Raw genomic sequence first — 93,263 nt, forward strand, 5'->3', positions numbered from 1 at the left:
TGCCGAAAGCGCCTGTAGCATAACGGTCGCATCGCCAGCGGTGGCTGGCTTGCCCAGAATTCGGCCACCCAGTACGACCGAGGTGTCCGAACCAATCACCAGGCAGCCAGGCTTGAAAGCACTTCCCGCCAGAGCCTTTTCCCGGGCAAGGCGTTCCACATAATGTTCTGCTGATTCGTTGCTCGCAGGTGTTTCGTCAATATTCGCCGGCTGAACCAGAAACGACAGACCGATCTGCCTTAACAGCTCGGCTCTTCGAGGAGAAGCTGAGGCAAGAACAATAGACTGCATGGTGCCCTCCGATCCTAGCCCAGCTTGCGATTCAGGTTATCCAGCAATACACACAGCACCGGCCAGACCACAGCACTGGTCAGCGCCGGCCACAAGTAGCTGAAGCCGGAACTATCAGCTCCCAGTGTCTGCTTGATAAAATGCACCAGCATCTGGTTGATACCCAACAACAGGAACACCATCAGGCACTGCTGCGGCAAAGGGTACATACGCAGTCGCTGGTGAATGGTCAGCACCAAAAACGCGATTACCCCCATGGCCAGGGCATTAACGCCCAGCGGTGTAGCTTCCAGCACATCCAACAGCAGCCCAAGACACCAGGCTAACAGGATACCGAACTGCGCCGGTGCCCGGAATGTCCAGTAAAACACAATCAGGCCCAGCCATTCCGGCCGGAACTCAAACCAACCCAGCGGAAACAGCGAACTGCTGAGTACCAGGGCAAACAAAACGCTCAGGGCAAAAACGGGGTAACTGATCACCGACAGCATTAGCGCACCCCGCCCTGTTCTGATGATCCGACATCGGGGCCTTCAGGCGAGCTTCCAGCGTCATCCGTGGCGTCCTGTTTCGGTGAAAACACAACCAGCACCAGGCGACTCCGGTTCAGTTCCGCCATTGGCGTAGCTCGAATTTTCACAAATGGTTCGCCCGGTTCCTTGGTAATCTGGTCCACTTCCGCCACCGGGTAGCCCTTGGGAAAGCGCCCTCCTAGCCCGGAGCTGACCAACAGATCCCCTTCGCGAATATCGGCGGTATCCGGCACATGCACCAATTCAAGCGCGCTGGTGTCGCCATTTCCAAGCAGGATAGCCCGCAAGCCATTGCGAACCACTTCCACAGGCACCGCGTGACTGCTGTCCGACACCAATAGAACCCGTGAGGTGAAACTACTGGCCTGTTGGACCTGCCCCATCAGGCCGTTGGCGTCCAGGATAGCCTGGCCGACCACGACACCGTCACGACTACCCTTATTGATCACCACTTCATGGGAGAACGGGTCCGGTGAAACAGCGACTATTTCACCAACAATCACCCGGTCGTCAAGGACTTCCGAAGAGTTCATCAGCTTGCGCAGTTCGTTATTTTCCGATGCCAGGGCGGCATACTTGAGAGCCCGGCGCTCCAGTATCAGCAAGCGCGCACGCAATGCTTCGTTCTCTCCCTGGAGGTCTTCACGGGTGGTAAACAAGCTGGCAACCCAGTCGCTGAATTCGGAGGGGGCGTTGCCAAGCCAGTGAACAGGGGCGAGGCCAGTGCCGATGGCGCTGCGCACGGGCGTCACCTGATCGAAGCGGGCATCCGCAACGACCAGTATTGCTGAGAGCACAATAACCAGTAGCAGCCTGAAACCGGGAACGGGGCCTTGAACAAAGATGGTTTTAATAGTTCACCCTCCCGCACTCCATGCAGGCGTCCATACGACAACCGCCGCCGTGATCATTCACGAGCGGCGGCCGGGTAAAGGCAATGTCGGGGCGTAAAGCCGGAGTCAAGATCAGCCCTCCTGGGAGAACATTCCGATTCCGCCACGGTCAATCACTTCCAGCGCCTTGCCACCGCCGCGGGCGACACAGGTAAGCGGGTCTTCCGCAATAATCACCGGCAGGCCGGTTTCCTCGCTGATCAGCTTATCCAAACCGCGCAGCAACGCTCCGCCGCCGGTAAGCACAATGCCTCGTTCGGCGATATCAGACGCCAGCTCCGGCGGCGACTGTTCCAGGGCACTTTTCACGGTTTGAACGATCTGCGCCAGGGATTCCTGAAGGGCGTCGAGGATTTCCTCGCTGTTCAGGGTAAAGGCCCGGGGCACGCCTTCGGCCAGGTTACGACCGCGAACGTCGATTTCGCGGATATCCAGCCCCTCATAGGCGCAACCAATTTCATGCTTGATGCGCTCTGCAGTGGAGTCACCAATCAGGCTGCCGTAGTTGCGACGCACATAGGTGACGATGGCTTCGTCAAACTTGTCACCACCGGTACGGACGGACTCTGCGTAGACAATGCCATTCAGGGAGATGATGGCAATCTCGGTGGTACCTCCACCGATGTCCACAATCATGGAGCCGCTGGCTTCCTCAACTGGCAGGCCAGCCCCGATGGCGGCTGCCATCGGCTCTTCAATCAGGAACACTTCCCTTGCGCCTGCACCCATAGCAGATTCACGGATGGCCTTGCGCTCTACCTGGGTGGATTTGCTGGGAACGCAAACCAATACGCGGGGGCTTGGGGTGATAAAGCTGTTCTCGTGCACTTTGTGGATAAAGTGCTGGAGCATTTTCTCGGTAACGACGAAATCCGCGATCACACCGTCTTTCATCGGACGGATGGCGGTGATGTTTCCCGGTGTTCGGCCGAGCATGCGTTTGGCTTCGGCGCCGACGGCTGCAACCATTTTCTGTGAGCCAGAGGTGCGGATGGCTACAACGGAGGGCTCGTTGAGTACGATGCCGCGTTCGCGCACGTATATAAGAGTGTTGGCGGTGCCCAGGTCGATGGACAGGTCGCTGGAAAATAAACCTCGGAGTCTTTTGATCAACATTCGTGTAGTTTCAACCTGAGAGTTGCAGTCGCAAAATGATGCGGCAACTTTAGCAGTGAGCACCCCTGCAGGCAAGGCACCATCGGGGCTCCCGAGGCGCCTTTCGCGCTTTTCTCCTTTGTTTTGGCCCCTCCCGCGATTGTTCGAATCTGTTACCATAGCGCTTTCTTTTTGAACTTGGGTGCATGGGCGCTTTAGAGACGGCCTTCCAAAACACGCTCAAGCACGTCCGTGTGGCGCTTGGGCTCCGCCATCCATGGCTCCGCACAGTTTTGGAAGGCCGTTTCTAAAGCGCCCTCGCAATCCGCGCAATAGTCAGTGCTAAATCAGGCAGTTAAGTTACTGAAACTTCATACTAGTAGGGAGGCAATGTGACCATTTCCCGTACGGACATTGAGAAAGTTGCTGTGCTCGCCCGCATTCGGGTGGACGATGAGCAAACTTCAGCGTTGGAGAAAGATCTGGGCAACATCCTGGATCTGGTGGACCAGCTACGCGCGGCGGACACGGATTCGGTAGAGCCCATGGCACATCCGCTGAATGCGGTTCAACGCCTGCGACCAGATGAGGTGACAGAGGCCGATCAGCGAGAGAGCTTCCAGGCCATTGCACCTGCCACCGAGAGTGGCCTTTATCTGGTTCCCCGAGTGATCGAGTGAATTAAGTGATCTGACGAACAGCAATTTCAGGATTCATCATGCATAACAAGTCCGTAGCCGAGCTTTCCCAAGAACTGGAGAGCGGCAAGATTTCCAGTGTGGAGCTGACCCGGCAGTTCCTGGGCCGTCTGAAAAAGGAAGACGAGCAGCTCAACAGCTTTATCACCATTACCGAAGAGCGGGCCCTGGCTGATGCCCATGCGGCAGATGAGCAGCGGGCGGCGGGTAAAGCTACGCCATGGACCGGTGTTCCCTTCGCCCACAAGGACATCTTCTGCACCAACGGGGTAGCAACGACCTGTGGTTCGAAGATGCTAGCCAACTTTATTCCGCCCTACGACGCCACGGTCACGGAGAATTTCCGTAAGGCCGGCGCCGTGTGCCTCGGCAAGACCAACATGGATGAGTTCGCCATGGGGTCTTCGACCGAGTCCAGTTATTTCGGTGCTACGACTAACCCCTGGGGCCTGAACCAAGGTGAAAAACGGGTTCCTGGAGGTTCTTCCGGGGGTTCCGCTGCAGCGGTTGCAGCGCAGCTGGTGCCGGCGGCAACCGCGACGGATACCGGCGGCTCGATTCGCCAGCCCGCAGCGCTGTGCGGCGTAACCGGCCTCAAGCCGACTTACGGCCGGGTATCTCGTTACGGCATGATCGCCTTTGCCTCCAGCCTGGACCAGGGCGGCACTATGGCCCGCACAGCCGAAGACAATGCACTGATGCTGAACGTAATGGCTGGTTTTGACCCCAAGGATTCCACCTCCATCGATCGGGACGTGCCGGACTATACCGCGACACTGAACGAGCCATTGAAAGGCCTGCGTATTGGGCTGCCGAAGGAGTACTTTACCGGCAACCTCAGTACCGCCATGGAAGAACAGATTCGGGGCGCCATCCGCGAATACGAGAAGCTGGGCGCTACGGTAAAGGAAGTCTCTCTACCCCACGCAGACCTAGCCATTGCGGCTTACTACGTTATCGCCCCGGCCGAGGCGTCGGCTAACCTGTCCCGTTTCGACGGTGCTCGCTATGGTTATCGCTGCGAGGATCCCAAAGACCTGCTGGACATGTACACACGCACCCGAGCCGAAGGTTTCGGCACCGAGGTCAAGCGGCGGATTCTGGTGGGCACCTATGCACTGTCCGCCGGCTATTTCGACGCCTACTACCTGAAAGCTCAGAAGGTTCGCCGGCTCATCCAGCAGGATTTCATCAACGCCTTCAAAGAAGTGGACGTGCTGATGAGCCCCACCACGCCCTCTCCAGCCTTTATCCAGGGCGAGAAGACCAGCGACCCGGTGACCATGTACCTGGAGGACGTGTTTACCATTGCCATCAACCTGGCGGGCATCCCTGCCATGTCAGTTCCGGCCGGGTTTGTGGACGGCCTGCCGGTGGGCCTGCAGATCATTGGAGACTACTTCTCCGAAGCTCGTCTGTTGAACGCCGCCCATCAGTTTCAGCAGGTGACCGACTGGCACCAGCGTGAACCACAATAAGCCCAAGACAGGCCCAGAACAGGAGAGAGAAACTATGCAATGGGAAATTGTGATCGGGCTGGAAATTCACGTTCAGCTCGCCACCAGAACGAAGATTTTTTCCGGTTCCAGCACCGCCTACGGCGCTGAGCCCAACACCCAGGCCAATGCTGTTGACCTGGCCATGCCAGGCACCCTTCCAGTACCCAATGAACAGGCTTTCCGCTACGCGGTGATGTTTGGTCTGGCCGTCAATGCCGAGATCGAGCGTCGCTCAGTATTCGAGCGTAAGAACTATTTTTACCCGGACTTGCCCAAGGGCTACCAGACAACACAGCTGGAGCGCCCGATTGTCGGTCCCGGCTATGTGGATATCGACCTGGCCAACGGTGAGTCAAAGCGTGTACGCATTCATCACGCCCACCTGGAAGAAGACGCCGGAAAATCTCTCCATGAGGATTTTCACGGCATGACCGGCATTGACCTGAACCGCGCCGGCACGCCGCTGATTGAGGTGGTCACTGAACCCGACATGACCAATGCCGATGAGGCAGTCGCCTTTGCCAAGAAACTCCATGGAATTGTTACCTCTTTGGGCATCTGCGACGGAGACATGTCCCAGGGTTCCATGCGGTTTGATGTGAATATCTCGCTCAAACCCAAAGGCTCGGACACCCTGGGCACTCGCACCGAAACCAAAAACCTGAACTCCTTCCGTTTCATGGAACAGGCCATCGCCCACGAGGTGGAGCGGCAGATGGATATTCTGGAAGACGGTGGCACCATCGTGCAGGAAACCCGCCTATACAACGGCGACCGGGACGAGTCCCGGTCTATGCGCACCAAGGAAGAAGCAAACGACTACCGCTACTTCCCCTGCCCGGATCTGTTGCCAGTGGAAATCGACGAGGCCTTTATCAACGAGGCCCGCAGTAACCTCCCGGAACTGCCAGACGCCCGCAAGGCACGCTTCAAGGAGCAATACGGTCTGAACGACTACGATGCCGGACTGCTGGCTGGCGATTCAAAGTTGGCTGCGTTCTTTGAATCTGCCGCTGATCGCGGGAAGGACGCCAAGCTGGCTTCCAACTGGGTTCAGGGTGAATTCTCCGCTCGCCTGAATGCGGAGGAGAAGTCCGTGGCCGACTCACCGATCTCCGGCGAGCAGCTTGGGGACCTGGTGGTGCGTGTTGCGGATAACACGATTTCGTCGGCCGGTGCCAAAAAGGTCTTCGAAGCGCTCTGGGCTGGCGAAAATGACAGTGTAGACGCCATCATCGATGCCAAGGGCCTGAAGCAGGTATCAGACACTGGCGAGCTTGAGACGATGGTGGACGAGGTTCTGGCCTCCATGCCGGACCAGGTTGCCCAGTATCAGCAGGAGTCCGACCCCAAGAAACAGAAGAAAATGCTCGGCGGGTTTATGGGGCCGCTGATGAAGGCCTCCAAGGGACAAGGGAACCCCAAGCTGTTTAATGAGATTCTTGTTAAGAAACTTGGGGGTTGATGATTAGCCTTCGCAACGCTCACATTCAGTTCACAAATCTGACAGCTTTGGCGACAGTCAACTTGCTGATTACCAAACAAACAACTAGACTTTCAGGAAGTTAAGATCGAAACAACAAGCGCTTGCTGTTTTTCGCGCTCGCCATGTTACATATTCATGACAATTGGCGCGGCTTTCTCGCGTGTATAGAAAGAAGACAGTGAGTAATAACAATAAAGGATTGAACGATGGGTAAGGCTGCCTGCTTTGAAACCAGAGATGCAAGAAGAGTGACTATGAAACCAGTTGCCGCCAAGCCAAACCTACGTAACCAACAACGCGTTGATGTTGCTACCGAAGCCCGGATTGAAAAAACGGACGGCAGCTGCCTGACCTGTAAAGTCTCCAATATTTCCCGAACCGGCCTGATGGTTCTCTGTGATCAGGATTCCGTGAAAAAACTGGTTCCCGGCCAGAAAACACCGGCACCCGGAAACTGGATATCCGTAACCACGACATTCTCTGTACCGGTTATTGCCAATCAACCCGTTTCAGTGATCGCCGGAGGCAACATTGTCCACATGCGCCGGATTGCCCGCGACCAGTTCCAGCTCGGCATCCAGTTCGCAGAGTTCGAAGGCAATGGTTTCGATTATGTGAACAACTACGTCAGCAAACTGCTTTCCACCTCGCCGCACTGACTCAGAAGTTTTACCCTTCAGCCTTTCCTGCCGCTATATTGTTATAGCAGCAAACTCTAGTTACCCGACTTCTTATGCCATGGCCTGATCTGGTATCATTGCGGCATTCACACGCCCAGCCTCTATCGAATCCGGAGGCACGCAAAGCGGTAACAGGACACGATGACCACTTACAACCTGACGCACCTCAAGCAACTGGAAGCTGAAAGCATCCACATCATCCGGGAAGTTGCAGCCGAGTTCGACAACCCGGTCATGCTCTATTCCATCGGGAAGGACTCCGCAGTAATGCTGCACCTGGCCCGCAAGGCCTTCTATCCGGGGAAACCGCCATTTCCGTTGATGCACGTGGATACCACGTGGAAGTTCAAGGATATGATCGATTTCCGCGACCGCAAGGTAAAGGAATACGGCCTGGATCTGATCGTTCATAAGAACGAAGACGGTATTAAACAAGGCATCGGCCCCTTTACTCACGGCAGTGCCAAGCATACCGACGTAATGAAAACCCAGGCCCTCAAACAGGCGCTGGACAAATACAAGTTTGATGCCGCTTTTGGTGGCGCTCGCCGGGATGAAGAAAAATCCCGCGCCAAAGAACGTGTTTACTCCTTCCGTGACGAGTACCACCGCTGGGACCCGAAGAATCAGCGCCCTGAGCTGTGGAACATCTACAACGGCAAGATCAACAAAGGCGAGAGCATCCGGGTCTTCCCGCTGTCCAACTGGACCGAGCTGGACATCTGGCAGTACATCTATCTGGAAAACATTGAAATCGTGCCACTCTACTACTCCGCCAAGCGGCCCGTAGTGGAGCGTGATGGCACGCTGATCATGGTGGACGATGACCGCATGCCTTTGAAAGAAGGCGAAAAACCGATGATGAAGTCCATCCGTTTCCGCACCTTGGGCTGTTACCCACTGACCGGCGCCATTGAATCCGAGGCAGACACACTGCCGGAGATCATCCAGGAAATGCTGCTGGCAACCAGCTCCGAACGTCAGGGCCGCGTGATCGACCACGATTCGGCCGGCTCCATGGAACAGAAAAAGCGGGAAGGGTACTTCTAAGATGTCACACCAGTCTGATCTGATTGCCGAAGATATTCAGGCCTACCTGAAGCAACATGAAAACAAGGAACTGCTGCGGTTGCTGACCTGCGGTAGCGTGGACGACGGCAAGAGCACCCTGATTGGTCGTCTGCTGCACGATACCAAGATGATCTATGAAGATCATATGGCCAGCCTTAAGTCGGACAGCGCCAAAATGGGCACGACCGGCGAAAAGCTCGACTTGGCGCTGCTGGTGGATGGCCTGCAGGCCGAGCGCGAACAGGGCATCACTATTGACGTTGCCTATCGCTTTTTCTCTACGGACAAGCGCAAGTTCATCATTGCCGACACTCCGGGCCACGAGCAGTACACCCGCAACATGGCGACGGGGGCATCGACGGCACAAGTGGCGATTCTGATGATTGATGCGCGCCACGGGGTTCTGACCCAGACCCGCCGCCACTCTTACATTGCCTCCCTGCTTGGCATTCGCCACATTGTGGTCGCAGTGAACAAAATGGATCTGGTTGATTTCAGCGAAGAACGCTTCAATGAAATCAAGGACGACTACCTGGCGTTTGCCAACCAGCTTGGCCTGAAAGACATTCGCTTCGTGCCACTGTCTGCCCTCGAAGGCGACAACGTTGTCAACAGAAGCGAAAACATGCCCTGGTTCGACGGCCAGCCGCTGATGGACATTCTGGAGACCGTAGAAGTCTCCCACGACAAGAACCTGGAGCACTTCCGGTTCCCCGTTCAGTACGTGACGCGCCCGAACCTGAACTTCCGCGGATTCTGCGGAACGATTGCGTCCGGCGTGATCCGTCCGGGCGACAAGGTAATGGCCCTGCCCTCACGGCGCACCAGTACTATCAAGGACGTAGTGACATTTGATGGCAATCTGGAAGAAGCTTACATCGACCAGGCCGTCACACTGACGCTGACCGACGAGATTGATGTCAGCCGGGGCGATATGCTGGTTAAGGCTGAGGATGAGCCGGAAGTGGGCAACCGCTTCACCGCCAACATTGTTTGGATGACGGACGGCCCATTGGAGACCGGGCGCTTGTACGACATCAAACTCGGCCCTACGTTTACTTCGGCCACCGTTAAAAAGATTCATCACCAGACCGACGTCAACACCCTGGAGAAGAACGACCACCCGTCGGCCCTTCAGTTGAACGAAATCGGACTGTGTGAGTTGACCCTGAGCCAACCCATTGCGTTTGATGCCTACCCGCGCAACCACGCCACGGGCAGCTTCATTGTGATCGACCGGCTGACCAACGTGACCATTGGCGCGGGCATGATTGCCGGCACCGCCGGCACCGTGGAATCTCTGGATCCGGTCACTAGCGAAGAGCGGCAGCGTCGCCTGGCGCAGAAGCCGGCGATCATTGCCTGTAACGGCAAGCAGGCCGCAGCACTGGCGCTGGCAGTAGAACGCGCGCTGTTCGATCAGGGCAAGACGTCCGTGGTACTCAGCGAGGACAACGCCGGCAATGCCGACGACCGCCGTCGCGCCGCGCAGGTGGTCAGCGCCCATGGCCTGATTGCCATTGCAGTGAATCTGGGCACTGATGTGGCATCGGCGTCCGTTTCCGCAGACGACGATCAGGAAATTACCGAAGCGGTGAATACCCTGATTCAGGATCTGATACGCAATAAGCGAGTCTAGCGCAGACCTGAAAGCTGAAAGGCCGTAATTCGACAAAGCCGTTACAATGCAAAGCCCTGATGATTAACTTCTCAGGGCTTTGTACGTTTATCAACCAAGGGACAACCGACTTCATGGCCATCAAGCAGCTTCGTACTCTCTTTGCCAGTCAGTACCAACCAGGGCAACCAGCACGTATTCGTCCTGGAGAGACCCTGGCTGAGCCAGGGGGCGACTACGAAGCCCTACACAAGCAGATGAAGCGCCTGTTCAACAGCAAACCGGGCAAGAAGTACGGTCGTTTTTCCGAAGATATTGGCGAGAGCCCTTTCAGCGGTTGGCTGAAGGATTACCGGGAAGACAAGCAGTCTTTCTCCTCCCTGACTGACCGCTTGTTCGGTCAGTGGCAGGAGCTACTGAACAGTGCCCAGGAGGAGTTTGAGGGGCACCTGATGATTGTCCACGAAGCCCTCGCGGATGCGGAGGTGGTGTACCTGCTCATCCTGGAAAACGATAGCGCGATGCGTTTTGACTCACAGCAGACACTGGACGCGACAGATATCCTGAGCCTGTCTCGACTGAATCTGGCGGTGCGCGTGGAATTGGACGACTGGCTGAGTGACAACGCCGGCGAGAACTATCTCACGCTGGTCCACGCCCGCGGCTCCGGCGAAGGTGGCGACCTGTTCATCAAGCTGTGTGGTTTTACCAATCAGGTGGATGTGGAGAAGGAAACGCTGACGTTCATGGACGCGGTGGAAGCCTTTGCCAAGTCTTCAGAGCCTGAAGAAGCGGGCAAGATTCGTGCGCGTGCCTATGAGTTCTCGAAGGAGCAGCATGCGTTGGGTGAGCCAGTGGCCATTGAGGCGCTGTCGGGCTACCTGGACGAGAACGAGCCCCAGCGTTTCAAGGAGTTTGCCAGTGAAACCGCTGAGCTGCCGGAAAGCGGGGTGCTGCACCCGGATCACCGCAAGGTGAAGAAGCTGGTTCGGATTGCCGGTTCCGGTGGTGGCATGAGTGTGTCGTTCTCTTCGGACCTGGTGAATCAGGCGGTTTACTATGACCGTGACAACGACGCGTTGACGATTACGCGGTTGCCTAAGGCGCTGCGGGAGCAATTGCAACGTTACCTGGAGGGGCGTGAAGAGTGATGTTATTGGCCTGTTAGTCTGATGGCTTTGGGGGCTGGTCCCGCCATGGGGTAGCATTTTCTTCTGGAAAAAGAACTCGCTGCGCTCGGACACCTTTTTCCGGCAGAAAATGCTACCCCACACCGTGACCGATCAAATTACGAGTTAGCGCTAAGGCTTTACGACTCATCAACTGTTTTTGCTGCGGTGTCGGTCCACCTCGGACGGTTTGCGCGCAGCTTCCGAACTTCCTGCATCCAACCAACGCCGTCAACCAATTCACCGGTTTCCGGGTCGATGGGTGGATACGGCAGGTTGCGGTCGTCGCAGTAGCGTTTAACGACCGGCTGGCACCAGCGGAATAACAGACGGTTGTACTCATCATCCGGCAATCTCTGGCGCTCATACAGGCCTGCCAGTTTCCGCTGCCGCTGCGCTTCGGACAGGATAATCGCACAGGCGGACGACACGTTCAGCGATTCCACCATGCCCATCATGGGTATCATAATGTGCTCGTCGGCCTGTTCGGCGGCTCTGTCGCTGACGCCATCCACTTCGTTGCCCATGATCACCGTGCAAGGCACGGTGAAATCCGCTTCCCGGTAATCAATCGCTCTGTCCGACAGTTGGGCGGCGTAGAGTTTGTGGCCCTGCCCTTTCAGCTCCGAAACCGCATCGTCCATGGTGGGGTGCGTGCGAGTGGTCACCCAGTTGTAGCTGCCGCCGGCGGTTTTGCGGAAGGCCCGAAAACCCTCCCTTGGCCAGACCACGTGCATGTTGGCGAGACCAAAGGCGTCGCAGGAGCGGATGATGGCCGACAGGTTGCGGGGTTTGTGGACCTGGTCGGTGAGGACGCTGAGATCGGGCTGGCGAGTATCCAGGGTTTGTTTGATTCGGGCCAGGCGTTCGGGAGTCATGATTGTTTGAGCGTTCTAGAAAATGAGAAAAACCAATACTACCACAAGCGATTTAGAGGATTGCCGAGACAAAGGTGGTTGCCGATTGATCACCCCGTTATAATGTGCAGCTAACTTTTTTCAGCGCCACCGCCAACCTCCCGGCGCAAATCACACACCAAGCACGTTGAGACTCATGGCCAAGAAGCTGTACATCAAGACCCATGGTTGCCAGATGAACGAGTACGACTCATCACGCATGGCAGACCTGCTGCGTACCGGCGAAACCGTCGAAATGACCGACTCGCCGGATGACGCCGACATCCTGTTGCTGAATACCTGCTCCATCCGCGAAAAAGCCCAGGAAAAGGTATTCCACCAGCTGGGCCGCTGGAAGAAACTGAAAAACAGCAAACCGGACCTGATCATTGGCGTGGGCGGTTGCGTGGCGAGCCAAGAAGGCCAGGCGATTATCGACCGTGCCCCTTATGTTGACATGGTTTTCGGCCCGCAAACCCTACACCGCTTGCCTGACATGATCACCGAAGTCCGCGCCAAGGGTAATGGTGTTGGCGTGGTAGATGTGAGCTTCCCGGAAATCGAGAAGTTCGACAATCTGCCAGATCCGGGCGCGGACGGCCCCTCTGCGTTTGTGTCCATAATGGAAGGCTGCAGCAAGTACTGCACGTTCTGCGTGGTACCTTACACCCGTGGCGAGGAAGTCAGTCGCCCGGTGGACGACGTGATCGCAGAAGTGGCCCACCTGGCCAGTCAGGGAGTGCGTGAGGTAAACCTGCTCGGCCAGAACGTGAATGCCTACCGTGGAGAAACCCACGATGGCGACATCATGGACATGGCTGAGCTGGTGACCCTGATCGCCACCATCGACGGCATCGACCGCATCCGGTATACCACCTCACATCCGGTGGAGTTTTCGGACTCGCTGATCGAAGCCTATGAGCAGGTTCCAGAGCTGGTCAGCCACCTGCACTTGCCGGTGCAAAGTGGCTCAGACCGAGTCCTGGCGGCCATGAAGCGCGGGCATACGGCACTGGAGTATAAGTCCAAACTCCGCCGCCTGCGCAAGATTCGCCCGGACATCAGTTTCTCCTCGGATTTCATCATTGGCTTCCCTGGGGAAACCGAGAAGGATTTTGAGGACACCATGAAGCTGATCAACGATATCGGCTTCGATATGTCGTTCAGCTTCATCTACAGTGCCCGGCCCGGCACTCCGGCGGCAGATCTGCCGGATGACACGCCGCTGGAGGTGAAGAAACAGCGCCTGAGCATTCTGCAGGACCGGCTGAACCAGAACGTGATGGACATCAGTCGCAAGATGGTCAGTACAACCCAGCGTATCCTCGTGACCGGCCTGTCCAAGAAGGACCCTGGTGAATACGCAGGTCGCACCGAGAACAACCGCATTGTGAACTTCCGGCATGAGAATCCGGAGGTGGTTGGGCACTTTATTGATGTGGAAATTCGGGAGGCTCTGCCTAATTCTCTACGGGGTGTGCCTGTTAGTTCCGAGATGTTTTAAGCCTTGGCCCAATTCGTCTGGGGTTTGGTGATTGGCGAGTGGTGGGTACATCCTCCCAAAAAACGCTACAAGCACATCCCTGTGCGCTTGGGCTCCGCCATCCATGGCTCCGCACATTTTCGGGAGGATGTACCCACCACTCTCCGCGAACTCTTCTCGTGTCTGCAGTGTGCAAATGGTCTTGTATTTAAAGAAGCGGGCCTGCACATAGTTGAATAAGGGCGCGGGTCGGAGGGCTGTTCCAAAAACGTGGAGCGCCAGGGATGGCGCGACCGAGCCCTACAGGGACGTATTCACGGGCGTTTTTTGGAACAGTCCTCCGACCCGCGCCCGCTAGCACAAATCGTGATATACCCACTCCCTGAAGGCAAAGGGAGTAAACAAACGGAGCACTTTTGAACGCCAACGATCACAGACAATTCGACCTGCACCCGGTAGACCAGCGCCGGCTGACCACCCTTTGCGGACAGTTTGATGAGCACCTGAAGCACATTGAGCGGCGCATGAACGTCAAAGTTGGCCGCCGTGGCCATCATTTCCGGGTGGAAGGTGAAACCGAACATGTCGCCGCAGCCACCGAGGTTATTCGGCACCTGTACCGGGAAACCGAGTCCAACGACGATATTTCCCCGGACATGGTTCACCTGTTTATCCGCGAGACCGGGTTCGAGCGGCTGCCAGATGATGTGCCGTACAATGGCGCCGTCACCGTCATCAAAACCCCGAAACTGCAGGCCAAGCCCCGGGGCGAGAACCAGCAGAAGTACGTGCACAACATTCGAACCCATGATGTGAACTTTGGCATTGGCCCCGCCGGCACCGGCAAAACCTGGCTGGCGGTGGCGTGCGCGGTTGAGGCACTGAAAGACGAACAAGTGAAGCGCATCCTGCTGGTCCGGCCGGCCGTGGAAGCCGGCGAAAAGCTCGGCTTCCTGCCGGGCGATCTGGCCCAGAAGGTGGACCCTTATCTGCGCCCCCTCTATGACGCCCTTTACGAGATGCTGGGCTTTGACCATGTGACACGGCTGATCGAAAAAAGCGTGATTGAGATAGCGCCGCTGGCCTTCATGCGCGGCCGCACCCTCAACAACTCATTTATCATCCTGGATGAGAGCCAGAACACGACCCGCGAGCAGATGAAAATGTTCCTCACGCGGATCGGCTTTGGTTCCACCGCCGTGATCACCGGTGATACCACCCAGGTAGATCTTCCCCGAGGGCAGAATTCCGGCCTGATACACGCCGCAGGCGTGCTGAGCAAGGTGTCTGGCATTGGCTTCACGCGGTTTGAAGCCAGGGATGTCGTGCGTCACCCGTTGGTGCAGCGGATTGTCGAGGCTTATGACTCCTTTGACGACGGGAGTGCCACAGGCCAGTGAGTGAACTGACAACGGACTTGCAGCTGGCCGTCGAGGCGACCGGGGTGCCGGCAGACACCGATTTTGAGCGCTGGGCCCAGGCGGCGTGGTTGGGCGAAAACCCATCTGAGGTGACGATCCGTATCGTTGCCAGTGATGAGAGCGCCGATCTGAACAACCAGTATCGCGGGAAATCAGGGCCAACCAATGTACTGTCCTTCCCATTTGAGGCGCCAGCCGGTATAACGGTTCCGTTGGCCGGTGATCTGATCATCTGCGCTCCGGTGGTGGAGAAAGAGTCCGCCGAGCAGCGAAAAACGCTGACGGAACACTGGGCCCATATGGTGGTGCACGGTATGCTGCACCTTCAGGGCTACGACCACATTGAAGACAGTGATGCCGAGGTCATGGAAGCCCTCGAGATCCGGTTGCTTGCGCAACTCGGGTTCAGCAATCCTTACGAGACAGAGGAAACGGAAAAAGACTCATGAACGACGATCAGTCGAGTCGCAGTCAGGGCAGCAACAAGTCCTGGCTGGAGCGTATATCACAGGCCTTCTCCAGCGGGCCTGAGTCCGTCGAGGACGTGCTGGAAATCCTGCGGGACGCAGAGTCCCAGGAAATCATCGATACCGATGCCATGAGCATCATCGAAGGTGCCATGCAGGTGATCGACATGCGGGTGGATGAAATCATGATTCCCCGCTCCCAGATGGTCACCGTCAAGGCATCCCAGGAACCGAAAGAATTTCTTGGCGAAATCATTTCATCTGCCCACAGCCGCTTCCCCGTTATTGGCGACAGCCAGGACGATGTGATTGGCGTGCTGCTAGCCAAGGATCTACTCCCCCTGGCCCTGAACAACGACCTCAACTGGACCCGCATCCGCGAGATTCTTCGCCCTCCAACGTTTGTACCGGAGAGCAAGCGCCTGAACCAGTTGTTGAAAGAGTTCAAGGAAACCCGCAACCACATGGCCATTGTGGTTGATGAATATGGCGGTACTGCCGGCCTGATCACCATTGAGGACGTGCTGGAACAGATCGTGGGCGAAATCGAAGACGAACACGACTTCGATGAGGAAACCCACATCAAAGCCCGAGGCGATGGCACTTTCGCCGTAAAAGCAGTTACACCCGTCGACGACTTTAACGAATTCTTCGAAACCGAGCTGGACGAGGAAGAGTTCGACACCATCGGTGGCGTTGTACTCAAGGAGTTCGGTCACCTGCCCAGACGGGGCGAGTCGGTTGAGTTTGGCGGGTTGCAATTTACCATCGCCAACGCCGATAACCGTGTCATCCGTCTGCTGCAGGTAACGCGTGGTGATGACCAGTAATACAACAGCCCAAACCTCCGTGCTGACATCCGCCCTTTCTGAACACGCCTGGCTGCGAGCGGCTACCCTGCTGGTTGCCGGTGCGTTGCAGACACTCACCTTCTCTCCCTTTCACTGGTGGTGGCTGGGACCGGTGTCAGTCGCGCTGATACTGCTTTGCTGCCTGCCGCTGGCCCCTCAGAAGCTGTTTCGGGCTGGCTGGCTGGTCGGATTGGGGCTATTCGGTACCGGCGCAAGCTGGGTCTACATCAGCATCAGTGAACACGGCAACACCTCGGTGCCGCTAGCGTTCATCCTGACGGTTGTTTTCGTGGCGGGGCTTGCCCTTTTTCATGGCCTGGCGTTCTGGGCCTGGGGCAAACTGGCCAAGGCCAGTACGGTCAGGCGGCTGCTTCTGTTTCCGGCCATCTGGATACTCGGTGACTGGGTCCGGAGCTGGTTACTCACGGGCTTTCCCTGGCTCTACCTGGGAACGGCTCACGTTGATGGCCCGCTGGGGGGATTTGCACCCCTTATTGGTGTTTACGGTGTTACCTTCTGGGTAACGGTCACCGGTGGTGCTGTCATTGCCTGCTGGTGGCTGGCAATGAAAACCCGCTATGCCAGCGCTGCTCTCGTGGCCGGTGCGGTGCTACTGCCCTGGGTAACCGGCCCGGCCGTCTCGCAGGCACAATGGACGACCCTGGACGCGGAACCAACCACGTTTGTCGCGATGCAGGGCAACATTCCTCAGCAAATCAAGTGGGACCCGGACTTTCTCCGGGACCAGATCGTGGCGTACCTGGAGCTGACCGAAGATCACTGGAATACTGATTTGATTCTGTGGCCGGAAACCGCTATTCCGATCCCCCAGGACCAGGCTGGCAAAATCATCGACCATATCGGTGAAGAGCTGGGAGAGAACAGCACACTGATCACCGGCATTCCCTGGTACGGCTTCAGTGACCGCATTGAAGACTTTACCTACCACAACAGCATCATGGCTATTGGTAATGGCGGCGGCATCTACCACAAACAAAAGCTGGTGCCTTTCGGAGAGTACGTACCGCTGCAGCAATGGCTTCGCGGTCTGATCGGCTTTTTCGACCTGCCCATGTCCAGCTTCAGCCGGGGGCCAGCCAATCAGGCGCCACTTGACGTCAATGGCACCAGGGTCATGCCGTTTATCTGCTATGAAGTAGCCTATCCGGACTTCGTCGCCTCCAACGCCCGCAACAGTGGCATGCTGCTGACCATCAGTAACGATGGCTGGTTTGGCGACTCCATTGGCCCGCTGCAACACCTACAGATCGCCCGCATGCGAGCCCTGGAAACCGGTCGCTATATGCTGCGAGGCACGAACAATGGGGTAACGGCCATTATTGACGAGAAAGGCCAGATCACTGAAACCATCCCGCAGTTTGAACGTGCGGTGATGACTGGCGAGGTCTATGCGGCCGAGGGCGATACGCCCTACATGCAATCCGGTTCCTGGCCGGTGCTGACGCTGGCGGCGATTCTTATTGTGTTTGTTCGGGAACGGGTCATTCCTCGGAACTGAGTAGCCTGGACTTTGGTGCCTGGCCACGGGGTGGGGGTACCTTTTCTTTGGAAAAAGAACTCGCTTTGCTCGGACACCTTTTTCTGGCAGAAAAGAGACCCCCACCCCATGGCCGCTCCGGTTCTGTGCTGAACGCCTTTTGCTCGGCTTATATCTACTCAGACTTCCGTGGCCAGCGGCTGGTGACGCGTTCATAGTAGTGGGAGCCGCAGGCGTCGCAGGGTTCCAGGTGGCTGGTTGCGGTCAGGCAGCGCATGTGGCTGCAGTTGAGGCATTTGAACATTCCGGCGGTGGCCACTTCGCCGCTGATGTACTGGCTGGGCTCATGGTTTTCCAGTTTCTGGTTCAGCTCGAGCGTGTCCAGTCGGGTCTTGTCAGCCACCGAGAACAACATATCTGCCAACTGGTGTTCCAGCAGGGATATATCCAGTTGCAACCATTCCTTCAGGCCTTCGCCTGTCTCCTCCACAAAGTGCAGCAGGTGCTCAAGGTCCCTTTGCAGGTAGGCGCCCAGAAGATCCGCTTCTTCGCGGGTCATCTCTGCCAGTTCATACTCGAATTCCACCGCCCGTTCGATTTCCTCTTTCAAGGTATCGCGAGTGGTGTTCTCCATGTCACTGAGCCGGGTCTGGACCCGTTCCAGCATGCGGTCGTAGGCCTCGAGGGCCCTGCCTGAGAGATGATTGCGTTCTGGTTCGGTCATGACTGCTCCTTTTGCTGGATTACTGATCTAGAGCCGGGGCAGAGCGGGTATGGCTGTCCAGGGATGTCAAAAACATGGATGTTTTTGTCAAGCGTGCAGGGACGTATTTACAGCGTGCCCTGGACAGCCATACCCGCTCTGACCTTCACCGTAGTAATAAGTCTGGCACAGTATCGGGAATTTGGCAGACTACCTGTTAAGCCTTGTGTGCGTTAGAATGTTCGGCCGCTTCGCACATCTTTTTTGATACGGTCTGATAAAAGGGTAACTTTGGTAATGGCAGGAATGGACCAGCAATACAATCCCCGCGATGTTGAACAACAAGCCCGTACCTATTGGGAAGACAACAACACGTTTACGGTGAAGGAAGAACCGGGCAAACCCAAATACTACTGCCTGTCCATGTTCCCCTACCCCAGCGGCAAACTGCATATGGGGCACGTACGCAACTACACCATTGGCGACGTGATCTCCCGCTACCAGCGCATGCAGGGCAAAAACGTTATGCAGCCCATGGGCTGGGACGCGTTCGGCCTGCCCGCTGAAAACGCCGCCATTGCCAACAAGACTGCGCCCGCGAAGTGGACCCACGCCAATATTGCCTACATGAAGAACCAGCTCAAACAGCTGGGCTTCGGATACGACTGGAACCGCGAGCTGGCCACGTGCAAACCAGACTACTACCGCTGGGAGCAATGGTTCTTCGCCCGCCTTTACGAAAAAGGCCTGGTGTACAAGAAGATGTCCACCGTCAACTGGGACCCCATCGACCAGACGGTGCTGGCTAATGAACAGGTGGTTGATGGCCGCGGCTGGCGCTCAGGCGCCTTGGTTGAACAGAAAAAAATTCCCCAGTGGTTTATCCGCATTACCGATTACGCCGAGGAACTGCTGAACGATCTGGACGAGCTGGAGGATTGGCCCGAGCAGGTCAAGACCATGCAGCGTAACTGGATCGGAAAATCCGTGGGTACCGAGCTGACCTTTCCCCTCAAAGGCCGCGAAGACGCACTGGACGTTTACACCACCCGCCCGGACACGCTCATGGGCGTGACTTACATGGCCGTGGCCGCGGAACATCCCATTGCCAAAGCCGCCTCCGAGCGCTATCGCGAAGTCGCTGAATTTGTCGAGCAATGCCGTAACAGCAAGGTTGCCGAAGCGGATATGGCAACCATGGAAAAGAAAGGCATTGATACCGGCTACAAAGCCATTCATCCGCTGACGCAGGAAGAAATTCCTGTTTACGTCGCCAACTTCGTGCTGATGGAGTACGGCACCGGCGCACTGATGGCGGTGCCCGGCCATGACGACCGGGACCACGAGTTCGCGCTCAAGTATCGCCTGCCCATCAAACAGGTTATCGCCGCCACGGACAGCCGCGAAATCGATGTTCAGGAGCGTGCCTTCACCGAAAAAGGCGTTCTGGTATCTTCCGGAAAATACAACGGCCTGACCAGTGCGGAAGCGTTTGACGCGATCGCCGATCACCTGGAAGAAAACGGTATTGGCAAGCGCACAGTCAACTATCGCCTCCGGGACTGGGGTGTGTCACGCCAACGCTACTGGGGCGCACCGATTCCGATGATGACACTGGAAGACGGCACGGAACGTCCGGTGCCAGACGACCAGTTGCCGATTAGGCTTCCCGAGGATGTGGAGATGGACGGCGTACAGTCGCCCATCAAGGCCGACCCGGAGTGGGCGAAAACCAGCTATGACGGACAGCCGGCCACGCTGGAAACCGACACCTTCGATACCTTCATGGAGTCTTCCTGGTACTACGCCCGCTTCTGCAGCCCCAACTACGACAAGGGCATGCTGGACCCGGCCGCCGCCAACTACTGGTTACCGGTGGATCAGTACATCGGCGGCATTGAGCACGCCATTTTGCACCTGCTCTATGCTCGCTTCTTCCACAAGCTGCTGCGGGATGTCGGGCTGGTCAACAGCTCCGAGCCCTTCAACCGCCTGCTGTGCCAGGGCATGGTGCTGGCCGAAACCTATTATCGTGAAGACGACAACGGTGCCAAGATCTGGATCTCGCCAGCGGATGTCATCACCGAGAAGGACGACAAGGGTCAGGTCGTGCGCGCCGTTCACAAGGACGACGGACAACCGGTGGTAGCCGGTGGTGTGACCAAGATGTCCAAGTCCAAGAACAACGGCATTGACCCCCAGGCTATTATTGATGAGCACGGCGCCGATACCGTGCGTCTGTTCATGATGTTTGCGGCGCCTCCAGAGCAGTCCCTGGAATGGTCCGACAGCGGCGTTGAGGGTGCCCACCGTTTCCTCAAACGCCTGTGGCGCATGGTCAGCGAACATACTGAAAGCGGAACGGTACCTGCCCTGGATACCACCGCCCTCAGTGAAGGCCAACGCAATCTTCGTCGCAAGACCCACGAAACCATCGCCAAAGTGAGCGATGATGTAAGCCGACGGTTGACGTTCAACACCTCCATCGCGGCGGTGATGGAACTGCTCAACGATGTCAGCAAACTGATTGACGATGAGCCCCAGAGCCTGGCGGTTCGCCAGGAAGCGCTGGACACCGCAGTACTCGTCCTGTCTCCAATCGTTCCCCATATCTGCCATCAGTTGTGGCACGCATTGGGTCACAACGAGCCTGTGGTTGACGCGCCCTGGCCTGAGGCAGACAAGGACGCCATGGTTCGCAGCGAGATTCAGGTTGTCCTGCAGGTGAATGGCAAAGTCAGGGCAAAGGCCGACGTTCCAGCAAACATCGAGAAGAGCGCACTGGAAGCTCTGGCACTCGAAAACGAGAATGTTGTCCGTTTCACTGAAGGCAAAACCGTCCGCAAGGTCATCGTGGTACCCGGCAAACTGGTGAATGTGGTGGCGAACTGATATGAAACCTCTGGCCAGCTCCTCAAAAACCTGCCTGGCTGGCCTCGCCCTGTCGCTTCTGCTGGCAGGGTGCGGTTTTCAACTGCGGGGTGCTCCACCGGTGTCAGCCGCACTGCAGCCGCTCGCGGTTGATTGCTCAGGCGATATACCCGAACAGCTATGCGGCTCGGTAAAGGAGCAGCTCAAGCTCGGCAACATTGACCTTCAGCCCGCTGAGAATTCCGACTATGTTCTCAAAATCAGCAACTTCCGCCGGGAACGTCGTGCCAGCGCCATCACCGTGCGCGCCGCAGCTGCGGAGTACACGTTGCGGCAAACAGTTGACGTAGAGGTATTGACCTCCGATAACATCCCTCTGATTGCTCCGGCCGACCTGAACAGCAGCGAAACCTACCGCTACGACGAATCCAACGTACTGGCCAAACAGCGGGAAGAAGAAGCCCTCCAGGAACAACTCTATGACCGCCTTGCCCAGCAGATCATCTTTCGCCTGGCTCCCCTTGACCAGGCTCGCATAGATCGGCTGAGAGATGAGGCAGAAAAGGCAGGCAGCCAGGACCATAGCCAGCCATGAAAACCCAGGCCCATCAACTCCCCCAGCTTCTCCAGAAAGGGCTTTCTCCCGTTTATCTGGTATCGGGCGATGAACCTTTACTGGTCCAGGAGTGCTGCGACCAGATCAGGAAGACCGCTCGGAAAGCGGGTTATCAGGACCGGGTAACCTTTCACGCCGACCAGCAGCTGGACTGGAATCGCGTGGGCGAGGAGTTTGGGGCGCTGTCGCTGTTTGCCGAGAAGCGCCGTATCGAAATACACCTGCCTACCGGTAAACTCGGCGATGGCCGTGCCGTACTTGAAAGCGTGCTACAGAATCCGCCCGACGACATAGTGCTATTGCTGATCAGCGCACGACTGGACGCAGCCGAAACCCGCCGGAAGTGGTACAAGGAATTGCAGGACAAAGGCGTACACGTGCCGGTATGGCCCATTGATACTGATAAATTCCCCGGCTGGCTGCAACAGCGGGCTCGCAACCATGGCCTCAGCCTCACCCGCGGAGCACTGGACATTCTGGCGGAACGTCTTGAGGGTAACCTCCTGGCCGCGAGCCAGGAACTGGATCGACTGGCGTTGCTGGGCACCGGCGCCACCATCGACGAAGAAACCGTCGAACAAGCTGTCCAGGACAGCTCCCGCTTCAACGGTTTTGAGCTGGTGACGGAACTCCTGGCGGGCCGGGCCGCCCACGCCCGCAAAATCGTCGGGGTACTGCAGCAGGAAGGCGAGAACCCGCTGGGATTGCTGGCGGTGCTGACACGGGACCTCAACCTCACCATGGAACTGAATATCGCTGCCGCCAAACGGGAGAATACTGCCGGCTTCCTGAAAAAGCGCGGCGTGTTCCAGCCCCAGCGTGCGAGGGCCGTCGAACAAGCTGCGAGACGCCTGAACCGCCACCAGCTCAATACCGCACTGGAACTTTGCAGCACTACCGACAGGGCCGCGAAAGGCTTTGATCCACTCTCCCCCTGGCACTACCTGCAAGACTTGATCACCTTGCTTGCAAGGCCCGTCTGACTCCGTGAAATGGCCGTCAATCCAGCTTGACAGTTTTCGATATTCGGTAGCATCGTATAGTCGTTAACTGTTAAAGGAGGTGCATGATATGAGCTTCCAGGACGAACTGAAAAAGCTGTCCGAAAAAATAAAACAGTACCGTGACGAAGCGCGGGTTCAGATGCATTTGGCCCACGAGGACGTGAAAGACGAGTGGGACGACCTGGAAGAGGACTGGGAACGGTTTCGCAGCAAACTCGACCACATCCTTCACGATGCCGAAGATACATCAAAAGAAGCTCGCCAGACCGCTCATAAGCTGGGCGAAGATTTGAGAACGGGTTACCAGAATCTACGTAACCGAAAGAAGTAAAGCGTTAACCAGTTAACAAAATGCCACAAATAGCCACACAGAGGCTCTCTCCAAGCAGAGCCTCTGTGTCATACTTCTCAATTATAAATGAATGAATCGTCATTTTTCTGACTGGCCGGATTTAACCACTCCACTTCATGGCCCGATCAGCAAAGGCGCTGTCACGCGCTGAGAGGTATAAATGGCCTATGAAAACTAAAAACGTTGTTTTGGTCGCACTGGCGGCCTTGCTTATCCCGTCTCTCGTTATTAGCCAGAACACCCGCTTCAGTGATCCAGACACCGTTGTGAATAACGAGTTCTGGGGCAACCTGTATGCTCAGGGCGGCAATTCCTTCTTCTGTGATACACCATTCAAAAGCAAAGGCTTTGTCCTCACGGAAGGCTATGTATACCCTCTGGCGGAAGTTCGCAACGCGCTTGGGTGCGGCACCAGCAGCCAATGTGACGATGACGACAGATACCGGCAGATTGCATCGGATCTTCATAACATGGTTCCCGTGCGCAGCCGCATTGAAATGTCCAGGAGAAACGCGGTCTACGAGGAATTGGGCGATGCAAGCAGCCCCGACGAATGCGGAATTCGCGAGAGCGCGCAGTTTTTTGAACCACCGCAAAAGGTGAAAGGCGATATTGCCCGCACGGTTGCCTATATGGTGGACACCTATGACCTACCCTGGGCAGGCGCTTCCCGGGTGTTCAAGAGCTGGAACCAGATCGACCCACCGGATGATCGGGAGCTTGTCCGCCATCGCCAGGTTGCCGACATCCAGGGTAACGAAAACCCCTTTGTTCTTGATTCGGGCCGGATAGAAAACCTGTAAGCGAGTATATAGAGCGTCATTAAAAAAGGCAGGCCCGTGGGCCTGCCTTTTTGTTGACGGCTGACTACTCAGAACTCCTCAGCCGTCAGCGCCATCATCGAGTCGCTACCGCTGCGAATACCTTCGGCCAGCGCTACGGTTTTCGGCAGCAGCCGGTCAAAGTAGAAGCGTGCACTCTTCACCTTACCCGTGTAAAAGCCGGAGGTGTCGCTCTCGGCCTTCGGTGCCGCTACTTTAACCATTTTGGCCCACATGTAACCAAGGGCCGTCAGGCCAAACAGGTCGAGGTAGTCCACTGAGGCCGCACCAACAGCGTCCGGGTTGTCGTCAGCCTGTTTGATCACATGTTCGGTTACATCCGACAGGCGCTCAAATGCTGCTGCCAGTGGTTCCAGATAGGGGCGCAAGTTTTCGTCGCTGCTGTTTTCCTCGATGAAGGTAGCCACATCCTCAGCAAACAGCTCATACAACTTGCCCTGGCTGCCGACCACTTTGCGACCCATCAGGTCCAGCGCCTGGATTCCGTTCGTGCCTTCGTAGATCTGGGTTATGCGGCAGTCGCGAACCAATTGCTCCTGACCCCACTCCCGGATAAAGCCGTGACCACCGAAAACCTGCTGGCCTATGATACAGGTATCCAGGCCGCGATCAGTCAAGAAAGCCTTCGCCACCGGTGTCAGCAGCGCCACCATACCCTCGGCATGCTTGCGGCGCTCATCATCATCGGAATACTTGGCGATATCCAGCCACTGGGCCACGTAGGTGGAGAACGCACGCCCCCCTTCCACATAACCTTTCATGGTCAGCAGCATGCGTCGCACATCAGGGTGGACCAGGATCGGATCCGCAGCTTTCTCCGGCTGCTGGGCACCTGTAGGGGCACGGCTCTGGATGCGTTCCAGGGCGTATTCACGAGCGCTCTGCAGCGAAGCTTCAGCAGCACCAATGCCCTGAATGCCAACGCCCAGGCGCTCATAGTTCATCATGGTGAACATGGCGGCCAGGCCCTTGTTTTCTTCGCCAACCAGCCAACCCCTGGCCCCGTCGAAGTTCATCACGCAAGTAGCAGACCCTTTGATACCCATCTTCTTTTCGAGGGAACCGCAGCTCAGACTGTTGCGCTCGCCGAGGGAGCCGTCTTCGTTAACTTCAAACTTGGGCACCAAAAACAGGGAAATACCCTTGGGGCCCTTGGGAGCATCCGGCAACTTCGCCAGCACCAGGTGGATGATGTTCTCCGCCATGTCGTGCTCGCCCCAGGTAATGAAAATTTTGGTGCCCGTTACACTGAAGGAGCCATCGCCCTTAGGCTCGGCCTTGGTACGGATAATACCCAGGTCTGTGCCCGCATGAGGTTCCGTCAGGTCCATGGCGCCTGACCAGATGCCCGCGTACATATTGGGCAGGTACTTTTCCTTGAGCTCCTGACTGCCATGGGCGTCCAGGGCCAGGCAGGCGCCCGCCGTCAGCATCGGGGCAAGGCCAAAGGCCATGTTGGCGGCCTGCATCATTTCCTCAAACTGGGCCACCAGAGTTTTCGGCATGCCCATACCACCAAACTCCGGGTTGCCGCCCAGGCCGTTCCAGCCCCCCTCAACGATAGTCTGGTAGGCCTCTCGGAACCCCTCCGGAGTGGACACGTCGCCGTCATTCCACTTGCAACCTTGCTCATCACCCTCACGGTTCAGAGGAGCCAGCACACCACTGGTAATCTTACCGGCTTCTTCCAGAATGGCGTCGGCAGTATCCGGGTCAACGTTCTCTGCCACTTTGGGCAGAGATGCCCAAAGAGCCGGCGCATCAAATACTTCATTCAGGACAAAGCGCATGTCACGTAAAGGTGCCTGATAATCGGCCATCTCAAAACTCTCCACAATTCAGTCAGTCTGCGAAGTGAACAACGATGGGCCTTCGACCCTGATCACTTCCTCGGCTATGTGTCCGCACAGGTTATTTTTATGGTGGCCCATTCTACCCTATCGGAGCCCTCAACTCATGGAGCACCGGCGGCCATGTCATCAAAAAAGCCCGCCTCCTGGGAGAGCGGGCTTTTTTGGTTCCCTGAAACCCGCCTTAGAGGGCGAAGGCTTCTTCCGGCATGTCCATCAGGCTGTCCGAGCCCGCCAGCATGCTTTCCGCATGCCCCTTGGCCCGCGGCAACATGCGCTTGAAGTAGAAGCGCGCTGTCTGGACCTTGGCGTTGTAGAACATTTCCTCGGTGGTACCTTCCACCATCTTGTCCAGCGCCACCTTGGCCATACGGGCCCAAAGGTATGCGAAAACGGCGTAACCGGAATACATCAGGTAGTCCACGGAGGCCGCACCAACTTCTTCGCGGTTCTTCATGGCGGACATGCCAACCTTGGTGGTCAGTTCGCCCCACTCTTTATTCATGGCAGCCAACGGCTCAACGAATTCCTTCATCTGCTCGTTGTCAGCGTTTTCCTTACAGAACACGTGAACCTGCTTGGTGAAGCCTTTCAGGGACTCACCCTGGGTCATCAGTACTTTGCGGCCCAAGAGATCCAGCGCCTGAATACCCGTGGTGCCTTCGTAGATCATGCCGATACGGGCATCACGTACGTTCTGCTCCATACCCCACTCGGAGATAAACCCGTGGCCACCGAATACCTGCATACCCAGGTTGGCTGCTTCGTAACCGATCTCGGTCAGGAACGCTTTGGCGATCGGGGTGAGGAAGCCCAGGGCCTCGTCGGCCGCTTTGCGATCTTCCTCAGTCTTACCGCTGTGAACGATATCAGCCTTCTGCGCAGTCAGGTAAATCAGCGCACGGGCGCCCTCTGCAACCGCTTTCTGGCTCAGCAGCATGCGGCGAACATCCGGGTGAACAATGATCGGGTCAGCGATACCCTCGGGGTTCTTCGGACCACTCAGCGAGCGCATGGCCAGACGGTCTTTGGCGTAGGCCAGGGAACCCTGGAAGCCAAGCTCAGCCGCACCCAGGCCCTGGATGGCGGTGCCGATGCGGGCGGTGTTCATAAAGGTGAACATGCAGTTCAGGCCCCTGTTTTCAGGCCCGATCAGCCAGCCTTTGGCGCCATCAAAATTCATCACACAGGTGGCGTTGCCGTGAATACCCATCTTGTGTTCGATGGAGCCACAGGAAACGGCATTGCGCTCACCGGAAGAGCCGTCGTCATTCGGCAGCTGCTTGGGCACGATAAACAGGGAAATGCCCTTGGTGCCTTCTGGAGCACCTGGCAGCCGGGCCAGCACGATGTGGACGATGTTTTCGGCCATGTCATGCTCACCGGCGGAAATGAAGATCTTGGTACCGGTGATGCTGTAGGTACCGTCTGCATTTGGCTCGGCCTTCGAACGCAGCGTGCCCAGGTCAGAACCGCAGTGAGGCTCGGTCAGGCACATGGTGCCAGTCCACTCGCCACTGATCAGTTTGGTGAGGTAAGCCTGCTTCTGCTCTTCTGTGCCGTGAGCTTCAATGGTGTTGGTCGCACCGTGGCTCAGGCCGGGATACATGCCCCAGGACCAGTTGGACGTACCGACCATCTCGCTCATCACCAGGCCAAGGGAGTGCGGCAGACCCTGGCCGCCGTAGTTAGGATCAGCCGTCATGGATGGCCAGCCGCCTTCCACGTACTGCTGGTAGGCCTCCTTGAAGCCGGTCGGCGTTTTCACGCTGTCTTCGCTCCAGGTACAGCCTTCCTTATCGCCCACCTGGTTCAGCGGAGACAGAACCTGCTCACAGAACTTGGCACCTTCCCCGATGATGGCGTCAACCATATCCGGAGTTGCATCTTCGGCGCCTTCCAGATTGGCGTAGTGCTGCTCGCTGTCCAGCAGCTCGTTCATTACAAATTTAATATCACGCAGGGGCGCTTTGTAGTCAGGCATGGAATCCACCTCAGGTTTTCGGTCTCAGCTGCGACACAGTCACAACACTCAGCCTCGGGATTTACTCATACGCTCAGCAAGGGAAGCCGAACGCCAATAAAACACTTGTTTGAAACATACGTTTAGAGGCACAGAATTGTCAATAGGCGCAATCAAAATTTGTGTTGTGTTTTGTCGCGAATGTTTACCGATGGTTTAGACAAACGAGGAGGTTTGAGACTAAAAAGCAGATTTTTTTCAGGCGGTTGCCCGAAAGGAAGAAGAGGGGTTGGCGCTTACATCGTTGCTCCCGATTCCGGAGATAACCTGATAGGCATTGGCCGCTTCCCGCGACTGGCTTACACCGGAATCATCACTTGCTTGGTCAGCCGACACTCCAGATCGCCCGGACTCATCGGTACGCCCCAACTCAGAAGAGAGTTCAGCTTGTGCCTTCAACATCGACTGCGTGGCCTCTGCCGCCACCGCCCGATCCTGCGATGAAGGCTCTGCCGGTGCCAACGCAGCAGCCCTGACCACACGCATTTTATCGATCGTCGCCTGGGGGTCTCCCTGCACGGGTGAGGTGCTGATCGAGACCTCGCCACCGACGGCGTACTGTGCACCGTCAGGACCCCGCTCATAGACGTAGGAAATGGAACCTGCGTACTGGCCACCAACCGACTGATGAGCAGCCTCGTGGGCACGGACCTCTCGGTCCCGGGCTTTCAGTTCCGTAAGCTGCTTCAGCTCCGCCTCATCCAGGCCCTGGGCGTTCTCAACACTGGAACCCTGCGGGCCAGTACGATCATTCGCGACCTTCCTGTCAGCTACGCGGTCGGACCCGGAAGTTTCAGGAGACGCTTGAGATGAAGGTGATTCGCCCGAAGACGGCTGGAGGGTGGAACCCGGAACAGTGCCTCCCGCGCCACCGGAAGGCGGAGGAAATGCAGGAACCATTGACGGAAGGGAGCCCGAAATCATCATGTCAGTAGACTGGTCGTCACATCATAAGGGTCTGAATCGCCCTGATAGGGTTCAGGCAGTAATATCCAGAAGCGTGCCCAAGGTTTCGTCGGCAGTTTTCACTACTTGGCCCGACGCTTCAACGCTACGCTCATACAGCTTTAAATCAATGATCGGTTCCACGAGGCCACCGGCACCTTCTGCCGTGCCCTGAGGCCCGTCAACACCACCGCGGGCAATCCTGCGGGCGGCGTTTTCCATGCCTTGCATGCCGTCCTGGATGCCCTGGATACCAATTCCTAATGTATTGCTGATCATAACCGCGCAGCCCAATGACCATATATTGACACCAGTAAGCCACAAACCTGGTCAATTTTCAAACAAAACGGCAACATCCAGGGCTTTGGCCAGCTCTCGCGGGTCGGCACGTTCCTGCCATGGCAACACACCCAAGCATGGCGCGGGCAGGTTCTGAAGCAGGTAATCGAGGGTTTCCTGCTCACAGGTCATGGCCGTTGGGTCCGGCCGATTGGCCACCCAACCGGCAATCGGTAAACCATCGCGGCGGATAACGTCAGCGGTCAACAATGCATGGTTGATACAACCAAGCTTCAGGGGTACCACCATAATGACAGGCATGCCCAGGGCGACGGGCATAGCGGCGTAGGTTTCACGGTCATTGAGCGGCACCCGCCAGCCTCCAGCGCCCTCCACCAACAGCAAATCCGCCGGACGCATCTGCAGGCCACGGCAGAATCCGACCAGTCGCTCCGCAGTGAGGTGTCGCCCCGCCTGGGCAGCGGCCACGTGAGGCGCAATAGCGGGCTGCAAGGCTACCGGGTTCACCTGGTCGTATGGCAACGATTCCGACATGGCCGCCATCAGTATCAACGCATCTTCATTGCGCAAACCTTCCGGTGTTTCGTCGCAACCAGAAGCCACCGGCTTCATGGCCAGTGTTCTTTTCCCCAGGGTTGCGGCCGCCTCAAGGATCGCAGCAGACACCAGCGTTTTGCCCACGCCGGTGTCGGTACCCGTCACAAAGTAGCTCTTTCTCGCCATAGATCAATGAATCCCAATATCAGTTCGGCAGACGGCAATCCAGCCATGCCAATGTGTAACTGGCCTGCACTCTGCCTTCCCCGTCTCGTGGATAATAGCGGCACATGGCCCGTAAACGGCCAGGCGCGGTAGCACTTTGACGCCGCGATACGCCTTTGTACCCGGCACCAATGGCCTTGAGCTCCGCCAGTAGAGCCAGCGGTGAGGGATAATCCAGGGAAATCGTCTCGGTCGTCAGTTGCGGGTCAGGGAGAGCTTTGACCGCCTGCTCCCGAAAATGCGCTTCCGATTCGAAACGATTCACGTGCTGATGGCCAGGGTCTGCCCTGCGCCATGCTTCCCGAAGTTCGTCGAGGGTGCCCTCCAGCAATGTCGACACCAGCAGCCGGCCGCCCGGGCGCAGAACCCGACGGCATTCAGCAAGCACGCTGGCCGGGTCACGGCACCACTGAATCATCAAGTTGCTGAAAACCACGTCCATACTGTTGTCCGGCAAGGGCAACGACTCGGCATCGGCCTCAATCCACCGAACGCGTGTCGGGTTGACCGATCGCGCGTAGCGAAGCATTCCCGCAGCGATATCAACGCCGGTAACCTGACTTCCCGAAATCGACGCCAACTGCCCCGTAAACCAGCCAGTACCGCTACCCAGATCGAGTACCTGGAGACCATTCTCGCACTGGGCCGGATGCAGTCCTTCCCTTAACTGATCAAGCAAAATCTGACCCATATAGCGCTGCAGCCGGGCAGCGGGATTGTAGGTACGGGAGGCTGAGCCAAAATCACGTGCAATGGTGGCTTTCGGAGGCACCCAGTCGTGTGTATTGGTTGTTACAGCACCCATTGAACATCCTCACTGAAAACAAACCTAAGGATTTCATCATGGCAACGCGAAAGGGCCTGCCCTCGGGGCCAATGCGTCATACCAGGCACCGTAATGACCTCGGCGACCTGAGGCGGATGAAAAGCATGCTCCCAGATTTGGACAATCACATCCTCGCTCGCCTGGAGATGAAGCGTCGGCACTGGTAAAGCACCCCACAGAGACCGCTGATCTTCGCTGCCCAACCACTCCAGCCCCCGAATCAGATTCACGTCGCTAACGGAAGGACCACGCGCCAGCCAGGAATGCAGTTCCCGCCGGGCCTGCGCGTCATCATGGCTGCCGTGGATCAACAGTCGCTGGAAACGGCGCCAGGCGTTGCCGGCGTTTTGCGACACCTGTTCGCAGAACGCTTCAAAGGTATCCGTCGCCATCCCGGTCGGCCACTGCGGCCCAGCCACAAAACGGGGAAACCCAGCCAAGGTGATTGCCTTTCGGACCTGAGTACAACTGCGAGAGGCAGCTGCCATCACAACCTGCGAGCCCTGGGACCAACCCGCCCACACTGACGGGCTCGGATAACGTTCCAGCAGATAATCCGCAACCTCCGTGACCGAGTCGCATCGGGACATCAGAGCGTCGTTCAGCGATATCAGGTGAATCTCCCCTGGCCAGCGATCAAACAGCGGAAGCAGCATGGCGGCGTCGACACCCCAGCCACCCACAACCACCAGCGGGATTCGTGATTCCACAGCGTTCATACCACCTCTGCAGACGGCCTATACAGCAGTGAACGGCAGTCCGCCAGTGCGGACAGCAACCTCGCCAGATCTTCCGACGAATGCGCCGCACTGAAGGTGACCCGCAAACGAGCCTGGCCATCCGGCACCGTCGGCGGCCTGATCGCCGTAACCATCAGCCCTTTTTCCTCCAGAGCCTGACTCAAGGCGAGGGCTGCCCAGTTGTCGCCCACCATGATTGGCTGAATTGGTGTGCGGGACGGCATCAACTCATAGCCCAATGCCGATGCCTCCTGGCGAAACCCTGAGACCAGCATCTGCAGGTGATTGCGACGGCTGTCTTCCCGTTCGATCAGGTCAAGGCTGGCACAGGTCGCCAGTGCGATGGCCGGAGGCATAGCGGTGGTGTAGATGTAGGTGCGGGCTTTTTGTACCAGGTAATCCATCAACAGCTGCGGCCCCGCCACAAAGGCGCCACTGGAACCCACAGCCTTACCCAGGGTACCGATCAGTACCGGAACATCCTCCTCGGATAATCCCAGTTCCATCAGACTGCCTCGCCCCTGAGGCCCTAACACGCCCAGGCCATGGGCGTCGTCCACTACCAGGAGGGCGCCGTGAGCCCGGCACAATGCTGCCAGCTCCCTCAATGGCGCGATGTTTCCGTCCATGCTGAACACCCCGTCAGTCACCACTAATTTATGGCCACCGGTAGCGGCAAGCATGTCGGCCAGGGCGTTCATATCACCATGGGGGTAACGCCGCACCCTGGCGCGGCTGAGGATACAACCATCTATAATGGAGGCATGGTTCAGACGGTCAGAAAAGATGGTATCGCCACGGCCTGCCAGCGCCGAGATAACGCCCATGTTGGCCATGTAACCAGTCGAGAAAAACAGCGCAGCACTGCGGCGGGTAAAATCCGCCAGTCGCACTTCCAGTTGATGATGGGCATCATGGTGACCGCAAATCAGATGTGACGAAGCGCCGCCAAAACCGGTGTTCGGCATGGCGTCGGCGGCGGCCCGAATAATCTCGGGGTGGTTTGCCAACCCCAGGTAATCGTTGCTGCAGAACGACAACAGCGGCACGCCATCGGAAACCAACGCGGGCTGTTGGGGGCCACTGATCTGACGGCGGGTGCGGTAAAGCCCCGCCTGCTTTCGCTCTTTCAACTCTGCCGAGAAGTCACGCATGGTCAGCTCTCACAGGCCTATTGCCTGCCTATGCAGACTCACGGGTAGCATCGTAGAACATGTGGCGGGTCTGTTCGTATTCGACCGCCTCAACAATGGCCTCTTCCGCTTCCTGTTCAGTGCAGGACTGCTCACGCTCCTCGGGCCGAATACCCAGACGCTTGAACAATTCGCGATCCGCGTCCGCCTCGGGGTTGGCGGTCGTCAGCAGTTTCTCGCCATAGAAAATCGAGTTGGCACCGGCCAGGAAACACAGGGACTGCATCTGCTCATTCATATTTTCACGGCCCGCAGACAGTCGCACGTGCGAGGCCGGCATCATGATGCGAGCGACGGCGATGGTGCGGATAAAATCAAACGGGTCCAGGTCTTCCACATTTTCCATCGGCGTTCCCGCCACCTTCACCAGCATGTTCACCGGCACGCTCTCAGGATGGTGGGGCAGATTCGCCAACTGAACCAGAAGGCCGACACGGTCGTCAGGGTCTTCGCCCATACCCACGATGCCGCCGCAGCATACTTTCATGCCAGCATTACGGACATTTTCCAGAGTATCCAGTCGGTCCTGATAGGTGCGGGTGGTAATGATATGGCTGTAGTACTTCTCGGACGTATCCAGATTGTGGTTGTAGTAATCCAGCCCGGCATCCGCCAACTCGTCAGCCTGTTCCTGCTTCAACATGCCAAGGGTCATGCAGGTTTCCAGGCCAAGGGATTTTACCTGGCGCACCATATCCACCACATATTCCATGTTTTTCTTCGTCGGACTGCGCCAGGCCGCACCCATACAGAAGCGGGACGCACCCTTTGCCTTGGCGGCTTTGGCCTCGGCAACCACCTTCTCAATTTCCAGCAGTTTTTCCTTTTCCAGGCCGGTATTGTAGTGACCGCTCTGGGGGCAGTATTTACAGTCCTCCGGACAGGCACCGGTCTTGATGGACAACAGCGTGCTGATCTGCACCTCATTGGGGTCGAAATGCTCACGATGGACGCTCTGGGCCCGGAATAGCAGATCGTTAAACGGCAGTTCAAACAGTGCACGGGCTTCCTGCATGGACCAATCGTGGCGCAGTGGGGTAGCAGGTGCGGTAGAAGGCGCTATAGAGGGTGCATCGGCGTGTGCGGTGGCAGTCATGATTCAGTCCTGTTAACTTTACCGGGATTCTGGTTTACGGATTGAACAGATGATAAAGGGACTGAAATCGCTGTCAACCTTGATAACACCAAAGGTTAACAGCACGAAACGGATTCCGCGCGCTCAAATCAGCATCAAAGGCCTGTTTCCGCTGCGCGGCGGGCAATGCGTGGCCTGCCTGGAACCGCATGCCCATTTCGGGCTCTGCACTCCCTGCCGGCAGGACTTGCCCGCCAACCACTCGCACTGCCGCTGCTGCGCACTGCCTATCGCCTACGCTGGCGATGAACTCACCTGCGGTCAGTGCCTGAAAGACCCACCGCCCTTCAGCCGAATCGTCGCGCCCTGGCGCTATCGATTCCCGGTTGACGGTATGGTCCAGCGCTACAAATACAATGGCCAACGCGCCTATGCCCGCCCCCTGATCCAGGATCTGAGCACTCATCTGACATTGATGCTGGAGACCCATCCTGAACGCACGCCGGACCTGCTTCTGGCCAGCCCGATGCATCCGGCCCGTCGACGAAAACGAGGATTCAATCAAGCGGCGGATATTGCAGAGCACATCAGCCGTCAATCGGGCATTCCCTGGAGCGCTGACCTTGTCGTCAGGAACCGGCGCACCCGGCCACAACGAGGACTGAACCGCGAAGAGCGCCTGGCCAACCTGCGGGGAATCTACCAGGTTACCCGTATACCACCGGCCAGTATTGCCATCGTTGATGACGTGGTCACCACCGGCGCCACTGCACGAAGCCTGGCTGAAGTGCTGCTTGAGGCCGGCGCCAGAGAGGTTCAGATCTGGGCACTGGCAAGAACCCCCGGATAAAGACATGTAAACGCATTAGTCGGCGAGCTGCCCTGCCACTTCATCCGCAATGGGCAAAGCAGCCGTTAATCCCGGCGACTCAATGCCGAACAGGTGCACCAGTCCGGCAACGCCGTGCCGACGTTCTCCGGCGATCCGGAAATCCGCAAACCCACCATCCGGGCCAGCAAGCTTGGGACGAATGCCAGCATAGGCGGGCTGCAGGCGGGACTCGTCCAATGCTGGCCACCAACGGCGAATACTCTCAGCAAACGACCTTGCCCGACCGGGGTCAACCGAGAAGTCCACCCGTTCTATCCATTCGACGTCCGGCCCGAACCGCGCCTGACCAGCTAAATCGAGAGTCAGGTGAACACCGAGGCCACCCGGTTCAGGAATCGGATAGACCAACGATTGAAAGGGGTGGGCGCCGGTATAACTGAAATAGACACCACGGGCCAGCCACTGGCGGGGCGCAATACCGGCTGGCACACCCTTCCAGTTCGTCGCCAGCGGCACCGCGCCCAGCCCGGCTGCGTTCACCACCCGTTGCGCCCTGAGTTCGCAGGGCGCCTGCCCTCCAACCCACAACCGATGCTCTGCATCCCCGGTCACCGCTAGCTCCAGCGGCGCCTGACGAACCAACTGACCGCCGTGATCCTCCAGCTCTCCCAACAACGACAGCATCACACCGTGACTATCGACGATGCCAGTTTCCGGTGAATACAGCGCCTCCTGGGCGGTAACGTCCGGCAGCGATGCCTGTAAGGCCCTGCGGGTTACCCTCTGGAGCGGGACACCATTACAAAGAGCCTGGCCCGCGATAGTCTCGAGCCTCTCCACCTGCGACGCGCCATTGGCAACAATCCACTTACCGGTTCTGCGGTGGTCGATGCCACGCATCTGGCAGTACTCATACAACATCCGGCGACCACGAACACACAGCCGTGCCTTGAGGGAGTCCTCGGGATAATAGATGCCAGCATGGATAACCTCTCTGTTGCGGGATGACAAACCCTCGCCAAAGTGGGCTCCGGACTCCAACACCAGCACGTCCCTGCCCTGCATGGCCAGCGTTCTGGCCACCGCGAGACCAACAACACCTGCACCGATTACCACAGTATCTGCCTGTAATGTGTCTCTATTCGTCATCTGCTTTGAAGTCACCCCTATGGTCTTTCGATCGATTGTCAGCATCACCAACACGCTCGGTGGCTAAAAAGCCCGAATCGCATTACGGTGTCGCCCCCGAAACGTTATACTTGGCCGTGAATTGAGTGCACGGAGCAGGGAACCGATGTCTGACAGGAAGCAGTTTATTATTGTAATGCTGGTGGCGGCCATATTTGTTGGCTGGCTTGGTTGGCGAGGCTTTGAAGTCATCAGCCTGAACCAGGCGCTCAAGGCCGATGAAATGGTGGCCAACTACCCTTATCAGCATCGGGTTCTCAGGGTTGAAGGAGGGACCGCCATCATGAGCTCACTGCGTTCCCATGAAACCTCGACACACGAAGCACTCACCACCATTTTTCCGAGCATGCGTAACCTGGGAGACAATGATCGTGACTGGCAACGGGCCGAGCGAGAATTGGCCCAGGTCCAGGCCAAGGCTGGCAACATCGTCCTCAGCGCGTCTGGCATTGATCGGGTGCGATGGGAACTGGACGAAAACTGGTATCACCTCGCCAGCATGCAGTCCCAACAGAATTCGAGATACTAAACCTTATTTATGACCGAAACCTCCAGTCATCCTTACGACGCCCTTACACCCGATACCATTCTCGATGCCTTGGAAGACGCCAGATTTGTGGTCAGTGGACGTCTATTTGCTCTCAACAGCTACGAAAACCGCGTTTACCAGATTGGCATTGAAGACCAGCCGCCAGTCATCGCCAAGTTTTACCGTCCGGGGCGCTGGAGCGAAGCCCAAATCCGGGAAGAACATCAGTTTACCGGTCAGTTGCTCAACGCGGATATTCCGGTCGTGGCGCCCATGACTATGCCCTCTGGCGATACTCTAGGCCGCTGTGGAGATTTTCTTTTTGCGGTGTTTCAGCAGCGGGGCGGGCAAGCCCCCGACACCAGCGTGGCAGACACTCTGTACCGTCTTGGCCAATGGCTGGGCCAGCTCCACAATATTGGTGACACTGACCATTTCAACCATCGCCCGGTCATGTCGATTCTTTCAGGCATTGAGGAAAACCATCAATTCCTTACGGAAAACCGCTGGATTCCGGACGACCTCCGACCTGCGTGGGACTCGCTGATCCCCGATCTTGTAGACCATTGCGCCCGTCGGATCGACGACGCTGGCGAGGTGCATTCCCTGAGAATTCACGGTGACTGCCACGCCGGCAACATTCTCTGTCGCGAGGAGCAGATGCTGTTTGTCGACCTGGACGATTGCCGCACCGGACCGGCCATTCAGGATCTCTGGCTGTTGCTGAACGGCGATGACGTTGAACGCGGCCAGCAATTTGGCGAGTTGCTGGAAGGCTACGAGATGTTCCGCGATTTCAATCGTCGCGAGCGGCACCTGATAGAGCCCATGCGCTGTTTCCGGCAGATTTCCCACTGCACCTGGCTGGCCAAACGCTGGGACGACCCCGCCTTCCCGCGTTTCTTCCCCTGGTTTGCCCAGCCGCGTTTCTGGTCCGACCAGATCCTGTCACTTCGGGAACAACTGGCGGCGCTACAGGCCCCTTCCATTCATGTACCCGGCCAATATTAAGGCCGCTATTACCGACAGACCGGAGACCAACCGATGAGCCAGAGTGAGGCCCGATTTACCGCCCGCAGCCTGATTGTCACTGCCATTGCCACCATCATCGTCACCATTGTGGCCTTGGAGGCCAGCGGACGAATTGATCATGCCGACAACAAGGATCATGTACCCGTGGGCGAATTCGAGGCCGTTCACATCAAACCTGGTGAAGAGTTCCGCATGTCGCCCAAATCATCGGAGCTTCACGCTGTCTGTGAACAGGGGTACCTGGCCATCGCCGCCGATGTGGACCCGGATTTCAGGGGCATCCTCGTTGATTACAAGAACCGGGGCGTACGCTGCAGCCGAGGCCCGACACCCGCACACGACAGGCCTGTCCATGAGGGCCAGGAGCCAGCAGACAATGGCTGACAGGAACAAGAAACCGGGCCAGGCGCTGGACCGTCTGTTCGCCAACGAGCGGGAAACCGGGGAGTTCCGGTTTGATACGTCGGTAGCGCGGGTGTTCCCGGACATGATCCGGCGCTCGGTGCCGGGTTACACCACGATCATTCCGATGATTGAAGTAATCACCGAACAATACGCCCGCCCGGGCAGCCACTGCTATGATCTCGGCTGCTCCCTCGGTGCCTCAACGCTGGCCATGCGTCACGGTATTGGCGACCGCGACTGTGCGCTTATTGGGGTAGACAACTCCGCTGCCATGATTGAACGCTGCGAGCACTACATCGCCCTGGATGACCACCCATTGCCGGTTTCTCTGCGGTGCGAAGACATTCTCGACACACCGATTGAGAACGCTTCTGTCACCACTCTGAACTTCACGCTACAGTTTGTGGCGCCAGACCGGCGCGCAGAACTGATGAGCCGTATTGCCAATGCCACCTTGCCCGGCGGCGTATTGATTCTGTCCGAGAAAATCCGCTTCGAATCCGATACCGAGCAATCAACACAAACGCAACTCCACCACGAATTCAAGCGGGCTAACGGCTATTCCGACCTGGAGATCAGCCAAAAACGCTCCGCTCTGGAGCAGGTGCTGATCCCCGAAACCCTGGCCGAACACCGGGAAAGACTGATGAGCGCGGGATTCAGTCAGGTAATGGTTTGGTACCAGTGTTTCAATTTTGTCTCCATGCTCGCCATTAAATCGCACTGAACGGAGTTTTCATGACGACCTTCGACTGGCAGGGGTGCTTTGCCTCGCTGCTTGACGACCTCGATAGCCGTGGCCTCGATCACTGGCGTAAGCAGTTGCAGCTACAGTTGCGAAAACGCTTTGAAGACAACCCCCACGGTGATGTTGCGCGCTGGATGCAGGCGCTGGGTACGTTACCCGACATTCCTGACGTAAATGCGGATATGAACCGGTCAGCCGTTACCCTAAGTTGCGGCCAGCCCCTTTCAATGGAAGGCCGTGCTCAGCTTGAAGAGGGGCTGCGAGGGCTGATGCCCTGGCGCAAGGGCCCGTTTGACTTTTTCGGCACCCATATCGACACCGAATGGCGTTCCGACTGGAAATGGGACCGGGTCGCGCCCTACCTGTCAGATCTGAGTGGTCGGCAGATACTGGATGTCGGTTGCGGCTCGGGGTATCACTGCTGGCGTATGCTGGGCGAGGGGGCCGGCAGGGTGATTGGCATCGACCCGGGGCTGTTATTCCTGTTCCAGTTTCTCAGCGTCAAACAGTATGCAGGCCAGGAGCAGCGCATTGATCTGCTCCCTGTGCGCGTGGAGGATCTGCCGCCAAAGCTGGAAGCGTTCGACACCACCTTCTCTATGGGCGTGCTTTACCACCGGCGCTCACCACTGGATCACCTACTGGAACTAAAGGACACACTCCGCCCCGGCGGGGAACTGGTACTGGAAACGCTGATAGCGGACGGGCCAGAGGGCTACAGCCTGATGCCGGAGGATCGATACGGTCGGATGCGTAACGTCTGGTTCCTGCCCAGCTGCGACACGTTGCTACGCTGGCTGGACCGCACCGGTTTCCGCAACGCTCGCGTGGTGGACGTGACTGAAACCACGATTGAGGAACAACGCAGCACCGACTGGATGCGATTCCAGTCGCTGCAGGACTTTCTCGACCCGAACGACCCAACGAAGACCGCGGAAGGTTATCCGGGCCCGAAAAGGGCGACGGTTGTCGCGGACAAGCCCTGAAGCTGCTCGCGACAACCCGGGGATTATTCGCCGAAGGGGTGGCGGAGAATGACCGTCTCTACCCGGTCAGGACCGGTGGAAATGATATCGATTGGTGCCTCGATCTGCTCTTCCAGGAAACGGATATAGGCCCTGGCATTCTCCGGTAACTGGTCCAGGCCAGTCAGACCTACTGTGCTCTCCTGCCAACCCGGAAGCTCTGCGTACACCGGCTCGATGTCCTTGTAGGTATCGCAACCGATCGGCGGGCGGGTAATCTCGCCGTTTGGCGTTTTGTAGCCAATGCACACCTTCACCGTGTCCATACCATCGAGCACGTCCAGCTTGGTCAGGCAGATACCGGATACACTGTTAATCTGGATGGCATGACGCAGTGCAACCGCATCAAACCAGCCACAACGGCGTGAACGCCCGGTAGTGGTGCCAATCTCGTTACCCTTGACCGCCAGGTGATGGCCCATATCATCAAACAGCTCGGTTGGGAACGGACCTGAACCCACACGGGTCGTGTAAGCCTTGGTGATCCCCAGCACGTAATCCAGGAACAGCGGTCCGAAACCGGACCCGGTCGCAGTGCCGCCGGCCGTGGTATTGGATGAGGTGACGTATGGATAGGTACCCAGATCAATGTCCAGCAGCGACCCTTGCGCACCTTCAAAGAGGATGTGTTCGCCGCGCTTGCGAAGGTCATGGAGAATATCCGTGACGTCGGCAGACATGGGTAGAATTTCCTCCCCCATGGACATCAGCTCGGAAAACGCCTGATCAATGTTTTCGGGCTCTTCCTTGAAGTACTCAGTCAGCACGAAGTTATGATAGGACATGATTTCCTGGAGCTTTTCTTTAAAGCTTTTCGGATCACACAAGTCCCCAACGCGAACCCCACGGCGAGATACCTTATCTTCGTAGGCCGGTCCAATACCGCGACCGGTGGTACCAATCTTGTCGACACCTCGCGCCCGCTCGCGCGCCTGATCAATACGAACGTGGGTCTTGAGGATGACCGGGCACGCCAGACTGATCTTCAGGCGTTCGCGCACAGCAACCCCATTGCCTTCGAGTTCGCGGACTTCCTTCAGCAACGCTTCCGGAGAGAGCACGACGCCGTTACCGATCAAGCACTGGACATTCTGGCGAAGAATGCCAGACGGAATCAGATGAAGAGCGGTTTTCTTGCCTTCAATAACCAGGGTATGGCCGGCATTATGGCCGCCCTGAAAGCGCACTACCGCCGCAACCTTATCGGTCAGCAGATCAACAATCTTGCCTTTTCCTTCATCACCCCATTGGGTGCCCAGCACTACAACGTTTTTACCCATAACTCTCTCTCAATGCGGCCTCGACAAACGACGGGGTGCCCGCAGGTTTACCTGTAAATGAGTGGTCCGACCCCAAAGGTCATCAGTCCAGCTGCTCCACGACCCACTGGCCGTCACGCTTCACCAGGGCACGGTCGCAATTGCGCGAGCCTGGATCAACGCCTTCGTCTTCCGGCAGGGCGCGGATAACCGTCTCCGTCATCCGCAGGCCGGAAATCACACCATCCAGCGCAGGGTCTTCGGTGGCTGGCGCCCATATTGCTTTTCCGGCGCGGCCGGCTCGCTGGCCAAGCGAGACCAGCGCACGAATATCAAGACTGAACCCCGTCGCCGGACGGGCGCGGCCGAAATCACTGCCAATGGCATCGTAGCGGCCACCCTTGGCAACTGCGTCGCCGTGCCCTGGCACATAGGCCGCGAACACCAACCCGGTGTGATAGTTGTATCCACGAAGCTCACAAAAATCGAACCCGAAGCTTACTTCTGGAAAGCTAGCCGCCAGCATGTCCGCCACTCGATCCAGTTGATCCAATGCCTGACGAAGCGGTTCCGGCGCACCCTCAAGAATGCGTTTCGCCTCACGCAGGGCTTCCTTTCCACCACTGACTCTGGCCAGCTCCCTGAGCATGCCTCCAGCGGAACCACGTGGGCACCCGCCAAGCAGTTCATCCAGTTCCGGCACCGATTTACGGGCCATGGCATCAAAGATTGCCGCGCCGGTATCTCGATCAAACCCTGCTTCTCCCACCAACGTCTCGTAGATCGCGACATGGGCGAGATCCAGATGGATCCGGGGCAAACCCGACACCCGCAGGGTTTCAAGCATAAGGCTGATCACTTCCAGATCCGCCGATTCGGAGGCACTGCCGAACAACTCGCAACCAGCCTGAATGGGCGTGCGCCCCGTCAGCATATGGCGTGGCCGGGTATGGAGCACGTGCCCGGCATAACACAGCCTTGTGATACCTTCCTGGCCGAGGGTATGGGCGTCAATGCGCGCCGCCTGTGGAGTCATGTCCGCACGCAGCCCCATCATCCGGCCAGTCAGCTGGTCGGTCAGCTTGAAGGTCTGGAGCTCCAGGTCGTGGCCGGTCCCGGTGAATAGCGACTCGAGGTATTCAATCAACGGCGGGATAACCAGCTGGTAACCCCAACGCTGGCAGGTATCCATTACATCCCGGCGCAGGGATTCAATCTGTCCAGCCAGTGGCGGAAGAATGTCTTCCACGCCATCCGGCAGTAGCCAGCGATCAGATACTGTCATGAGATTCGGTTGTCCGTTCTGTCCCGGGGCGGAAACTCTTGCCACGAGAGTGCACAGGATTTAGGGCGATGCTCGGGGAAAGATAAAAACCCGAACCAAAACCGGCAGAATTTTACACTGTTGGCAGGCACAAAAAAACCGGAATACCGAGGTATTCCGGTTTTGTCGTTGCCACCGTCGTGGTTAGCGGTTGCCCTGAGGGTCCTTCAGGAACTTCAGGAAGTCGCTATCGGTGTCGATGACCATGATGTCGTCTTCGTTGGCGAAGGTATTCTGATAGGCTTCCAGACTGCGATAGAAGCTATAGAACTCGCTATTAGAACCGTACGCATCGGCGTAGATCTGAGCGGCCTGCCCATCGCCTTCACCGCGCATTTCCTCTGCCTTGGCAAAGGCTTCCGCCAGAATAACGGTGCGCTGGCGATCAGCATCCGCACGGATACCCTCAGCCAACTCGCGACCGCGAGAGCGGAACTCCTGTGCCAGCTTCTCACGCTCCGTGGCCATTCGACGATAAACGTTCTGGCTTACCTGCCCCGGGAATTCAATGGCCTTGACGCGGATATCCACCACTTCAATGCCAAATTCCTTGAGCGACGTTTCGTTCACCCGGTCACGCAGGGTATGCATCAGCTCGTCGCGCTGGCCGGAAACAACCTCGACCATGGTCCGAACACCGAACTCATCCCGCAAGCCGTTGTCCACCCGGGACAGCAGCAGCTCGGAGGCGCGATACTCGTCACCGCCGGTGGCACGGTAGAACTGGTCCACGTCGCGAATCTTCCAGGCGATGTAGGAGTCCACATCAAGGGGCTTCTTCTCGATGGTCAGATACTGACGCGACGGAAGGTCGGTAGTCAGCAGGCGGATATCGAACTCGCGCACCTGATCAATCACCGGCACCTTGAAATGAATACCCGCTTTGATGTCTGTTTCGATCAGCTCACCAAACCGAAGCAGCACACCCCGGTGGGTTTCCGGAATAATGTACACACTGGAGAGCGTAACGAGTACGACAATCAGGGCACCAGCAAGGCCTACAATACTTTTGGGTCCCAACATTATCTGCTCCTCCGAACGCCAGTATCCTGCCTGCCACGCAGCTCCTGAATCACTTGGTCTGACAAGGTCTTGATGTCGATATCACCACTGCCGGCGCCGCCAGAACGGTTCTGGTTACCAGTATTGGTGCCAGAGCGGTTGGTCAGCTTGTCCAGAGGCAGATACATCATATTGTCGCTACTCTGGGTGTCCACCAGCACTTTGCTGGTATTTGACAGAACCCCTTCAAGCGCCTGGATATACATACGCTCGCGAGTGACTTCCGGGGCGGTCTGATACACATCGAGAACCGCCAGGAAGCGCGAGGTCTCACCACGGGCACGCTCAATAACCTCTTCCTTGTAGGCCGCCGCTTCTTCGGTCAGGCGTTGTGCCCGGCCACGGGCCTCAGGGACCACCTTATTACGGTAGGTTTCCGCCTCTTCCTTAACCTGCTGCTCGTCCTCACGGGCGCGCTGCACTTCACGGAAGGCATCCTGCACCGCGTCGGGCGGCTGGGTGCTCTCGACGTTCACACGAACAATGGTCAGGCCAGTACCGTATTCTTCAAGGAAACTCTGAAGGCGCTGCTCAACGCGAACGGCCAGCTCCGCACGACCTTCTGTCAACACGTCATCGAGAGTCGAGCTACCAACTTCGTGACGCAAAGCACTGTCAGTAGCAAAGGCCAGCGCCTGGTTGGAATCACGGACGTTCAGCACGTAAGACTTAGCATCACCAACACGATACTGAACCTGAAGGTCAACGGAGACGAGATTTTCATCCTGCGTCAACATCTGTCCCGTGGATTCGGCGTTCCGTACGTTGGTCACTCTGACCAGATGCACGCTATCGATCAACGGAACCTTGAAACGCAGGCCAGGCGTTTCGGTACGACTGAACTCGCCGAAGCGCAACACGACCGCGCGCTCCTGTTCGTTCACGGTGTAGAACGACTGAAAAATGACGTATCCGGCAAAAATAATTGCCGCCAGCGCAAGGATGGCACCGAAGCCGCCGGCACCACCGCCCGAGGATGAGCTGCCGCCATTGCCTCCGGACTTATTGCCCTTGCCACCCAGCAAGCGATTGAGCTTGTCGAGACCCTTTTTCAGCGCCTCGTCCAGGTCCGGTGGGCCCTGATCATTTCCGCCACGACCGCCACCGGTACCCCAAGGGTCATTGTCGTTGCGATTTCCACCCGGTTCATTCCAGGCCATAGTGTTCTCCGTTCCAAACTAATCGAATGGCTGCAAATACTAGGGATTTATAAGCGCCCCGGCAATAGCACAGCCGGCCTATGTACGTTGTTCTTCAAGCCTTACATCATTTTCGCGCACGCCAGCGCGGCTCAAAAGCTGTAACCAGTCACGATGCTGCAGACGAACTTCCAGCACCGAATCTCCGCTATTGCGGTGGCTTTCTGTCACGACAGAGCCCGCTTCATGCAAAAGCGCCCGCAACTTGCCATCCGTTGGCCCCAGCAGCACGAACTGATGGATAACATCTTCTGCTAATCGCTCAACAATGGTATCGAACAGGCCTTCAAGCCCTTCCCCGGTTACCGCAGAAACCCAGACACGCACGGGAACACCGTCTTCGTTGCGCTCAACCCGTGGCTGGAAATTATCCAACAGGTCGATCTTGTTGAACACTTGCAGCACCGGAATCTCATCGGCACCAATCTCTGCCAGCACCTCTTCCACCTGCTCCATGTTCTCGTCACGCCGGTGATCGTGGCAGTCGATTATGTGAAGCAAAATAGAGGCTTCTGTGGTTTCTTCCAGGGTGGCACGGAAGGCTTCAACCAATTTGTGGGGAAGGTGACGGATAAAGCCGACCGTGTCGGCCATTACGACCGGGCCAATGTCCGGAAGTTCCAGGCGCCTCAATGTTGGATCCAGGGTCGCAAAGAGCTGATCCGCCGCATAAACGGTTGATGTTGTTATTCGGTTAAACAACGTGGACTTGCCCGCGTTGGTATACCCCACCAGTGAGACGGTTGGAATATCCGCGCGCATCCGGGCCCGGCGCCCCTGGTTGCGCTGTTTGCGGACTTTTTCAAGGCGGCGATGAATGGCCTTGATACGCTCCCGCAGCAACCGCCGATCAGTCTCTAGCTGGGTTTCACCTGGGCCACGCAGGCCGATACCACCTTTCTGGCGCTCCAGGTGCGTCCAGCCCCGAATGAGGCGGGTCGACATATGCTCGAGTTGAGCCAACTCTACCTGGAGCTTACCTTCATGGGTACGAGCCCGCTGAGCAAAGATGTCCAGAATAACGCCGGTGCGGTCGAGCACACGACATCTCAGTTCGCGCTCGATGTTTCGTTCCTGACTGGGGCTGAGTGCATGATTGAAAAGCACCACATCCGCTTCGTTGGCGGTCACCGCATCGCGAATCTCTTCCAGCTTCCCCTCGCCAACAAACAATCTCGGACTGGGCTGCTTGCGTGAACCAGTTACAACACCGACGGGCTCGACGCCGGCGGACCAGACCAGTTCACGGAACTCACCCAGATCCTCAGCTTCTTCGTGTGAGGAAAACTCGATATGAACGAGAATCGCCCGTTCACCAACGTCGGGACGCTCAAACAAGTAGTAACAACTCCAAGTCAGTCAGGCTGCACCTGTTACCAAAACAAACACCCGCGGCCCTCGGAGCCTATTCAGGCCCTTCGGGAGCGCGGGTGACAACACCGGTGTTACCGGATAAATCAATCTTCAGATTCTTCTCCGCCTGGGGCCTGTGGCGGGATACGAACATTCCGCGCGGGCACCACAGTGGAAATAGCATGCTTGTAGACCATCTGGCTGACAGTGTTTTTCAGCAAAATCACGAACTGGTCAAAAGACTCGATCTGGCCCTGAAGCTTGATACCATTGACCAGAAAGATGGAAACCGGAATGCGTTCCTTGCGTAATGCATTAAGGTAAGGGTCTTGTAGAGAGTGCCCTTTTGACATGTGTATTCTCCTGTTTATAAGTAAAGGCAGATCGTCAACTTCAATTGTTAAATGTGGTGCGAAATTCAATAATTTTCAAGGCAGTGTCTGATATAAGTTTGTCGCCACTGTCCAACCAGTCCACGTCGGACCACTTTCGCAACCAGGTCAGCTGTCGCTTGGCAAGTTGCCGGGTAGCGGCAACGCCCTTGTCCACCATGGTGTCATAATCATAATCACCGGCGAGATGGGCCCAGCCCTGGCGATATCCGACACAACGCATGGAAGGCAAGCCAGTACTCAAGTCACCCCTGGCCATCAGCGCCCTGACCTCATCAAGAAAGCCTGCATCCAGCATGGCATTGAAACGCAGAGCTATTCTTTCGTGGAGTATCCGCCTTTCGGCGGGAGCCATCGCAAGCTGCACTACAGTATACGGAAGAGACGGCGATTCGTCTGCCTGCCATTGGGTGAAATAGGTGTAATCCTCAATGCCCCCACTGTTCTGGCCATTTTCTACCTGCCCTCTACTCGCCTTGTCCTGCCATATTGAGGAAATCGGCCGCCCCGTCAGACGAATCACCTCAAGTGCCCGAATGAGTCGCTGTCGGTTATTCTGATGAATGAGCCTGGCCGCCACCGGGTCCCGTCGTTCCAGCTCCTGGTAGAGGGCACCCCAGCCTCGCTCCCTGGCTTCCTTTTCAAGCGTTTCTCTGACGCCCGGATCAGCAGACGGCAGGTCGGACATACCATGCAGCAAAGCCTTGAAGTACATCATGGTGCCACCCACCAATAATGGAATCCGTCCCGCTGACGTAATGTCGTTCATTTCACGCAGGGCATCTCGGCGAAAGTCCGCTGCTGAATACGTTTCCGCCGGGTCACAGATATCAATTAACCGGTGTGGCGCCTGGGAGAGTTCCTCTTGCGAGGGCTTGGCGGTCCCAATGTCCATACCTCGGTAAATCATCGCCGAATCAACGCTGATGATGTCGCAAGGCAGTTTCTGGCAGAGCTCGATGGCCAGATCGGTCTTGCCCGAGGCAGTCGGACCCATCAGGCATATGGCAAGGGGCTTTGCGCCTTTAGCGGGTGATACCGTCATACCGGCGCTAACGCCCACGCAGGAACAATTTGTCCAGCTCGGACAGGGTGACCACGGTCCAGGTGGGCCGGCCATGGTTACACTGACCGCTGCGCTCAGTGGCTTCCATATCCCGTAACAGGGTGTTCATTTCCGGAATGGTCAGCTGTCGATTGGCACGGACAGAACCGTGACACGCCATGGTGCCAAGCAATTCGTGTGTTACCGCCTCAACACGGTCGCTTTCGCCGTTCTCAATCAGATCCGACAGCACATCCCTAACCAGTTGTTCGGTGTCTGCACCCCGCAACAGTGCGGGCACCTGCCTCACGGCGAGGGTTTCAGGGCCGATACGCTCCACCCGCAATCCCAACAGCAAAAGCTCTTCACCATGAGTTTCCGCCAATGCCGCCTCTTTCTGGCTGACAGCCAGGGAGACCGGCACCAGCAGCGGCTGACTCTTCAGATCCTGAGCGTCCAGCGCACGCTTCATACGCTCATAGGTAATGCGTTCATGAGCAGCATGCATATCCACCACGATCATGCCCTGGCGACTCTGGGCAAGGATATAGATTCCGTGCAGCTGGGCAATGGCGTAGCCAAGGGGCGGCTCATCGCTGCCGTCCTGCGGCGGCGTAGGCTCGGCAACCGCCAAATCACCGGATTCGGACATCGCTGTCTGCGTGCCGGTTCCACCGCCTTCATTCAGGGACTGATAAAACGCCATCTGATCGCGGGCATGCCAATCATGCTGCGGAGGTCTCGGATTCCAGGAAAAACCGGCATGCTGCGAACTGCCGGGATTTGAATATGGATCCGAGGCGGGCTGGTGATTGACCCCGGGCATGGCAGCCTGAACACCAAAACCACCAGATGCCGTGCCAGCTTCCCGACCATGGGACTGGGCTACCGCGCCCTTAAGATGATCATCCGGGCGCACATCCGCCAGGGCCTTATGGAGCGTCCGGAAAATGAAATCGTGAACCAGGCGCCCATCGCGGAAACGCACTTCGTGCTTGGTAGGGTGAACATTCACGTCCACGTTCGCCGGATCAACCTCCAGATACAGCACGAATGCCGGGTGACGGTTGTTGTAAAGCACATCCCGGTATGCCTGACGTACGGCATGAGCCACCAACCGATCCCGTATCACCCGCCCATTGACGAAAAAGTATTGCAGATCCGCCTGACTGCGGGAGAAAGTGGGCAAGGCGACCCATCCCCACAGTTTAAGACCCGTGGCCTCGGCGTCGATTATAACGGCATTGTCGATAAACTGCTGACCACAGAGGGACCCGATCCGCCGCTCCCGGTCCAGCGGATTCTCCGCCGGCCTGAGGCTCTGGACCACGCGCTGGTTATGTCGAAGCGTAAACCCGGTATCGAAACGGCTCAGAGCCTGGCGGCGAATGCATTCTTCAACATGGTTGAACTCGGTCTTTTCAGTGCGGAGAAACTTGCGGCGAGCCGGGGTATTGAAGAACAGGTCCCGAACTTCCACCGTTGTGCCCACCGGATGGGCAGCCGGGGAAATGCTGGCGTCCATGTCGCGCCCTTCCACTTCCACCCTGGAGGCCGCCTCCTGACGCTCTGTGCGTGATGTCAGCGCCAGCCTGGAAACCGAACTGATACTGGCCAGGGCCTCCCCCCGGAACCCCAGGGAAGCCACCGCTTCAAGATCTTCAAGATCTTCAATCTTGCTGGTGGCATGACGACTGAGCGCAAGGGGCAGATCCGACTCATCAATGCCGACGCCGTCATCACGCACCCGGATCAGTTTTACTCCCCCCTGCTCCACCTCGATATCGACCCGGCGAGCGCCGGCATCAAGCGCGTTTTCTACCAGTTCTTTCACGACCGAAGCCGGGCGCTCAACCACCTCACCGGCAGCAATCTGGTTTGCCAGGCGGGGCGTCAGTAATCGAATGGAGGGCATGTTACCAGGGGACCTCGTGTCAGGATGCAGGAATACGAATGGTTTGCCCTACCATAACACGGTCATCATTGAGGCCGTTATACTGCATCAGCTCGCTGACGGTTGTCTGATTTTCCCGAGCGACGCCCGAGAGCGTATCACCCCGGCGAATCCGGTACTGACTGACGCTGCCATCGCCGCGGCCGTTCTGCTTCTGCCAAGCCAATAAAGTGCCCGGCGGGGGCGTTTTCTGGAAGTAGTCATCGATGCCCCGAAATACTGCCTGGGATAGCTTTTCACGGTACCAGGCGCTGGAGAGATTCTGCTCTTCCTTGGGATTCGAGATGAATCCCGCCTCGACAAGAACAGAAGGAATATCCGGCGACTTCAAGACTGCAAACGCGGCCTGCTCAACACCTTTTTTGTGAAGCTTGGCGACACTACCAAGCCTTCCGAGGATGGAGTCCCCGACACCCAGGCTGGAATTGATACTGGCGGTCATGGATAGATCCAGCAGCACGCCGGCCAGCATGTCATCCCGACCGTCAAGGGACACCCCACCGGCGCCGCCAATCAAGTCAGAACGGTTCTCGGTCTTCGCCAGCCAACGGGCGGTTTCACTGGTGGCGCCCCGCTGCGACAACGCAAACACCGAAGCGCCACGGGGTTGTGGCGTGCGGAAAGCGTCCGCATGAACAGATACGAACAGGTCGGCATTGTGTTTTCTGGCCAGTAACGTTCGGCTACGAAGATCGATATAGTAGTCGCCCGTACGGGTGAGTTTGGCGGTATACCCGGGTTTGGCATCAATCAGGTCCGCCAGGGTTTTTGACATTCTCAGCACCACGTCTTTTTCACGGGTGCCACGGGGGCCTATCGCGCCCGGGTCCTCGCCGCCGTGGCCGGCATCAACCACCACGATAATGTCCCGCTTGCCGTTGGTGTTCTCGGTGACCGTTGGCTCAGAGGGCTTTCGGGCCTTCAGGCCGCCCTCGTCGATCAGATCCACGACCAGCCGGTGACCATACTGCTGATTGGGTTCGAGCTGAAAGCTGCGAGGCTTGATGTCACTCTTCAAATCCAGAACCACCCGGAGGTCATTACCGTTGCGCGGGGCGCTTCGAATACGTTGCACGGGGCTGCCCGAGAGATCGAGCTTGTCAAAATCGGCCTTGAGCGTCGTGTTCTCGAGGTCAATCACCAGGCGCGAAGGTCCGGACAGGGCAAACACTTTGTGACCAACCTTGTCGGCGACATCCAGTACCAGTCGGGTATGGTCCGGCGCAGGCCAGATCCTCACGCCTTCCACGTTAACGCCCGCCATGGTTGCCATAGGAGACAACAGAGCCAGCATTACAACACCGGCCTGACACCATCTGGAGAACATTCTTGCCATCATCTTCCTGTCCACCTGCACTGATCACACATAATTAACCTCAATGACTCGACAATGGTATTGCGGCAAGCCTGGCCTGTAGCTCCACGCCCACAGCCGTTGCCGCCGAGACCAGCGCTTTGCGCCCATCTCCACTGACACTCAAACGTATCCAAAGGTCAGAATCCGGAAGGATTCCCTGACCCCGTTCGGGCCACTCAATCAAACAAAGGCTCTGGCCCTGAAAGTAATCACGTATACCCATGTATTCCAGCTCCTCCGGATCCCCCAACCTGTACAGGTCGAAGTGGTAAGCGGGAGGGCTCAGGTGCTCGTACGGCTCCACAATGGTATACGTCGGGCTTTTAACAGCCCCTTCGTGGCCAAGGCCACGCATAACTCCACGGCTCAGAGTTGTCTTTCCCGTACCCAGGTTGCCCTCGAGAAACACCATGGCTCTGTGACCCGCCTGAACCACAGCCCTAGCGAGCACCCTTCCAAGATTTTCCGTTGCCGCCTCATCTTCTAGAAACAGTGAGAGCTCCCGCGCTGCAACGTCCATCATTCCTCCCCACCGACGCCAACCGAACGACGATTCGGCTGACGCTCAAAATCCACCAATACCTGTGACAGGGCCTCAATAACGTCCATAGGCAGCAGCCCCATATAACCGCGCGTTTCCGAAGCAAGGTCCGCCGCCGCCAGATGCAATGCAGCCCCTGCCGACGCTGCAACACGGGCATCGTTCAGTTGGGCGTACAAACTACCCAGTACGCCCGAAAGAACATCCCCCATACCACCGGTCGCCAAGCCAGGATTGCTGCCGCTGACGACGTCCGGCTCTGCGCCTCCACCTGCCACCACCGTGCCGGCACCCTTAAGCAACACTACTCCGCCAAACATCTGAGACATTCGCCCGGCAGCGCCTACACGATCCTCTTCAATTTCCACCACATCACACGCCAGAAGCCGTGCCGCCTCTCCGGGATGCGGGGTAAGGATATGATTGTCTGCCGGCTGCGCCACCCTTGAGGCCATCAGGTTGAGCGCGTCTGCATCGAGCACTCGTGGCTTACCGCTCGCAACGACCTGCTGGAGCATCTGCTGCCCCCAGGCGCCCTGACCGATGCCAGGACCACAAACAATGACATCCGCCGCCTCAATCAGCGGCGGCAGTTCAGAACCATGAATCAGCCCCTGCACCATGACCGATGGACAACGAGCGAGAGCAGGTGAAACGTATTCCGGGCGCGTGGCCAGGGTAACCAGTCCAGCCCCGCTTCTTGCCGCTGCTTCAGCCGCCAATAGGCCGGCACCACCAAAACCCCGGTCCCCTGCCACCACGAGCACATGCCCGAAACGCCCTTTGTGCGCGGTTCTTGATCGCCTGGGAATGACTGAACGGATCGATGGCCAGTCAACCCGGGTAGCCAAGGGCTGCTGACCACTCTCGGAGGCCCAGTCATCGGTATCCAGGGACTCGAACAGGATATCACCCCCACACTCGGCCCCTTGCCCTGTGAACAGGCCTGCCTTGAGCCCAATAAAGGTTACCGTTGCGTCAGCCCGTATCGCCTGTCCGGCCACCGCTCCGGTGGTTGCGTTCAACCCGGACGGCAAATCAATCGCCATAATCGGCGCGGGCGCCTCATTGCACGCGTCGATCACAGCCCCAAAGGGCTCTCTGGGAGCACCCGTTACGCCGGTTCCCAGCATGGCATCCACGATTAACCCGGCGCTGGCAATTGACCGCTGCACATCGCCATCGCCAAGAGCCGAAAATTCCCGCACTTTTACTCCATCAGCTACGGACTTTTGCCAGGCTTTGTGGGCATCACCTGACAACTTCCCCGTCGACGCAACGGCTATACAGTCCACGTCCCAACCATGACGAACCGCGTTTGCCGCAACCAGATAGCCGTCACCACCGTTGTTACCGGCACCACAAAGCACCAGGACCTTGCCCGGCTCAGGCCACTTGCGCACCAGCCTGCGAAACGCACCGGCGGCCGCTGCCTGCATAAGGTCAAACCCGTCTACCCCTTGTTGATCAATCACATAGCGATCAATCTCCCTCACCGCATCGGCGGAGTAGAGGTCTTCTGGTAAACTGTGACCACCAGACAGGGGCATGAAAGTCGGCTCCCGCTAAAGAATTCGGATTAAGAAAAACGGCCAGATACCTGTAAAGAATAGCAAAACAGTGGAAAAGGTCATAACTTAATCAAATTAAACTTCGTTACCGTTCGCGCCACCGGGAAAACCGGTCGCCACTCGACTGGTATTTCATGACCAAATCGACCGATCACAACCTGAACCAACTACCGGAACAGATCCGAGCCTGGGCCCTGGAACTGGGGTTCAGCGACGCCGGCATTACCCTGCCGGACACTGGCGCCCACGGACAGCGCCTGAAGGATTGGCTGCGGGCAGGATTTCACGGTGAAATGTCGTACATGGAAGACCATGGCGACAAACGCTATACCCCAACCTCGCTGGTGGAAGGGACGCAAAGGGTCATTTCCGTACGGCTCGACTACCTGCCCGCGCCCGACAGCCCGGGGCGAATACTCACTAACCCGGAAAAGGCCTACGTCACCCGCTATGCCACTGGGCGTGATTATCACAAGCTGATGCGAAAACGACTGGCAACCCTGGCAAAGCGCATAGACGAGGCGGTATCTGGATACGATTACAGAGCCTTCGTTGACAGCGCACCCGTGCTCGAAAGAGCCTTGGCACAGCGCGCGGGATTGGGCTGGATTGGCAAGAACAACATGCTGATTCATCCGAAAGCGGGGTCGTTCTTTTTCCTTGGCGAGATTTTCACCAGCGCGCCATTACCGCTGGACGAACCATTTGAAAAGGAACATTGTGGCAGCTGCGCCGCATGCTTGGATGTATGCCCTACAGATGCGTTCGAAGGCCCTCACAAACTCGACGCCCGTAAGTGCATCAGCTACCTCACCATCGAGCTGAAGGGCAGTATTCCGGAAGAACTGCGCCCCAAAATGGGCAATCGCGTGTTTGGCTGTGACGACTGCCAACTGGTCTGCCCCTGGAATAAGTTCAGCAAACCAACGGCGGAAAAAGATTTCCAGCCCCGCCATGGCCTGGATAACAGCGAATTGGCCACCCTGTTCCTCTGGACAGAGGAACAATTCCTCAAACGCACCGAAGGCTCCGCTATCCGCCGTACCGGCTACGAGGGCTGGCTAAGAAACCTGGCGGTGGGCCTGGGCAATGCTCCGTCAACAATCCCGGTGATTGAGGCCCTTAAACAGCGGGCCGATTTTCCGTCAGAGATGGTTCGGGAGCATGTGCACTGGGCCCTGCGCAGGCACGGCTTATAGTTTGAAAGCGCCGCGACCTACAGTTGAAAAAAGTGCTCCCGGTAATGCCGCAGCTCGCTGATAGAGTCGCGGATATCGTCCAGAGCCAAGTGGCTGCCTTTCTTCTTCACTCCGTCCAGCACATCCGGCCGCCAGCGCCGGGCCAGTTCTTTAATGGTGCTCACATCCAGGTTGCGGTAGTGGAAGAAGGCCTCCAGTTCGGGCATGTACTTCACCAGGAAGCGACGATCCTGGCCGATGCTATTGCCACATAACGGGGACTGCCCCGGCTCCAGATACCGCTGCAAAAATTCCAGGGTTTTCTGCTCAGCATCGATTTCGCTGTATTTGCTATCCTTCACCCGCTGGGTCAGCCCGCTCTCGCCGTGAGTGCGGGTACACCATTCGTCCATTTCGCTGAGCAGCTTATCGGACTGGTGCACCGCGATCACCGGCCCTTCTTCGATCGTATTGAGGTCGGAATCCGTGACGATGGTCGCGATTTCAATGATCCGCTCCTTTTCCGGATCGAGGCCTGTCATTTCCAGGTCAATCCAAACGAGATAGTTGGCTTCTGGCATTCAGTGGTCTCCAGCGGTTAACTCATGATTCGGGCAACGGCCTGCCCATTGTGGATGAATCACGTATGATGTTACAGCAATCACCATTCTCCAGCAGGAATTAACCGACCCACGATATGGCAAAACGTCGACTCAACAAGCAGCAACAGTGGCGCATCAAGAAAATTCAGCAGGAGCGGGCTGCACGGGCGGCAAAAAAAGAAGAATCCATCAGCGAAAAGCTGGACGCTGGTGATCTCGGCCCGGAGCAACAAGGCCTTGTTATCGCTCACTACGGCCAGCAACTCGACGTGGAAGCCCTGGAGGGGGAAGACACCGGCAAGGTGCTGCGCTGCTTCGTGAGAGCGAACATCGACAGCCTGGTAACCGGCGACAAGGTGATCTGGCGCCCAGGCAGCGACAATACAGGCGTCATTGTGGCGCGGTGTGACCGTCACACCCTACTGCAACGGCCCGACAACTTCGGCGCACTCAAACCCGTCGCCGCCAATATCGACTACATCATCCTGGTGATCGCGCCTGAACCGGAGCCCCATGACAACCTGATTGATCGATATCTGGTGGCGGCTGAGAGCACGGATATTCCGGTCATCATTCTGCTTAACAAGACCGACCTGGTGACTGACCAGAATCGGGAAGCGATCGACCGCCTGCTAGCACGCTACGAAAAGCTCGGGTATCGCATAGAACGCACTTCTGCCAAAACCCTCGAAGGCGAGCAGGCGGTACGGATGGAAGACCTTGTAAAGGGCCAGACCAGCGTATTCGTGGGTCAATCAGGGGTTGGAAAATCGTCCATCATCCAGACATTGTTGCCGGAAGCGTCGATCCGGGTAGCCGCCGTATCGGAAAGTACCGGAAAAGGAGTTCACACTACGACGACCGCCAAGCTTTTTCATCTCAATTGCGGAGGCGATCTCATCGATTCACCGGGTATCCGGGAGTTCGGACTGTGGCATATGACGCCGCAAGAGATTGAGTACGGCTTTCGGGAGATCCGCGACCTGATCGGCTACTGCAAGTTCCGCAACTGTAGACATATGGGAGATCCCGGATGCGCCATTGCGCAGGCTGCCGAGGATGGCCGCATCAGCACGGAGCGACTGAAAAGCTTCAACCGTATTCTGCAGGATATGGCGGAACAGCAGTCACGGGGACTGAAAGTCGATTGAATCGGCTTACCAGTTCAACTCCCCGGGTTTGGGTTCCGCCTTTTCTTCAGTCCAATCACCTTCCTCCAGCCGCTTCATCGCTTCCTGCTGCTCTTCCTCCGAAGGCGCGGTCAGGTCGATCAGTGGCACATTCGACTGGCCGGCATTGCTTTGTATGCCTTGTGCCGTTTTCTTGTTCATCACAATGATCGAAATACGGCGATTGACCGGGGCCTGCGGGTCACTCTGATCAAACAGCACCGAATCGCTCAATCCGACCACACGGCCAATCTGCTGCTGCCTTACGCCACCGGCAACCAGCGCCCTGCGGGCCGTATTGGCCCGGTCCGCCGACAATTCCCAGTTGGTATAACCGGGTCGACCGCTAAACGGCGTGGAATCAGTATGGCCGGTAATGCTCAGCTTGTTATTCACCGTACTGAGCGTCTTGGCAAGCTCAAACAGAAGATCCTGAGAATAGTACTTGAGCTCGGCACGACCGCTGTCAAACATCGGGCGCTGAGAGCGGTCAACAATCTGGATACGCAATCCTTCGCTGGTGATATCGATCAGCAGCTGATCCTTGAACTCCTGAAGGGTTTCATTCTGCTCAATACGCTCCTTCAGATCCTGGAACAGTTCTTCCATCTGCTGTTGCTCCAGAGTCTGTGCCAGCTCCTCAACGACCTGGTCTTCGATCTGGATATCGCTGCGCTCGATGTCTTCACTGCTTTCATTGATGACGGAGGCACTGCCCTCAAGATCCACCGGATTGGGAGATCCCCCCTCCGTGAATCCCACTGGGTCCTTGAAGTAGCCCTCAACGGCACGAATCTGCTCCGGAGACGCCGTGGCGGTGAGCCAGAGCACGAGAAAAAACGCCATCATGGCCGTGGCAAAATCGGCAAAGGCCACCTTCCAGGAACCACCATGGTGCCCGGCTACAACCTTCTTCTTTCTCTTTACGATGATCGGCTGTTCTTCCAAGAAACTGCTCCAGACGGCTATTGCTCAGACTATTTCGAACGCACGTGGTCGTTCAATTCCTGGAATCCAGGCCGTTTGTCGGACGGTAGGGCCTTGCGGCCGAACTCGATGGCCATTTGCGGCGCCTGGCCTGATACTGTGGCAACAATCGCGGATTTGGCGCACTCGTACGCCTTGATCTCATATTTGGCGGAGTGTTCCATGGCAATGGAGGTAGGGCCAACAAAACCATACCCCATCCAGATACCAAGAAAAGTGCCCACCAGCGCCGCTGCCACGCTCAGACCAATCCTCTCCGGCCCTTCACTCAGGAAGTTCATGGTAATGACGATACCCAGCACCGCCGCAACAATCCCCAGGCCGGGCAACGCGTCAGCAATTTTGTTCACAGCATGGGCCGGCTCTTCAAGTTCATGCTGACGACTCTCGATCTCATTTTCCATCATGCCTTCGAGCTCATGGGTTGCCATGTTCCCAGAGCTTATGATCCTCAGATAGTCGGTAATGAAGGCCAGCAGGTACTTTGACTTCATAATGGCCGGATACCGGCTGAAGATCTGGCTTGATTCCGGATTGTCGATGTCTTCCTCGATGGCCATCACACCCTGCTTCCGGGATTTGTCGAAAACCTCGTACATCAGGCTGAGCAGATCCATGTAAAAGGACTTGTTGTAAGGAGACCCCGTCAACTGGCTGAGAACGCCTTTGCCCACTTCCTTGATGGTATGCAGTGGGTTGGCAATCACAAAGGACCCAACTGCAGCGCCGCCGATAATGAGTATTTCCGTGGGCTGCCATAACACCAGAAGATTACCACCATGGAGGACATAGCCCCCGAGGACGCTGGCAATGACAATGACTGCACCGATAATGAGTAGCATGGACTGAGAACATACCTTCTGTGGTTTCTGTCAGACTAGGCGCCTGGAGCGGAACTGCCTGGCCGGCCTGCACAGATAATAGCAAGCAGCGGACCGAACCGCGAAGATATGAAACAATTTCTATACACACCCCGCGATTTGTTAAACTTCGCGCCTTTGAGCGCCAAGGACCACTTTCCAATGTTCGACAAGCTGTTTGTAATGAGCCAGTACGTAACGCCGCAACTCTCGGTTTCACGCCTTGCAGGCCTACTCGCGGACAATAAAAGTATGCCTGGACTCAAGAATCGTGTGGTGAAGTGGTTCATCGGCCGCTATGGCGTCAATATGAACGAAGCGCTGGAACCGGACCCAGCAGCCTATCCGAGCTTCAACGCTTTTTTCACCCGCGCCCTGAAGCCTGGCCTGCGGCCCGTGGACGAGCGCGAAAGTGCTCTGGTCAGCCCCGTTGACGGTGCTATCAGCCAACTGGGCCAAGTCAGTAATGATCGGGTTTTCCAGGCCAAAGGACAATCCTTCGGCCTGAACGAACTCCTCGGTGGTGATCAGGACCGGGCCGCAAGCTTTGCCGATGGCGAGTTTGCCACCATCTACCTCTCCCCCAAAGACTATCACCGCATTCACATGCCGCTGGCCGGCACACTCCGGGAAATGGTGTACGTTCCCGGCAAGCTGTTTTCCGTCAACCCGACCACCGCAGAGAACGTGCCCAACCTGTTCGCCCGGAATGAGCGGGTTGCCTGTATTTTCGATACCCCGGCGGGCCCTATGGCCCTGGTGCTGGTAGGCGCAATGATCGTGGGCAGTGTCGAGACCACATGGGCCGGCGTCGTGGCACCCGGCGGAGGTGAGGTTTCAGAAAGTCGCTATGACGGCCTCAAAACGCCCATCCGCTTTGAAAAAGGCGAGGAAATGGGACGGTTCCGCTTGGGCTCAACGGTAATTATGGTTATGTCCAAGGGCGCCGTGAAATGGCGTGCTGATCAGGTGGCGGGCGGAACCGTACGCATGGGTGAAACGTTCGGCGAAATCAGCACCGGTCAGCCGGAAACGCAATAACGCCGGCCAGGTCGTCCAATCCCAGCTTCAGCATCAACAGGCGGTCCAGACCCAACGCCACCCCGGAGCAATCGGGCACACCCGAATCCAGAGCAGCCACGAACGCTTGGTCGATGGGCATCTCGGGCTTGCCCACTCTGCGACGAGCCTGATTGTCCGCGTCAAACCGACGCCTCTGCTCGTCGGGGTCGGTCAGTTCCCAGTATCCGTTGCACAGCTCCACACCGTCGACGTAGAGCTCGAAACGGTGCGCCTGACGCATCCCAGACTGCTCGGACACTCGGGCCAGTGCCGCCTGAGACTCAGGATAACCCGTCACGAATACCGGCCCAATGCCCGCCAGCGCCGGCTCCACCTGAGAGCTCATCAGCAGATCCAGATAATCGTCACGAGAGAGACCATCCAGCTGGGATGGCTCCATCCATTGCTCACAACATTCTGACAACTCGCCATTACCGGCCAGGAATGGATCAATACCCGCGAACCGGAGAAACGCATCGCGATAATTCACCGTGCCTGGCAACTCACACCCCAACCAGCCACATACTAGCTCGGAAACCTCCGCCATCAGGTCGGTATCCGTAAAACCGGGCCGGTACCATTCAAGCAGCGAAAACTCCGGGTTGTGTCGTCGGCCGAACTCACCGTCGCGAAACACTCGGGCGATCTGATAAATAGGGCCGGAGCCAGCCGCCAGCATCCGTTTCATGTGATATTCAGGGGACGTCTGCAGCCACCCGCCCGCTGGGCGGACTCCGATCGAGGCGGGATTCGCGGAGATACTGTCAATATTGATATCAGTAACACCGTGCCGGCCAAGTACGGGCGTCTCGACTTCCATTACACCACGTTGCGCAAAAAAGCCGCGCACCCAGGCAAGCTGTTGTGCGCGGCTTTTAAGGGCCGTTTTTGAAGCCGAGGGCCGCCACTTAAGGGAGTCAGTCACCACGTTCTAATCAGCTATTCTTGACCCGGTTGACGTATTCTCCGGAGCGAGTGTCCACCTTGAGCATTTCACCAATGACAATAAACAGTGGCACGTTGACAACGGCGCCTGTGGAGAGGGTTGCAGGCTTGGAGCCACCCTGGGCGGTATCGCCTTTCATGCCTGGATCCGTGTCCACCACTTCCAGCTCGACAAAGTTGGGCGGGGAAACTGTCAGGGGCGCGCCGTTATAGAGAGTCACCGTGTAAACGTCTTGTTCTTTCAGCCATTTAAGAGCATCGCCAACCGCTTTGGCATCCGCCGGGAACTGCTCGAAAGACCCATCGGTTTTCATGAAGTGCCAGAACTCGCCATCGGTATACAGGTATTCCATTTCCTGATCGATCACGTCGGCGGCTTCCAGACTCTCACCGGATTTGAAAGTACGCTCCCACTGACGGTTGGTCATCAGGTTACGCAGTTTTACCCGGTTGAACGCCTGCCCTTTACCGGGCTTTACGAATTCGTTCTCGAGAATGATGCAAGGGTCGCCATCCAGCAAAACCTTAAGACCGCCACGAAATTCGTTGGTAGAATATGAAGCCATGAAATTATCACCTGAAACGATGCTTTTGGAAATTCGAAGGTGGCTATGATACAGCGAACCGCCACCCGTATAGAAGCCCGCCCCCTCGATCACTCTGATCACAGCTGGCAGCGACTGCTCTCGGAGTCCGTCACTACGCCGGATGCACTCCTGCGTCGGCTCGACCTCGACTCGGCGACTTGGTTCCGTGGCGCAGATGAAGGCCACCGGTTGTTCCCCATACGGGTACCCGAACCCTATCTGAATAGAATTAAGAGGGGCGATCCCGATGATCCCCTGTTACGCCAGGTACTGCCGTTATCGTCCGAAGCAGACACTTATCCCGGGTTCGTCTCCGACCCACTTCAGGAAAGTGGTTCCATGCCAGCGACCGGGCTGATTCGCAAGTACGAGAGCCGCGCCCTGTTAATGGTAACCGGGCAATGCGCCATTAACTGTCGATACTGCTTCCGGCGCCACTTTCCCTACGAGGACCACCGACTGTCACCGGAGGATCGCGCCCAAGCCCTAAAAGCCATCGCCGACGACACCCGCATTAACGAAGTGATTTTCAGTGGGGGTGACCCGCTGGTGGCCAATGATCGACTGCTGTCCAACTGGGCCGAGGCATTGGCCGCCATCCCTCATATCCGCAGGCTAAGGATCCACACCCGCCTGCCAGTCGTCATCCCCCAGAGGGTGTCTGATTCGCTGATCAGGTGGCTTTCGGAGTCACGCCTGCAGACCGTCGTTGTCGTCCATGTCAATCACCCCGCAGAACTGGACGCTGACACGCAACAGGCCCTCGGGCGCCTGAAAGACGCCGGCGTCACCCTGCTGAACCAGAGTGTGATATTGAGCGGAGTGAACGACAATGCCAGCGTGCTGGCGGAACTCAGCGAGCGCCTGTTCGAGTGTGGCGTACTGCCTTACTACCTCCATGCTTTTGACCCGGTGGCCGGCGCCCATCATTTTGAAGTCAGTGACGACAGGGCCAGGGAACTGGTTCGACAACTGATCACCGTGCTGCCAGGCTTCCTGGTGCCCCGGCTTGTCAGGGAGCTTCCCGGACGGCCCGGAAAAACGCCGCTGGACCTGTTTGCGTGACACATTTGGCAAAGTTGGCCCAAATTTACTTGTTAAACATTGTCAACTCATGCTCTTCTCGCTTTTTGTTGTGCATTTGCTATTTTACAGTGCAGAAAGCGATAACGATAAAAAGCTGTATTCGCGGCGTTTTCCAATTAAAACACGCAGGCGTTACTGTGGTACGCCTGTAGTTCGTGGTGCAACCCGGAGTACCTACCGTGGTCCAGACAATTGGCGTGAAAACATGGAAGGCATGATTCTGAAGCCCGACCTTCGCGTTCCTGAACAGAAGACGGCAAGTCTCTCTTTTTGCCAGACTTCCCCAAAAGCCTTCAGGGACTGGGTTAAGCAGTTGCCAATGGCAAATATTGGTGAGGCCTCGAGGCAGCTCTATCACGCCATTATCGAGCTCAACCAACTGTTTATTGCGCCTCAGCAGCGCCTGCAGCTGCTGGAACTTATTCGCCCCAAGATACACTTCGTCTGTTCCGAACTGTCCCGGCACTATCTTGGGCTGGCTGTCGCGCTGCCGGAAAAGCAGCGCAAGATTGCCAACCTGTCCCAGGCCCTCCAACTCCATGCCGCCAGCGGCTACAAACTGTGCGTACTTGAATTTCTGGACAACGGCGGCCTGGACAAAAACCGCAAAGCAGTCGCGATGGCCTCTCACCGTGCCATCTCGGAACTGGCTGCCACCATCGTGCGGGCCCATCAACTATACTGCCCTAGCCCGGCACAAAGCTGGCTGGAATGTCACCGACTTTTCCGATTCGCCCATCGCAACAAAATCCACGGGCTATCCGTTGACGACGATACCCTGACCCATCGCCGTGGAAGCTCGGTGGAAGACAGTTACAAACGCATCCTGCTGCTTGGCTGCGCCCGTCCCAACCAACTCCGGCAAGGGGAGCTGGCGCAAGTTTACGAGCTGTTCGAAAACTGGACCCACCTGGTTTCCTGCGGGCCGGAAACCGATAACGACAGCCTGTTCGTGGTAAACATGGAGCGGGACACGTCGCCGGTCTACCGCAGCCTGCTGGAACAAACGCCTGGTAACGACTGCTACAACTTCGACACCCGAGAATTGTCAGAACAGATCACGGATGCCCTGAACGCCCGCAACAAACGGGAGGGTGGGGCCAGCGAACTTGAACTGCCTTCCCGCATTGGCGACACCTTGCTGACCCATCTAAGCCAGGCTCTGGGCATCCTTGCCAAACGCAATTTCAACCGCATCGCCAGCCAGGGCACACTTGAGATTTGCGTGGGCCTCACGGCAACCCATTATTACGTGGCCGGCGCAAAAACGTTCAACGAATTCGTCAGCGGTAACGACAACCAGGGCGGTGACGACAATATGTTCCTGCGTTCCTCCCGCCAAAAGCAGGACGCCTGGGCGGGAGCCCACGATGCCGGACCTAACGACGAGCCGCTGCAATCGGCAGATACGCCAATTAACTTCCGTAACAGTATTGGCGCGACACCAGACGGTGAGAGTGACCGAAGAAAACCGAAGTGCCACCACGCGCTGTTGGTGAACACCAGCCCCGGCGGATACTGCGCCGCGTGGGAAACCAATGTGCCATCATCACTTCAGGCAGGCGAGATTCTCGGCGTCCGTGAACAGTCAAACCACCCGTGGAGCGTGGCTGTTGTGCGCTGGATAAGACAGGTTCGCAACCAGGGCACACAGGTTGGCATTGAGCTTTTGGCCCCCAGTGCGGCTCCGTGCGGCGTAAGACTGATTCAGAAGATCGGCAACAGCAGCGAGTATCTGCGTGGCCTCTTGCTACCGGAAATCAGCGTGGTGAACCAGGCAGCAACCCTCATCACACCGCGACTTCCGTTCCAGTCCGGCAGCCGGATTTCATTGCTTCATGACGGCCGGGAAGATCAAGGCACCCTGTCCCGCAAGATTTCGGCGACCGGCAGTATCAGTCAATTTGAGCTCAAGCTCCAGAATGCCGGCGCAACGCCGGCTGGCAACAACTCGCCAGACGCGGGAACCAGCGAGGACGAATTCGATTCGCTGTGGCCGTCACTGTAAGTGTACCGTTGCTGTGAATGGGAGCATACGAACCCGTGCGAAGGGTTGTTATTAACCAGTAACCCCTGCATCATTCAGCGTTAGTGAAAGCCGGCCCCGCGCTCTGAGTTCTACAAAAGGTGTCGGCACAGCCAACGTGTATCACGAGACATCTGACGCAATGCAGAAAAAGAACGCAACCGTACACCTGCTCATCCTCGACCCGTCTCAGAACGACGCAGAGACCCTGGTCAGCTTGCTCCGAAACTCGGGCAAGGCAACGCGAGCCCATCGCATCACATCCGAGGAAGACCTTGAAGAAACCCTGAAAACGGGCAACTGGGACCTTCTATTGGCGCGCGACGACGTTGAACAGGAATTCGGCGCTGATGGCGCCCTCGCGATGATTCGTCGCATGGACAAGGACATCCCGTTCGTTCTCCTGACCGGCGAATTCAATCGCGAGCGCACCGTCTCCGTTATGAAAGCCGGTGGACAGGACACGGTTCCGTTCGAGAACACGGATCAGCTGGTACTGGTGGTTAACCGGGAACTGGGCGCCCTGGAGGACCGGCGGCGGCGAAGGATTCTCGAATCCCACCTGCGGGAGGCTGAACAACGCTGCCAACTCCTGCTGGAAAGCTCCAAGGACGCCATCGCCTACATTAACGATGGCATGCACATCTACGCCAACCAGTCGTACATGGAGTTTCTGGGCTACGATGATATCGACGACCTGATCTGCATCCCTGTGCTCGACACCCTGACGTCGGAAAGTCAGGATAAATATAAGGAATTCATGAAATCCTTTGCCGATAGCGGTGAGGATGGCATGACTATGAACTGCGTTGCCCGCCGTAGTGACGATCAGGAACTCAGCGTCACCATGTCGGTCTCAGCCGCGACGTATGACGGCGAAACCTGCACCCAGATTGTGATCCAGCCAGAGCACAGTGACGCTGAGCTGGAAGAGAAGATTCGTCAGATCAGCAGCCAGGACCTGCTAACCGGCCTGTTCAACCGTCAGTATCTGATGGATGCCCTTGGCCAGGCGATTGCTACAGCTGGCAAGGACAACAAGACCGGTGCGCTGGCCTATATTGCCCTGGATAACTTCATGGGCCTGAAAGGTCAGGTGGGCATCGCCGGCGCCGACCTGATGCTTGGCGACCTTGCCACCCTGCTGAAGGAGCAGGCGCCGGAGGATATGGTCCTCGCCCGCCTCAGCGACGACGCTTTTTGCCTGCTGTGCCAGCCGTGCGAAGAGAAAGTTATGGCGGAGCAATGTGAAGCCATTTGCAAGAAGGTCGAAGACCACCTGTTCGACATCAACGGTCGCACGGTACAACTGACCCTCAGCATCGGCGTTGCTGCGATTACCGAGAATGCTCCAAAGGCACCGGACCTGATGGGCCGGGCCCACACCGCCTCATCGGAACTGAAGAAAAAGCCGGGCCATGAGCAGGGCAACGGCATTTTGGTATACAACCCGGCAGATTACGAGGCCATGGATGAAAGCAACTCGGTCGATGCCATCCAGAAAGCCCTGGATGACAACCGCTTTAAGCTGCTTTTCCAACCCATTATCAATCTACGCGGCGAGGGTGAAGAACACTACGAGGCCTTCGTCAGGATGCTGAACAAGGACAACGAGGAAGTTTCACCGTACGACTTCCTGCCGCCTGTCGGCCCCTCTGAGATGGCCATAAAGATTGACCGCTGGGTGATCCTGCAAACCATCAAGCAGCTTTCCAGCCATCGCTCACGCGGGCACGATACCCGCCTGTTCCTGAACATAACCGCAGAGACACTGGAAGATAAAACCTTTACCCCCTGGCTGAGCGTCGCTCTGAAGGCGGCTCGACTGCCGGGCGACTCACTGATCTTCCAGATTCGCGAAGGCGATGCCAACAACTACATGAAACAGGCCAAGGATTTTGCCAAGGCAGTTCACGAGCTGCACTGCAAGGTCTCTATCTGCCAGTTCGGGTGTGCCCTGAATCCGTTCAACACTCTGAAGCATATCGACGTGGATTACGTGAAGATCGACGGCTCGTTTACCGAAGAACTGCAGAAAAAAGACGACGCCAAGGAAGAGGTCAAGGAAATGGTCAAAAGCCTGCAGAGTGCCGGCAAGCTGACCATCGTGCCTCTGGTGGAGAACGCAGGTGTGTTGGCAACCTTGTGGCAGGCCGGGGTGAACTACATCCAGGGTTATTACCTGCAGGCGCCGGTTCCGGAAATGAACTACGACTTCGGCGACCACTGATGAATCGCACGGCATGGGCGACCATGCCGTGTACTTTGCTACCTTTCCCTAGCCTGCAGGCTATCGCTTTCCCTGAACCCAATCAGGTAAAGGATCGCATCCAGTCCCAGAGTGGAAATCGAATGACGTGCGGACTCCTTGACCAGGGGCTTAGCCCGGAAAGCCACTCCGAGCCCCGCCTGGCTCAGCATGGGCAGATCGTTGGCACCATCACCCACCGCAATGACCTGTTCCCGTGAGATATGCTCGCGTTCAGCGATTTCCTGAAGTAACTCAGCCTTGCGCTTGCCATCAACGATCTGGCCCGACACCCGGCCCGTTACCTTGCCGTTCTCAATTTCCAGCTCATTGGCGTACACGTAGTCGATCCCCAGCTTTTCCTGCAGATGACGGGCAAAGTAGGTAAAGCCACCAGACAGTATCGCCGTGCGGTAGCCCAGGGATTTCAGACTGAGTATCAGGTGTTCCGCGCCTTCGGTCAGATTCAGGCGAGCGGCGATGCCTTCGAGCACCGATTCATCCAGCCCCTTGAGCAGCGCCAGACGCTCGGCAAAGCTCTGCCCAAAATCCAGCTCTCCCTGCATCGCTCGCTCGGTAATCTCGGCCACCTGTGCCCCAACGCCCGCCTCCAACGCCAACTCGTCGATCACTTCGGCGTCGATCAGGGTGGAATCCATATCAAACACCACCAGCCGCCGATTGCGGCGGAAAATGGAGTCTTCCTGGAAGGCAATATCCACGTTCATTTCCCCTGCGATGTGCAGGAAATCGGAACGCAGCTGTTCCAGATCAGATGGCGTGCCCCGGACGGAAAACTCCACACAGGCTATGCGGTTCTCGGACGAATTCAGCGATGGGCGGGCGGAAAGCCGGCTGATGTTATCGATGTTCAGGCCATGGCGGGCAGTAATGGCAGATACCCTCGCTATTTGCTCGGCTTTGATATCTCTCGACAGCAGCGTAACGATGTAACAGGCGCGGTTGCGTCCCTCCGCCCACCGCTGATACTCCTCGATCGTAATCGGCGCAAAACGCACCTGCAGATCCAGCGAATGCAGCCTGAACAGAAGATCGCGAATCACCGGCGAGGATTTCGACTCATCGGGAATCTCAATCAGGATACCCCAGGTCAGATGATCATGGATCACCGCCTGGCCGATATCGAGAATACGCACATCGTACTGCCCCATGATGCCGGTTATCTCCGACGTCAGGCCCGGCTTGTCGCGCCCCGAAACGTTGATCAGAACCAGCTCACTCACTGTCAGGCCGCTCCTCTGCATTGGCAACGCTGTCTGCATCGGAGACGCCTGCGGCATTGCTGGCTGACTGAATCACATCCATGGCGTCCACTCTCTGAAGCCCTCGAGGCAGTTTGTGGCCACGGCGGCCGCGCTCACCCAGATAGTGTTCCAGGTCGCTGAACTGAAGCCCCATCTTGCGCTTGCCAGCACGGATTTCCAGTTGGTCGTCCTCCGCGAAAACGGCGACAGCAACCACATACTCTTCCCGGTTCTGAACCCGCGCCGAGGGAATGCTGATAATCTTGTTGCCCTTGCCTTTGGCCAGCTCTGGCAGCTCACTCAGCGGGAACACCAGCATCCGGCCTTCATTGGAAATGGCACTCAGATAAAGCGGCTTGTCAGAGTTGGGCACCACCGCCGGCGACATGATTTTCGCCCCTTTCGGTACCGACACCACGGCCTTGCCATTGCGGTTCTTGCTGATCATGTCATTGAGCGAGGTCACGAACCCGTAGCCGCCATCAGTGACCAACAAGACCTTCCGGGCGGGGTCGCCAAGCAGCAGCCCCGAGAAAGTTGCCCCCGACGGTGGATTGATGCGACCACTCAGGGGTTCACCCTGCCCCCGTGCAGACGGAAACGAATGGGCAACCAGGGAGTATGCACGCCCGGTGGAATCCAGGAATACCGCCTGCTGGTTGTTGCGCCCCTTCGCGGACATGGCAAAACTGTCGCCAGCCTTGTAGCTGAGTCCTTCCGGTTCAATATCATGGCCCTTGGCCGCCCTGACCCAGCCTTTTTCTGACAGCACAACCGTTACCGGGTCGTTGGAAACCAGTTCGGTTTCGCTAAAGGCCCTGGCTTCCCTGCGCTCGACAATGGGTGAACGACGATCATCCCCATAGGTTTCCGCATCCGCCAGCAATTCATCCTTGATCAGCTCCCGCAGGCGATCCTCGGAGCCAAGAATCGCCTGCAACTCATCCCGTTCAGCCGACAGTTCGTCCTGCTCGCCACGGATCTTCATTTCCTCAAGCTTGGCCAGGTGACGCAGCTTCAACTCAAGAATGGCTTCAGCCTGCTCCCCGGACAGCCCGAAGCGGGACATCAACTCAGCCTTGGGTTTATCTTCGTAGCGGATAATCGCAATGACCTCGTCGATATTCAGATAGGCCACCAGCAGGCCTTCGAGGATGTGCAGGCGCGCGAGCACCTTATCCAGTCGGTGCTGCAGGCGCCGGGTGACGGTAGTGCGACGGAAGCTGAGCCATTCCGTCAGCATTTCGCGCAGCCCCTTCACGCCCGGGCGGCCGTCATTGCCGATAACGTTGATATTAACCCGGTAGGTCTTCTCCAGATCGGTGCTGGCAAACAGGTGAGCCATCAGCCCTTCCTGATCCACACGATTGGAACGCGGAACAATCACCAGCCGGGTCGGGTTCTCGTGGTCGGATTCGTCGCGCAGGTCCGCAACCATGGGCAGCTTTTTGGTCTGCATCTGCTGGGCGATCTGCTCCAGAACCCGGTTTCCGGAGACCTGATGAGGCAGATCGGTCACCACGATTTCCCCGCTCTCGTTGATCCAGCGCGCCCGCATCCTCAGCGAGCCCCGGCCGGTCTCGTACATCTGGCGGATATCCTTGCGAGGCGTAATAATCTCAGCGTAGGTGGGAAAGTCGGGGCCGTGGACATGCTCACACAGGTCATCGGTGGTGGCCTCCGGCTGGTCGAGCAACCTTACACAGGCCGCTGTCACTTCCCGGACATTGTGTGGCGGAATATCCGTTGCCATACCCACGGCAATACCGGTGGTGCCGTTCAGAAGCACATGAGGCAACCTCGCGGGCAATACTGACGGCTCGTCCATGGTGCCATCAAAGTTCGGCACCCAGTCCACCGTGCCTTGCCCGAGTTCACTGAGAAGGACATCCGCGAACTTAGCAAGACGGGATTCGGTATAACGCATGGCCGCGAAAGATTTAGGGTCGTCAGGCGCGCCCCAGTTGCCCTGGCCATCCACCAATGGATAGCGATAGGAAAACGGCTGGGCCATCAACACCATGGCTTCGTAACAGGCACTGTCGCCGTGGGGATGAAATTTACCCAGGACGTCACCCACCGTACGGGCAGACTTTTTGTACTTTGAAGTCGATTTCAGGCCAAGCTCGGACATGGCGTAGATAATGCGACGCTGCACCGGCTTCAGTCCGTCTCCGACATTGGGCAACGCCCTGTCCAGGATGACGTACATGGAGTAGTCGAGGTAGGCCTTTTCGGTGTAGTCCCGCAGTGAAACCCGCTCAAAGCCTTCATCCGTGGTCTGAAACTCTGGCATGGATGCCCCTTTATTATTGCCTGATATGAATTCCGCTGATTATCCCGGTCCGCAGCCGGGACTGCACATTATATGGAGGCGGGAACAGATACACCAACACCCCGTCGAATTTCCAATAGCGGAATTCCCGCATGGAGAGAGTGTAACCCTCACCGTATCCTCGCCATCAGTAAACGATGATCCGTTTCACGATATCCACGAGTGGAGAACTATGAGACCTAACCTGAAAGCCTGCGGGCAGGCGTTGATTACGGCCATGGTGAACGCTGTTCTTGCTCTTACCCTGATGCTCCTGGTGGAGTTCGCCATAACCGGCACTTTCCAACTGGCGGGGCCTTATCTGTGGGCCGGATTACTCATCGGGCTGGTTATATTCTTCGCCCAATTCTGGCGCCAGCGTCACCTCTGCCGGAACGGACAATCGACCCAGGAGTCCCCGGATACGCTGTAGAGGTGTTCCTGCCAATCACGCCTCATAAGCACCTCATTAACAATGACAACTTCCTTTCCGATGCTATTCTGACTGAACGCATCTTCAGAAAAGCAGGAAAGAAAGATGAGTTTAAAGAATTCCCTGGGCCTAAGGGCCAAAGTCGCGTTACCTTTCGCAATTTCCGCCATCGCTTTGATTGTCATCGGTCTTTTCAGCGTCTTGACGGCGCGAAACCTGGTATCCGACACAGACACACTCTCCGAACGTTATCTTCCCGCCGTCAGCGAAGCGCTCAACGGTGATCGGGACCTATATCAGGCCCTGGTCGCGCAAATGTCTTTTATCAGCGCAACAGAAAACAACGAATCCCCGGACCAGCATCAGGCGGACTTCGAGGAAAACGCCGACCAGGCGCTGGAGAGGCTGGAGAAAGCCATAGAACGCTTGCAAGGCACTGGCATCTCAGAGAAAACCGACAGCTTTCGCGATACCTATGACCGCTGGCTGGACACCGCTAGAGAGACCATGCGGATTGCACGGTCAGGAGACCCCGTCGCAGGGCACAGGTTGCTGGTCGAGCAAAGCAACCCGCTGTTCAGCGAGCTCAGGGGATACTATGACCAGGTGGGTGTTCACGCTGATGAACAGGCACAGATTGTCGCCAACGAAGCGTCCCAGGAGGGGGCTGCCAGTTCTGCCTTTATACTGGCCATCACCGCCATCGCTGTCATAGCCGGCATTCTTCTGTTTATTGTGTTTCTCCGACTGATTATCGATTCCATTGGCGTTCTGAAGAAGCAACTTGACAATATTGCCCAGGGTGAAGGAGATCTTACACAACGCATCCCCGTAGAAATGGACGATGACCTCGGGAAACTGGCCACAAGCTTCAATCACGTGCTGGGAAATCTCCAAACCATGATTGGTTCCATTCAGGAACTCAGCAGGCAACTTGGTGAGGGCGCCTCCGAACTATCCAGCGCAGCCCGCGACAACAACGACGGGGTAACACGGCAAACGGATGCCATTTCCATGGTCGCAACGGCCATCAATGAGATGCAAAGCGCCATTGAAGAAGTGGCGGGCAATGCCTCGCGTGCGGCCGATATTACCAAACACGCCCAGGAAAAAGGTCGCAACGGGGCGACCATCATTCGCAACTCATCCGTTCAGGTACAGAGACTGGCAGCGCAAATCTCCAAGGCGGTGGAGGTTATTCGCAAACTGTCACAGGACTCGGAGAACATCACCTCAGTGCTGGACGTCATCCGCGAGATTGCGGACCAGACCAATCTACTTGCCCTCAATGCCGCCATTGAGGCCGCCCGCGCGGGGGAACAAGGCCGAGGCTTTGCCGTTGTCGCCGATGAGGTCCGCACCCTGGCCAAGCGAACCCAACAGTCCACCGAAGATATCCAGACCATGATCACCGCTCTGCAGACCGGCGTTGCAGATATCGTTGCGGTGATGGAAACCGGCAGCAAAGAAGCGGTGGAAACCGAAAAGCTGGCCACGGAGGCGGAGGCAGAACTTCAGGGTATCCTGGAGTCCATGGCGGACATCAGCGACATGAACACCAGCGTGGCCTCCGCTACCGAGGAACAGACCCAGGTAATTGACGAGATTAACCGAAGCGTTACCGAAATCAATGACCTGGCGTCCGAGAGCATGACGCGCTCAGGCAGCATCGACCGCATAAGCGAATCGCTGGACGGCTATGCCAGGGAATTGGAGCAGCAGACTGGAAGGTTCAAGGTGTGAATTAAAAGTAGGGAGTATTGCCGCCCCGGAAAGAAAGCTGGAGGCGGCATTCAGGCAACTTTTACTGACGAATGCCTTCCACCGAAATGATCATCTCGACGGTTTCAGACGCCTTGCCCAGATCCATCGGTATGCCGAAGTCCGTCAACTTGAATTCGGTTTCAGCTTCAAACCCCATGCGGTAACCACCCCACGGATCGTCACCATGCCCGAGCATTTCCACGTCCAGGGTGATCTCTTTCGTCACACCACGCAGGGTCAGGTCACCAACAATATCAGCCTCGCCGTCATCATCGACAACCACTCGTTTGCTCTTGAAGGTGGCTTCCGAGAACTCACTAACGTACAGGAAATCTTCGGAGCGCAGATGCTTGTCGCGCTCAGCATGGTTGGAGTCGACGCTGGATGTGTCCACGGTAACCTCAACCGAGCTGTTGGCCGGGTTTTCAGCATCGTACACAAATTCACCATCGAAATCGTTGAACCGGCCATACAACCAGCTATAGCCGAGATGGGAAATCTTGAACGTAATAAACTGGTGGGAACCCTTGGTATCAAAAGCATAGGTTCCACTGTGCTCGGAAGCCTGGGCTCCGCCAGACACGGTAAGTGCAACCGCAGATGCAAGCAGCAGTTTTTTCATGTTTATCTCCTTGTTGAAACAGCCCGTAGGCACGATTGGATCGGTAGTCTGAATTACGATTGGCGGCGACCTGAACCCAACATACGCCGAAGGGTATCATCGCGATCAATCAGGTGATGCTTGATGGCGGCCAGACCATGCAGACCGGCAAGCACAACGAGTGCCCAGGTCGACCAGTAATGAACAAGCCCTGCGGTATCCTCCATCCTCTTAATCTGGCCAGTCACCGAAGGTACATCAAACCAACTGAATACACTGATCGAGGACCCATCCGCCGTCGAAATGAGATACCCACTGGCCATGGCAACAAGAATCAGCACATAGAGAAGAGCGTGTGCGCCATGAGCGGCCAACACTTCCAATCGGCTATGGCTCGGGAGTGCTCGCGGTAGCGGACTGAACAATCGCCACACCAGGCGAAACAGCATGACCAACAGCAGCAATATACCGATACTTCTATGGATATCCGGGCCGGTGCGATACCAGTCGTCGTAATAGGATAGATCAACCATCCAATAACCCAGCCCAAAAAGACCAAATACCGCTACAGCCACCAGCCAGTGAATCGCTATGGATACCACGCCAAACTTACTGCTCGAATTGCGTACCTGCATGACGCTTAACGCCCCACTCCCTGAAACCAGACAAGATCAATTACACCAGTTTAGGAAGAGCCCAGTGCAAAACCAATCAAAATGTTTTGGATACAAAGATCAAGATTTCTGATGAAGAAGCCCATACGCACGATCCCTTATACCTTTGGTCTGATACGGGTTTTACGGATTGCGGAAAACAATGGGCGCGATAAACTTTTCACATACTTTATTTACCCGGTTCGGGTCACTCAGTGAACGAGAGGAATAAACATGGAACTTGAATTCGACGAATCCGTCGCAGTACCCAGCAATAACTGATGTTCTGCAGCTCCATCGGAGCTGCAGAACATCGCTCCTGCCACTCATTCCGCGCAGTGTCACCCGACGTTGCCTGTTTTTACATGAATTAGTGGTAATAACCTGCTGTTTTTGGCACTCTTCTGTCTATCTAAACTATCCTGTTCGTTCTGACTGATTTACTTTTCGATAAGTCAGTGAAATGCGACTAGGGTCAACAGGTCGGGCTGCTGCAGGGCTTTCCCGATGTTTTCGTTTATCCGGACCAGAAAAGGCCTATGTCGCGAACCCTCCCAGAGCAGATGACCGCACCGGAAGTTGATGTGCTGTCGCCTATGTTAACCAGGGAGGGGGAATCATGGACGGCCAACTACCAAGGCCTGACGTTACGAACGGCGCTGCAGCCAATTTTCAGTATCTCCCACAAACGCGTTGTCGGCTACGAAGCGCTGATTCGCGCATTTGATACCGATAATGCCGCGGTACTGCCCCTCCACCTGTTCGAACTACCAAGCTCAGATGCCGAAAACCTGTTGCTTGATCGCCTGTGCCGATACCTGCATATCCGCAACTATTCCGGATTTCAGGACCAGTTGAATTGGTTGTTCCTGAACGTATCCCCCCGTGTGGTGTCGGCCGGCAATCGTGCCGATAGTTTTTTCGGCGAACTGTTGAAAAAAACGGGCCTGCCACCCCATCGCATCGTGATGGAGATCGTAGAGCAGCCAACGGACGATGCAGAACGGCTGCGTGAAACCGTTGCCTACTACCAACAATTGGGCTGCCTGACCGCTATCGATGACTTTGGTGCGGGCCACTCCAACTTTGAGCGCATCTGGAACCTGTCACCGGATATTGTGAAGCTGGACCGCAAGCTGCTGACTCGGGCCACCGACGACCACAAGGCCAGACAGATACTCAATGGCATCGTCTCTTTGCTGCATCAGTCCGGTTGCCTGGTGCTCCTCGAAGGCGTGGAAACTCACGATCAGGCAATGATCGCTATCGATGCAGGCGTTGATTTTGTCCAGGGATTCTATTTCAGCAGGCCAAGTACTGCGCTGGCGGACATTCCCCAGAAAGTGACGGACCTGGACGGTTTACTGCGAGACTACAAGAGCAAAAACCGGATAACGAGGGACCCAACCCAGCAACTGATTTCCTACTTCGAGGATTTCTTTCGGGGTGCTGTGGACAAACTCTCGCAAGGTATGCCGATGAACGAGGCATGCAGTATCCTGTTGAATCACCCTGCGGTATCGCGGTGTTACCTGGTCGATGCCAACGGCGTACAAATCGATGACACCATGGTGTCGGATGCCACGGCCCGCAGTCTGGACCCTCGGTTCCGGCCTCTGGAGAGCACCACCAGTGCCGACTGGTATCGCCAGCAGTATCTACGCCAGGCCATCGCCCAGCCCGGCCAGGTTCACATAACCGCGCCTTACCTTTGCATTACGGGCGCCTACATGTGCGTCACGCTGTCCCTCGGTTACTACCACAAGGGCGAGCTGAGGGTTCTTTGCTGCGATATTCTCGCCAATCCTACCGAAACCGCCCTCAGGAAAGGCTGATCCCGTAAACTACGGAGATCACGCCGACGGTCACCAGCCCGATAAACAGATTCATCGGCAGGCCTACCTTTACGAAATCCATAAACCGGTATCCCCCGGGACCAAACACCATCATATTGGTCTGGTAGCCCAGTGGCGTGGCAAAACTGGCGGAAGCCGCCATCATCACGGCGATAACATAGGGTTCTGACGCGATCCCCAGAGCCGCTGTCATCGACAGTACAATGGGCAACACCAACACGGCGGCCGCGTTGTTGGTAATGACCTCGGTCAGCACCGACACCGCGAAGTACACCAGCAAGATCGTCAGCAGTGGGTGGCCGCTGCTGACGTCCAGTATCCCTTCCGCGACATAACCGGCGGCACCGGTTTCCTGAAGCGCAGCCCCCAATGCAAATGACGCCGCAATTGTGAGCATCACCGGTACATCCACTGCTTTCTGCGCCTGACCAACGGAGCAGCAACCACTAAGAACCATCAGCGCCGCCCCCATCAACGCCGCATTCAGCATGCTCAGCACCCCAAACGCGGCGGCGCCCACGAGCACCAGCAGGATGCCCCAGGACAGGTAGGCCCGGTCATGACGGGGTGTTTCTGTTTCCAGATCATTGATCAGCAGGAAGTCCTTGGCGTACCGCTGGCGACTGACAAAGGCGGGACGTGCCTCCAGCAACAGAACATCGCCGGTTTTCAGGCGAATATTGCCCAAATTGCCGGATACCCTCTCGCCACCCCGTGCGACGGCCAATACCACGGCTCCATAGCGATCCCGGAAACGGGCATCCCGAATCGTCAGACCCAGCACTTCCGACTGCGGAGACAACGCCGCCTCTACCAGTCGGCGCTCTGCCCGGTCTTTACTCAGGCTGGGTTCATCATCGTGTACCGAAGGGACAATACCGTTGATTCGCAGCAGATCGGAAATAGCCTGAGTGTCGCCAGCAAAGACCAGCCGATCGCCACCTCGCAGCCGCTCTTCTGAGGGCACTGCTGTAACCACACTGCCATCACGCTCGATCTCGACGAGGTACAGCCTCTCCAACTCACGCAGCCCGGCCTCTCCGACACTCTTGCCCACCAATGGCCCATCAAAGGCAACTGCGACCTCCAGAGTAAACTCCCGCATCGAACCGAATTTTTGCTGGTCCTTACGGTCCGGCAGCGCCCTCGGCAGCACCAGAAGCATGACGGCCAGGCCAATTACGGCTACCGGCAACCCAACAGCAGTGATGGAAAAGATCGAGAAACCGCCCTCCCCGGTCAATTGCTGATACTGCCCGTTGACCACCAGGTTGGTGCTGGTGCCAATCAATGTCAGGGTGCCACCCAGAATGGCGGAGTAACTCAGGGGGATCATCAGTTTCGAGGGCGATATGCCAATCTTGCGGGACCAGGCGTGGACCGCGGGAATCATGGTGGCCACTACCGGGGTATTGTTGAGGAAGCCACTCAGCAACGCGACAGGGAATGCGATGCGTGCCTGGGCCGAGCGCACCGTGCGAGGCGACCTGAGCAGGTGATGGACAACCAGGTCTACCCCACCGGAATGGTGAATACCCGCCGCCACCACGAACATGGCAACCACCGTGATCAAACCGCTGTTACTGAATCCAGCAAGGGCCTGATCGGCGCTGATAATGCCGCTGGCACTGAGAACGATGAGTACACCCAGCATGACAAGATGCGGGCCGAAACGCCCGACACTCATCAACAACAACGCCACACCCGTAAGGCTTAATGCAAACCAGCCCTGCCAATCCATCTGGTGGTCCTTTGGATAAAAGGGGCAGGATAACGAGTTTGATGAAGACTTAGAAAGAATAAAGGATGCTGTTTAAAGCACCAGGAAGAATATGGAATGGTTCAGACTTCAATATCTGCCATATTCCCGTATGTCTCCAGCCAGGTGCGACGGTCAGACGCCCGTTTTTTACCAAGTAGCATGTCCATGCGGCTATCGGTATCGTCGCCGTCTTCAATGGTCAGCATCACCAGTCTGCGGGTATCCGGTGCCATCGTCGTCTCGCGCAACTGGAGCGGATTCATCTCGCCCAGGCCCTTGAAACGGGTGACGGAAATCTTGCCACGACGGTTTTCGGCCGCCAGCCGGTCAATAATGCCCTGCTTCTCGTGTTCGTCGAGGGCGTAGAAGGTTTCCTTGCCCAAATCGACACGATACAGCGGGGGCATGGCGACGAAAACGTGGCCGGCCGCCACCACCGGCCGGAAATGTTTCACGAACAGCGCGCACAACAGGGTGGCGATGTGCAGGCCGTCAGAGTCGGCGTCCGCGAGGATGCAGACCTTGTTGTAACGAAGCCCCTCCAGTTTGTCGGAGCCCGGGTCCACCCCAATAGCAACCGCAATGTCGTGGACCTCCTGGGAGGCCAGGATTTCACTGGAGTCTACTTCCCAGGTGTTGAGGATCTTGCCCCGCAGAGGCATTACTGCCTGGAATTCACGGTCACGGGCCTGCTTGGCGGAGCCTCCGGCGGAATCGCCCTCCACCAGGAACAGCTCGGAGCGATTGGTGTCACTGCCGGAACAGTCTGCCAGCTTACCCGGTAGTGCCGGGCCTGACGTGACCTTCTTGCGGGCGACCTTCTTGCTGGCCCGAAGACGACGCTGGGCATTGCTGATGAACAGCTCCGCGAGTGCTTCGGCAATGTCCGTGTGCTGATTCAGCCACAGGCTAAATGCGTCCTTGACCACGCCGGAAATGAACGCGGCGGCTTCCCGGGAGGACAATCGTTCCTTGGTCTGGCCGGAAAACTGGGGTTCCTGCATTTTGAAGGACAACACGTAGGCGCAGCGTTCCCAGATGTCTTCAGGGGACAGCTTGACGCCCCGGGGCAACAGGTTGCGGAATTCACAGAATTCTCTCATCGCCTCCAGTAGGCCGGTACGCAGGCCGTTCACGTGGGTGCCACCCTGGGCGGTCGGGATCAGGTTAACGTAGCTCTCCATAACGGCTTCGCCACCTTCCGGCAGCCACTGGAAAGCCCAATCAACCGCTTCCTTGTTGCCGGAAAAACTGCCCGTGAACGGCTCCAGCGGTACGGCTTCGATGTCGGCAAGCTCGGTGCGCAGGTAATCCCGTAAACCGCCCTCGTAGCACCATTCATCTTTATCGCCGGTGTGTTCCTGCAGGAAGGTCACATTCAGGCCGGGACAGAGCACAGCCTTGGCTCGCAGATTATGACGCAGACGGCTGACAGAAATTTTCGGGCTGTCGAAATAACTTGGATCCGGAGTGAACTTCAGTCGGGTACCGGTATTGCGCTTGCCAACGGTATCGACAATGCTCAGGTCGGTTTCCTTATAGCCGTTGGCAAAGGTCATCCGATGCAGTTGCCCGTCACGCTTGATGGAAACCTCAAGATGCGTCGACAGGGCGTTGACCACCGAAACCCCTACCCCGTGCAAACCACCAGAAAAGTTGTAATTGCCCTCGGAGAACTTGCCGCCTGCGTGAAGTCGGGTAAGAATCAGCTCGACACCGGGAACACCATGCTGTTTGTGCATGTCGACCGGCATACCACGGCCATCGTCTTCCACACTGAGCGAGCCGTCGCTGTGCAGGATAACGTCGATCCGGCGGGCATGCCCTGCCAGCGCTTCGTCAACGCTGTTATCAATGACTTCCTGGGCCAGATGGTTGGGCCGACTGGTGTCGGTGTACATGCCCGGGCGTTTGCGAACGGGGTCCAGACCACTCAGAACTTCAATGGCATCGGCGTTGTACTGTTTCTGGCTCATGGGAAGGAAGCGACTCCACGGGTTTGTTATAAAGCTGGCCCATAGCTTAGGGATTCGCAGGGAAAGATCAACGGTTGTTTTGTGCGGGTGTGGACCAGCACGACCCCGGCGCGCTTAACGCTCTCGCGAGAAACGCCCGAGGCCCTCGCCGGACACCCGCAACTGCTCCCACTCTTCGGGGCTGATGGCGATAACCGCACAGGGAGTGGTGAGCGCCTGGGTCACCATGGCGTCTGCCGCTGGCCGCCTCACCTTGACCGTCAATTCCAGAACATCCTCGACGATCTCGGACGACTGCAGTGTCAGGCCGTAGCCGCCTGTAGTTTTCCGCCCCATGCCCACTAGCACGAGGTGCTCCTCCGTGAAATCGATGTCGCGAAGCATACTCAGAGCCAGGTTTCCGGCGGGCAATTGGGCGAGCTTATCCAGTTCTCCGGCGTTGGAGACGTACACCAGTCCCGGCGCCGTGAGCCCGCAGTGATCGGACTCAGTAACCTGTCTCGCCAGGGGCGCACCATCGGCCGTTGCCGAACGATTGATCGCACAGCCCGCAATCAGGCTGACGACAAGTACAAACAGCGTTAGCAGCGTAAAACGATAGGTCAACGGGTACTCTCCACATTGCGGATCGGCTCACCACCAGCTTCAGATTTCGGACCTGATTTCAGGCGATACCCCCCAAAACCGACTCTTGGCAGGCCGAGCGTAGTAATCGTGGGCCGACGAAAGCTGGTACTCAACCTTACCCCGCCTAACGGTTCTTCTCCAATAACGATTTTTTCAGGTAACCCATTGACCGGATATTCGGCACAGGCCTCACCGTTCTCACAAATCAGTCCGTTGTTGTCCATGTCGCTGCCGGCAACCAGGAAGTATTCGCCAGCCTCAACCTGGTCGAACGCAAATTCGTACCGGCCCTGCGAGGCTGAGACGACGGCCTGTTCAAGGGTATCGCGCTCCTCGTCAGCACTGACCAGCAATACATAGTGCCGACCTGCATTCCGTTCATCCGTCGAGCTGCCCAGGCGGAGTGACACCGGAATTGTCAGCGTTGCCGCAGCAGCGCCGTCAGCTTGATAGGTAATTACCAGCTCTGCCATGTAGCGCCCATCACCTTCCAATTCCGTTGGGTCTGCTGTCACCGTCAGGGACAGTGGTAGCTCATCGCTGGGTTCACTCACCTCAAGCCATGGCGCACCTGAGTCCACGTCTGTGATGGTGACACTCTCCCCTTCAGGGTAGGTCGAAAATACCAGCTGTTCGCTGAGCACCGCAGCATTGAACTGTATAGCCGTGGGCGATGAGCTAAGGGTGGTCGGGAAGTTACCGTCCAGCGCCGCATCCATCGCTGCCAGCGCGTTGATCTGCCCCGCCCCGTATTCAAACGCAGGCCCCACATCATCCGTAAGATCACCGTTTACCAAGAAACTCTGGAATCCGGCAGGAGTAAGGGTAGGCGCTTCCGCCTTCATCAGGGCGTAGACGCCCGCCACATGGGGTGCAGCCATTGAGGTTCCCTGAAGGCCAGCGTATCCAGGCTCAAAGGTACCCGTATCGTCACGCCCCCAGGCACTGACAATGACATCGGCCGTACCGTCCTGATTGGCATCCCGGCTTGCATCGCCACCCGGAGCAACCACGTCGACGGACTGGCCAACGTTGGAATAGGAAGCACGCACACTTCCGCCGTCTACGGCCCCTACTCCGATGACGTTGGGGTAGGCAGCCGGGTATGTCGGCTCGTCCGTACCCTGGTTGCCAGCAGCGGCAACAATCAGTTTGCCGTTGCCACCATTCCAGGCGGCGTCAATCGCCTGCTTCAGCGCGCTACTTGGGCCAAGGCCGCCGAGGCTGAGATTAATCACATCTATTTCATTCCGACCGGCGGCCCAATTCAAAGCCTCGATCAGGTCTGCGGATGACCCTACACCGTCACGCCCAAGCACCCGTATCGGGTAGATAGTGGCCCCCGGCGAAACGCCGACGACACCCAGAGTGTTATCGACTGCAGCGGCAATTCCTGCCACATGAGTCCCATGAAAATTACTGCTCTGGGCCTTGCCGTCGCCTGGGTCAGCCGGGTTTGTGTCTCGTTGGCCACTATCCTCGTGATCAATATCCAGGTCGCCTGATACGTAATCCATAATCTGTCCTGGAATCAATTGCACGTTGGCGCTCAAGTCAGGGTGCCAGTCGCCAGCCGCCGTCGGTGGCGATCGGAATACGCCGGTATCCATCACCGCGATACCAATATCAGCCCCCGCATTCGGTGCGGCCTGCCAGGCCAACGGCGTTTGAATCAGCGGCAGGCTCCATTGGCGACTGTAGAGTGGATCATTGTCCGGAGACACTTGCTGGGAGGAATAGAGATAGTTCGGCTCCGCCGATGTCACACCGGGCTGTTGCTGGATCTCCCTGACCCAGTCCAGGGTTTCCTGACGCGCACTTTCTCGCTGGCCGGACGACATGGCTGCCAGGTTTCGTGGCCGATCACGGCGCAACAGCCAGGCACCTTGCCCCAGCTCCCTACGCTGTGACGTTGCCATGGAGGCAACCACTGGCTGATTCCCCGTGGCTGGCGCGAGGGTGACTATGGCTTCATCAATCATGAATGGCGGGGTTGAGTAGCTTGTGTTCATCACGCTGGCTGACGCCTCACCCGCCAGCGACAACACGTATCGAAACGGAATGCCGTTGGTGGTACTGACTTCCACCAGGTAAGAGCCGGGCTCGAAAGTGTCGTCGAGCACCTCGACCAACGGCTGCAGGTCACCCGAAGCAGACTGAGACGCCACTTCCACAACGGTTCCCGCCTGCTGCTTCAGTATCCGAAGAGAACGCTCCGGCGCCGCTGCGCCAGCGGGCAGGAGATCCTCGGGAGAACTGAATACCTGAAAAGCGACGCGATCTCCAGGCGACAGGTCTACGGCGTAGACATCAACGGCATCTTCAAAGTATTGGAAAAAATTTCCATAGGTATCGGAGCCAGAACTCAGGTAACCGCCCACCGTTGCGTCCGGTGGCAGGGTCTGGGCAGACACGGCCGTGTCATTGGCAGTGGCGAGGTCAACACGACGATCATCTGCGGTATCGGAGTCCACCCGTGTACCACTCTCGATCTCAACCACCCCACCCAAATCGGGTTGCGTTTCACCGCCACCACCGGATCCTCCGCCGCCGCAGCCCGTGAACAGCAATGTAAACGACATCAAACCAGCAGTGACAGGGACAATCCGAATCATAATGAGCTCACGAGGACGACAACTTTGAAATGCGAGAACGACGCCATACGCTTTTAGTATGGTATTCATTAAACGTCTATGGAACCGATTACGTTCCAAACCCGCAATCAGATGCAAAAAACCGCCTGCAGGTTACCCCGCAGGCGGTTTCGTGTTGGTGACTTCGAGGCTCTATAGTGCGTAGAAAAACAGGGGCACGAAAGCCGCGGTAAGCAATGTCGGCCCCATCACCACCAGCGGCAACAACAACCTCTCATAGCGATGCCAGAACGAACCCGTGCGTTCTGCCGCCAGCACCTCGGTCTCACCCACCACCTGTCGTGTCAGCAGGTGATTCAGTGCCACCGGCGGGCTCAGGTAACCCAACTCAAACGCCACCAGGCACACGATCCAGAAGTGCAGCGGGTCGATGCCCAACTGGATGGCCGGCTGAGCAATCGTGGCTGACACCAGGATAACCGCGCCAAAGGGATCCATCACCATACCGATAACCGTAAGCATCACCACGATCACCAACATGGCGATCCAGGGGCTGGTCAGGTTTTCCGGGAACAATGCGTGCACCACATCGGAACGCTCCAGAATGCCACCCAGGCAGATGGAAAACCCGATCAGCGCCAGCAGTGCACCAATGTGTACAGCCGAGTCACTGGCGGCCGCCGTTGTACGCATACAAAAAGCGCGCACCCGGGATCGGCCCTGTTCGCTGGGATCTTTGCCGGAGTCGAGATAGACCAACGCCAGCATCACCAGTGGCAGGATCATCGGCGCGCTGTATTCGTTGAATCCCAAGCCGAGAATGACCCAGATGGCCAGGATGACCGCAGTAGTGACTGCGGCATAAGGCGCGAGGGGGCGAAGCTGCCCCAGCGATTTCCTGAACGCACCCGGTGTCGGGCGGGGCTTCCAGTTGCCCTGGGTTTTGCAGACAACCACAGAGAACAGGGTGGCCGACATAATAAACACCCAGAACCCCCAACCGTACATCTCGGAGGTGGTCACTTCCTTGTTCAGTGCCGCCACGACCACAATAAGCAAGCAGGGATTCAGAACTACACCCAAGCTGCCAGACATGGCTGTCGTGGCCAACGATAGCTGTCGCCCCGCCCCGCTCTTACGCATCTCGTCGTAGACAACGCCACCCACGGCCAGAATGAAAATACCCGAGGCGCCGGTGAATGCCGTGGGGAAAGCGGTTGCGAATATCATCACCGAAGCCAACATGGGCGCAGGCAGGTGATAGGGTTTGATGACGTTCAACAGCAGGTCCGGAATGCGGGTCTGCTTCAACGCCATGCCCACAAGCACGTAGAGCCCGATATTGATAAACATCGACGACAGATTCGTCATCATGCCGAAATAGATGGCCAGGCCCGAGGAGTATCCATCCACGAAGAAAAAATAGCTCATGGCGATCAGGCCCATCGCGCAATACAACGGCAATACCAGGCCGGAGGAAGCGGCCAGTGAGCCAGGCCTCATCTTCGCTGGCACAGCCAGGAATCGCACCAGATTGATCATCATGAACAGCCCGAACACAGCCGCCCAGGCGTATTGCAGCAACGAGGTATCTTCCGAGCCCGGCGAAGTGGACAGTCTGCCCACGTAGGAGAACAGGGAATACACCATCAGGCCGTTGACCACCAGTTGCATTCCCTGGCTCAGCCGCCACTCCGATCGGTTGCGGGGCAATCGCAGGGCAATGTGATCGGCATCAAAAGCTGAAATCGCCGCGGCCATGGCAAACATGGCGATAAACAGGAACTTGGTGAGCTCGATATTGTCCAGCAGGAAATCCGCAAAGCCCTGCTCAACCGCCTTGTAAACAGCCAGTGCCTGGGTGGCGTGGTTCTGGTTTTCTTCATAAAGGCGATGTTTCTGCTGACACAGTGCCAGATTTTTTTCCAGGGATTTGCGGATTGCATCCGAGTCCGGCGGCGAGCTGAAAAGGTCGTCCGGATCTGGCTCGTAGGCCTCGACACGCTTCCTGACCTCGGCGTCCACATCCATGGACAGCGTGCAGGTCGGCTCCGTGGCATCAGGGTCCAGCAGGTAGTAGTTCGGCCAGGTCTGCTCTCCCACCCACAGCATGCGCGAGTGGAGTGAGTTGCCCATACCCAGAAGAAGCGTAAAGATAAGGAGCAGCAGGAGAATAACCCCGTGCAGTCGGTGCACGGGGTACAGCGTTTTCGGGCCTGCCGCTGATAATGCTCGCCAGTTCATGGAGGATCTGCCTTTATTATTCGCGGTCAGGCGCTGTGCACTCGGAGGCACCGGGATTGCTCGAGCAACGGATTTTGCTGAGCAGGCTCATCATCTTCGGGTGATAGACCTTATTGGCGCCGTCGGTTCCATCCCGAAGCTGCAGGCGATTTTCCCGGAACATCTCCTGGTAACCCTCAATGTCGCCGTCGGGAATACGAATCCATTTCTCTTCCGGTATGGCGGACTCCTGCCGCTTGATCAGGTCCATGGCCTGGCCATACATACCCCAGGCGACCTCACGGGACTGCTGGGCCGTGTCGTCGTCGAGCACGTCGTCTCGGGCAATAACCTGGATGGTCAGTTGTGCGAGGGGATAATCGACGATGCCGCCGTCCTCACCTAAACCCTTGTAGAGTTCGAGTGCCTCGTAGGCAAACGCCGGTGCGTATGCGGTATCCACCGAGCCATTGTTGAACTTGCCAGCAAAGTTGGTGATGTCGGAGGGTACAACGGTCGCTTTCACATGGTTGACCATATGGATGGCATCCTTCTGGTAGTCCAGCGTGGCCATGCGCTTGCCCGCCAACTCGCCGGCGGTATCAATGCTGCGGTCGTTGACGAACAGATACCCTGCGCCCGCCGGCACAATACCCAGAACCTCATAATCCCCTTGCTTCATCAGTGGCGCTGCCTTGGCTTGCGCAAGGGTGGCAAGGGTTGTTTTCAGGTCGTCATAGGTCGGGAGCGCTCCAACAGCGCTTATACTGCCGGTAAAGCGGTTGAACGGGCGCGTTCGGAGATCCGTAGCAGCGACGGCGTCACATTGTCCGGAATTGAAGTCGCCTACAGCGACCCCTTCATCGGTATAGGGGCGCAATTCAAAATCAACCCCATGGGCTTTCATTTCCAGAGCGTAGTCTTTCACCATGTTGTACATGTCACCGTTGGCGCCGATCACATCGAACACGCACATGGTCACGGACTGAGCGGCTGCCATAGGGGCAACAGCGGCAAACGACAGGGCAGCAAGGGATTTGCGGATCATGAATGACCTCCGGGTCTTTCTTGTGTTTGTAGGTTGTTACAATGAGTCAGAGGCCTGCTTATAGCAGGCCGTCCAGATCCATGGTCTCAGGCTCTTCCATACGTTCGGGGCTCAGCCTGCCAAAGTAGGTGCGAGGCGTGCGGTAGCCATAATTGGCGGTCCAGTGCTTGTCTGAGGAAAACTGGATAACATCTTGGGCAATTTCGTCCACCAGACGATATTCGTCCCAGACCTGGATCGTGCCATCCGCCTCGGCAAATCGTGCAATGACATCTTTGAGCACTTCGGGGCGACCAAAGGTCTCGGCAGCCACCGCCTCAAGGGCCATGGACGCACGAATACCTGCCTCAACGCCCAGGCGGGAACTGTCTTCAAGCACTACCCAGGGGTCCGCCGACAAGCTTGGACGAGTGTCCGGCAACAGCAGCCAGACCATGGCACGGATGGCATTCGGCAAACCGCCCCATTTCTCGTTATCCAGGCATTCGGCGGCACGTTCCGCCCGTGGAGCAATATTGCGGGGAACCCCTGCCATGGCGCCTGAGTTGGCGTCGTTCACAATGGCCTGCATGCCAGTCAGTAAGCCCAGCAGGAAGGTGAGCTCCTCCTGATCGTCGAACAAAAACGGACATTCGAATTCCTTGGCGGCAGGATCGAAGTCATAAGCCGCCATGGCTCGCTGATAGGCGACATAACGCCGCTTGGCAGTTCGGGCATTCAGTCGCTTTGCCTTCTCCCGCGCGTCTTTTGCGGCGGGTACGTCACTGGCGAAAACAGCGCGCAGGTATTCGAGTTCCGCCTCCCACGCCTTGTATTCAGAGCAATTCGCGGCCAGCAACATCAACAGGGAACCGGTGCTTTCAGGTGCGTCCGTTACACGTGAGAAGGAGTACAGCAGTGGGTCAACGCCTTCGCCCAACGCACAGGCCATCTGGGGATCGGACATCTGCATGACATAGGGGGTTGCTTCTCCCTCAGAGTAATTGGAGAGCACCACACCCGTTGTGGTGTAGATGGGGTTAGCCGAGCAACCGGCCAGAAACGTCACCACGAGAAGAAGCAGGTAACGGCTGCGAACGTTGAGGGCATGCCCAAAGGAATTCACCAGTGAGGAGTTCATAGTTCGTCCTGTTTACATTGTTTTTATAGGTCGGGGGTGATCGCAATCACTTTCCCGTTCATCTTTGACGAGGGCAAGAATGCGTTGAATCTTGTCAGACAAAAATGGCTGGATTGCCGATTTGGTCATGCCGATCAGGCCAATGGCCCACATGGACGGGAGAAAACGACTTTTTAATCGTTTAAAAACAAGCAGTTTTGTAAATAATTAAAATTGAGACATCCGTACCACCACCGGTATTTAAAGCCAGGCTATCCGGTTCAGGGCGTCATTAAACCCATCATTGCAACCACCTGCGCCGTCAAATCATCCAGGGTCAGGCCGCCGTCGGGCCGGTACCAGGTCACTGTCCAACTCAGGGCGCCGGTGAGCATGCGGCGCACCACAAAGGGGTCCGCCGTCAGCACGCCGTCCCGACACAAGGTTTCCAGCACATCCAACCATAACTGCTCATAGATATCCCGGAGCTCAAGCACGTCTGCCTGGGACTCGTCGGAAAGGCTACGCCACTCGAAAACCAGCACAGCCATGGCCTCACCCGTCTGCCCGTTGATGGACTCCAGCTCCGCCCGAATCAGCGCCTGCAACTTGTCACGATGGGTGTCAGCCGCATCCACCGCAGCCCGCATCAGGGCCGTGTTGAGACGAATGGTCTCGACCATTACGGCCTTGAGGATTTCTTCCTTGGTGCGGAAGTGGTGGAACAGGCTACCGGACTGAATGCCAACGGCGGCGGCAAGATCTCTGACGGTAGTCCGCTCATAACCCTTGTCGCGAAACAACTTTGCGGCCTCGTGGAGAAGCCGGCCACGGGCTCCGGTGGGGTCGGAAACCAGGTTGTCGGCAATCAGTGAGCGCAGGATAGAGTCTTGATTCACAGTGTTTTCCAGCCAGGGAACAGAAGAGCACCCATTCTATCCCGAATTTGCCTGTTTACAAACCAAGCGCTTGCTTGGTATCTTCGGTTGCATGATGGACAATCTCCGCTAGCAGCGGTCCACCAAGGGTCTTTGGAAGCGCTTTGCGGCCCCGTTAACTAAGGTGAAGACATGCCAGACTCCAACATCTCCAGACCAAAAACCGTCCGCATTGGCTGCTCCGCCGCCTTCTGGGGCGACACAGAAACGGCCGCCGCCCAGTTGGTCCGCAAGGGCGATATTGATTATCTGGTGGCGGACTACCTGGCAGAAATCACCATGTCCATCATGGCGGGGCAGAAGATGAAGGACCCAAGCCAGGGTTACGCCCGCGACTTCGTGCAAACGGTGGTGGGGCCCTTGCTTGGTGACATTAAACAGAACGGCATCCGGGTGTTGGCAAACGCCGGCGGGGTCAATCCCGTCGCCTGCCGCGATGCTCTGCAGGCGCTGTGCGAAAAAGCGGGCGTTGATATGAAGGTCGCCCTGGTGCTGGGTGATGACCTTTTACCGAAAAAGAAGCAACTGGCCGATGCCGGCATATCCGAGATGACCACCAGACAGTCAATGCCACCGATGCTGGTCAGCCTGAACGCCTATCTGGGCGCTCCGGGATTGGTCGCAGCACTGGAACAGGGTGCGGACATTGTCATAACCGGCCGGGTCGCCGACAGCGCCCTGGTGCTGGCGCCTCTGGTGCATGAATTCGGCTGGAGCTGGAGCGATTACGACCGGCTTGCCCAGGGCAGCCTGGCCGGGCACCTGTTGGAATGCGGGGCACAGTCCACCGGCGGCAACTTTACGGACTGGGAAGACGTAGCCGAGGGTTATGTCGATATGGGCTTTCCGATTGCAGAAGTCTCTGCCACCGGGGATTTCATCATGACCAAGCCGCAAGGTACCGGGGGCAAAGTGTCCCGGGGCACGGTGGCGGAACAGTTGGTCTATGAAATCGGTGACCCGAGGGCTTACCTGCTGCCGGATGTGACCTGTGATTTTACCGGGGTCTCCCTTGAGGAAGTAGCAACGGACGAGGTTCGGGTTTCTGGCGCCATAGGGCTTCCCCCCACGGACACCTACAAGGTGTCCGGCACCTGGCCGGACGGTTTCAAGTGCACGGTAACCTTCCTGTTGGCGGGCATGGATGCGAAGGCCAAGGCCCAGACAGTCGCCGAGGCGATCCTGGCCAAAACCTCCCGGATGTTCAGTGAGCGGGGGTTGCCGGACTACACGGAAACCAGCATCGAACTACTGGGCACAGAGGCCACTTACGGTCCCCGAGGACGCATGGGAGACTGTCGGGAGGTGGTGGTGAAGATCAGCACGGCCCATCTCAAGAAGGAAGCGTTGGTGCTGTTTTCCCGGGAAATCGCCCAGGCGGCCACGGGGATGGCGCCTGGGATTACAGGTATTGTGGGTGGGCGGCCAACAGTGTGGCCGAAGATTCGTTTGTATTCGTGCCTGGTTCATAAATCCGAGGTATCGGTTGCTGTGGATCTTAATGGCAACCAGCAGATGGTGGATGTCGCCACTGACGGCGGTTTCGAGCCAGGCCAGCTTATTGAGCAGCCTGTCAGTTCAGCATCGCCTGCCACGGATACCACGGTGCCGTTGATCCAGCTGGCCTGGGCACGCAGCGGTGACAAGGGGGATCACACCAATATCGGGGTGATTGCCCGCAAGTCGGAGTTTGTACCGTTTATTGAGGCTGCGCTAACTGAGTTGGCGGTGGCGGAATGGATGGCCCATACGCTGCATCCGGAGCATGGTCGGGTGACCCGTTGGGCGCTGCCGGGATTTCAGGCCTTTAATTTCCTGTTGGAGCACAGTCTTGGTGGCGGGGGCGTTGCCAGCTTGCGGATTGATCCGCAGGGGAAGGCGTTTGCCCAGCAATTGCTGGAGTTTCCTGTGCCGGTTCGTGCTGAACTGCTTGATTGATTTTACATTGGTGCATGCACTCTGGTGGGCAGAGCGCCCGAACATTTGAAAAGGTCCTCTTGTTATGAGCTATCAGTCTGTTTTTCACCCGAACCTCTTTCGGGGTCAGGTTTTTATCGTTACCGGGGGTGGTTCCGGAATCGGGCGTTGTACCGCTCATGAACTCGCCGCGCTTGGGGCCCGGGTTGCGCTCGTTGGGCGAAAGGCTGAGAAGGTTGAGGCGGTGAAGGCAGAGATTACCGAGGACGGTGGTATCGCTTCCACTCACGTGTGCGACATCCGTGAGGAAGAGTCAGTGAAGGCGACCGTCAAGGCCATCATTGAAGAACATGGCGGGTTGAACGGGGTAGTGAATAACGCCGGGGGTCAGTTTCCGTCGCCGTTGGCGAACATCAACCAGAAAGGTTGGGAAACGGTGGTTCGCACCAATCTCACCGGCGGCTTTCTGATTGCCCGTGAAGCCTACAATCAAACCTTGTCGAAAACCGGTGGCGCCATCGTGAACATTGTCGCGGACATGTGGGGCGGAATGCCCGGCATGGGGCATTCCGGCGCTGCACGAGCGGGGATGGTGAATTTTACCCAGACCGCTGCGGTTGAGTGGGGTTGCTCCGGGGTTCGGGTGAACGCTGTGGCACCGGGCTGGATTGCCTCCAGTGGGATGGATAACTATCCCGAACATATGAAGCAGTGGATTCGTAGCCTCGGGGATAACGTGCCTCTTAAGCGAATGGGGACGGAGTCCGAGGTCAGTGCAGCGATTTGTTTCCTGTTGAGCCCGGCGTCGGCGTTTATCAGTGGGGATTGCCTGCGGATTGACGGGGCGGCGTCTCAGGGTGGCCGGGTTTGGCCGTTCCAGAAGGCGAAGAACAACGAGCCTTTTAACGGTTTCCACCGGGCCGTCACGCCAAAAGTGTTGAGCGACGACTGAGGAGAATTCGATGCAGGTATTGGAGTCCACCGTTAATCCCCAGTCGGATGACTTTCGCGCGAACGCGGAGGTGATGGAAGCACACATTGCCACCTTCCGGGATGTGGAGCAGAAGGTGCTGGATCTTGCGGAGTCGGCGCGGGAGAAGTTCACCAAACGCGGGAAGCTGTTACCCCGTGACCGCATCAATCGCCTGCTGGATCGTGGCACGCCGTTCCTGGAGCTGTGTTCACTCGCCGGCTACAAGATGCACGACGACAAGGACGGCAGCCTGTCCGGTGGCGGTATCATTGCCGGCATTGGCACGGTGAGCGGCATCCGCTGTCTGGTGGTGGCCAGCAACAGCGCCATCAAGGGCGGCACCATCACGCCGGCGGGGCTTGATAAAACGTTGCGGCTGCAGCAGATCGCCATGGAGAACAAGCTGCCGGTCGTCTCGCTGTCGGAAAGTGGCGGCGCCAACCTGAACTACGCCACGGACATTTTCGTGTTGGGCGCGCGCGGTTTCGCCAACCAGGCACGCATGTCCGCCGCTGGCATTCCGCAGGTAACGGTGGTTCATGGCAATGCGACCGCCGGCGGCGCCTATCAGCCGGGGCTGTCGGATTACGTGATTGTGGTGCGGGAACAGGCCAAAATGTTCCTGGCCGGCCCTCCCCTGCTGAAAGCCGCCACCGGCGAAGTAGCTACCGACGAGGAACTCGGCGGTGCGCAGATGCACGCAGAAATGGCCGGCACGGCGGAATACCTGGCCGAAGACGACGCCGACGGCATTCGTCACGCCCGCAATGTGCTCGACGCCCTGCCTTGGAACGAACAGTTGCCCCCATCGCAGCAGCCGGAGTGGAAAGAGCCGCTTTATCCTGCTGAAGAATTGCTGGGCGTGATTCCCAGCGATGCCAAGAAACCCTATGACGTGCGCGAAATCCTGGCCCGCATTGCCGACGGTTCAACGTTCATGGATTTCAAGAACGGCTACGACGACCAGACGGTGTGCGGCACCATCCGCATTGAGGGACATTCGGTGGGCATCATAGGCAACAACGGCCCGATCACGCCTGCCGGCGCTACCAAAGCGGCGCAGTTTATCCAGCTCTGCGATCAGGCCGGCACGCCGTTGCTGTTCCTGCATAACACCACGGGTTTCATGGTGGGCACCCATTCGGAACAGAATGGCATCATTAAACACGGGTCAAAGATGATACAGGCGGTGGCGAACTGTCGGGTGCCGAAGGTCGCCATTGTGATCGGCGGTTCCTATGGTGCAGGTAACTACGCCATGTGTGGCCGCGGCCTGGACCCCCACTTCATTTTCGCGTGGCCGAACAGCCGCACGGCGGTCATGGGCCCGGCGCAGGCGGGCAAGGTGATGCGCATTGTGGCCGAGGACAAACAGCGCCGGGGCGGTATGGAGCCGGACCCAAAAACGCTGGATTTCCTGGAGCAGGCCACGGCCAAGAAACTGGAAGACGGCTCTACGGCTCTGTTCGGTACGGCTCGATTGTGGGACGACGGGCTGATAGATCCTCGGGATACCCGGCGTGTTCTGGCGTTGGTGCTTTCGGTCTGCCGCGAGGCCGAGGCCAGGCATCTGCGGCCTAATTCGTTTGGTGTGGCCCGCCTGTAGGCACGGACTAACAATCAATCAGGAGAACAAAAACGTGAAATTCACAGCTGAACACGAAGCCCTCAGAAAAACCGTCCGCGATTTCGTGGAGAAGGAAATCAATCCTCACTGCGATGAATGGGAAGAAGCCGGTGAATTTCCCATTCACGACATCTTCAAGAAACTCGGCAACCTGGGGGTGCTTGGCATCCAGAAACCAGAAGAGTACGGCGGCATGGGGCTGGACTACAGCTACAACCTGGTGGCGGCAGAAGAACTGGGCACCGCCCACTGTGGTGGCGTGCCGCTGGCAATAGGTGTGCAGACTGATATGTGCACCCCTGCCATTTCACGCTTTGGCTCTGACGAACTGAAACGCTCATTTCTGGCCCCGGCCATTGCCGGCGATATGGTGGGCTGTATCGGTGTCAGCGAAGTCGCCGCCGGTTCCGATGTGGCGGGAATGAAGACTACCGCAAAACAGGACGGCGATGACTACGTCATCAACGGCTCCAAGATGTGGATCACCAACAGCCCCAAGGCCGACTTTATCTGCCTGCTGGCCAACACCTCCGACGATAAGCCCCACAAGAACAAGTCACTGATCGTGGTGCCGATGAACACGCCCGGCATCTCCTTTAGCCCACACCTGAACAAGCTCGGCATGCGCTCTTCCGAGACCGCTCAGATTTTCTTTGACGATGTGCGAGTACCGCAGCGTTATCGCATCGGTGCGGAAGGCACCGGGTTCATGATGCAGATGTTGCAGTTTCAGGAGGAACGGATGTGGGGCGCGGCCAACGTGATCAAGGCGCTGGAACTCTGCATCAACAAAACCATTGAGTACTGCCGCGAGCGCAAGACCTTCGGGCAGCCGTTGATCAACAACCAGGTGATTCATTTCCGTCTGGCGGAGCTGCAAACCGAGGTAGAGGCTCTGCGTGCCCTGACCTATCAGGCCTGTGAGCTGCATGTTGAAGGCAAGGATGTGACCAAGCTGGCGTCGATGGCCAAGCTGAAGGCGGGCCGGCTTGGGCGTGAGGTGACGGACAGTTGCCTGCAGTACTGGGGTGGCAATGGTTACATGTGGGAGAACCCGCTTTCCCGCGCGTTCCGGGATGTGCGGCTGGTGTCGATTGGCGGCGGTGCCGATGAAATCATGTTAGGAATTATCTGCAAGATGATGGGGACTCTCCCGGGCAAGCAACGCGACTAAGTTCTGAGTTTTCTATTTGGGAGAAAGGGCTGATGTATGGGTAGATTCGCTTTTCGGGACACGCTGTGAATACGTCCCTGTACACTCGACAAAAACATCCATGTTTTTGACGGTCCCGAAAAGCGAATCTACCCACACACCAGCCCCCCCGACAACGGTAGTGGAGTCGAATATGGACCAGTTTCCGCATTGCGAGACGCTTCTTCTTGAAAAACAGGGGCCGGCCCTGCACGTCACCATCAACCGGCCGGACGTTCGGAACGCCATGAGCCTGCAGATGGTGGCGGAACTGTCGACGGTGTTCAGTCAGGTTGAGAACGACGCCAGCATTCGTGCCGTGGTGATTCGAGGAGCCGGTGGCCACTTCTGCGCCGGTGGGGATATCAAGGACATAGCCGGTGCCCGGGGGCAAAAGCCTTCCGAGAGTGAGGAAGATCCTTTCTACCGGTTGAACCGTGCATTCGGGCAGATGATTCAGCAGGTGAATGAGTCGTCGAAGGTGGTGATTGCGGTTATCGAAGGCGCGGTAATGGGCGGTGGTTTTGGGCTGGCCTGTGTGTCGGATGTGGCGATTTCAGGACCGTCGGCAAAGTTCGGGATGCCGGAGACCACGCTGGGGGTAATTCCCGCGCAGATCGCGCCGTTTGTGGTGGAGCGTATCGGGCTGACGCAGGCACGGCGTCTGGCGTTGCTGGGGCTGCGAGTGGATGCGAGCGAGGCCTGTCGGCTGGGGATCGTTCATCAGGTGGCCGAATCGGAAGTTGAGGTTGATGAGTTGCTGGGCGATGCGGTCGAGCGGGTTCGGCAGTGTGCGCCTAGTGCGACGGCCCAGACCAAGGCGTTGTTGCACCGCGTTGGTCACGAGTCGATGAGCGGGCTTCTGGACAGTGCGGCTGACAAGTTTGCCGAGGCGATTCGCAGTGACGAGGGTTCCGAGGGGACTCTTGCGTTTATGCAGAAGCGGCCGGCTTCTTGGGCTGCTTCTGAGTGACGTTTTTCAAGCTTTGGTGGAGGGGTGGGGTTGATCCGGCTTTCCGGGACACGCGGTGAATACGTCCCTGTACGCTCGACAAAAACATCCATGTTTTTGACGGTCCCGGAA

At 57.3% G+C, this 93,263-nt stretch carries 81 protein-coding genes (1 of these 81 cut by a window edge); 37 read left to right on the forward strand and 44 right to left on the reverse strand.

Going from position 1 to position 93,263, the window contains the following annotated elements; genetic code table 11:
• From AC0B60_RS07335 to AC0B60_RS07350, 4 genes are all read right to left on the reverse strand, one after another.
• On the reverse strand, positions 1-291 hold the beginning of the coding sequence (locus AC0B60_RS07335; protein WP_465085096.1) for a Maf family protein. It extends 315 nt beyond the left edge of the window; 291 of the gene's 606 nt are visible here — the first part of the coding sequence; it begins with the start codon at positions 289-291; its stop codon lies beyond the left edge, outside the window.
• Positions 292-305: 14 nt separating this feature from the next.
• Positions 306-782 carry a rod shape-determining protein MreD gene (mreD, locus tag AC0B60_RS07340; protein WP_465085097.1) on the reverse strand — a complete coding sequence of 159 codons (477 nt, stop codon included), beginning with the start codon at positions 780-782 and terminating at the stop codon, positions 306-308.
• Positions 782-1,621: a rod shape-determining protein MreC gene (gene mreC, locus AC0B60_RS07345; protein ID WP_465085098.1), complete on the reverse strand. Its 840-nt coding sequence runs from the start codon at positions 1,619-1,621 to the stop codon at positions 782-784. The genes mreD and mreC overlap by 1 nt, the downstream gene beginning before the upstream one ends.
• 168 nt (positions 1,622-1,789) lie before the next feature.
• The gene (locus AC0B60_RS07350) at positions 1,790-2,830 is read right to left on the reverse strand and encodes a rod shape-determining protein (RefSeq protein ID WP_275704726.1); all 1,041 of its coding nucleotides are present in this window, start codon (positions 2,828-2,830) and stop codon (positions 1,790-1,792) included.
• A gap of 374 nt (positions 2,831-3,204) precedes the next feature.
• Between AC0B60_RS07350 and gatC the strand changes: the two genes are divergently transcribed.
• The 7 genes from gatC (at position 3,205) to AC0B60_RS07385 (ending at position 11,015) form a co-directional block, all read left to right on the forward strand.
• Positions 3,205-3,492, forward strand: a complete 288-nt coding sequence (gene gatC, locus AC0B60_RS07355; protein ID WP_465085099.1) for an Asp-tRNA(Asn)/Glu-tRNA(Gln) amidotransferase subunit GatC — start codon at positions 3,205-3,207, stop codon at positions 3,490-3,492.
• A 38-nt stretch (positions 3,493-3,530) separates the two neighbouring features.
• Positions 3,531-4,988 (forward strand): Asp-tRNA(Asn)/Glu-tRNA(Gln) amidotransferase subunit GatA, encoded by a 1,458-nt coding sequence (gene gatA, locus AC0B60_RS07360; RefSeq protein ID WP_465085100.1) that lies wholly within the window; start codon positions 3,531-3,533, stop codon positions 4,986-4,988.
• A gap of 34 nt (positions 4,989-5,022) precedes the next feature.
• The gene (gene gatB / locus AC0B60_RS07365; RefSeq protein ID WP_465085101.1) at positions 5,023-6,474 is read left to right on the forward strand and encodes an Asp-tRNA(Asn)/Glu-tRNA(Gln) amidotransferase subunit GatB; all 1,452 of its coding nucleotides are present in this window, start codon (positions 5,023-5,025) and stop codon (positions 6,472-6,474) included.
• 275 nt (positions 6,475-6,749) lie between these two features.
• Positions 6,750-7,154 carry a PilZ domain-containing protein gene (locus tag AC0B60_RS07370; protein WP_465085102.1) on the forward strand — a complete coding sequence of 135 codons (405 nt, stop codon included), beginning with the start codon at positions 6,750-6,752 and terminating at the stop codon, positions 7,152-7,154.
• Between the two features lie 162 nt (positions 7,155-7,316).
• A complete protein-coding gene (gene cysD, locus AC0B60_RS07375) occupies positions 7,317-8,225 on the forward strand; it encodes a sulfate adenylyltransferase subunit CysD (RefSeq protein WP_007155648.1) in 909 nt (302 codons plus the stop codon).
• Position 8,226: 1 nt separating this feature from the next.
• On the forward strand, positions 8,227-9,885 hold the full coding sequence (gene cysN, locus AC0B60_RS07380; protein ID WP_465085103.1) for a sulfate adenylyltransferase subunit CysN: 1,659 nt from the start codon (positions 8,227-8,229) through the stop codon (positions 9,883-9,885).
• A 113-nt stretch (positions 9,886-9,998) separates the two neighbouring features.
• Positions 9,999-11,015 (forward strand): nucleoid-associated protein, encoded by a 1,017-nt coding sequence (locus tag AC0B60_RS07385; RefSeq protein WP_465085104.1) that lies wholly within the window; start codon positions 9,999-10,001, stop codon positions 11,013-11,015.
• A gap of 158 nt (positions 11,016-11,173) precedes the next feature.
• Here the strand turns inward: AC0B60_RS07385 and trmH are convergent, their stop codons facing one another.
• A complete protein-coding gene (gene trmH / locus AC0B60_RS07390) occupies positions 11,174-11,911 on the reverse strand; it encodes a tRNA (guanosine(18)-2'-O)-methyltransferase TrmH (protein ID WP_465085105.1) in 738 nt (245 codons plus the stop codon).
• Positions 11,912-12,086: 175 nt separating this feature from the next.
• Between trmH and miaB the strand changes: the two genes are divergently transcribed.
• The 5 genes from miaB (at position 12,087) to lnt (ending at position 17,670) form a co-directional block, all read left to right on the forward strand.
• Positions 12,087-13,433 carry a tRNA (N6-isopentenyl adenosine(37)-C2)-methylthiotransferase MiaB gene (gene miaB, locus AC0B60_RS07395; protein ID WP_465085106.1) on the forward strand — a complete coding sequence of 449 codons (1,347 nt, stop codon included), beginning with the start codon at positions 12,087-12,089 and terminating at the stop codon, positions 13,431-13,433.
• A 395-nt stretch (positions 13,434-13,828) separates the two neighbouring features.
• On the forward strand, positions 13,829-14,812 hold the full coding sequence (locus tag AC0B60_RS07400; RefSeq protein WP_465085107.1) for a PhoH family protein: 984 nt from the start codon (positions 13,829-13,831) through the stop codon (positions 14,810-14,812).
• On the forward strand, positions 14,809-15,282 hold the full coding sequence (gene ybeY / locus AC0B60_RS07405) for an rRNA maturation RNase YbeY (protein WP_465085108.1): 474 nt from the start codon (positions 14,809-14,811) through the stop codon (positions 15,280-15,282). The genes AC0B60_RS07400 and ybeY overlap by 4 nt, the downstream gene beginning before the upstream one ends.
• On the forward strand, positions 15,279-16,130 hold the full coding sequence (locus tag AC0B60_RS07410) for an HlyC/CorC family transporter (protein ID WP_465085109.1): 852 nt from the start codon (positions 15,279-15,281) through the stop codon (positions 16,128-16,130). The genes ybeY and AC0B60_RS07410 overlap by 4 nt, the downstream gene beginning before the upstream one ends.
• Positions 16,120-17,670 (forward strand): apolipoprotein N-acyltransferase, encoded by a 1,551-nt coding sequence (lnt, locus tag AC0B60_RS07415; protein ID WP_465085110.1) that lies wholly within the window; start codon positions 16,120-16,122, stop codon positions 17,668-17,670. The genes AC0B60_RS07410 and lnt overlap by 11 nt, the downstream gene beginning before the upstream one ends.
• 154 nt (positions 17,671-17,824) lie before the next feature.
• Here the strand turns inward: lnt and AC0B60_RS07420 are convergent, their stop codons facing one another.
• Complete coding sequence (locus AC0B60_RS07420) at positions 17,825-18,373, reverse strand: zinc ribbon-containing protein (RefSeq protein ID WP_465085111.1); 549 nt, start codon at positions 18,371-18,373, stop codon at positions 17,825-17,827.
• Between the two features lie 285 nt (positions 18,374-18,658).
• Between AC0B60_RS07420 and leuS the strand changes: the two genes are divergently transcribed.
• From leuS to AC0B60_RS07445, 5 genes are all read left to right on the forward strand, one after another.
• Positions 18,659-21,244, forward strand: a complete 2,586-nt coding sequence (leuS, locus tag AC0B60_RS07425) for a leucine--tRNA ligase (protein ID WP_465085178.1) — start codon at positions 18,659-18,661, stop codon at positions 21,242-21,244.
• 1 nt (position 21,245) lies between these two features.
• Complete coding sequence (locus AC0B60_RS07430) at positions 21,246-21,818, forward strand: LPS-assembly lipoprotein LptE (protein ID WP_465085112.1); 573 nt, start codon at positions 21,246-21,248, stop codon at positions 21,816-21,818.
• Positions 21,815-22,822 carry a DNA polymerase III subunit delta gene (holA, locus tag AC0B60_RS07435; protein ID WP_465085113.1) on the forward strand — a complete coding sequence of 336 codons (1,008 nt, stop codon included), beginning with the start codon at positions 21,815-21,817 and terminating at the stop codon, positions 22,820-22,822. Before AC0B60_RS07430 ends, holA begins: the two co-directional genes overlap by 4 nt.
• A gap of 88 nt (positions 22,823-22,910) precedes the next feature.
• On the forward strand, positions 22,911-23,174 hold the full coding sequence (locus tag AC0B60_RS07440; protein ID WP_465085114.1) for a hypothetical protein: 264 nt from the start codon (positions 22,911-22,913) through the stop codon (positions 23,172-23,174).
• Positions 23,175-23,362: 188 nt separating this feature from the next.
• On the forward strand, positions 23,363-23,998 hold the full coding sequence (locus AC0B60_RS07445) for an endonuclease (RefSeq protein ID WP_465085115.1): 636 nt from the start codon (positions 23,363-23,365) through the stop codon (positions 23,996-23,998).
• A gap of 68 nt (positions 23,999-24,066) precedes the next feature.
• On the opposite strand, the gene AC0B60_RS07450 is transcribed toward AC0B60_RS07445, so the two are convergent.
• From AC0B60_RS07450 to bioB, 9 genes are all read right to left on the reverse strand, one after another.
• On the reverse strand, positions 24,067-25,857 hold the full coding sequence (locus AC0B60_RS07450; RefSeq protein WP_465085116.1) for an acyl-CoA dehydrogenase C-terminal domain-containing protein: 1,791 nt from the start codon (positions 25,855-25,857) through the stop codon (positions 24,067-24,069).
• 214 nt (positions 25,858-26,071) lie between these two features.
• Positions 26,072-27,871 (reverse strand): acyl-CoA dehydrogenase C-terminal domain-containing protein, encoded by a 1,800-nt coding sequence (locus tag AC0B60_RS07455; protein WP_465085117.1) that lies wholly within the window; start codon positions 27,869-27,871, stop codon positions 26,072-26,074.
• A gap of 237 nt (positions 27,872-28,108) precedes the next feature.
• Positions 28,109-28,810, reverse strand: coding sequence for a putative metalloprotease CJM1_0395 family protein (locus AC0B60_RS07460; protein WP_465085118.1), 702 nt, complete (start codon positions 28,808-28,810; stop codon positions 28,109-28,111).
• A gap of 78 nt (positions 28,811-28,888) precedes the next feature.
• Complete coding sequence (locus tag AC0B60_RS07465) at positions 28,889-29,134, reverse strand: flagellar biosynthesis protein FlgE (protein WP_465085119.1); 246 nt, start codon at positions 29,132-29,134, stop codon at positions 28,889-28,891.
• 51 nt (positions 29,135-29,185) lie between these two features.
• Positions 29,186-29,878 carry a dethiobiotin synthase gene (gene bioD, locus AC0B60_RS07470; protein WP_465085120.1) on the reverse strand — a complete coding sequence of 231 codons (693 nt, stop codon included), beginning with the start codon at positions 29,876-29,878 and terminating at the stop codon, positions 29,186-29,188.
• 19 nt (positions 29,879-29,897) lie between these two features.
• Positions 29,898-30,722 (reverse strand): malonyl-ACP O-methyltransferase BioC, encoded by an 825-nt coding sequence (gene bioC / locus AC0B60_RS07475; RefSeq protein WP_465085121.1) that lies wholly within the window; start codon positions 30,720-30,722, stop codon positions 29,898-29,900.
• Positions 30,710-31,462, reverse strand: coding sequence for an alpha/beta hydrolase family protein (locus tag AC0B60_RS07480; RefSeq protein ID WP_465085122.1), 753 nt, complete (start codon positions 31,460-31,462; stop codon positions 30,710-30,712). The genes bioC and AC0B60_RS07480 overlap by 13 nt, the downstream gene beginning before the upstream one ends.
• Positions 31,459-32,637, reverse strand: a complete 1,179-nt coding sequence (gene bioF / locus AC0B60_RS07485) for an 8-amino-7-oxononanoate synthase (protein ID WP_465085123.1) — start codon at positions 32,635-32,637, stop codon at positions 31,459-31,461. The genes AC0B60_RS07480 and bioF overlap by 4 nt, the downstream gene beginning before the upstream one ends.
• Before the next feature lie 28 nt (positions 32,638-32,665).
• Positions 32,666-33,772 carry a biotin synthase BioB gene (gene bioB / locus AC0B60_RS07490; protein ID WP_465085124.1) on the reverse strand — a complete coding sequence of 369 codons (1,107 nt, stop codon included), beginning with the start codon at positions 33,770-33,772 and terminating at the stop codon, positions 32,666-32,668.
• Between the two features lie 49 nt (positions 33,773-33,821).
• On the opposite strand from bioB, the gene AC0B60_RS07495 reads away from it, so the two are divergent.
• A complete protein-coding gene (locus AC0B60_RS07495) occupies positions 33,822-34,601 on the forward strand; it encodes a ComF family protein (protein WP_465085125.1) in 780 nt (259 codons plus the stop codon).
• Between the two features lie 15 nt (positions 34,602-34,616).
• Here AC0B60_RS07495 and AC0B60_RS07500 read toward each other — a convergent pair whose 3' ends face one another.
• The gene (locus tag AC0B60_RS07500) at positions 34,617-35,732 is read right to left on the reverse strand and encodes an NAD(P)/FAD-dependent oxidoreductase (RefSeq protein ID WP_465085126.1); all 1,116 of its coding nucleotides are present in this window, start codon (positions 35,730-35,732) and stop codon (positions 34,617-34,619) included.
• A 145-nt stretch (positions 35,733-35,877) separates the two neighbouring features.
• Between AC0B60_RS07500 and AC0B60_RS07505 the strand changes: the two genes are divergently transcribed.
• The 5 genes from AC0B60_RS07505 to cmoB are packed head-to-tail and all read left to right on the forward strand — an operon-like array spanning position 35,878 to position 39,471.
• Positions 35,878-36,300, forward strand: a complete 423-nt coding sequence (locus AC0B60_RS07505) for a hypothetical protein (protein ID WP_465085127.1) — start codon at positions 35,878-35,880, stop codon at positions 36,298-36,300.
• A gap of 9 nt (positions 36,301-36,309) precedes the next feature.
• A complete protein-coding gene (locus AC0B60_RS07510; RefSeq protein ID WP_465085128.1) occupies positions 36,310-37,311 on the forward strand; it encodes a serine/threonine protein kinase in 1,002 nt (333 codons plus the stop codon).
• Between the two features lie 33 nt (positions 37,312-37,344).
• Positions 37,345-37,716 carry a kinase gene (locus tag AC0B60_RS07515; protein WP_465085129.1) on the forward strand — a complete coding sequence of 124 codons (372 nt, stop codon included), beginning with the start codon at positions 37,345-37,347 and terminating at the stop codon, positions 37,714-37,716.
• Positions 37,709-38,464 (forward strand): carboxy-S-adenosyl-L-methionine synthase CmoA, encoded by a 756-nt coding sequence (cmoA, locus tag AC0B60_RS07520; RefSeq protein ID WP_465085130.1) that lies wholly within the window; start codon positions 37,709-37,711, stop codon positions 38,462-38,464. Before AC0B60_RS07515 ends, cmoA begins: the two co-directional genes overlap by 8 nt.
• Positions 38,465-38,475: 11 nt before the next feature.
• Positions 38,476-39,471, forward strand: coding sequence for a tRNA 5-methoxyuridine(34)/uridine 5-oxyacetic acid(34) synthase CmoB (gene cmoB / locus AC0B60_RS07525; RefSeq protein WP_465085131.1), 996 nt, complete (start codon positions 38,476-38,478; stop codon positions 39,469-39,471).
• Between the two features lie 23 nt (positions 39,472-39,494).
• Here cmoB and AC0B60_RS07530 read toward each other — a convergent pair whose 3' ends face one another.
• From AC0B60_RS07530 to AC0B60_RS07580, 11 genes are all read right to left on the reverse strand, one after another.
• Positions 39,495-40,790 (reverse strand): adenylosuccinate synthase, encoded by a 1,296-nt coding sequence (locus tag AC0B60_RS07530; protein ID WP_465085132.1) that lies wholly within the window; start codon positions 40,788-40,790, stop codon positions 39,495-39,497.
• Between the two features lie 82 nt (positions 40,791-40,872).
• Complete coding sequence (locus AC0B60_RS07535; protein WP_465085133.1) at positions 40,873-42,054, reverse strand: ATP phosphoribosyltransferase regulatory subunit; 1,182 nt, start codon at positions 42,052-42,054, stop codon at positions 40,873-40,875.
• 183 nt (positions 42,055-42,237) lie between these two features.
• Positions 42,238-43,113 (reverse strand): protease modulator HflC, encoded by an 876-nt coding sequence (gene hflC / locus AC0B60_RS07540; RefSeq protein WP_465085179.1) that lies wholly within the window; start codon positions 43,111-43,113, stop codon positions 42,238-42,240.
• 2 nt (positions 43,114-43,115) lie between these two features.
• Complete coding sequence (hflK, locus tag AC0B60_RS07545; protein WP_465085134.1) at positions 43,116-44,315, reverse strand: FtsH protease activity modulator HflK; 1,200 nt, start codon at positions 44,313-44,315, stop codon at positions 43,116-43,118.
• Between the two features lie 78 nt (positions 44,316-44,393).
• Entirely contained in the window at positions 44,394-45,692 is a 1,299-nt protein-coding gene (hflX, locus tag AC0B60_RS07550) for a ribosome rescue GTPase HflX (protein ID WP_465085135.1), read from the reverse strand.
• A 119-nt stretch (positions 45,693-45,811) separates the two neighbouring features.
• The gene (gene hfq / locus AC0B60_RS07555; RefSeq protein ID WP_007154829.1) at positions 45,812-46,060 is read right to left on the reverse strand and encodes an RNA chaperone Hfq; all 249 of its coding nucleotides are present in this window, start codon (positions 46,058-46,060) and stop codon (positions 45,812-45,814) included.
• A gap of 40 nt (positions 46,061-46,100) precedes the next feature.
• Positions 46,101-47,144 carry a tRNA (adenosine(37)-N6)-dimethylallyltransferase MiaA gene (gene miaA / locus AC0B60_RS07560; protein WP_465085136.1) on the reverse strand — a complete coding sequence of 348 codons (1,044 nt, stop codon included), beginning with the start codon at positions 47,142-47,144 and terminating at the stop codon, positions 46,101-46,103.
• A 7-nt stretch (positions 47,145-47,151) separates the two neighbouring features.
• Positions 47,152-49,059 carry a DNA mismatch repair endonuclease MutL gene (gene mutL / locus AC0B60_RS07565; RefSeq protein WP_465085137.1) on the reverse strand — a complete coding sequence of 636 codons (1,908 nt, stop codon included), beginning with the start codon at positions 49,057-49,059 and terminating at the stop codon, positions 47,152-47,154.
• Between the two features lie 19 nt (positions 49,060-49,078).
• Positions 49,079-50,392, reverse strand: coding sequence for an N-acetylmuramoyl-L-alanine amidase (locus tag AC0B60_RS07570; RefSeq protein ID WP_465085180.1), 1,314 nt, complete (start codon positions 50,390-50,392; stop codon positions 49,079-49,081).
• Positions 50,393-50,474: 82 nt separating this feature from the next.
• Positions 50,475-50,975, reverse strand: coding sequence for a tRNA (adenosine(37)-N6)-threonylcarbamoyltransferase complex ATPase subunit type 1 TsaE (gene tsaE / locus AC0B60_RS07575; RefSeq protein ID WP_465085181.1), 501 nt, complete (start codon positions 50,973-50,975; stop codon positions 50,475-50,477).
• The gene (locus AC0B60_RS07580) at positions 50,975-52,546 is read right to left on the reverse strand and encodes an NAD(P)H-hydrate dehydratase (protein ID WP_465085138.1); all 1,572 of its coding nucleotides are present in this window, start codon (positions 52,544-52,546) and stop codon (positions 50,975-50,977) included. The genes tsaE and AC0B60_RS07580 overlap by 1 nt, the downstream gene beginning before the upstream one ends.
• A gap of 155 nt (positions 52,547-52,701) precedes the next feature.
• Between AC0B60_RS07580 and queG the strand changes: the two genes are divergently transcribed.
• Positions 52,702-53,766, forward strand: a complete 1,065-nt coding sequence (gene queG, locus AC0B60_RS07585; protein WP_465085139.1) for a tRNA epoxyqueuosine(34) reductase QueG — start codon at positions 52,702-52,704, stop codon at positions 53,764-53,766.
• 17 nt (positions 53,767-53,783) lie between these two features.
• On the opposite strand, the gene orn is transcribed toward queG, so the two are convergent.
• On the reverse strand, positions 53,784-54,326 hold the full coding sequence (orn, locus tag AC0B60_RS07590; protein WP_465085140.1) for an oligoribonuclease: 543 nt from the start codon (positions 54,324-54,326) through the stop codon (positions 53,784-53,786).
• Positions 54,327-54,442: 116 nt separating this feature from the next.
• Between orn and rsgA the strand changes: the two genes are divergently transcribed.
• On the forward strand, positions 54,443-55,498 hold the full coding sequence (gene rsgA / locus AC0B60_RS07595; RefSeq protein ID WP_465085141.1) for a small ribosomal subunit biogenesis GTPase RsgA: 1,056 nt from the start codon (positions 54,443-54,445) through the stop codon (positions 55,496-55,498).
• Between the two features lie 6 nt (positions 55,499-55,504).
• Here rsgA and motB read toward each other — a convergent pair whose 3' ends face one another.
• Positions 55,505-56,464, reverse strand: coding sequence for a flagellar motor protein MotB (motB, locus tag AC0B60_RS07600; protein WP_465085142.1), 960 nt, complete (start codon positions 56,462-56,464; stop codon positions 55,505-55,507).
• A 29-nt stretch (positions 56,465-56,493) separates the two neighbouring features.
• Positions 56,494-57,345, reverse strand: coding sequence for a flagellar motor stator protein MotA (gene motA, locus AC0B60_RS07605; protein ID WP_465085143.1), 852 nt, complete (start codon positions 57,343-57,345; stop codon positions 56,494-56,496).
• A 180-nt stretch (positions 57,346-57,525) separates the two neighbouring features.
• On the opposite strand from motA, the gene asd reads away from it, so the two are divergent.
• Positions 57,526-58,404, forward strand: a complete 879-nt coding sequence (gene asd, locus AC0B60_RS07610) for an archaetidylserine decarboxylase (RefSeq protein WP_465085144.1) — start codon at positions 57,526-57,528, stop codon at positions 58,402-58,404.
• On the opposite strand, the gene epmA is transcribed toward asd, so the two are convergent.
• Both epmA and efp read right to left on the reverse strand, forming a co-directional pair.
• Complete coding sequence (gene epmA / locus AC0B60_RS07615; RefSeq protein ID WP_465085145.1) at positions 58,376-59,353, reverse strand: EF-P lysine aminoacylase EpmA; 978 nt, start codon at positions 59,351-59,353, stop codon at positions 58,376-58,378. The genes asd and epmA overlap by 29 nt on opposite strands.
• A gap of 7 nt (positions 59,354-59,360) precedes the next feature.
• Positions 59,361-59,936 (reverse strand): elongation factor P, encoded by a 576-nt coding sequence (efp, locus tag AC0B60_RS07620; RefSeq protein WP_465085146.1) that lies wholly within the window; start codon positions 59,934-59,936, stop codon positions 59,361-59,363.
• A gap of 45 nt (positions 59,937-59,981) precedes the next feature.
• Here efp and epmB point away from each other — a divergent pair, with 45 nt between their 5' ends.
• The 3 genes from epmB to AC0B60_RS07635 all read left to right on the forward strand — a co-directional run bounded on the left by epmB (position 59,982) and on the right by AC0B60_RS07635 (position 65,299).
• The gene (gene epmB / locus AC0B60_RS07625) at positions 59,982-61,022 is read left to right on the forward strand and encodes an EF-P beta-lysylation protein EpmB (protein WP_465085182.1); all 1,041 of its coding nucleotides are present in this window, start codon (positions 59,982-59,984) and stop codon (positions 61,020-61,022) included.
• A 226-nt stretch (positions 61,023-61,248) separates the two neighbouring features.
• Positions 61,249-63,051 (forward strand): GTPase, encoded by a 1,803-nt coding sequence (locus AC0B60_RS07630; protein WP_465085147.1) that lies wholly within the window; start codon positions 61,249-61,251, stop codon positions 63,049-63,051.
• 160 nt (positions 63,052-63,211) lie between these two features.
• Complete coding sequence (locus AC0B60_RS07635; protein ID WP_465085148.1) at positions 63,212-65,299, forward strand: EAL domain-containing protein; 2,088 nt, start codon at positions 63,212-63,214, stop codon at positions 65,297-65,299.
• A gap of 38 nt (positions 65,300-65,337) precedes the next feature.
• Here AC0B60_RS07635 and serB read toward each other — a convergent pair whose 3' ends face one another.
• The gene (serB, locus tag AC0B60_RS07640; protein WP_465085149.1) at positions 65,338-66,561 is read right to left on the reverse strand and encodes a phosphoserine phosphatase SerB; all 1,224 of its coding nucleotides are present in this window, start codon (positions 66,559-66,561) and stop codon (positions 65,338-65,340) included.
• The gene (gene parC, locus AC0B60_RS07645; RefSeq protein WP_465085150.1) at positions 66,554-68,878 is read right to left on the reverse strand and encodes a DNA topoisomerase IV subunit A; all 2,325 of its coding nucleotides are present in this window, start codon (positions 68,876-68,878) and stop codon (positions 66,554-66,556) included. Before parC ends, serB begins: the two co-directional genes overlap by 8 nt.
• Positions 68,879-69,089: 211 nt before the next feature.
• Here parC and AC0B60_RS07650 point away from each other — a divergent pair, with 211 nt between their 5' ends.
• Together AC0B60_RS07650 and AC0B60_RS07655 are read left to right on the forward strand one after the other, a co-directional pair.
• Positions 69,090-69,329 carry a hypothetical protein gene (locus AC0B60_RS07650; RefSeq protein WP_040474724.1) on the forward strand — a complete coding sequence of 80 codons (240 nt, stop codon included), beginning with the start codon at positions 69,090-69,092 and terminating at the stop codon, positions 69,327-69,329.
• A gap of 105 nt (positions 69,330-69,434) precedes the next feature.
• Positions 69,435-71,072 carry a methyl-accepting chemotaxis protein gene (locus AC0B60_RS07655; RefSeq protein WP_465085151.1) on the forward strand — a complete coding sequence of 546 codons (1,638 nt, stop codon included), beginning with the start codon at positions 69,435-69,437 and terminating at the stop codon, positions 71,070-71,072.
• Positions 71,073-71,133: 61 nt separating this feature from the next.
• Here the strand turns inward: AC0B60_RS07655 and AC0B60_RS07660 are convergent, their stop codons facing one another.
• Complete coding sequence (locus tag AC0B60_RS07660) at positions 71,134-71,715, reverse strand: YceI family protein (RefSeq protein WP_465085152.1); 582 nt, start codon at positions 71,713-71,715, stop codon at positions 71,134-71,136.
• A gap of 53 nt (positions 71,716-71,768) precedes the next feature.
• Positions 71,769-72,329 (reverse strand): cytochrome b, encoded by a 561-nt coding sequence (locus tag AC0B60_RS07665; RefSeq protein WP_465085153.1) that lies wholly within the window; start codon positions 72,327-72,329, stop codon positions 71,769-71,771.
• Between the two features lie 557 nt (positions 72,330-72,886).
• Between AC0B60_RS07665 and AC0B60_RS07670 the strand changes: the two genes are divergently transcribed.
• Positions 72,887-74,182: an EAL domain-containing protein gene (locus AC0B60_RS07670; protein ID WP_465085154.1), complete on the forward strand. Its 1,296-nt coding sequence runs from the start codon at positions 72,887-72,889 to the stop codon at positions 74,180-74,182.
• Here the strand turns inward: AC0B60_RS07670 and AC0B60_RS07675 are convergent.
• The 8 genes from AC0B60_RS07675 to AC0B60_RS07710 form a co-directional block, all read right to left on the reverse strand.
• Positions 74,169-75,944: an SLC13 family permease gene (locus AC0B60_RS07675; protein ID WP_465085155.1), complete on the reverse strand. Its 1,776-nt coding sequence runs from the start codon at positions 75,942-75,944 to the stop codon at positions 74,169-74,171. The genes AC0B60_RS07670 and AC0B60_RS07675 overlap by 14 nt on opposite strands.
• Before the next feature lie 101 nt (positions 75,945-76,045).
• Positions 76,046-77,941 (reverse strand): DNA topoisomerase IV subunit B, encoded by a 1,896-nt coding sequence (parE, locus tag AC0B60_RS07680; protein WP_465085156.1) that lies wholly within the window; start codon positions 77,939-77,941, stop codon positions 76,046-76,048.
• Positions 77,942-78,055: 114 nt separating this feature from the next.
• Complete coding sequence (locus AC0B60_RS07685; RefSeq protein ID WP_465085157.1) at positions 78,056-78,547, reverse strand: protease complex subunit PrcB family protein; 492 nt, start codon at positions 78,545-78,547, stop codon at positions 78,056-78,058.
• Positions 78,544-81,183 carry a S8 family peptidase gene (locus AC0B60_RS07690; RefSeq protein WP_465085158.1) on the reverse strand — a complete coding sequence of 880 codons (2,640 nt, stop codon included), beginning with the start codon at positions 81,181-81,183 and terminating at the stop codon, positions 78,544-78,546. Before AC0B60_RS07690 ends, AC0B60_RS07685 begins: the two co-directional genes overlap by 4 nt.
• Positions 81,184-81,354: 171 nt before the next feature.
• On the reverse strand, positions 81,355-83,406 hold the full coding sequence (locus AC0B60_RS07695; RefSeq protein WP_465085159.1) for a TRAP transporter large permease subunit: 2,052 nt from the start codon (positions 83,404-83,406) through the stop codon (positions 81,355-81,357).
• 16 nt (positions 83,407-83,422) lie between these two features.
• Positions 83,423-84,433, reverse strand: coding sequence for a putative solute-binding protein (locus tag AC0B60_RS07700; protein WP_465085160.1), 1,011 nt, complete (start codon positions 84,431-84,433; stop codon positions 83,423-83,425).
• Positions 84,434-84,491: 58 nt separating this feature from the next.
• On the reverse strand, positions 84,492-85,553 hold the full coding sequence (locus AC0B60_RS07705; protein ID WP_465085161.1) for a hypothetical protein: 1,062 nt from the start codon (positions 85,551-85,553) through the stop codon (positions 84,492-84,494).
• Between the two features lie 260 nt (positions 85,554-85,813).
• The gene (locus AC0B60_RS07710; protein ID WP_465085162.1) at positions 85,814-86,431 is read right to left on the reverse strand and encodes a TetR/AcrR family transcriptional regulator; all 618 of its coding nucleotides are present in this window, start codon (positions 86,429-86,431) and stop codon (positions 85,814-85,816) included.
• 171 nt (positions 86,432-86,602) lie between these two features.
• Here AC0B60_RS07710 and AC0B60_RS07715 point away from each other — a divergent pair, with 171 nt between their 5' ends.
• The 5 genes from AC0B60_RS07715 to AC0B60_RS07735 all read left to right on the forward strand — a co-directional run bounded on the left by AC0B60_RS07715 (position 86,603) and on the right by AC0B60_RS07735 (position 93,152).
• Positions 86,603-88,408 (forward strand): acyclic terpene utilization AtuA family protein, encoded by a 1,806-nt coding sequence (locus AC0B60_RS07715; RefSeq protein WP_465085163.1) that lies wholly within the window; start codon positions 86,603-86,605, stop codon positions 88,406-88,408.
• 64 nt (positions 88,409-88,472) lie between these two features.
• On the forward strand, positions 88,473-89,339 hold the full coding sequence (locus AC0B60_RS07720; protein ID WP_465085164.1) for an SDR family oxidoreductase: 867 nt from the start codon (positions 88,473-88,475) through the stop codon (positions 89,337-89,339).
• 10 nt (positions 89,340-89,349) lie between these two features.
• Complete coding sequence (locus tag AC0B60_RS07725) at positions 89,350-90,966, forward strand: acyl-CoA carboxylase subunit beta (protein WP_465085165.1); 1,617 nt, start codon at positions 89,350-89,352, stop codon at positions 90,964-90,966.
• A 34-nt stretch (positions 90,967-91,000) separates the two neighbouring features.
• On the forward strand, positions 91,001-92,161 hold the full coding sequence (locus tag AC0B60_RS07730; protein WP_465085166.1) for an acyl-CoA dehydrogenase family protein: 1,161 nt from the start codon (positions 91,001-91,003) through the stop codon (positions 92,159-92,161).
• A 172-nt stretch (positions 92,162-92,333) separates the two neighbouring features.
• Positions 92,334-93,152 carry an enoyl-CoA hydratase/isomerase family protein gene (locus tag AC0B60_RS07735; protein WP_465085167.1) on the forward strand — a complete coding sequence of 273 codons (819 nt, stop codon included), beginning with the start codon at positions 92,334-92,336 and terminating at the stop codon, positions 93,150-93,152.
• Positions 93,153-93,263: the final 111 nt, after the last annotated feature.

It is taken from the genome of Marinobacter sp. V34, from assembly GCF_055524115.1.

Excerpts from the sequence above, each read along its gene's own strand:
- miaB (WP_465085106.1), top strand. The coding sequence starts at position 12,087 with ATGGCCAAGAAGCTGTACATCAAGACCCATGGTTGCCAGATGAACGAG.
- tsaE (WP_465085181.1), bottom strand. The coding sequence starts at position 50,975 with ATGGACGTTGCAGCGCGGGAGCTCTCACTGTTTCTAGAAGATGAGGCG.
- AC0B60_RS07695 (WP_465085159.1), bottom strand. The coding sequence starts at position 83,406 with ATGAACTGGCGAGCATTATCAGCGGCAGGCCCGAAAACGCTGTACCCC.
- AC0B60_RS07530 (WP_465085132.1), bottom strand. The coding sequence starts at position 40,790 with ATGGGTAAAAACGTTGTAGTGCTGGGCACCCAATGGGGTGATGAAGGA.
- AC0B60_RS07535 (WP_465085133.1), bottom strand. The coding sequence starts at position 42,054 with ATGACAGTATCTGATCGCTGGCTACTGCCGGATGGCGTGGAAGACATT.
- epmB (WP_465085182.1), top strand. The coding sequence starts at position 59,982 with ATGATACAGCGAACCGCCACCCGTATAGAAGCCCGCCCCCTCGATCAC.
- AC0B60_RS07410 (WP_465085109.1), top strand. The coding sequence starts at position 15,279 with ATGAACGACGATCAGTCGAGTCGCAGTCAGGGCAGCAACAAGTCCTGG.
- mreD (WP_465085097.1), bottom strand. The coding sequence starts at position 782 with ATGCTGTCGGTGATCAGTTACCCCGTTTTTGCCCTGAGCGTTTTGTTT.
- AC0B60_RS07515 (WP_465085129.1), top strand. The coding sequence starts at position 37,345 with ATGAGCCAGAGTGAGGCCCGATTTACCGCCCGCAGCCTGATTGTCACT.
- AC0B60_RS07675 (WP_465085155.1), bottom strand. The coding sequence starts at position 75,944 with ATGGATTGGCAGGGCTGGTTTGCATTAAGCCTTACGGGTGTGGCGTTG.
- AC0B60_RS07445 (WP_465085115.1), top strand. The coding sequence starts at position 23,363 with ATGAAAACTAAAAACGTTGTTTTGGTCGCACTGGCGGCCTTGCTTATC.
- cmoB (WP_465085131.1), top strand. The coding sequence starts at position 38,476 with ATGACGACCTTCGACTGGCAGGGGTGCTTTGCCTCGCTGCTTGACGAC.
- AC0B60_RS07650 (WP_040474724.1), top strand. The coding sequence starts at position 69,090 with ATGAGACCTAACCTGAAAGCCTGCGGGCAGGCGTTGATTACGGCCATG.
- orn (WP_465085140.1), bottom strand. The coding sequence starts at position 54,326 with ATGCCAGAAGCCAACTATCTCGTTTGGATTGACCTGGAAATGACAGGC.
- gatA (WP_465085100.1), top strand. The coding sequence starts at position 3,531 with ATGCATAACAAGTCCGTAGCCGAGCTTTCCCAAGAACTGGAGAGCGGC.
- AC0B60_RS07630 (WP_465085147.1), top strand. The coding sequence starts at position 61,249 with ATGGAAGGCATGATTCTGAAGCCCGACCTTCGCGTTCCTGAACAGAAG.
- AC0B60_RS07655 (WP_465085151.1), top strand. The coding sequence starts at position 69,435 with ATGAGTTTAAAGAATTCCCTGGGCCTAAGGGCCAAAGTCGCGTTACCT.
- AC0B60_RS07715 (WP_465085163.1), top strand. The coding sequence starts at position 86,603 with ATGCCAGACTCCAACATCTCCAGACCAAAAACCGTCCGCATTGGCTGC.
- AC0B60_RS07455 (WP_465085117.1), bottom strand. The coding sequence starts at position 27,871 with ATGCCTGACTACAAAGCGCCCCTGCGTGATATTAAATTTGTAATGAAC.
- AC0B60_RS07420 (WP_465085111.1), bottom strand. The coding sequence starts at position 18,373 with ATGACCGAACCAGAACGCAATCATCTCTCAGGCAGGGCCCTCGAGGCC.
- bioC (WP_465085121.1), bottom strand. The coding sequence starts at position 30,722 with ATGGGTGCTGTAACAACCAATACACACGACTGGGTGCCTCCGAAAGCC.
- parE (WP_465085156.1), bottom strand. The coding sequence starts at position 77,941 with ATGAGCCAGAAACAGTACAACGCCGATGCCATTGAAGTTCTGAGTGGT.
- cysD (WP_007155648.1), top strand. The coding sequence starts at position 7,317 with ATGACCACTTACAACCTGACGCACCTCAAGCAACTGGAAGCTGAAAGC.
- AC0B60_RS07670 (WP_465085154.1), top strand. The coding sequence starts at position 72,887 with ATGTCGCGAACCCTCCCAGAGCAGATGACCGCACCGGAAGTTGATGTG.
- AC0B60_RS07580 (WP_465085138.1), bottom strand. The coding sequence starts at position 52,546 with ATGCCCCTGTCTGGTGGTCACAGTTTACCAGAAGACCTCTACTCCGCC.
- queG (WP_465085139.1), top strand. The coding sequence starts at position 52,702 with ATGACCAAATCGACCGATCACAACCTGAACCAACTACCGGAACAGATC.
- AC0B60_RS07385 (WP_465085104.1), top strand. The coding sequence starts at position 9,999 with ATGGCCATCAAGCAGCTTCGTACTCTCTTTGCCAGTCAGTACCAACCA.
- AC0B60_RS07735 (WP_465085167.1), top strand. The coding sequence starts at position 92,334 with ATGGACCAGTTTCCGCATTGCGAGACGCTTCTTCTTGAAAAACAGGGG.
- AC0B60_RS07505 (WP_465085127.1), top strand. The coding sequence starts at position 35,878 with ATGTCTGACAGGAAGCAGTTTATTATTGTAATGCTGGTGGCGGCCATA.
- AC0B60_RS07370 (WP_465085102.1), top strand. The coding sequence starts at position 6,750 with ATGAAACCAGTTGCCGCCAAGCCAAACCTACGTAACCAACAACGCGTT.
- AC0B60_RS07495 (WP_465085125.1), top strand. The coding sequence starts at position 33,822 with ATGATAAAGGGACTGAAATCGCTGTCAACCTTGATAACACCAAAGGTT.
- AC0B60_RS07635 (WP_465085148.1), top strand. The coding sequence starts at position 63,212 with ATGCAGAAAAAGAACGCAACCGTACACCTGCTCATCCTCGACCCGTCT.
- AC0B60_RS07700 (WP_465085160.1), bottom strand. The coding sequence starts at position 84,433 with ATGATCCGCAAATCCCTTGCTGCCCTGTCGTTTGCCGCTGTTGCCCCT.
- asd (WP_465085144.1), top strand. The coding sequence starts at position 57,526 with ATGTTCGACAAGCTGTTTGTAATGAGCCAGTACGTAACGCCGCAACTC.
- rsgA (WP_465085141.1), top strand. The coding sequence starts at position 54,443 with ATGGCAAAACGTCGACTCAACAAGCAGCAACAGTGGCGCATCAAGAAA.
- lnt (WP_465085110.1), top strand. The coding sequence starts at position 16,120 with ATGACCAGTAATACAACAGCCCAAACCTCCGTGCTGACATCCGCCCTT.
- trmH (WP_465085105.1), bottom strand. The coding sequence starts at position 11,911 with ATGACTCCCGAACGCCTGGCCCGAATCAAACAAACCCTGGATACTCGC.
- cysN (WP_465085103.1), top strand. The coding sequence starts at position 8,227 with ATGTCACACCAGTCTGATCTGATTGCCGAAGATATTCAGGCCTACCTG.
- bioF (WP_465085123.1), bottom strand. The coding sequence starts at position 32,637 with ATGCGTGACTTCTCGGCAGAGTTGAAAGAGCGAAAGCAGGCGGGGCTT.
- motA (WP_465085143.1), bottom strand. The coding sequence starts at position 57,345 with ATGCTACTCATTATCGGTGCAGTCATTGTCATTGCCAGCGTCCTCGGG.
- AC0B60_RS07480 (WP_465085122.1), bottom strand. The coding sequence starts at position 31,462 with ATGAACGCTGTGGAATCACGAATCCCGCTGGTGGTTGTGGGTGGCTGG.
- AC0B60_RS07430 (WP_465085112.1), top strand. The coding sequence starts at position 21,246 with ATGAAACCTCTGGCCAGCTCCTCAAAAACCTGCCTGGCTGGCCTCGCC.
- efp (WP_465085146.1), bottom strand. The coding sequence starts at position 59,936 with ATGGCTTCATATTCTACCAACGAATTTCGTGGCGGTCTTAAGGTTTTG.
- cmoA (WP_465085130.1), top strand. The coding sequence starts at position 37,709 with ATGGCTGACAGGAACAAGAAACCGGGCCAGGCGCTGGACCGTCTGTTC.
- hflK (WP_465085134.1), bottom strand. The coding sequence starts at position 44,315 with ATGGCCTGGAATGAACCGGGTGGAAATCGCAACGACAATGACCCTTGG.
- AC0B60_RS07450 (WP_465085116.1), bottom strand. The coding sequence starts at position 25,857 with ATGGCCGATTATCAGGCACCTTTACGTGACATGCGCTTTGTCCTGAAT.
- mutL (WP_465085137.1), bottom strand. The coding sequence starts at position 49,059 with ATGCCCTCCATTCGATTACTGACGCCCCGCCTGGCAAACCAGATTGCT.
- parC (WP_465085150.1), bottom strand. The coding sequence starts at position 68,878 with ATGCCAGAGTTTCAGACCACGGATGAAGGCTTTGAGCGGGTTTCACTG.
- leuS (WP_465085178.1), top strand. The coding sequence starts at position 18,659 with ATGGACCAGCAATACAATCCCCGCGATGTTGAACAACAAGCCCGTACC.
- AC0B60_RS07705 (WP_465085161.1), bottom strand. The coding sequence starts at position 85,553 with ATGAACTCCTCACTGGTGAATTCCTTTGGGCATGCCCTCAACGTTCGC.
- AC0B60_RS07440 (WP_465085114.1), top strand. The coding sequence starts at position 22,911 with ATGAGCTTCCAGGACGAACTGAAAAAGCTGTCCGAAAAAATAAAACAG.
- AC0B60_RS07570 (WP_465085180.1), bottom strand. The coding sequence starts at position 50,392 with ATGCTGGCTCTGTTGTCTCCTATGGCAACCATGGCGGGCGTTAACGTG.
- miaA (WP_465085136.1), bottom strand. The coding sequence starts at position 47,144 with ATGACGGTATCACCCGCTAAAGGCGCAAAGCCCCTTGCCATATGCCTG.
- hfq (WP_007154829.1), bottom strand. The coding sequence starts at position 46,060 with ATGTCAAAAGGGCACTCTCTACAAGACCCTTACCTTAATGCATTACGC.
- bioB (WP_465085124.1), bottom strand. The coding sequence starts at position 33,772 with ATGACTGCCACCGCACACGCCGATGCACCCTCTATAGCGCCTTCTACC.
- AC0B60_RS07725 (WP_465085165.1), top strand. The coding sequence starts at position 89,350 with ATGCAGGTATTGGAGTCCACCGTTAATCCCCAGTCGGATGACTTTCGC.
- AC0B60_RS07720 (WP_465085164.1), top strand. The coding sequence starts at position 88,473 with ATGAGCTATCAGTCTGTTTTTCACCCGAACCTCTTTCGGGGTCAGGTT.
- AC0B60_RS07500 (WP_465085126.1), bottom strand. The coding sequence starts at position 35,732 with ATGACGAATAGAGACACATTACAGGCAGATACTGTGGTAATCGGTGCA.
- holA (WP_465085113.1), top strand. The coding sequence starts at position 21,815 with ATGAAAACCCAGGCCCATCAACTCCCCCAGCTTCTCCAGAAAGGGCTT.
- AC0B60_RS07690 (WP_465085158.1), bottom strand. The coding sequence starts at position 81,183 with ATGATTCGGATTGTCCCTGTCACTGCTGGTTTGATGTCGTTTACATTG.
- AC0B60_RS07465 (WP_465085119.1), bottom strand. The coding sequence starts at position 29,134 with ATGATCAGCAATACATTAGGAATTGGTATCCAGGGCATCCAGGACGGC.
- AC0B60_RS07660 (WP_465085152.1), bottom strand. The coding sequence starts at position 71,715 with ATGAAAAAACTGCTGCTTGCATCTGCGGTTGCACTTACCGTGTCTGGC.
- AC0B60_RS07460 (WP_465085118.1), bottom strand. The coding sequence starts at position 28,810 with ATGGTTCCTGCATTTCCTCCGCCTTCCGGTGGCGCGGGAGGCACTGTT.
- AC0B60_RS07665 (WP_465085153.1), bottom strand. The coding sequence starts at position 72,329 with ATGCAGGTACGCAATTCGAGCAGTAAGTTTGGCGTGGTATCCATAGCG.
- AC0B60_RS07510 (WP_465085128.1), top strand. The coding sequence starts at position 36,310 with ATGACCGAAACCTCCAGTCATCCTTACGACGCCCTTACACCCGATACC.
- gatB (WP_465085101.1), top strand. The coding sequence starts at position 5,023 with ATGCAATGGGAAATTGTGATCGGGCTGGAAATTCACGTTCAGCTCGCC.
- bioD (WP_465085120.1), bottom strand. The coding sequence starts at position 29,878 with ATGGCGAGAAAGAGCTACTTTGTGACGGGTACCGACACCGGCGTGGGC.